The 98,356-nt window shown below is 73.6% G+C and carries 95 protein-coding genes, 1 rRNA gene and 1 riboswitch; of the genes, 30 read left to right on the top strand and 66 right to left on the bottom strand.

Features of this window, described 5'->3' with window-relative positions:
- Nucleotides 1-158: 158 nt before the first annotated feature.
- From dusB to AC5L34_RS27630, 4 genes are all read right to left on the bottom strand, one after another.
- Complete coding sequence (dusB, locus tag AC5L34_RS27645) at nt 159-1,331, bottom strand: tRNA dihydrouridine synthase DusB (RefSeq protein ID WP_441177849.1); 1,173 nt, start codon at nt 1,329-1,331, stop codon at nt 159-161.
- 64 nt (nt 1,332-1,395) lie between these two features.
- A complete protein-coding gene (locus AC5L34_RS27640; protein ID WP_088998919.1) occupies nt 1,396-2,775 on the bottom strand; it encodes a glycine--tRNA ligase in 1,380 nt (459 codons plus the stop codon).
- 114 nt (nt 2,776-2,889) lie between these two features.
- Nucleotides 2,890-3,465 carry an Rv0361 family membrane protein gene (locus tag AC5L34_RS27635; protein ID WP_250102365.1) on the bottom strand — a complete coding sequence of 192 codons (576 nt, stop codon included), beginning with the start codon at nt 3,463-3,465 and terminating at the stop codon, nt 2,890-2,892.
- Between the two features lie 24 nt (nt 3,466-3,489).
- Nucleotides 3,490-3,831, bottom strand: coding sequence for an antibiotic biosynthesis monooxygenase family protein (locus AC5L34_RS27630; RefSeq protein WP_494827635.1), 342 nt, complete (start codon nt 3,829-3,831; stop codon nt 3,490-3,492).
- Nucleotides 3,832-3,858: 27 nt separating this feature from the next.
- Here AC5L34_RS27630 and AC5L34_RS27625 point away from each other — a divergent pair, with 27 nt between their 5' ends.
- The 7 genes from AC5L34_RS27625 (at nt 3,859) to AC5L34_RS27595 (ending at nt 8,194) form a co-directional block, all read left to right on the top strand.
- Complete coding sequence (locus tag AC5L34_RS27625) at nt 3,859-4,116, top strand: hypothetical protein (protein WP_088998917.1); 258 nt, start codon at nt 3,859-3,861, stop codon at nt 4,114-4,116.
- A gap of 54 nt (nt 4,117-4,170) precedes the next feature.
- Complete coding sequence (locus AC5L34_RS27620) at nt 4,171-5,157, top strand: metal ABC transporter substrate-binding protein (protein ID WP_441177848.1); 987 nt, start codon at nt 4,171-4,173, stop codon at nt 5,155-5,157.
- The gene (locus AC5L34_RS27615) at nt 5,154-5,915 is read left to right on the top strand and encodes a metal ABC transporter ATP-binding protein (protein WP_088998915.1); all 762 of its coding nucleotides are present in this window, start codon (nt 5,154-5,156) and stop codon (nt 5,913-5,915) included. Before AC5L34_RS27620 ends, AC5L34_RS27615 begins: the two co-directional genes overlap by 4 nt.
- Nucleotide 5,916: 1 nt before the next feature.
- Nucleotides 5,917-6,780, top strand: coding sequence for a metal ABC transporter permease (locus tag AC5L34_RS27610; protein ID WP_494827632.1), 864 nt, complete (start codon nt 5,917-5,919; stop codon nt 6,778-6,780).
- A 43-nt stretch (nt 6,781-6,823) separates the two neighbouring features.
- Nucleotides 6,824-7,123, top strand: coding sequence for an ArsR/SmtB family transcription factor (locus AC5L34_RS27605; protein ID WP_088998913.1), 300 nt, complete (start codon nt 6,824-6,826; stop codon nt 7,121-7,123).
- A 2-nt stretch (nt 7,124-7,125) separates the two neighbouring features.
- Nucleotides 7,126-7,518, top strand: a complete 393-nt coding sequence (locus tag AC5L34_RS27600) for a Fur family transcriptional regulator (protein WP_172896644.1) — start codon at nt 7,126-7,128, stop codon at nt 7,516-7,518.
- Between the two features lie 70 nt (nt 7,519-7,588).
- A complete protein-coding gene (locus tag AC5L34_RS27595; protein WP_441177847.1) occupies nt 7,589-8,194 on the top strand; it encodes a hypothetical protein in 606 nt (201 codons plus the stop codon).
- An 83-nt stretch (nt 8,195-8,277) separates the two neighbouring features.
- On the opposite strand, the gene AC5L34_RS27590 is transcribed toward AC5L34_RS27595, so the two are convergent.
- From AC5L34_RS27590 to AC5L34_RS27565, 6 genes are all read right to left on the bottom strand, one after another.
- Complete coding sequence (locus tag AC5L34_RS27590) at nt 8,278-10,299, bottom strand: acyl-CoA dehydrogenase family protein (RefSeq protein WP_494827630.1); 2,022 nt, start codon at nt 10,297-10,299, stop codon at nt 8,278-8,280.
- A gap of 115 nt (nt 10,300-10,414) precedes the next feature.
- Nucleotides 10,415-10,915 carry a DUF6328 family protein gene (locus AC5L34_RS27585; protein WP_101412343.1) on the bottom strand — a complete coding sequence of 167 codons (501 nt, stop codon included), beginning with the start codon at nt 10,913-10,915 and terminating at the stop codon, nt 10,415-10,417.
- Nucleotides 10,916-11,033: 118 nt separating this feature from the next.
- Nucleotides 11,034-11,783, bottom strand: a complete 750-nt coding sequence (locus tag AC5L34_RS27580) for a sugar isomerase domain-containing protein (protein WP_441177852.1) — start codon at nt 11,781-11,783, stop codon at nt 11,034-11,036.
- Between the two features lie 69 nt (nt 11,784-11,852).
- On the bottom strand, nt 11,853-12,683 hold the full coding sequence (locus AC5L34_RS27575) for an alpha/beta fold hydrolase (protein WP_441177845.1): 831 nt from the start codon (nt 12,681-12,683) through the stop codon (nt 11,853-11,855).
- Between the two features lie 55 nt (nt 12,684-12,738).
- Nucleotides 12,739-13,512, bottom strand: coding sequence for a TIGR03943 family putative permease subunit (locus AC5L34_RS27570; protein WP_441177844.1), 774 nt, complete (start codon nt 13,510-13,512; stop codon nt 12,739-12,741).
- Nucleotides 13,509-14,507, bottom strand: coding sequence for a permease (locus AC5L34_RS27565; protein ID WP_199184765.1), 999 nt, complete (start codon nt 14,505-14,507; stop codon nt 13,509-13,511). The genes AC5L34_RS27570 and AC5L34_RS27565 overlap by 4 nt, the downstream gene beginning before the upstream one ends.
- 202 nt (nt 14,508-14,709) lie before the next feature.
- Nucleotides 14,710-14,815, top strand: a riboswitch (TPP riboswitch).
- Between the two features lie 72 nt (nt 14,816-14,887).
- On the opposite strand from AC5L34_RS27565, the gene AC5L34_RS27560 reads away from it, so the two are divergent.
- The 3 genes from AC5L34_RS27560 (at nt 14,888) to AC5L34_RS27550 (ending at nt 17,802) form a co-directional block, all read left to right on the top strand.
- Nucleotides 14,888-15,481 (top strand): ECF transporter S component, encoded by a 594-nt coding sequence (locus tag AC5L34_RS27560; RefSeq protein WP_088998905.1) that lies wholly within the window; start codon nt 14,888-14,890, stop codon nt 15,479-15,481.
- Between the two features lie 108 nt (nt 15,482-15,589).
- Nucleotides 15,590-17,005 (top strand): ABC transporter ATP-binding protein, encoded by a 1,416-nt coding sequence (locus tag AC5L34_RS27555; RefSeq protein ID WP_441177843.1) that lies wholly within the window; start codon nt 15,590-15,592, stop codon nt 17,003-17,005.
- Nucleotides 17,002-17,802 carry an energy-coupling factor transporter transmembrane component T family protein gene (locus tag AC5L34_RS27550; RefSeq protein WP_441177842.1) on the top strand — a complete coding sequence of 267 codons (801 nt, stop codon included), beginning with the start codon at nt 17,002-17,004 and terminating at the stop codon, nt 17,800-17,802. The genes AC5L34_RS27555 and AC5L34_RS27550 overlap by 4 nt, the downstream gene beginning before the upstream one ends.
- Before the next feature lie 102 nt (nt 17,803-17,904).
- On the opposite strand, the gene AC5L34_RS27545 is transcribed toward AC5L34_RS27550, so the two are convergent.
- On the bottom strand, nt 17,905-18,141 hold the full coding sequence (locus tag AC5L34_RS27545) for a hypothetical protein (protein ID WP_088998902.1): 237 nt from the start codon (nt 18,139-18,141) through the stop codon (nt 17,905-17,907).
- Between the two features lie 507 nt (nt 18,142-18,648).
- Between AC5L34_RS27545 and gnd the strand changes: the two genes are divergently transcribed.
- The gene (gene gnd / locus AC5L34_RS27540) at nt 18,649-20,091 is read left to right on the top strand and encodes an NADP-dependent phosphogluconate dehydrogenase (RefSeq protein WP_494827638.1); all 1,443 of its coding nucleotides are present in this window, start codon (nt 18,649-18,651) and stop codon (nt 20,089-20,091) included.
- A gap of 138 nt (nt 20,092-20,229) precedes the next feature.
- Here gnd and AC5L34_RS27535 read toward each other — a convergent pair whose 3' ends face one another.
- The 3 genes from AC5L34_RS27535 to recO form a co-directional block, all read right to left on the bottom strand.
- The gene (locus AC5L34_RS27535) at nt 20,230-20,415 is read right to left on the bottom strand and encodes a hypothetical protein (protein WP_210837573.1); all 186 of its coding nucleotides are present in this window, start codon (nt 20,413-20,415) and stop codon (nt 20,230-20,232) included.
- A 64-nt stretch (nt 20,416-20,479) separates the two neighbouring features.
- Entirely contained in the window at nt 20,480-21,256 is a 777-nt protein-coding gene (locus AC5L34_RS27530) for an isoprenyl transferase (protein WP_172896643.1), read from the bottom strand.
- A 32-nt stretch (nt 21,257-21,288) separates the two neighbouring features.
- Nucleotides 21,289-22,131 (bottom strand): DNA repair protein RecO, encoded by an 843-nt coding sequence (recO, locus tag AC5L34_RS27525; RefSeq protein ID WP_494827626.1) that lies wholly within the window; start codon nt 22,129-22,131, stop codon nt 21,289-21,291.
- Nucleotides 22,132-22,231: 100 nt separating this feature from the next.
- On the opposite strand from recO, the gene AC5L34_RS27520 reads away from it, so the two are divergent.
- On the top strand, nt 22,232-23,062 hold the full coding sequence (locus AC5L34_RS27520; RefSeq protein ID WP_101412353.1) for a DUF4097 family beta strand repeat-containing protein: 831 nt from the start codon (nt 22,232-22,234) through the stop codon (nt 23,060-23,062).
- Here the strand turns inward: AC5L34_RS27520 and AC5L34_RS27515 are convergent.
- The 8 genes from AC5L34_RS27515 to AC5L34_RS27480 all read right to left on the bottom strand — a co-directional run bounded on the left by AC5L34_RS27515 (nt 23,049) and on the right by AC5L34_RS27480 (nt 30,628).
- Nucleotides 23,049-24,248: an acyltransferase family protein gene (locus tag AC5L34_RS27515; RefSeq protein WP_441177839.1), complete on the bottom strand. Its 1,200-nt coding sequence runs from the start codon at nt 24,246-24,248 to the stop codon at nt 23,049-23,051. The two genes, AC5L34_RS27520 and AC5L34_RS27515, sit on opposite strands and share 14 nt — an antisense overlap.
- A 176-nt stretch (nt 24,249-24,424) precedes the next feature.
- Complete coding sequence (gene era / locus AC5L34_RS27510; RefSeq protein WP_441177838.1) at nt 24,425-25,321, bottom strand: GTPase Era; 897 nt, start codon at nt 25,319-25,321, stop codon at nt 24,425-24,427.
- Between the two features lie 49 nt (nt 25,322-25,370).
- A complete protein-coding gene (locus tag AC5L34_RS27505) occupies nt 25,371-25,757 on the bottom strand; it encodes a cytidine deaminase-like protein (protein ID WP_101412356.1) in 387 nt (128 codons plus the stop codon).
- The gene (locus tag AC5L34_RS27500) at nt 25,750-27,162 is read right to left on the bottom strand and encodes a hemolysin family protein (RefSeq protein WP_441177850.1); all 1,413 of its coding nucleotides are present in this window, start codon (nt 27,160-27,162) and stop codon (nt 25,750-25,752) included. Before AC5L34_RS27500 ends, AC5L34_RS27505 begins: the two co-directional genes overlap by 8 nt.
- On the bottom strand, nt 27,138-27,611 hold the full coding sequence (ybeY, locus tag AC5L34_RS27495; RefSeq protein ID WP_101412357.1) for an rRNA maturation RNase YbeY: 474 nt from the start codon (nt 27,609-27,611) through the stop codon (nt 27,138-27,140). Before ybeY ends, AC5L34_RS27500 begins: the two co-directional genes overlap by 25 nt.
- 15 nt (nt 27,612-27,626) lie before the next feature.
- Nucleotides 27,627-28,685, bottom strand: a complete 1,059-nt coding sequence (locus tag AC5L34_RS27490; RefSeq protein ID WP_357662803.1) for a PhoH family protein — start codon at nt 28,683-28,685, stop codon at nt 27,627-27,629.
- Nucleotides 28,686-28,895: 210 nt separating this feature from the next.
- Complete coding sequence (locus AC5L34_RS27485; protein WP_441177837.1) at nt 28,896-30,272, bottom strand: serine hydrolase domain-containing protein; 1,377 nt, start codon at nt 30,270-30,272, stop codon at nt 28,896-28,898.
- Nucleotides 30,269-30,628, bottom strand: coding sequence for a histidine triad nucleotide-binding protein (locus tag AC5L34_RS27480; RefSeq protein WP_088998892.1), 360 nt, complete (start codon nt 30,626-30,628; stop codon nt 30,269-30,271). The genes AC5L34_RS27485 and AC5L34_RS27480 overlap by 4 nt, the downstream gene beginning before the upstream one ends.
- A gap of 141 nt (nt 30,629-30,769) precedes the next feature.
- On the opposite strand from AC5L34_RS27480, the gene AC5L34_RS27475 reads away from it, so the two are divergent.
- Both AC5L34_RS27475 and ppk2 read left to right on the top strand, forming a co-directional pair.
- Nucleotides 30,770-31,531, top strand: coding sequence for an SDR family NAD(P)-dependent oxidoreductase (locus AC5L34_RS27475; protein ID WP_441177836.1), 762 nt, complete (start codon nt 30,770-30,772; stop codon nt 31,529-31,531).
- A gap of 76 nt (nt 31,532-31,607) precedes the next feature.
- Nucleotides 31,608-32,516: a polyphosphate kinase 2 gene (gene ppk2, locus AC5L34_RS27470; protein ID WP_441177835.1), complete on the top strand. Its 909-nt coding sequence runs from the start codon at nt 31,608-31,610 to the stop codon at nt 32,514-32,516.
- Nucleotides 32,517-32,631: 115 nt separating this feature from the next.
- Here the strand turns inward: ppk2 and AC5L34_RS27465 are convergent, their stop codons facing one another.
- The 3 genes from AC5L34_RS27465 to hrcA all read right to left on the bottom strand — a co-directional run bounded on the left by AC5L34_RS27465 (nt 32,632) and on the right by hrcA (nt 35,655).
- Complete coding sequence (locus AC5L34_RS27465; RefSeq protein ID WP_441177834.1) at nt 32,632-33,366, bottom strand: 16S rRNA (uracil(1498)-N(3))-methyltransferase; 735 nt, start codon at nt 33,364-33,366, stop codon at nt 32,632-32,634.
- Between the two features lie 47 nt (nt 33,367-33,413).
- Entirely contained in the window at nt 33,414-34,559 is a 1,146-nt protein-coding gene (dnaJ, locus tag AC5L34_RS27460; protein ID WP_172896642.1) for a molecular chaperone DnaJ, read from the bottom strand.
- Nucleotides 34,560-34,632: 73 nt separating this feature from the next.
- Nucleotides 34,633-35,655, bottom strand: coding sequence for a heat-inducible transcriptional repressor HrcA (gene hrcA, locus AC5L34_RS27455; protein ID WP_101412363.1), 1,023 nt, complete (start codon nt 35,653-35,655; stop codon nt 34,633-34,635).
- 245 nt (nt 35,656-35,900) lie between these two features.
- On the opposite strand from hrcA, the gene AC5L34_RS27450 reads away from it, so the two are divergent.
- Nucleotides 35,901-36,602 carry a DUF4870 domain-containing protein gene (locus tag AC5L34_RS27450; protein ID WP_494827622.1) on the top strand — a complete coding sequence of 234 codons (702 nt, stop codon included), beginning with the start codon at nt 35,901-35,903 and terminating at the stop codon, nt 36,600-36,602.
- A gap of 40 nt (nt 36,603-36,642) precedes the next feature.
- On the opposite strand, the gene hemW is transcribed toward AC5L34_RS27450, so the two are convergent.
- Complete coding sequence (hemW, locus tag AC5L34_RS27445) at nt 36,643-37,866, bottom strand: radical SAM family heme chaperone HemW (protein ID WP_441177832.1); 1,224 nt, start codon at nt 37,864-37,866, stop codon at nt 36,643-36,645.
- 20 nt (nt 37,867-37,886) lie between these two features.
- Here hemW and AC5L34_RS27440 point away from each other — a divergent pair, with 20 nt between their 5' ends.
- The 3 genes from AC5L34_RS27440 to AC5L34_RS27430 all read left to right on the top strand — a co-directional run bounded on the left by AC5L34_RS27440 (nt 37,887) and on the right by AC5L34_RS27430 (nt 40,883).
- The gene (locus AC5L34_RS27440; RefSeq protein ID WP_494827621.1) at nt 37,887-38,696 is read left to right on the top strand and encodes an enoyl-CoA hydratase-related protein; all 810 of its coding nucleotides are present in this window, start codon (nt 37,887-37,889) and stop codon (nt 38,694-38,696) included.
- Nucleotides 38,697-38,897: 201 nt separating this feature from the next.
- Entirely contained in the window at nt 38,898-39,758 is an 861-nt protein-coding gene (locus tag AC5L34_RS27435; protein ID WP_441177830.1) for a hypothetical protein, read from the top strand.
- A gap of 189 nt (nt 39,759-39,947) precedes the next feature.
- Nucleotides 39,948-40,883, top strand: coding sequence for a phytanoyl-CoA dioxygenase family protein (locus tag AC5L34_RS27430; protein ID WP_088998884.1), 936 nt, complete (start codon nt 39,948-39,950; stop codon nt 40,881-40,883).
- 76 nt (nt 40,884-40,959) lie between these two features.
- On the opposite strand, the gene AC5L34_RS27425 is transcribed toward AC5L34_RS27430, so the two are convergent.
- The 8 genes from AC5L34_RS27425 to AC5L34_RS27390 form a co-directional block, all read right to left on the bottom strand.
- Nucleotides 40,960-41,601, bottom strand: coding sequence for an MOSC domain-containing protein (locus AC5L34_RS27425; protein WP_441177829.1), 642 nt, complete (start codon nt 41,599-41,601; stop codon nt 40,960-40,962).
- Between the two features lie 86 nt (nt 41,602-41,687).
- Entirely contained in the window at nt 41,688-42,545 is an 858-nt protein-coding gene (locus AC5L34_RS27420; protein WP_101412369.1) for a carbohydrate ABC transporter permease, read from the bottom strand.
- Entirely contained in the window at nt 42,542-43,528 is a 987-nt protein-coding gene (locus tag AC5L34_RS27415) for a carbohydrate ABC transporter permease (protein WP_441177828.1), read from the bottom strand. Before AC5L34_RS27415 ends, AC5L34_RS27420 begins: the two co-directional genes overlap by 4 nt.
- On the bottom strand, nt 43,525-44,814 hold the full coding sequence (locus AC5L34_RS27410; RefSeq protein WP_357724322.1) for a sugar ABC transporter substrate-binding protein: 1,290 nt from the start codon (nt 44,812-44,814) through the stop codon (nt 43,525-43,527). The genes AC5L34_RS27415 and AC5L34_RS27410 overlap by 4 nt, the downstream gene beginning before the upstream one ends.
- Before the next feature lie 228 nt (nt 44,815-45,042).
- On the bottom strand, nt 45,043-45,330 hold the full coding sequence (locus AC5L34_RS27405) for a GlsB/YeaQ/YmgE family stress response membrane protein (RefSeq protein ID WP_088998878.1): 288 nt from the start codon (nt 45,328-45,330) through the stop codon (nt 45,043-45,045).
- 271 nt (nt 45,331-45,601) lie between these two features.
- A complete protein-coding gene (locus AC5L34_RS27400; protein WP_088998878.1) occupies nt 45,602-45,889 on the bottom strand; it encodes a GlsB/YeaQ/YmgE family stress response membrane protein in 288 nt (95 codons plus the stop codon).
- Between the two features lie 335 nt (nt 45,890-46,224).
- Entirely contained in the window at nt 46,225-48,102 is a 1,878-nt protein-coding gene (gene lepA / locus AC5L34_RS27395; RefSeq protein WP_441177827.1) for a translation elongation factor 4, read from the bottom strand.
- A 169-nt stretch (nt 48,103-48,271) separates the two neighbouring features.
- Nucleotides 48,272-48,808, bottom strand: coding sequence for a DUF4240 domain-containing protein (locus AC5L34_RS27390; RefSeq protein ID WP_494827618.1), 537 nt, complete (start codon nt 48,806-48,808; stop codon nt 48,272-48,274).
- 195 nt (nt 48,809-49,003) lie between these two features.
- On the opposite strand from AC5L34_RS27390, the gene AC5L34_RS27385 reads away from it, so the two are divergent.
- Together AC5L34_RS27385 and rpsT are read left to right on the top strand one after the other, a co-directional pair.
- Nucleotides 49,004-49,990: a phosphotransferase gene (locus tag AC5L34_RS27385; RefSeq protein WP_494827617.1), complete on the top strand. Its 987-nt coding sequence runs from the start codon at nt 49,004-49,006 to the stop codon at nt 49,988-49,990.
- 144 nt (nt 49,991-50,134) lie between these two features.
- Nucleotides 50,135-50,401 carry a 30S ribosomal protein S20 gene (rpsT, locus tag AC5L34_RS27380; RefSeq protein WP_101412375.1) on the top strand — a complete coding sequence of 89 codons (267 nt, stop codon included), beginning with the start codon at nt 50,135-50,137 and terminating at the stop codon, nt 50,399-50,401.
- Nucleotides 50,402-50,770: 369 nt separating this feature from the next.
- On the opposite strand, the gene AC5L34_RS27375 is transcribed toward rpsT, so the two are convergent.
- The 10 genes from AC5L34_RS27375 to pepN all read right to left on the bottom strand — a co-directional run bounded on the left by AC5L34_RS27375 (nt 50,771) and on the right by pepN (nt 61,966).
- The gene (locus tag AC5L34_RS27375; protein WP_441177824.1) at nt 50,771-51,286 is read right to left on the bottom strand and encodes a hypothetical protein; all 516 of its coding nucleotides are present in this window, start codon (nt 51,284-51,286) and stop codon (nt 50,771-50,773) included.
- Nucleotides 51,283-52,263: a DNA polymerase III subunit delta gene (gene holA, locus AC5L34_RS27370; RefSeq protein WP_441177823.1), complete on the bottom strand. Its 981-nt coding sequence runs from the start codon at nt 52,261-52,263 to the stop codon at nt 51,283-51,285. Before holA ends, AC5L34_RS27375 begins: the two co-directional genes overlap by 4 nt.
- Nucleotides 52,264-52,386: 123 nt before the next feature.
- Nucleotides 52,387-54,819 (bottom strand): ComEC/Rec2 family competence protein, encoded by a 2,433-nt coding sequence (locus AC5L34_RS27365; protein ID WP_494827615.1) that lies wholly within the window; start codon nt 54,817-54,819, stop codon nt 52,387-52,389.
- Nucleotides 54,816-55,784 carry a ComEA family DNA-binding protein gene (locus AC5L34_RS27360; RefSeq protein WP_494827613.1) on the bottom strand — a complete coding sequence of 323 codons (969 nt, stop codon included), beginning with the start codon at nt 55,782-55,784 and terminating at the stop codon, nt 54,816-54,818. Before AC5L34_RS27360 ends, AC5L34_RS27365 begins: the two co-directional genes overlap by 4 nt.
- 301 nt (nt 55,785-56,085) lie before the next feature.
- Nucleotides 56,086-56,661, bottom strand: a complete 576-nt coding sequence (locus AC5L34_RS27355) for a DinB family protein (RefSeq protein WP_441177820.1) — start codon at nt 56,659-56,661, stop codon at nt 56,086-56,088.
- A 76-nt stretch (nt 56,662-56,737) separates the two neighbouring features.
- The gene (locus tag AC5L34_RS27350; RefSeq protein ID WP_441177819.1) at nt 56,738-57,598 is read right to left on the bottom strand and encodes a DegV family protein; all 861 of its coding nucleotides are present in this window, start codon (nt 57,596-57,598) and stop codon (nt 56,738-56,740) included.
- 39 nt (nt 57,599-57,637) lie between these two features.
- Nucleotides 57,638-58,264: a histidine phosphatase family protein gene (locus AC5L34_RS27345; protein WP_494827611.1), complete on the bottom strand. Its 627-nt coding sequence runs from the start codon at nt 58,262-58,264 to the stop codon at nt 57,638-57,640.
- The gene (gene rsfS / locus AC5L34_RS27340; protein ID WP_441177817.1) at nt 58,261-58,671 is read right to left on the bottom strand and encodes a ribosome silencing factor; all 411 of its coding nucleotides are present in this window, start codon (nt 58,669-58,671) and stop codon (nt 58,261-58,263) included. Before rsfS ends, AC5L34_RS27345 begins: the two co-directional genes overlap by 4 nt.
- Nucleotides 58,672-58,784: 113 nt before the next feature.
- Nucleotides 58,785-59,378 (bottom strand): nicotinate-nucleotide adenylyltransferase, encoded by a 594-nt coding sequence (gene nadD, locus AC5L34_RS27335; protein ID WP_494827609.1) that lies wholly within the window; start codon nt 59,376-59,378, stop codon nt 58,785-58,787.
- A gap of 71 nt (nt 59,379-59,449) precedes the next feature.
- Nucleotides 59,450-61,966: an aminopeptidase N gene (gene pepN / locus AC5L34_RS27330; RefSeq protein WP_494827608.1), complete on the bottom strand. Its 2,517-nt coding sequence runs from the start codon at nt 61,964-61,966 to the stop codon at nt 59,450-59,452.
- A gap of 69 nt (nt 61,967-62,035) precedes the next feature.
- Between pepN and AC5L34_RS27325 the strand changes: the two genes are divergently transcribed.
- Nucleotides 62,036-62,254, top strand: coding sequence for a DUF397 domain-containing protein (locus tag AC5L34_RS27325; protein WP_088992395.1), 219 nt, complete (start codon nt 62,036-62,038; stop codon nt 62,252-62,254).
- A gap of 70 nt (nt 62,255-62,324) precedes the next feature.
- Here AC5L34_RS27325 and AC5L34_RS27320 read toward each other — a convergent pair whose 3' ends face one another.
- A complete protein-coding gene (locus AC5L34_RS27320) occupies nt 62,325-64,076 on the bottom strand; it encodes a hypothetical protein (RefSeq protein ID WP_441177815.1) in 1,752 nt (583 codons plus the stop codon).
- Nucleotides 64,077-64,565: 489 nt separating this feature from the next.
- The gene (locus tag AC5L34_RS27315; protein ID WP_441177814.1) at nt 64,566-64,958 is read right to left on the bottom strand and encodes a hypothetical protein; all 393 of its coding nucleotides are present in this window, start codon (nt 64,956-64,958) and stop codon (nt 64,566-64,568) included.
- A gap of 408 nt (nt 64,959-65,366) precedes the next feature.
- Between AC5L34_RS27315 and AC5L34_RS27310 the strand changes: the two genes are divergently transcribed.
- Nucleotides 65,367-66,614 (top strand): cytochrome P450, encoded by a 1,248-nt coding sequence (locus AC5L34_RS27310; protein ID WP_441177813.1) that lies wholly within the window; start codon nt 65,367-65,369, stop codon nt 66,612-66,614.
- 114 nt (nt 66,615-66,728) lie between these two features.
- Here the strand turns inward: AC5L34_RS27310 and AC5L34_RS27305 are convergent, their stop codons facing one another.
- Nucleotides 66,729-67,901: a zinc-dependent alcohol dehydrogenase gene (locus AC5L34_RS27305; RefSeq protein ID WP_441177812.1), complete on the bottom strand. Its 1,173-nt coding sequence runs from the start codon at nt 67,899-67,901 to the stop codon at nt 66,729-66,731.
- On the bottom strand, nt 67,898-68,533 hold the full coding sequence (locus AC5L34_RS27300) for an SRPBCC family protein (protein WP_441177811.1): 636 nt from the start codon (nt 68,531-68,533) through the stop codon (nt 67,898-67,900). Before AC5L34_RS27300 ends, AC5L34_RS27305 begins: the two co-directional genes overlap by 4 nt.
- Before the next feature lie 144 nt (nt 68,534-68,677).
- Here AC5L34_RS27300 and AC5L34_RS27295 point away from each other — a divergent pair, with 144 nt between their 5' ends.
- Together AC5L34_RS27295 and AC5L34_RS27290 are read left to right on the top strand one after the other, a co-directional pair.
- The gene (locus AC5L34_RS27295) at nt 68,678-69,415 is read left to right on the top strand and encodes a class I SAM-dependent DNA methyltransferase (RefSeq protein WP_494827604.1); all 738 of its coding nucleotides are present in this window, start codon (nt 68,678-68,680) and stop codon (nt 69,413-69,415) included.
- On the top strand, nt 69,412-70,509 hold the full coding sequence (locus AC5L34_RS27290; RefSeq protein ID WP_441177809.1) for a glycosyltransferase family 2 protein: 1,098 nt from the start codon (nt 69,412-69,414) through the stop codon (nt 70,507-70,509). The genes AC5L34_RS27295 and AC5L34_RS27290 overlap by 4 nt, the downstream gene beginning before the upstream one ends.
- Nucleotides 70,510-70,621: 112 nt before the next feature.
- Here AC5L34_RS27290 and AC5L34_RS27285 read toward each other — a convergent pair whose 3' ends face one another.
- The 3 genes from AC5L34_RS27285 to AC5L34_RS27275 are packed head-to-tail and all read right to left on the bottom strand — an operon-like array spanning nt 70,622 to nt 72,565.
- Nucleotides 70,622-71,305, bottom strand: coding sequence for a DUF3618 domain-containing protein (locus AC5L34_RS27285; RefSeq protein WP_441177808.1), 684 nt, complete (start codon nt 71,303-71,305; stop codon nt 70,622-70,624).
- Nucleotides 71,302-71,754 carry a phage holin family protein gene (locus tag AC5L34_RS27280; protein ID WP_088998863.1) on the bottom strand — a complete coding sequence of 151 codons (453 nt, stop codon included), beginning with the start codon at nt 71,752-71,754 and terminating at the stop codon, nt 71,302-71,304. The genes AC5L34_RS27285 and AC5L34_RS27280 overlap by 4 nt, the downstream gene beginning before the upstream one ends.
- A gap of 31 nt (nt 71,755-71,785) precedes the next feature.
- The gene (locus tag AC5L34_RS27275) at nt 71,786-72,565 is read right to left on the bottom strand and encodes a hypothetical protein (RefSeq protein WP_441177807.1); all 780 of its coding nucleotides are present in this window, start codon (nt 72,563-72,565) and stop codon (nt 71,786-71,788) included.
- Between the two features lie 260 nt (nt 72,566-72,825).
- Between AC5L34_RS27275 and AC5L34_RS27270 the strand changes: the two genes are divergently transcribed.
- Both AC5L34_RS27270 and AC5L34_RS27265 read left to right on the top strand, forming a co-directional pair.
- Nucleotides 72,826-73,305 carry a DUF4383 domain-containing protein gene (locus AC5L34_RS27270; protein ID WP_441177806.1) on the top strand — a complete coding sequence of 160 codons (480 nt, stop codon included), beginning with the start codon at nt 72,826-72,828 and terminating at the stop codon, nt 73,303-73,305.
- A 77-nt stretch (nt 73,306-73,382) separates the two neighbouring features.
- The gene (locus AC5L34_RS27265) at nt 73,383-74,042 is read left to right on the top strand and encodes a DUF6766 family protein (protein ID WP_494827601.1); all 660 of its coding nucleotides are present in this window, start codon (nt 73,383-73,385) and stop codon (nt 74,040-74,042) included.
- Nucleotides 74,043-74,054: 12 nt separating this feature from the next.
- On the opposite strand, the gene AC5L34_RS27260 is transcribed toward AC5L34_RS27265, so the two are convergent.
- The 8 genes from AC5L34_RS27260 to AC5L34_RS27225 all read right to left on the bottom strand — a co-directional run bounded on the left by AC5L34_RS27260 (nt 74,055) and on the right by AC5L34_RS27225 (nt 83,906).
- Nucleotides 74,055-74,504 (bottom strand): GNAT family N-acetyltransferase, encoded by a 450-nt coding sequence (locus AC5L34_RS27260; RefSeq protein ID WP_088998859.1) that lies wholly within the window; start codon nt 74,502-74,504, stop codon nt 74,055-74,057.
- Between the two features lie 175 nt (nt 74,505-74,679).
- Nucleotides 74,680-76,248, bottom strand: coding sequence for a GTPase ObgE (gene obgE, locus AC5L34_RS27255; protein WP_441177804.1), 1,569 nt, complete (start codon nt 76,246-76,248; stop codon nt 74,680-74,682).
- Nucleotides 76,249-76,339: 91 nt separating this feature from the next.
- Complete coding sequence (gene rpmA / locus AC5L34_RS27250; protein ID WP_013288010.1) at nt 76,340-76,594, bottom strand: 50S ribosomal protein L27; 255 nt, start codon at nt 76,592-76,594, stop codon at nt 76,340-76,342.
- An 11-nt stretch (nt 76,595-76,605) separates the two neighbouring features.
- Nucleotides 76,606-76,920, bottom strand: coding sequence for a 50S ribosomal protein L21 (gene rplU, locus AC5L34_RS27245; protein ID WP_088975625.1), 315 nt, complete (start codon nt 76,918-76,920; stop codon nt 76,606-76,608).
- A gap of 165 nt (nt 76,921-77,085) precedes the next feature.
- Nucleotides 77,086-77,598, bottom strand: a complete 513-nt coding sequence (locus tag AC5L34_RS27240; RefSeq protein ID WP_441177803.1) for a hypothetical protein — start codon at nt 77,596-77,598, stop codon at nt 77,086-77,088.
- Between the two features lie 118 nt (nt 77,599-77,716).
- Nucleotides 77,717-80,890 carry an Rne/Rng family ribonuclease gene (locus AC5L34_RS27235; protein WP_441177802.1) on the bottom strand — a complete coding sequence of 1,058 codons (3,174 nt, stop codon included), beginning with the start codon at nt 80,888-80,890 and terminating at the stop codon, nt 77,717-77,719.
- Between the two features lie 131 nt (nt 80,891-81,021).
- The gene (locus AC5L34_RS27230; RefSeq protein WP_441177801.1) at nt 81,022-81,756 is read right to left on the bottom strand and encodes a TIGR03936 family radical SAM-associated protein; all 735 of its coding nucleotides are present in this window, start codon (nt 81,754-81,756) and stop codon (nt 81,022-81,024) included.
- A gap of 164 nt (nt 81,757-81,920) precedes the next feature.
- Entirely contained in the window at nt 81,921-83,906 is a 1,986-nt protein-coding gene (locus tag AC5L34_RS27225; RefSeq protein ID WP_441177800.1) for a TIGR03960 family B12-binding radical SAM protein, read from the bottom strand.
- 187 nt (nt 83,907-84,093) lie between these two features.
- Here AC5L34_RS27225 and AC5L34_RS27220 point away from each other — a divergent pair, with 187 nt between their 5' ends.
- Complete coding sequence (locus AC5L34_RS27220) at nt 84,094-85,593, top strand: hypothetical protein (protein WP_441177799.1); 1,500 nt, start codon at nt 84,094-84,096, stop codon at nt 85,591-85,593.
- An 82-nt stretch (nt 85,594-85,675) separates the two neighbouring features.
- Here AC5L34_RS27220 and AC5L34_RS27215 read toward each other — a convergent pair whose 3' ends face one another.
- Nucleotides 85,676-86,371, bottom strand: a complete 696-nt coding sequence (locus tag AC5L34_RS27215) for a lysophospholipid acyltransferase family protein (protein WP_441177798.1) — start codon at nt 86,369-86,371, stop codon at nt 85,676-85,678.
- Nucleotides 86,372-86,532: 161 nt separating this feature from the next.
- On the bottom strand, nt 86,533-89,724 hold the full coding sequence (gene ileS / locus AC5L34_RS27210; RefSeq protein WP_441177797.1) for an isoleucine--tRNA ligase: 3,192 nt from the start codon (nt 89,722-89,724) through the stop codon (nt 86,533-86,535).
- A gap of 539 nt (nt 89,725-90,263) precedes the next feature.
- On the opposite strand from ileS, the gene AC5L34_RS27205 reads away from it, so the two are divergent.
- Entirely contained in the window at nt 90,264-90,704 is a 441-nt protein-coding gene (locus AC5L34_RS27205; RefSeq protein ID WP_363903642.1) for a carboxymuconolactone decarboxylase family protein, read from the top strand.
- Nucleotides 90,705-90,775: 71 nt separating this feature from the next.
- Here AC5L34_RS27205 and ndk read toward each other — a convergent pair whose 3' ends face one another.
- On the bottom strand, nt 90,776-91,201 hold the full coding sequence (gene ndk / locus AC5L34_RS27200) for a nucleoside-diphosphate kinase (RefSeq protein ID WP_088998851.1): 426 nt from the start codon (nt 91,199-91,201) through the stop codon (nt 90,776-90,778).
- A 143-nt stretch (nt 91,202-91,344) separates the two neighbouring features.
- On the opposite strand from ndk, the gene AC5L34_RS27195 reads away from it, so the two are divergent.
- Nucleotides 91,345-92,739, top strand: a complete 1,395-nt coding sequence (locus AC5L34_RS27195; RefSeq protein WP_441177796.1) for a VOC family protein — start codon at nt 91,345-91,347, stop codon at nt 92,737-92,739.
- 4 nt (nt 92,740-92,743) lie between these two features.
- On the opposite strand, the gene AC5L34_RS27190 is transcribed toward AC5L34_RS27195, so the two are convergent.
- Genes AC5L34_RS27190 through AC5L34_RS27180 form a run of 3 tightly spaced genes read right to left on the bottom strand, consistent with a single transcriptional unit; the run spans nt 92,744 to nt 97,181 of the window.
- On the bottom strand, nt 92,744-93,235 hold the full coding sequence (locus AC5L34_RS27190; protein ID WP_441177795.1) for a DUF4233 domain-containing protein: 492 nt from the start codon (nt 93,233-93,235) through the stop codon (nt 92,744-92,746).
- Nucleotides 93,232-94,566 (bottom strand): bifunctional folylpolyglutamate synthase/dihydrofolate synthase, encoded by a 1,335-nt coding sequence (locus tag AC5L34_RS27185; RefSeq protein ID WP_441177794.1) that lies wholly within the window; start codon nt 94,564-94,566, stop codon nt 93,232-93,234. The genes AC5L34_RS27190 and AC5L34_RS27185 overlap by 4 nt, the downstream gene beginning before the upstream one ends.
- A complete protein-coding gene (locus tag AC5L34_RS27180; RefSeq protein WP_441177793.1) occupies nt 94,563-97,181 on the bottom strand; it encodes a valine--tRNA ligase in 2,619 nt (872 codons plus the stop codon). The genes AC5L34_RS27185 and AC5L34_RS27180 overlap by 4 nt, the downstream gene beginning before the upstream one ends.
- A gap of 69 nt (nt 97,182-97,250) precedes the next feature.
- Between AC5L34_RS27180 and AC5L34_RS27175 the strand changes: the two genes are divergently transcribed.
- Nucleotides 97,251-97,934 (top strand): hypothetical protein, encoded by a 684-nt coding sequence (locus tag AC5L34_RS27175; RefSeq protein WP_441177792.1) that lies wholly within the window; start codon nt 97,251-97,253, stop codon nt 97,932-97,934.
- A gap of 347 nt (nt 97,935-98,281) precedes the next feature.
- On the opposite strand, the gene rrf is transcribed toward AC5L34_RS27175, so the two are convergent.
- A 5S ribosomal RNA gene (gene rrf / locus AC5L34_RS27170) occupies nt 98,282-98,356 on the bottom strand; the annotation flags it as partial.

The raw sequence follows: 98,356 nt of genomic DNA, 5'->3' as shown, positions 1-98,356 counted from the left end.
ACCGCATGAGCGTCGACAACCTCGCCGACTGGATCGCCACCCGCGGCTACACCGCCTGACCAGCAGCCCCGCACCACGCAACGACGACAAGGGCCGACCCCCACCCGGGGGCCGGCCCTTTCGTCATACCGTTGTCGGGCGTGAGGCGCGGGGGCGACTCAGCCGCCCGAGTCGGCCAGTTCCGCGCCCTCGGGGACGGTGTCGTCGTCGCGGCTGGCCAGCCAGCCCTCGGGAAGGAAGACCTTGCCGGGCGAGTTGGTGCGACCGCGCGGCTGGCCCAGCGTGGCCACCGGAAAGGGCTCGGCCGGGTCCAGCTTGCCGAGCAGGTCGTCGAGCTGGGCCAGGCTCTCGATCATGGCCAGCTCGCGGCGCAGCTCGCTGCCGACGGGGAAGCCCTTGAGGTACCAGGCGACGTGCTTGCGGAAGTCCGTGCAGCCGTCCCGCTCGCCCCGGGCGGGCGTACGCGAGCCGGCGGTGAACTGGTCGACCAGCAGCTCCGCGTGGCGGCGCATGGTGCGCGCCACCTCGCCGAGGGTGGGTAGCCGGCGCTCCGGCCGGCCGTCGAACGCGGCCTCCAGGTCGGCGAAGAGCCACGGGCGGCCCAGGCAGCCCCGACCGATGACCACCCCGTCGACGCCGGTGTGCGCCACCATCCGCAGCGCGTCGTCGGCCTCCCAGATGTCGCCGTTGCCGAGCACCGGCACGTCGAGGGCCTGCTTGAGGGTGGCGATGGCGTCCCAGTCCGCCGTGCCGGAGTAGCGCTGCGCGGCCGTACGCCCGTGCAGGGCGACCGCCGCCACGCCCGCGTCCTGGGCGGCGAGGCCGGCCTCGACGTACGTCAGGTGGTCGTCGTCGATGCCCTTGCGCATCTTGACCGTGACCGGCACCCCGGCGGGTGACGCGGCGTCCACCGCGGCCCTGACCAGCCGGGCGAAGAGCCGGCGCCGCCACGGCAGCGCCGAGCCGCCGCCCCGGCGGGTGACCTTGGGCACCGGGCAGCCGAAGTTGAGGTCGATGTGGTCGGCGAGGTCCTTCTCCACCACGATCCGCACGGCGGCGGCGGTGATCTCGGGGTCGGTGCCGTAGAGCTGGAGGCTGCGGGGCCGCTCGTCGTCGCCGAACGCGATCATGCGCAGCGTCTTCGGGTTCCGTTCGACCAGCGCGACGGTGGTGATCATCTCGCAGACGTAGATGCCGCCGCCCTGCTCCCGGCAGAGCTGCCGGAAGCCGACGTTGGTGATGCCGGCCATCGGCGCGAGCACCACCGGGGGCCACACCTCGTGCCGCCCGATGGTCAGCGGGCGCAGTGCGGGAACGGTCGGCGCGGTCACCGGACAAGTGTACGGGGGCCTGGCCGGCGCGTTCCCCCGCCGGCCGGGCCCCCGTAGTCGCCGCTCAGCAGCCGGGAAGGCGCTCGATCAGGTAGCGCTCGACCTGGTCGAGCGCGATGCGCTCCTGGGCCATGGTGTCCCGGTTCCGCACGGTCACCGCATTGTCGTCGAGAGTGTCGAAGTCGACCGTCACGCAGAACGGGGTGCCGATCTCGTCCTGGCGGCGGTAGCGGCGGCCGATCGCCTGCGAGTCGTCGAACTCCACCACCCAGCGCTTGCGCAGGTCCGCGGCGAGACCCTTCGCCTTGGGCGAGAGCGCCTCGTTGCGCGACAGCGGAAGCACCGCCACCTTGACCGGGGCCAGGCGCGGGTCGAAACGCATCACCGTGCGCTTGTCCACGCCGCCCTTGGTGTTCGGCGCCTCGTCCTCGTCGTACGCCTCCAGCAGGAAGGCGAGCACCGCGCGGGTCAGGCCGGCGGCCGGCTCGATGACGTACGGCATCCAGCGCTCGCCCTTGGCCTGGTCGAAGTAGGACAGGTCGACGCCGGAGTGCTTGCTGTGCGTGGTCAGGTCGAAGTCGGTGCGGTTGGCGATGCCCTCCAGCTCCGCGAACTCGGTGCCGCCGAACTGGAAGCGGTACTCGATGTCGACCGTGCGCTTCGAGTAGTGGGAGAGCTTCTCCTTCGGGTGCTCGTAGAAGCGCAGGTTGCCCTCCGACAGGCCCAGGTCGAGGTACCAGTTCCAGCGCTCGGAGAGCCAGTACTCGTGCCACTGCTCGTCCGAGCCCGGCTCGACGAAGAACTCCATCTCCATCTGCTCGAACTCGCGGGTGCGGAAGATGAAGTTGCCCGGTGTGATCTCGTTGCGGAACGACTTGCCGGTCTGGGCGATGCCGAACGGCGGCTTCTTGCGGGCGACCGTCTCGACGTTCTTGTAGTTGACGAAGATGCCCTGGGCGGTCTCGGGCCGCAGGTAGTGCATGCCCTCCTCGCTCTCGACCGGGCCGAGGAAGGTCTTCATCAGGCCGTTGAACATCTTCGGCTCGGTGAAGGTGCCCTTGTTGCCGCAGTTCGGGCAGTTCAGCTCGGTCAGCGAGGCCGGCGGCTTGCCGTGCTTGGCCTCGTACGCCTCCTCGAGGTGGTCGGCCCGGAACCGCTTGTGGCACGACTGGCACTCGGTCAGCGGGTCCACGAAGGCGTCCAGGTGACCGGAGGCGGCCCAGACGTCGCGGGCCAGGATCACGGCGGAGTCGAGGCCGACCACGTCGTCGCGCTGCTGGACCATGGTCTTCCACCACTGGCGACGGACGTTCTCCTTCAGCTCCACGCCGAGCGGACCGTAGTCCCACGCCGACCGGGTGCCTCCGTAGATCTCGCTGGAGGGGAAGACGAAGCCTCGGCGCTTGGCGAGGCTGACGACGGCGTCGATACGGTCGGCTGGCATGTTTCCTCCTACGCCGACTGGCGGTCGGCGGGGACGCGGTAAGGACGGAAGGAACAGTTCGGGACAACGGTACGACCCGTGCCGTCCCGGGCCCAGCAGAATACCGGTGGCGGGTCAGCTCACCCCGCACACCTCCATGCCACCGGTCTGCTGGTCCTGCCCGAGGGTGACCTCCTGGCGGTCCTGCTGGCCGCCGGTGTAGGTCACGTCGACGGGCACGGTGAGGGCGACCGCGTCCACGTCGCCCACCCGGAAGGTTGCGATCTGCGGCTCGGCGGCCACCCGGCGTTCGAACTCCCGGCGTGACTCGCGCCGCTGCGCGTCGTCGCAGAGCTGGTCGTACGCCGCGCCGTACTTGCGCTCGACGAGCGCCTGGTAGTAGTCGGTGGAGACGGTGCGCCCCTGCTCGCGTACGGCCTGCACCCCCGTCACGGCCAGCCCCACCACGGCCGCGCCGCCCCCGCCGCAGCAGAGCAGCACGGCGAGCGCCCCGGCGCCCAGCCCGAGCCAGAGGCGGGTGTTGCGCCCCTCGGTGGGCGGCGCCGCGAACGGCGGGGTGACCCCCGGCCCGGCGGGCGGGGCGGGCGCGCCCGGGTCCCCCGGCGGGCCGGGCACGGCGGGCGGCTGCGCCCCCTGCTGGCCGGGCGGCGGAGGGTACGGCGGCGGGGTCGCCGGTCCGGGAGCGGTCATGCAAGCAATGTAGTGCCCACGGGCTCAGCGGTAAGGAGCAGCGGCCCGATCGCTGGCGGTCCGGACGACCTCCCCGCCGGGGGCGGCGCTGGCGAGCGCCTCGTACGCCGACGGTTCGTCGAGCGACTCGGCGAGCAGCGGCACGGCGGTGATCTTGACATCGAAGCCGCCCAGGGCCCGCCGGTAGGTGCCGACCGACTCCCACTCGGTGACCAGGCACCAGTGTCGCGGGTCGTCCAGCGCCCGGACGACCTGGCCGCGCAGGTAACCGGGGCGGGCCGCGAGCGCGGCCAGGGCGGCGTGCGCCCGCTCGGTGAACTCGTCGGCGACATCGACGTCCACCACGAACCGGTTCGTCACCAGCACGGGGTTCCTCCTCGTAGAGTCTGTGGGATGCAGCGTACGCAGAGCCGGATGCCGGCCCGGTTGGCCCGGGCGAACCCGACGACGGTGTTCCTGGTCACCCTCGTGCTGGTGCTTGTCGCGTTCTTCACCCCCGGCGTGGTCGGCGGGCTGTTCACCCTGCTGCTGGCAGCGGCGGTGGCCGCGCTGCTGGTCACCACCTGGTCGGTGCAGACGGCGCCGACGCGGGTGATCCGGCTGGTGGCGCTCACCCTGCTGGTCACCGCGGGCCTGGTGAAGCTGTTCTGACATGCAAGCATGCGTTTTTGACAATCATTATCGTTGTCGCGGACAGTTCATGGCATGAACATCCGCTCCGCCCCACGTACCCTCGCCGTCGCCACCGCCGCCCTGCTCGCCCTGGGCGGTGTCACGGCCTGCTCCGACGACGGCACCGCCGGCGCCGACCCGCAGCGGGTCGACGTGGTGGCGGCCTTCTACCCGTTGCAGTTCCTCGCCGAGCGCATCGGCGGCGACGCGGTGAAGGTGACCAACCTGGTCAAGCCCGGGGCGGAGCCGCACGACCTGGAGCTGAACCCGGGCCAGGTGGGCCAGGTCGCCGAGGCAGAGCTGGTGGTCCTGCTCAAGGGCTTCCAGCCGGCGCTGGACGAGGCCGTCGAGCAGAACGCCAAGGACCGCGCGTTCGACGTGTCGACCGTGCAGCCGCTGATGGACGCCGCCGCGGGCGGCCACGACCACGACCACGAGGGCGAGGAGCACGCCCACCCCGAGGAGTCGGCCAAGGCCGAGGAGCCCGGCCACGAGGAGAACGGCGCCAAGGACCCGCACCTCTGGCTGGACCCGACCCGCCTGGCCACGGTCGGCGACAAGCTCGCCGAGCGGCTCGGCAAGGCCGACCCGGACCGCGCCGCCGACTACACCGCCCGCGCCGGGGCGCTGCGTACCGAGCTGGAGAAGCTGGACGCCGAGTTCACGACCGGGCTGAAGACCTGCCAGCGGCGGGAGATCGTGGTCAGCCACACCGCCTTCGGCTACCTGACCGAGCGCTACAAGCTGGAGCAGATCGGCATCACCGGGCTCAGCCCGGACAACGAGCCCGCCCCGCAGCGCCTCGCCGAGGTGATCGAGGAGGCCCGGGAGCACAAGGCCACCACGATCTTCTTCGAGACGCTGGTCAGCCCGAAGGTGGCCGAGACCATCGCCAAGGAGGTCGGCGCGAAGACCGCCGTGCTGGACCCCCTGGAGGGGCTGACGCCCGGCGGCGGCGACTACCTTTCGGTGATGCGTACCAACCTTGCGACCCTGAGGACGGCGTTGAGCTGCCAGTGACATCCCCAGTCATCACCGTCGCGCACGGGGTGGTCGGCTACGACGGCCGCCCCGTGCTGCGCGACGTCTCGTTGACCGTGACCGCCGGCGAGGTGGTCGCGGTGCTCGGCGCCAACGGCTCCGGCAAGTCCACCCTGATCCGCGCGGCGCTCGGCCTGGTGCCGCTCAGCTCCGGGTCGGTCACCCTCTTCGACCGTCCGTTGCGCCGCTTCCGGCAGTGGCACCGCATCGGGTACGTCCCGCAGCGCCTCGGCGCCGGCAGCGGCGTACCGGCCACCGTCCGCGAGGTGGTGGCCTCCGGCCGGCTCGCCCGGCGCGGGGTGCTGCGCCCGCCCGGCGCGGCGGACCGGGCGGCGGTGGCCGCCGCGCTGGAGGCGGTCGGGCTCGCCGACCGGGCCCGCGATCCCGTGGCCACTCTCTCCGGCGGGCAGCAGCAGCGCACCCTGATCGCCCGGGCGCTGGCCGGCCAGCCGGAACTGCTCGTCCTCGACGAGCCCACGGCCGGGGTCGACGCCGCCAGCCAGGAGGCGTTCGCGGGGGCGCTGCACGGCTTCGTCGCCGGGGGCGGCACGGTGCTGCTGGTGGCCCACGAGCTGGGGCCCCTGCGACCGCTGATCACCCGGGCGGTCGTCGTACACCAGGGTGGGATCTGCCACGACGGCGCGGTGCCCGAGCCCGCCGGCCACCACGCGGAGCCGGACCACGACCACGTGCACCCGCACGGTCCCGACGAGCCCGCCGGGCTGTGGAGCAGCTGAGATGGAACTCTTCCAGTACCCATACATGCAGCGGGCCCTGATCGGGGCGCTGATCATCGGTCTGGCCGCCCCGGCGCTCGGCATCTACCTGGTGCAGCGGCGACTCGCCCTGATCGGCGACGGGGTGGGGCACGTGGCGCTCACGGGCGTCGGCGCGGGCCTGCTGCTCAACCGCTCACCGGTGCTCGTCGCGGTGCTCGTGGCGACCCTCGGCGCGGTCACCATCGAGCTGGTCCGCGCGCGGGGGCGCACCTCCGGCGACCTGGCGCTGGCCCTGCTCTTCTACGGCGGCATCGCCGGCGGCGTGACGCTGGTCGGGCTCTCCGACAGCACCAGCGCCAGCCTGAACTCCTACCTGTTCGGGTCGCTGAGCACCATCACGCCGGCGGACCTGACCACCATCGCGGTGCTCGGCGCGGCGATCGCGGTGACCATGCTGGCGTTGCGCCCGGCCCTGTTCGCGGTCTGCCACGACGAGGAGTACGCCCGCGTCTCCGGGCTGCCGGTACGCACGCTCAACCTGCTGCTCGCCGTGGCCACCGCGGTCACCGTGACGATCGCCATGCGGGCCGTCGGGGTGCTGCTCATCAGCGCCCTGATGGTGGTGCCGGTGGCGACCGCGCAGCAGGTTACCCGGGGTTTCCGCAGCACGATGACGGCGGCGATGGCGCTCGGGCTCTTCGCGGCCGGTTCCGGGGTCTGGGTGGCGGCGAACGCCGACACCGCCCCCGGCGCCTCGGTGGTGCTGATGGCGATCGCCTCGTTCGCGGTGGTCGCGGTCCTCGGGGCCGGGTGGCGGGTGCTGCGGCGGCGCACCCCGGACGCCGCGCCCGTACCCGAACCGCACGAGGTCGTGCTCCACTGATCCTGGTCAGCGCTGTGTCGGTGGGATTGGTTACCGTTACGGGGTGACCGACGGATCAGGCTACGACGCCTTCGAGGGCGCCAGCGAGCTGTTGCGTGCCCTCTCGGCGCCGATCCGGCTGGCCATCGTCAGCGAGCTCGCCGAGGGCGAGCGGTGCGTGCACGAGCTGGTCGACAAGCTCGGCGCCGCGCAGCCCCTGGTCTCCCAGCACCTGCGGGTGCTGCGGGGCGCCGGCGTGGTGCGCGGCTCCCGGCGGGGTCGCGAGATCGCGTACGCGCTGGTCGACGAGCACGTCGCACACATCGTGGCCGACGCGGTGAGCCACGCCGGGGAGGGATCATGATCATGACGGGTGCCACGGTCCGCAACACCCGGCAGCGCTCGGCGGTGAGCGCGCTGCTCGGCGAGCTGGAGGGCTTCCACAGCGCGCAGGAGCTGCACGCGATGCTGCGCGAGCGCGGCGAACGGGTCGGGCTGACCACCGTCTACCGCACCCTCCAGGGGCTCGCCGACACGGGCGAGATCGACGTCATGCGCCCGCCGGGCGGCGAGCACCTCTACCGCCGGTGCAGCGAGGGCCACCACCACCACCTGGTCTGCCGCTCCTGCGGCCGCACCGTGGAGGTGGCGGGCCCGACCGTGGAGAACTGGGCCGAGCGGGTGGCGGCGAAGCACGGCTACGCCGACGTCAGCCACACCCTGGAGATCTTCGGCACCTGCCCGGCCTGCGCGGGCTGAGCCGCCCCGAGGGCACGGCGGCGTTCGCGGCGCGTGGCCGGGCGGCGCCGGGCGTGGCACGCTGTCCGGCGTGAAGATCTACGCCGATCGTTTCCCGACCGCCGTCCGACAGTTGATCACCGACCTGCTCGTCGTCGTCTGGGTGTACGGCGCGATCCGTGGCGCGCTGTGGCTGCACGACCTGGTGCAGAAGCTCGCCGTACCCGGGCAGAAGCTGGAGGGGGCCGGCGGCGGCCTCGCCGACAACCTGGCCGACGCCGGCGGCAAGGTCGGCCGGGTGCCACTGGTCGGCGACGAGCTGACCGCGCCGTTCGAGCGGGCCGCCACCGCCGCCCGGGGGCTGGCCGAGGCGGGCCGGGACCAGCAGGAGCTGGTCGACCAGCTCGCCCTCGCGCTGGCCGTCGCCGTGCTGGTCTTCCCGCTCGGCCTGGTGCTCTTCGGCTGGTTGCCGCTGCGGGTGCGCTGGATGCGCCGGGCCGGCTCCGCCGCGAAGCTGGCCGCCGCTCCGGCCGGCCGGGACCTGCTCGCCCTGCGCGCGCTGGCCACCCAGCCGCTGGGCCGGCTGACCCGCATCGCGCCCGACGTGGCGGAGGCGTGGCGGGCCGGCGACGACGCCACCATCGACGCCCTCGCCACCCTGGAACTACGCCACCTGGGCGTGACCCGCCCCCGCTGACCCCACCCTCCGCCCCGCCCGCCCCGCCCGCTCCGCCCCGGCCAGGCCCGCTCCGGGCCGGGCCCGACCCGGCCCGACGATGGTCAGGAGGGGGGCGGGACGCGGCGGCGGGCGTCCTCGGCCGTGGACGGGCCCGGCGACCAGGGGGCCACCCACGGCAGGTCGTCGGCGGGGGTGAGCACGCCGTCCTCCACCGCGGCGTAGCGTCCGGCGAGGATCCGCTTCGCGGCCGCCGTGTCGACGGAGTCGGTGTTGTCCCACAGGGCGGCGAAGAGCGCGTCGACGCGTACCCGGGCCTGCCGGCAGAACAGGTCGGCCAGCTCGACGTTCTCGGGGCGGGCGTCCCGCTCGGCGTAGGCGCGTACGCAGACCGCGGACATCGCGAACAGCTCCGCGCCGATGTCCACCACCCGACCGAGGAACGCCTGCTTGCGCTCCATCTTTCCCTGCCAGCGGGACATCGCGTAGAACGTCGACCGGGCCAGCTTGCGCGAGGCGCGCTCCACCTGCCGCAGGTGACCGGCGAGGGGACCGAACTCGGCGTACGCCGAGGGGCGCTGCCCCCGGCCGACGGCGAGGGTGGGCAGCCACCTCGCGTAGAACGCGCCCGCCCGCGCCCCGGCCTTCGCCTTGCGGCCCAGCCCGGCGTCCGGGTCGATGATGTCGCCGGCGACCGACAGGTGCGCGTCGACCGCCTCCCGGGCGATGAGCAGGTGCATGATCTCGGTGGAGCCCTCGAAGATACGGTTGATCCGCAGGTCGCGCAGCATCTGCTCGACGGCGGCCGGTCGTTCGCCCCGCGCGGCCAGCGAGTCGGCCGTCTCGTAGCCGCGACCGCCCCGGATCTGCACCAGCTCGTCGGCGATCTTCCAGGCCATCTCGCTGGCGTAGAGCTTGACCAGCGCCGCCTCGATCCGGATGTCGTTGCGGTCGTCGTCGGCGAGCAGGCAGCAGAGGTCGAGCATGGTCTCCATGCCGTACGTCGTCGCGGCGATGAAGGAGAGCTTCTGGGCCACCGCCTCGTGCTCGCCCACGGGCCGCCCCCACTGCACCCGGTCGGCGGCCCACTCCCGGGCCACGTTCAGCGCCCACTTGCCGGCGCCGACGCACATGGCCGGCAGCGACAGCCGCCCGGTGTTCAGGGTGGTGAGCGCGATCTTCAGGCCCTTGCCCGCGCCGCCGATGACGTTCTCCTTCGGTACGAAGACGTCGTGGAAGCGGGTCAGGCTGTTCTCCAGCCCACGCAGGCCGATGAAGGCGTTGCGCCGTTCGACCGTGATGCCCTCGGTGTCGCCCTCGACGACGAAGGCGGTGATCCCGCCGCGCCGCCCCTCGGCGGCGGGCACGCGGGCCATCACCACGAGCAGGGTGGCGACGGTGCCGTTGGTGGCCCACAGCTTCACGCCGTTGAGCCGGTAGCCGGTGCCGTCGGGCGTGGGCTCGGCGGTGGTGGCCAGCCGGGCCGGGTCGGAGCCGACGTCCGGTTCGGTGAGCAGGAACGCGGAGATCTCGCCGGCGGCGAGTCGGGGCAGGAAGCGCTGCTTCTGCTCGGCGGTGCCGAACATCTTCAGCGGCTGCGGCACCCCGATGGACTGGTGCGCCGAGAGCAGCGCGCCGATCGCCGGGCTGACCGAGCCGGCCAGCATGAGCGCCCGGCAGTAGTGCAGGTTGCTCAGCCCGAGCCCACCGTACGAGCGGTCGATCTTCATGCCGAAGGCGCCGAGCCGGGCCAGCCCCTGGAACACCTCGTCCGGGATGGACGCGTCACGTTCGATGGCGGCACCGTCGACCTCGGAGGTGAGGAACTCGCGGAGCCGGCCGAGGAACTCGTCGGCGCGGGCGACGTCCGCCGGGTCGGAGCGCGGCCAGGGGTTGATCAGGTCGAGCCGGAACCGGCCGAGGAAGAGTTCCTTGCCGAAGCTGGGACGGTCCCAGGAGGACTCCCGGGCCGCTTCGGCGACCTGGCGGGCCTCCTTCTCGGAGACCTGGCCGGCCTCCGTCGGCAGCGGTCCGGCGGCACCGGCCGACGGCGGTCGGTCGGTGCCCGCCGACCGGTCGTCGCCTGCTCCGTCGGGTGCGGGTCGGCTGTTGTGTGTCGTGGTCACGGCGGCCCCCTCGAACCTCGGTCCGGATGCGTCAACGTGCGCGACAGAAAGCACGCTACCCCCGGGTGTTACCCAGGGGTAGCGTTCGGTAAATATCGAGTCGTGTCGACTTCGGTCAGTCGCTCAGCGACCGGGGGTCGTCGTCGTCATCGTCGTCATCGTCATCGCCCCAGTTGCGCCGGGAGAACGGCAGGAACACCCAGAAGGTGAGGAACCAGAGGCCGGTGAGGCCGCTGAGCACCATGGCGACGCTCCGGTCCAGCACGAAGTCGGTGATCAGCAGCACCGCGCTGACCATCGAGATCAGCATGAAGGCGAGGCCGCCGCTTGCCATCCGGTGGGCGAACCGGACCAGTTCCGGCTTGCGGCCCTGCCGGAACAGCGCGCGGTGGAAGGCCACCGGAGAAATGATCATCGCGGTGGCGGCGGCCGCCGCCAGCAACGCGACGATGTAGACGTCCTTCTGGAACGGGCTGGTACGGGTGAAGCCGTTGCTGAACGGCAGCGTGAGCAGGAAGGCGAAGAGGATCTGCACGCCGGTCTGGGCGACCCGAAGCTCCTGGAGCAGGTCGGCGAAGTTGCGCTGCCAGCGCTGCTTCTCGGTTTCCTTGGACACGCGCTACCTCCGGTCAGACGGTACTGCCGGCGGGGGCGGCCGGCGGCAGCATCGCTGATGCCCCACCGGCTCACGCGCGAAACCGACTCACGTCACTGTCCGGGACCGTTCCGGATCGTCAGGAGCCGCGCCGGATCCGGCCCGCGTACCGGGCCTCCAGGGCGTTGTTGTGCTCGTCGCCCCCGGCGATGTTCGCCGACAGGTAGACCGGGGGCCGCTCCCCCGCCGCCAGCAGGCGGGCCACCACCTCGACCGTGATCTGCTGCGCCAGCAGCGCGGCGGTGATCGACGAGACCGCGCCGACCGCGCCGCCGCCGGGCAGCGGCAAGGTCGCGTCGCCGTACGGGGCACCGTTGTCGAGCACCACGTCGGCGAAGTCGGCGAGCTTGCGTCCCGACGGGTGGCGCGAGGTCATCTGCCCGGAGTGCTGCGCCGAGGTGATCGCGACCAGCCCGTGGCCCTTCTCCCTGACCAGCGAGGCGAACTCCACCATCGCGCCGTTCACGCCGGAGTTGGAGGCGAGCACGAAGACGTCGCGGGGGCCGACCGGCGCCAGCTCGTAGAGGCGGTGCGCCACCGCCGGGTCGCGCTCCAGCAGCGGCCCGAGCATGTCCGCCGGGGCGCCGCCGACGAGCACCAGGTCCCGCAGGGCGATCCGGTTCGTCGGGACCAGCCCGCCGGCCCGCCCGGCGATCTCCATGGCCAGCGCCTCGGAGTGGCCCGTGCCGAACGCGTGGACCACGCCGTCGGCGCGTACCGCCTCGGCGATCAGATCGGCGGCCCGCCCCACCGCCTCGCGCTGGCTCTCGGCCACCCGGTTCATCGTGGCGGTCACCACGGTCAGGAACTCGTCGGCGCTCAGCGGCATGTCTCTTCCGTCCATGTCGTACCTCCGTGGGGTGGGGTCCGGCGTCCGCCGGGCGACGTCGCGGGAGGGTCAGACCGGGTCGTGCACCCGGGCCAGGATCGCCTCGGCCAGCGGGGCGGGCGCCTCGTCGGGGATCCAGTGGCTCACCCGGGGCAGCTCGACGAAGCGGTAGTCGGCGCGCACGTGCTGGGCGCACGCCTCGGCGGCCGTCCGGCCGATCGCGATGTCGCGACCGCTCCACACGTACGTGGTCGGCACCGTCACCGGGCCGGTGGCGGCCAGGTCCCGGCGGGACATGGCGCGGTACCAGTTCAGCGCGGCGGTCAGGGCGCCCGGCTCGCGCATCGGGTCCGCGTACGCGGCCACCCGCGCGTCGTCGCCGACCCCGTGCAGCATCCGGCGCAGCCCGGTCGCGCCCAGCACCAGCAGCGCCTTCTCCGCCTTGCCCGGCTTACGGAACAGCGTCATGTACGCCGAGCGCGCCTTCTGCCCCGCGTCCTCGGTGAGCGCCCAGGTCATCGCGGCGGGGTGCGGCACCGAGACCGCGGTCAGCGTACGGACCCGGTCGGGGTGGTGCGCCGCGACGGCCCAGGCGACGATGGCGCCCCAGTCGTGCCCCACCAGGTGCGCCGCGTCGACGCCCAGCGCGTCGAGCAGGGCCACCGCGTCGGCGACCAGCTCCGGTAGCCGGTAGGCCTCGACGGCCTCGGGGCGCGCACCGGGCGAGTAGCCGCGCTGGTCCGGCGCGTACGTGCGCAGGCCGGCGGCGTGCAGCGCGGGCACCACGTCGTCGAACTCCCCGCCGTGCTGCGGGAAGCCGTGCAGCAGCAGGACGGGTACGCCGCCCTGCGGTCCGCCGACGCGGACGTCGAACGTGAGACCCCGGGCTTCGATCCGCATGATCGTGAGCCTACCCAGGGCCGCCGCCGCCCGCCGGGGACCTGCGGGCCGCGGCTCACTCGTACTGTTGCCGGGGCACGGGCACCTGCCGCCAGGACTCCACGTCCAGATAGGGGATCTCGGCGTCGTTGACCGGGTCGCGGGCGATGCGGTCGCTGTAGCGGCCGGTCACCTCGATCCAGGTGTCGTCGGCCAACCCGTCGGGGGCGGCGCCGGTCAGGCCCAGCTTGACCGGTCGGCCGTCGGCGGCGCAGCAGGAGAGCACCATCCGGGCCAGCAGCGGCCGGCCGTCGGCACCGGTCGTGACGAAGCCGGTCAGTTGGACCCGGCGGTCGCCGATCGAGGTGCCCCGGTCGAACAGGGCCCGGGAGGCGTAGTCGAGCACGGCGACGCGCACCGGGTCGCCGTCGGGCAGCGGCGGATAGTCGGACGGCTGCTGACGGGTGGCGACGGCGGTGCCGGCCTGCCCGGCCGCGTACGAGCCCAGGGCGGGCGGGGCGACCAGCAGCAGGCCCAGCACGGGCAGGATCAACAGCCAGCCGACCCGTGGCTCGTGGTGTCCGTGCCCGTCGTCGTGCCCGTGGCCGCCGTGCGAGCCGTCGCCCTCGTGTCCGTCGTGGTCGTCGTGGCCGGCGGGCGTACGCCGCAGCAGCGGGCGCAGCTCGTAGAAGAGGGTCATGACCGCGGCGGCCACCAGCAGCAGGCCGGCGGCGACCAGGAAGGGACGCAGCCCCTCCTTGACGTAGCGCAGGTGCAGGTCGGTGAGGCTGGCCCGGATCACCGCGCCCCCGAGCAGCAGCAGGACGACCGCCTGCGCCTGCCGGTTCACAGCAGCACCGCCCCGGTCGCGGCGGCCACCGCGACGGCCACCGCGAAGGTGGTCGGGGCGAACCGCAGCGCGAACCGCCGGCCGAAGACCCCGGCCTGCATCGAGATGAGCTTGAGGTCGACCATCGGCCCCACCACCAGGAAGACCAGTCGGGAGGTCAGCGAGAACTGCGACAGCGAGGCGGCGACGAAGGCGTCGGCCTCGGAGCAGAGGGAGAGCAGCACGGCGAGCGCGGCCAGCGCGAGCACCGACAGCACCGGCTCGTCGGCGAGGGTCTGCAACCAGCGCTCCGGCACCACGACGTTGATCGTGGCGGCGGCCGCCGCACCGATGACCAGGAAGCCACCGGCATGCGTCACGTCGTGCCGGACCGCCCCCCAGAACGCCCGCCCGCGCGAGCCGTCCGCCAACTCCGGCCGGCGCGGCAGCCGGATCCAGTCGGCCCGGCCGAGGCGCAGCCACAGCCAGCCCATGGCCATCGCGACGAGCAGGCTCGCGACCGCCCGGCCGAGGACCATCGCCGGGTCGTCGGGGAAGGCCACGGCGGTGGCGGTCAGCACGATCGGGTTGATCGCCGGGGCCGCGAGCAGGAACGCCAGGGCGGCGGCCGGGGTGACCCCGCGCCGGATCAGCGACCCGGCGATCGGCACCGCCCCGCACTCGCAGCCGGGCAGCACCACTCCGGCCGCGCTCGCCACCGGCACCGCGAGCGCGGGATGACGCGGCAGTGCCCGGGCCCAGAACGACCGGGGCACGAAGACCGCGATCACCGCGGAGAGCAGCACCCCGAAGACGAGGAACGGCACGGCCTGCACCATGACCGAGACGAAGACGGTGGTCCAGGTCTGCAACCGGGGCGCCGACAGGGCCCGGGCGAACGGGTCGCGGAAGACGACCAGCAGGATCAGCAGGCCGGCGAGCACCTCCACCGACCCGATCCGCCGCTCCGGGCCGCGCGGCGCCGGCTTCTGCTCGCGTACGCCCGGGGCGGCCACGCCCACCGCGCCCGGGTGCGGCCCGTCCGGCGCGCGGCGCTCAGCCTCGGATGTCACGTACGTGTCCCTCTGCCGGGTTTCCCAGTGGCCGCCCGAGAGTACCGGGCCGGGATGGACGGCGTCGATCGAACGCGCTGGTGAGCTGGGGAAAGATCACTTTGCTGGTTGATCTTCAAAGGTGTTAGCGTCGGCGCGACAACTTCACATCCGACAGGGGAGCGCACAGCGCTGAGAGTGCGGGCACCGCCCGCAGACCCTCGAACCTGATCTGGGTAATGCCAGCGCAGGGAGTTCGGTCGACCTCCAGCCGCGTCGACGTCCGACACGTTCGGGCGCGGCGTGCGTCTTCTCCTGGTTCTCGTTCGGGACTGGGAGCAATCATGCGAGACAACAACACCGCCACCCGGTGGCGTACGGTCGACGTCGTCGTCGCCGCGGTGATCGCGGTGGCCTTCGGCGTCATCTTCTGGGCCTGGGGCCTGCTGTGGCGGGCCGTCGACCCGGCCTTCGCGTTCTTCCCCGCCGGCCAGGCGATCATGTACGGCGTCTGGCTGATCCCGGCCGTCCTCGGCGGCCTGGTGATCCGCAAGCCCGGCGCGGCGCTCTTCTGCGAGGCGGTGGCGGCGACGGTCTCGGCGCTGCTCGGCTCCGAGTGGGGCGGCATCACCATCGTCCAGGGCCTGATCCAGGGGCTCGGCGCCGAACTGGCCTTCGCCGCGTTCCGGTACCGCTCGTTCCGGCTGCCCACCGCGCTGATCGCCGGTGCGCTGACCGGCCTCGGCGCGGCGCTGTTCGACTTCTTCGTCTGGAACAGCGAGTACGCGCTGGGCAGCTACCGCATCCCGTACGCCCTGCTCACCATCGCCAGCGCCACGATCGTCGCGGGTGCCGGCGGCTGGGCCCTGACCCGCGCCCTGGCCACCACGGGCGCCCTGGACCGCTTCCCCGCCGCCCGCGACCGCACCCTGATCTGACAGGCCCGACGGAAGCGCGTTGATCATGAGGTTGACGGCGATGTGGATCTCCGTGAGCGCCGCCAACCTCATGATCGACGCCACGGGGCGGGACGGGAGGGGGACGGCGTGGGGGCGGTGACGCTGCGCGGGTTCGGGTGGCGGCACGCCGGGCGGCGGGCGTGGGCCGTACGCGGGGTCGATCTGCGCGTCGAGGCCGGCGAGCGGGTGCTGCTGCTCGGACCCTCCGGGGCCGGCAAGAGCACCCTGCTCGCCGCGCTGGCCGGGCTGCTGCCCGAGGACTCGGGCGAGCAGGAGGGCACCGTCGAGATCGACGGGCTCGACCCCCGCAAGGGCCGCGAACGGGTGGGCATCGTCTTCCAGGACCCGGAAAGCCAGCTCGTGATGGCCCGCAGCGGCGACGACGTGGCGTTCGGGCTGGAGAACCGGGGCACCCCCGCCGGAGAGATCTGGCCCCGCGTCGACGAGGCGCTGATGCGGGTCGGCTTCCCGTACCCCCGGGACCGCCCCACCGCCGCCCTGTCCGGCGGCGAGCAGCAGCGGCTCGCCCTGGCCGGCGTACTGGCCCTGCGCCCCGGGTTGCTGCTGCTCGACGAGCCGACCGCCAACCTCGACCCGACCGGCGCCGCGCTGATCCGGGCGGCCGTGGCCGGCGCGCTGGACGCCGACACCACGCTGATCCTTGTCGAGCACCGCGTCGCCGAGGCGCTGTCCCTGGTCGACCGGGTCGTCGTGCTCGAACCGGGCGGCGGCGTCCGCGCCGACGGCACGCCCGAGGCCGTCTTCGGTACGCACGGCGACGCGCTCGCCGACGAGGGCGTCTGGGTGCCCGGCCGACCGGTGCCACCCCGACACGCGACCGCGCCGCCCGGCGACGTGCTGGTCACCGCCGACCGGCTCGGCCTGCCGCCCCGGCTGGCGGCCGTCGACCTGGCGGTACGCGCCGGCGAGGCACTCGCCGTCGTCGGTCCCAACGGGGCCGGCAAGTCGACCCTCGCCCTGCTGCTCGGCGGCCTGCTCAGGCCCGGGACCGGCCGGGTCGCGGCGACGCCCGCACTGGCCGGCGACGACGCCCGCACTCCCCCGCACCGCTGGCGCGCCCCGGCGCTCGCCCGCCGGATCGGCTCGGTCTTCCAGGACCCGGAGCACCAGTTCGTCACCAACACCGTCTTCGACGAGCTGGCGCTCGGCCCGCGCCGCACCGGCCAGCCCGAGGCGGCGGTACGGTCCACGGTCGACACGCTGCTGGACCGGCTGCGGTTGACGAAGCTCGCGGCTGCCAACCCGTACACCCTCTCGGGCGGGGAGGCACGGCGGCTGAGCGTGGCAACCGCCCTGGCCACCGCGCCCCGCCTGCTCGTCTGCGACGAGCCGACCTTCGGTCAGGACCGGCGCACCTGGCTGGAGCTGGTGGACCTCTTCGCCGAACTGCGCGACGCCGGGCACGGCCTGGTCGCGGTCACCCACGACCCGGAGTTCGTGGCCGCCCTGGCGGATCGCCGAGTCGTCCTGGCGCGCCCGTGATCAGCTTCGAGCCGGTCGCCGCGCCGGATGCGCCGCTGGCCCGGCGCAACCCGGTGGCGAAGCTCGCCGCGGCGCTGGTCTTCTCGTTCATCCTGATCGCCACCCTCGACCCGGTGGCGCCGGCCATCGCGATCGCCGTCGAACTGGCCCTGCTGCCCCTGTTCGGGGTCCGCCTGCGGGTGTTGGCACGGCGGGCCTGGCCGCTGCTCGTCGGCGCCGTCGGCGTGGTGGTGACGCTGGTGCTGTTCGCGGCCGAGCGTTCCGGCCGGGTGCTGGTCGAGGCCGGCCCGGTGGTGGTCACGTCCGGGGTGCTGCTCACCGCGCTCGGCCTGGTGCTGCGCATGTTCGCGGTGGCGCTGCCCGGTGTGATCGTCTTCGCCACCACGGACCCCACCGACCTGGCGGACGCGCTGATCCAGAACGCGAAGGCGCCCGCCCGCTTCGCCATCGGGGCGCTGGCCGCGTTCCGGCTCGTGCCGCTGCTCGGGCAGGAGTGGCAGATGATCTCCATGGCCCGTCGCGCGCGGGGCGTGGAGGCCGGCCGCAACCCGTTGGCGAAGCTGCGGCTGTTCGCCTCGACGGCGTTCGCGCTGCTGGTCGGGGCGATCCGCCGGGGCACCCGGCTGGCCGTGGCGATGGACGCCCGGGGCTTCGACGCCGGAATCCCGCGCACCGTCGCCCGGCGACAGCGCTTCGTCGCCGCCGACGGCCTGCTGATCGTCGGTGCGGCGGTGCTCGCCGGGGCCGCGCTCGCCGTCAGCGTGCTGGTCGGCACCTTCCGCCCGTTGATCGGTTGAGCCGCCCGCCCCGGTGACGACGCCACCACTTCTGCAACACGTCCTACGGCGGACGGGCCGGGTGGAGCCGCCGGTCACGGCGGCTCCCCCCGGCCGGCACCGTCAGCTGCGCCGGAAGGCGTACCGGCGGGCCTGCCCGGCCTTCTGGCCGCGCAGCGTGCCGGCACGACCGGCGCCGGAGACCGGCGGACCGGCCTTCGGCGCGGCCGGCCGGGCGCCCGGCAGCGCCGGCACGACCGGCGCGACCGCCACCTCGTCGAGGTTGACGGGCGTCAGGTCCGCGGCGGACGGCGTGGGAACGGTGGTACGGGACTTCTTCGGGTTGCGCCTGGCGGGCATCCGGTGCCTCCTCTGGCTGCGGGCTCTTGCGCGCCGGAACGACGTCCGGTCAGCGGGGCCCGCCTCGTTCGGTGACCGTCACGCGACGGTCGGGCGGGATCGGGACTGCTGCCCGGGATCGACCACGAGGAACACCACCGCCTCGACGGCAGGTGTGGAATGCGGACGCCCGGGAGCACGCGGACCCACGGCAAGCAGCGGCGGGTCGGCTCGGAGGTGGGGCGTCAGTTACGCATGCCCACACGCTAGCCGCCCGGCCGGTCCCGCGCAGCCTAATTACCGGGACGATCGGCGGCGGGCCGGGTACGACGCCCCCGGCCCGCCCCGACGCCCCTGCGTGGCCACGGTGCCGGGGGCGCCCCCGCCGCCTCGTCGCTGGGCGTAGCCCCGGCCAGCGAGATGGGGCAGCGGAGCACACGGTGGTGACGGAACGGCCGACCCGCCTCCGGGCCGTCGCGCCCAGCGATACGGTCACAGCGGCGGGTGTCGACGGCGGAGGGCGGGCGGATGGCCGGGCGGGCGACGGCGCGGATCGGCGTGACCGGGCTGGCGGTGATGGGCCGGAACCTGGCCCGCAACCTGGCCCGCAACGGCTTCGCCGTGGCGGTGCACAACCGCTCACCGGAGCGCACCCGCAGCCTCGTGGCGGAACACGGGGACGAGGGGACGTTCGTGCCCGCCGAGTCGATGGCCGACTTCGTCGCCTCGCTGGAGCGGCCCAGGGCGGTGCTCGTGATGGTGAAGGCAGGCGGCCCCACCGACGCGGTGGTCGACGAGCTGGCCCCGCTGCTCGACGCCGGAGACATCGTCGTGGACTGCGGCAACGCGCACTTCGCCGACACCCGCCGGCGGGAGGAGGCGCTGCGCGCGTACGGCCTGCACTTCGTCGGCACCGGTGTCTCCGGCGGCGAGGAGGGCGCACTGCGCGGCCCGAGCATCATGCCGGGCGGATCGGCGGAGTCGTACCGCACGCTCGGGCCGATCTTCGAGCGGATCGCCGCCCAGGTGGACGGGGTGCCGTGCTGCCGGCACATCGGGCCGGACGGCGCCGGGCACTTCGTCAAGATGGTGCACAACGGCATCGAGTACGCCGACATGCAGCTCATCGCCGAGGCGTACGACCTGCTGCGGGCCGGTCTGGGCGCGGAGCCGGCGGACATCGCGGAGATCTTCCGCGGCTGGAACTCCGGCGAGCTGGAGTCCTTCCTGATCGAGATCACCGCGGACGTGCTGGCGCACACCGACGCGGGCACCGGACGGCCGTTCGTGGACGTCGTGCTCGACCGCGCCGAGCAGAAGGGCACCGGTCGCTGGACGGTGCAGAGCGCGCTGGACCTCGGCATCCCCATCACCGGCATCGCCGAGGCGACCTTCGCCCGGTCGCTGTCCGGGCACGCCGACCAGCGCGAGGCGGCCCGCCGGGCGTTCCCGGACGCGGGCGCCACCTGGCGGGTCGAGGACCGCGACGCCTTCGTCGAGGACGTCCGGCGCGCCCTGCTCGCCTCGAAGATCGTCGCGTACGCGCAGGGCTTCGACCACATCCGGGCCGGCTCCCGGGAGTACGACTGGGGCATCGACCTGGGCGGCACGGCGACGATCTGGCGGGGCGGCTGCATCATCCGGGCCCGCTTCCTCGACCGCATCCGCCAGGCGTACGACGAGCGGCCCGACCTGCCGACGCTGCTGGTGGCGCCGTGGTTCGCGGACACCGTCGACGACGGGGTGCCGAGCTGGCGGCGGGTGGTGTCCGACGCGGCGCGGGCGGGCGTGCCGGCCCCCGCGTTCGCCTCGTCGCTGGCGTACTTCGACGCGCTGCGCGCGCAGCGGCTCCCCGCCGCCCTGATCCAGGGGCTGCGCGACAACTTCGGGGCGCACACCTACCAGCGCGTCGACCGCGAGGGCACCTTCCACACCAACTGGCCCACCGACAGGACCGAGATCGAGGCCTGACGCGCGCGAACCCCCGACCCGCGAGGCGATCATGCACTTTCGGTGGGCGAAACGCGCCGGTACGGGCCTTTCGCGGGGCACCACGACTGCATGATCGGCGAGCGGGTCGGGGGTCGGGGTCAGGTCATGGGTGAGTGGTCAGAAGAAGCGACGGCGCTTGGCCTTCTGCGGGCGGAGCATGTCGGCGCCCTTGGTGAGCAGGCGGCTGATCCCGGTCGGGCCGCGGCGGGCCTCCAGGGTGCGGCTGAGCCGGCGCGCGCCGCCCGCCGCCAGCGGTACAGCGACCGCCATCATCGCCCACTGGGCAATACGCTTCTGGATCATGTGGGTTCACCTCCGTCGGTGGCTGCTGACCACCGTGGTACCCCGTACGACCGGGCGGTAAGCCTCAGCTCGGCGGGGCGACCGGGTTGGGCAGCGCGCCACCGAAGCGCCGGTCCCGCTGGGCGTACAGCTCGCAGGCGTACCAGAGGTGGCGCCGGTCGAAGTCGGGCCAGAGCGTGTCGAGGAAGATCAGCTCGGCGTACGCGGTCTGCCAGAGCAGGAAGTTGGAGATCCGTTCCTCGCCGGAGGGCCGCAGGAACAGGTCCACCTCGGGGATCTCCGGGTGGTAGAGGTACTTCGCGACGGTCTTCTCGTTGACCTTCTCCGGGTCCAGCCGGCCCGCCGCGACGTCGCGGGCGATGGCGGCGGCGGCGTCGGCGATCTCGGCCTGCCCACCGTAGTTGACGCAGAACTGGAGGGTCAGCGTCGAGTTGCCCCGCGACATCTCCTCGGCCGTCTGCAACTCGGAGATGACGCTCTTCCACAGCCGGCCGGCCCGACCGGACCAGACAACCCGCACCCCCAGGTCGACCAGCTGGTCGCGGCGGCGGCGGATGACGTCGCGGTTGAAGCCCATCAGGAACCGGACCTCGTCCGGCGAGCGCCGCCAGTTCTCCGTGGAGAAGGCGTACGCCGACAGGTAGGGGATGCCCAGCTCGATGGCGCCCTCGACCGTGTCGAAGAGGGAGAACTCACCCGCCTCGTGGCCCTTGGTGCGGGGCAGCCCACGCTCCTTGGCCCACCGGCCGTTGCCGTCCATCACGACGGCGACGTGCTTCGGCACCGCGTCGGCGGGCAGGGCCGGCGGTCGGGCGCCCGACGGGTGCGGTGTCGGCGGCACCGGCTCACGACGCCCGGCCCTCAACGATCGGATCACTCCGTCCTCCCCCTGTTCACGCTGTCCGCACCGGAGCCGACGCCGGGCGGCGGCGGGACCGGGCCGGCCGGCGGGGCGCCCCGGTCGACCAGCGGCAGCGAGCGTAGCGCGCGCTCCAGGTGCCACTGCAGGTGCGCCGCGACCAGGCCGCTGCACTCCCGGCGTACGCCTGCCTCGGTGGCGTCGGCGACCCGCCAGTCGCCGGTGGTCAGCGCGGACATCAGGTCGACGGTGGCCGGGGCGGGGTGGGCCGCGCCCGGCGGCCGGCAGTCCGGGCAGACCGCGCCCCCGGCCGGTACGGAGAACGCCCGGTGCCGCCCCGGCGTGCCGCAGACGGCGCAGGCGGTCAGCGCCGGCGCCCAGCCGGCCAGCGCCATGCCGCGCAGCAGGTACGCGTCGAGCACCAGGGTGGTGGCGTGGCTGCCCTCGGCGAGCGCCCGCAGCGCGCCCAGGGTGAGCTGGAACAGCCGCAGCGACGGCTCCCGCTCGACGGGGGTGAGCCGCTCGGCGGTCTCGGCGATCGCGCTGGCGGCCGTGTAGCGGGAATAGTCGCCGAGGAAACGCTTGCCGTAGAGGTCGATGCCCTCGACCTGGCTGACCGTGTGCAGCGAACTGCCGTGGTTGCCCTTCGGGTCGCCGGCGAGCTGGAGGTCCACGTGGCCGAAGGGCTCCAGCCGGGCGCCGAACTTGCTGCTGGTGCGGCGGATCCCCCGGGCCACCGCGCGCAGCCGGCCGTGCCGGCGGGTGAGCAGGGTGATGATCCGGTCGGATTCGCCGAGCTTCTGCACGCGCAGGACCACCGCGTCGTCGCGGTAGAGCTGTCGGCGGTACCCGGCCATCGGACCATTCTCTCTCGGGGTGCGGAATCAGGGTCAGCTCGGGGTGTCCGCGCGCCGAACCCCGATGCGCGAGGGCCGTCACGCCTCGTAGCGTGCTCGCATGGCTCTGCACCGCACCGCCGCCGCGCTCGCTGCGGCCACCACCCTGATCGTCACCGCCGGGTGCGACAACCTGTCCTTCCGCCGGCTCGACTACGACAACACCGAGGCGGTCCGGATCAGCAGCATCCGGGTGCTCCCGGGGGCCGGCGACGTGACCGTACGCGCCATCGGTGCGCAGGACGAGGTGCGGATCAAGCGGGTGGTGCGTTACCAGGGCGGCCAGCCCGACGCGACGTACGAGGTCAAGGGCGGCGAACTGGTGCTGGACACCGACTGTGGCTCCCGGTGCAGCGTCTCCTACGAGGTCACCGCCCCGGACGGGGTGAGCGTGAAGGGCGAGACCGGCTCCGGTGACGTCGACCTGAGCAGGGTGGGCCCGGTGGAGATGCGGCTCGGCTCCGGGAACATCCGGGTGACCGCCGCCAGCGGCCCCGTACGCGCGGAGACCGGTTCCGGCAACATCCAGGTGGCCGGCGCCACCGGGCCCGTACGCGCGCAGACCGGCTCCGGCAACGTCGAGGTCGACGAGGCCGCGGGCGCGGTCACGCTGCGTACCTCGTCGGGCGACATCACCGGGCACCGCCTCGACGGCGGGGTGGACGCGGAGACCGGCTCCGGTGACGTCACCGTCGACCTCACGACGCCCGCCTCGGCGCGGGTGCACGCCTCCAGCGGCAACGTCGAGCTGGTCGTGCCGGCGGGCCGTTACCGGGTCCGCTCCAGCACCGACAGCGGCGACGCGGAACTGGGCGTCACGGACGACCCGTCCGCCACGCTGGTGCTCGACCTCTCCACCGGCAGCGGCAACGTGACGGTCACCCAGCGCTGATCTCGACGGTCTCCGGCTCCCGGGGCGCCGGCACCGCCGCCCGCCCCGTGGCGGGGGCACCGACCGTCTCGTCGCCGGCCGGGCGGGCGGTGTCGGGACGATCGACCGGCCAGCCGGCAGCCGCGCGGGTGGCGCCCGGACCGCCGGTGCGGCCGGCAGCCGTGCGGACGGTGGCCGGGGCGGGGCGGATGCGGCCGGGGACGAGCTCCGGCGGCCTGCGGGCCGCCACGTCCTCCACCCAGCCGACCAGGGCGGTCACCGCGGCGACCAGCGCGAAGACGAGCACCACCCGGATCGCCAGGCCGACCGGGTCCTGGTGCGACCAGCCCACCACGTCGACCAGCGGGGTGAGCGCCACCACGAACGGCATGTGCCACAGGTAGACGGTCAGCGCCCGCCGGTTGAACACGGTCACCACCCGGCCGAACGCGGCGCTGCGGTCCACCCACGGCGCGCTCGCGGGCCCCCGGCCGAGCAGCACGAGGACGAACGCCGCCGACCAGAGCGCGTTGCCCAGGGGGTTGTCGTTCAGGTCGTACCCGCGGGGACCGGGGTGGGTGACGATCCAGGCGGCACCGGCGGCGGCGAGGGCCAGCGCGACCGGCACCAGCACCCGGTTGGCGAGGCGGCGCAGCATGCCGGCCTGGTGGGCGAAGCCGAGCAGCCAGGCCCCGAAGTAGAGCCCGAACTGGTGCAGCGCCACCGGCAGCGCCGGGAGCAGGCCCAGCTCGGCCGCCGCGAGCAGGGCGTACGGGGCGACGAGGGTGGGCACCGGTGCGCGCCGGAACAGCCACAGAGCCACCGGCGAGGCGAGCACGAACCAGAGGTAGTCGCGCAGGTACCAGATCACGCTGAGCGCGATCGCACCCCAGCCGTTGGCCGGCGGGTCGGCGATGGGGAAGATCCAGAGCAGCACCTTCGGGGTCAGGGGCAGCCCGGTGAGCAGCATGGCCGGTACGAAGACGGCGGCGAGCACCCAGAGCGACGGCAACAGTCGCCGCAACCGGCGGACGACCGCCCCCGGTCCCCACCGGTGCAGCGAGGCCGCCATCAGCGAGCCGGCGAGCGCGAACATCACCGACATCGCCGGGAAGACGAGGGTCAGCGTGGCCCAACCGGTGACGTGGTAGACGACGACTCGAACGATGGCCAGGAAGCGGAGCAGGTCCAGGTATCGGTTTCGCATCAGCCTGCATCTATGTCCGGGGGTACGGGGGCTGTCCTATCCCCTACCCTCCGGGCCGAGCGCGGCAAACAGAAGGGAACCCACCAGAAGGTGACATCTTCCATACGTACGACCGATACCGATCATGCGCCGGACAGGCTCGAGGGCCGGGACGCGCCGCGCCCCGGCCCTCGGCGTCAGAAGCCCAGCTTGCGCAGCTGCTTCGGATCCCGCTGCCAGTCCTTCGCCACCCGGACGTGCAGGTCCAGGTAGACCCGGGTGCCGAGCAGCTCCTCGATCTGCCGGCGGGCCGTGGTGCCGACGTGCTTGAGCCGGCTCGCTCGGTGACCGATCACGATCGCCTTCTGGCTGGGCCGCTCGACATAGACGTCCGCGTAGATCTTCGTGAGCTGGCCCTCGGGGATCATCTCCTCGACGACCACCGCGATGGAGTGCGGCAACTCGTCACGGACGCCCTCCAGGGCGGCCTCCCGGATCAGCTCGGCGACCAGCACCTGCTCCGGGTCGTCGGTCAGCATGTCGTCCGGATAGAGCTGCGGCGACTCGGGCAGGTAACCGGTCATCACGTCGACCAGGGTGTCCACCTGGTGCCCGGAGACCGCGCTGACCGGCACCACCGCGGCGAACTCGCCCAGCTCGCTGACCGCGAGCAGTTGCTCGGCCAGCCGCTTGCGGTCCACCAGGTCGGTCTTCGTGACCACCGCGAGCACGGTGGCCTTCAGCTCGGCCAGCTCGCCGGTGATGAACCGGTCGCCCCGCCCGATCGGCTCGTCCGCCGGGATGCAGAGGCCGATCACGTCGACCTCGCTCCAGGTCTGCCGGACCAGGTCGTTGAGGCGCTCGCCCAGCAGCGTGCGGGGTCGGTGCAGGCCCGGGGTGTCGACCAGCACGAGCTGGGACTCCGGGCGGTGCAGGACGGCCCGGATGATGTGCCGGGTCGTCTGCGGCTTGTTCGAGGTGATGGCGATCTTCTGCCCGACGATCGCGTTGGTCAACGTCGACTTGCCGGCGTTCGGCCGGCCGACGAAACAGGCGAATCCGGCCCGGTAGGGGCGCGGCTGGAGGTCGCTCACTGCGCCGCCCCGCTCCGGGTGCCCCGAGGCGGCACGCCGCCGTGCCCGCTCACTCGACCACCGTGCCGAGGACGGACCCGTCCGGGGCGGCCACGTGGATCGGCGCGTCCGCGGCGAGGTCGCGTACCGCCGCGTGCCCGGCACCGTCCAGCGTCGACGCCTCGGTGACCACCACCGCGGCCTCCAGCCGGGTCGCGCCGGCCGCCACCGCCGAGGCCACCGCGAGCTGGAGCGCGGTGATCGTCAGCGAGGGCAGCGAGACGCTGGCCGCGGCGTACGTCCGGCCGTCCTGGTCGCGGACCGCCGCGCCCTCCACGGCGCCCACCCGGCCACGCGCGCCCCGCGCCAGGACGACCAGCTTGCCGTCCTCGGCGCTCAGCTCGACCGGGTCGGACGGGGTGGGCCGGGCGGCCGGTACGGCGGGTGACTCAGGCATCGGCGGGTTGCCTCTCCTCGGATCGGTTCGGGTCGTCCCGGTGTTCCGCGTGCTCGCCGCGGCCCGGGCCGTTCTGGGTGTCGGTCGACTCCGCCCGGCTGACCAGCACGGTGTCGATCCGGTTGCGTCGGCCGGTGGTGCCCTCGGCGATCAGCCGGAGCCCGGCCACCTCGGCCTGTGCCCCGGGGATCGGGACCCGGCCCAGGGACTGGGCGAGCAGGCCGCCGACGGTCTCCACCTCGTCGGTGGGGAGGTCGGTGTCGAACAGCTCGCCCAGGTCCTCCACCGGGAGCCGTGCGGTGACCCGCACCGCCCCGTCGTCGAGGTGCTCGACCGGCGGGCGCTCGACATCGTACTCGTCGGTGATCTCTCCGACGATCTCCTCCAGGATGTCCTCGATGGTGACCAGCCCGCCGGTGCCGCCGTACTCGTCGACGACGATGACCAGGTGGTTGCGGGCGGCCTGCATCTCCGAGAGCAGGTCGTCGACCGGCTTGGACTCGGGCACGAAGGTGGCGGGGCGCATCAGCTCGGCGACGGGGAGCTGCCGGTCCTCGGCGGCGCCGCCCTGGGTACGCCGGATCAGGTCCTTGAGGTAGAGCACGCCGAGCACGTCGTCGACGCTCTCGCCGATGACCGGGATCCGGGAGAAGCCGGAGCGCAGGAAGAGCGCCAGCGCCTGGGAGAGCGTCTTGCGCTCCTCGATCCACACCATCTCCGTACGCGGCACCATCACCTCGCGGGCGATGGTGTCGCCGAGCGCGAATACCGAGTGGATCATCTGCCGCTCGCCGTGCTCCACGACACCGCGCTGCTCGGCCAGGTCGACCAGCTCGCGCAGCTCCACCTGGGTGGCGAACGGTCCCTCCCGGAAGCCCCGGCCCGGCGTGACCGCGTTGCCGATGAGGATCAGCAGCGAGGCGAGCGGGTTCAGCGCCCGGCCCAGCCAGCGCACCAGCGGGGCGACGGAGCGCCCGACCACGTACGCGTGCTGCCGGCCGATGGTCCGGGGGCCGACGCCGACCACCACGAAGCTGATCACGGTCATCGCGCCGGCGGTGACCAGCGCCGCACGCCAGCCCGCGCCGAAGGTGTCCACCGCGACCAGCGCCACCAGGGTGGTGGCGGTCAGCTCGGCGAGCAGTCGCAGCAGCAGGAGCAGGTTGAGGTGGCGGACCACGTCCCCGGCGACGACCTGGAGCGTCCGCGCGCCCCGCGCGCCGTCGCGGGCCAGCTCGGCGGCGCGGGCGGGCGAGACCGCGGCCAGCGCCGCCTCGGTCATGGCGATCAGGCCGGCCAGCACCACCAGGCCGGCCGCGAAGAGCAGCAGTTGCAGATCGGGCAGGCCGGTGGCGCCGGCCGCCAGTGTCGGGGAGGTCATCACCGGGACCGGGTCGACCGCCAGCTCGCCAGCAGTCGGGCCTGGAGAGCGAACATCTCCCGCTCCTCCTCCGGCTCGGCGTGGTCGTAGCCGAGCAGGTGCAGCACGCCGTGGACGGTCAGCAGGTGCAGCTCGTCGGCGGCGGTGTGGCCGGCGGCGGCCGCCTGCTTCGCCGCCACCTCCGGACACAGCACGATGTCGCCGAGCAACGCGGGCTCGCCACCGGCGGCGGACGTCTCACCCGGCCCGTGGTCGACGCTGCCCTCGTCCATGGGGAAGGCGAGCACGTCGGTCGGGCCGTCGCCGCCCATCCACCGGTGGTTGAGCTCGGTCATGTAGTCGATGTCGACCAGCAGCACGGAGAGCTCGGCGAGGGGGTTGACCCCCATCTCGTCGAGGGCGTGCCGGGCCACGGCGAGCACGGCGTCGGTGTCGACGTCGACACCCGACTCGTTGGCGATCTCGATGGACAACAGTCTTCCCTCGGTCTATCGGCGCCGGCCGGGCCGGCCGCCCTGGGCGGAACGCCCCGGCACGGCGTGCACGCTCTGCGCCTGCTGGTTCTCCCGCTCGGCGTCCCAGCGGGCGTACGCGTCGACGATCTCCCCGACCAGCCGGTGACGGACCACGTCGGAGCTGGACAACTCGGCGAAGTGCACGTCCTCGACGTTCTCCAGGATCTCGCGGACCACCCGCAGGCCGCTGGTCGTGCCGCCGGGGAGGTCCACCTGGGTGACGTCACCGGTGACGACGATCTTGGAATTGAAGCCGAGCCGGGTGAGGAACATCTTCATCTGCTCGGGCGTCGTGTTCTGCGCCTCGTCGAGGATGATGAAGGCGTCGTTCAACGTACGCCCCCGCATGTATGCCAGCGGCGCGACCTCGATCGTGCCCGCCGCCATCAGCTTGGGGATGGAATCCGGGTCGAGCATGTCGTGCAGCGCGTCGTAGAGCGGGCGCAGGTAGGGGTCGATCTTCTCGTTGAGCGTGCCGGGCAGGAAGCCCAGCCGCTCCCCCGCCTCAACCGCCGGCCGGGTCAGGATGATCCGGTTGACCTGCTTGGCCTGCAACGCCTGGACGGCCTTCGCCATCGCCAGGTAGGTCTTGCCGGTGCCGGCCGGGCCGATGCCGAAGACGATCGTGTGCGCGTCGATCGCGTCGACGTAGCGCTTCTGCCCCAGCGTCTTGGGACGGATGGTGCGGCCGCGCCGGGAGAGGATGTTGAGCGTCAGGACCTCGGCGGGCCGCTCGGCGCCGCCCTGCTCGAGCATGCCGACGGTACGCCGGACGGCGTCAGTGGTCAGGGTCTCGCCTTTCTCGATGAGTTCGAGCAACTCGCTGAAGATCCGCTCGGCGAGGGCGTTGTCGGCGGGGGCGCCGGTGATGGTGATCTCGTTGCCCCGGACGTGCACGTCGCTGTTGACGGAGCGCTCGACCAGTCGCAGGATCTCGTCACCCGCGCCGAGGAGGTTGACCATGATCTTGGAATCCGGGACGGTGATCCTGGTCTGCACCCGGGGCGGGCCGGGAGGTGGGGTGCCGGTCATAGGTCGGGCCGAGGGGCCCTGCGCCACCTGCTCTCGATCTCGGCACCGGGCCTGCCTGGCGCGGCGCGCTGACGTTCCTGCCATCTTATCTTTCCAACGGCGGTGACACCCCGCCCATTTCCCCGGGTACGACCGGAGCGGACCGGCAGTGCCCAGGGGCGACCGGACGGGGTGGCCGCCCGGCCCCGGCCCGGCCCGTCCGCTCGCGCGTCAGGAGCCGGCCCGGAAGTCGTACCGCTCGAAGGTCTCCTGGTGGCGGGTGAACCGGTAGGTCGCCCAGTGCATCCGGACCACCGTGCCGTGCTCGTCCCTGGTCAGCCGGAGCAGTTCGCCCGCCTCCCGGCCCGAGAGCGTACGGAACACGTCCGGCCGGTCCGGCAGCGGGACGAAGACCGAGGGGGGCTTGCCCGCCGGGTCGTCGGCGCCCCGGGCCCGCAGTTCGCCGCCGTGCCAGGAGAAGACGTACTCGAAACCCTCCCCCCACCAGCGACCGAGCAGCCCGCGTACGCCTTCGGGGGCGGGCGGGCCCGGCCGCCACGGCGTGATGTCGGCGGGATCGTGCTCGACCGCGGCGGCCAGCAGCCGGTGCGGCAGGTCGAGGACCTCGCCGGCGGTGCCGGAGGAGCCGAGCACCGCGACCCCCATCGCGCCGGGGGTGCCCTCCCCGCCCCGCCGGCCGTAGACGCCGGCCAGGAATCCGGGCATCGCGCCGTCGTGGCCGACGTGCATGATCCGCTTGCCCTGCGGCACCAGGATCAGCCCCAGCCCGAAGCCGCCGGCCCAGAGCGTCTCGTCGGTGACCGTCGCCGGCCAGCGCATCTCGTCGAGCGTCGCCGGGGCGAGCACGGCGCCCGCCGGGTCCAGCGCCGCCGGGTCGGCGAGGAAGGCGGCCCAACGGGCCATGTCCGAGGCGGTGCTCCAGAGCTGCGCCGCCGGGCCGACCGCCCCGAAGTCGGTCGGCGGCTCGGGGTGCGCCTCGTCGGAGTAGGCGTCGACCAGGAACCCCGTCGCGGCGTACGGCCCGGGCGTCACCGAGGTCCCGGCCAGCCCCAGCGGGGTCAGCACCCGCTCGGCGAGCACCTCCGCCCAGGTGCCACCCCTCAGGTGGCCGACGAGCCGACCGAGCAGCGCCATGCCGAGGTTCGAGTAGTGGTAGCGGCGGCCCGGGGGCAGCACCCGCTCGGCCCGGGCCAGGTCGGCGACCAGCCCGTCGACGTCGGGCGCGCGCAGGGTGTCCCAGACGTCGCCGTACGGCTCCCGTTGCAGGCCGGCGGTGTGCGACAGCAGCCGGCGTACGGTCAGCCCACCGTGGGCCGGCAGGTCCAGGTGCCGGTCCAGCGGGTCGTCGAGGTCGAGCAGGCCGTCGTCGCGGCACTGGAGGGTCAGCACGGCGGTGAACGTCTTCGTGACCGACCCGATCCGGAACCGGGTGCCGGGCCCCAGCTCCGTGTCGTTGCCGGTCCCGCCGACGGCGCACGTCCAGAGCGGGCGGTCCGCCCGGTGCAGTGCCGCCGACACCGCCGGCACCCGGGCCTGCGCCTGGACCGTACGGACCATCCGCGACAGGCGGTCGTCGACCCCCGTCACGCGAGGTTCCGGGCCAGCATGGGGCCCAGCGGCGCCCCGCCGAGCACGTGCGCGTGCACGTGGAAGACCTCCTGGCCGCCGTACGCGCCGGTGTTGAACATCAGCCGGAAGCCGTCGCCGAGCAGCCCCTCGTCCTCGGCCACCGCGGCGGCCGTGGCGAGCACCTCCCCGGCGAGCGCCGGGTCGCCCTGGGCGAGCGTCGCCACGTCGGCGTAGTGCTCCTTCGGGATGACCAGCACGTGCACCGGCGCCTTCGGGTCGATGTCGCGGAAGGCGAGCGTGGTGGCGGTTTCCCGGACGATCGTGGCCGGGATCTCCCCGGCGACGATGCGGCAGAACAGGCAGTCGGTTCCCATCGGGGCAGTGTAAGGAAGGGCACGCCGCCGACGCCCCGGTGGCGGGTTCCCCCGCCGCCCTCCGGCGGCGGGTGACCTCACCGCCTGCGGGGTGGTTCCCTCGGCGCGGGCGGGGCGGGGCGGTCGGGCATGATGGCCGGCGTGACTTCACGGGCGGTACTGGTGACGGGGGCCTCGCGCGGCATCGGGCGGGCGGTGGCGACCGCGTTCGCGGCAGGCGGCGACCGGGTGGCGATCCACCACCGGGACTCCGCGGAGCTGGCCGACGGGCTGCGCGCCGAACTGCCCGGCGGGGGGCACGTCGTCGTCCGCGCCGACCTGACCGACCCGGACGCCGTACGGGCCATGGTCGACGAGGCGGCCGGCCTGCTGGGCGGGCTGGACGTGCTGGTCAACAACGCCGGCGTGTACGGCGAGCGGGACGCCCCGCACCCGGTCTTCGGCGCCTCCTACGAGCAGTGGCGCGCGCAGTGGCGGCAGGTGCTGGAGACCAACCTCACCGGGGCGGGCAACGTCATCTGGTGCGCCGCGCAGCACATGCGCGACCGGGGCGGCCGGATCGTCAACGTCTCCTCCCGGGGAGCCTTCCGGGGCGAGCCGGAGCAGCCCGCGTACGGGGCGAGCAAGGCGGGGCTGAACGCACTGGGCCAGTCGCTGGCGGTGGCCCTCGCCCCGTACGGCATCACGATCGCCACGGTCGCCCCGGGCTTCGTGGAGACCGACATGACCACCGGCCACCTGAGCGGGGATCGGGGCGCCGCGATCCGGGCGCAGAGCCCGTTCAACCGGGTGGCCCGCCCCGAGGAGATCGCCGCCGCCGTGCACTGGCTCGCGTCCCCGCAGGCGGAGTGGGCCTCCGGCACCATCGTCGACCTCAACGGCGCGTCCTACCTGCGGAGCTGACCCGGGCCCCGTCCCTCAACGAACTCCCAGCGTGGCGGGGGTGACGGTGGGCACTGCCGGGGTAAGGGTTGCCGGCATGACGGACAGCGTGCTGGACCTCACCGACGACTACCAGGTGGTCGACGGTCACGACGACGATCCCGTACTGCTGCGCCCGGACGGCAGCCCGGTGGACACCTGGCGGGAGGACTACCCGTACGACGAGCGGATGGCGCGCACGGAGTACGACCACCACAAGCGGCTGCTCCAGATCGAGCTGCTAAAGCTCCAGGACTGGATCCGGGAGTCCGGCGAGCGTCTCGTGATCCTCTTCGAGGGGCGCGACGCGGCCGGCAAGGGCGGGACGATCAAGCGCTTCATGGAGCACCTCAATCCGCGCGGCGCGTCGGTGGTGGCCCTGGCCAAGCCGAACGAGCGGGAGTCCACCCAGTGGTACTTCCAGCGGTGGCTCGGGCACCTGCCGGCGGCCGGCGAGATCGTGCTGTTCGACCGGTCCTGGTACAACCGCGCCGGGGTGGAGCGGGTGATGGGCTTCTGCACCCGCAAGGAGTACCTCGAGTTCCTACGCCAGGCCCCCGAACTGGAGAGGATGCTGGTGCGCTCGGGCATCCGCCTGGTCAAGTTCTGGTTCTCGGTGTCCCAGAACGAACAGCGCACCCGGTTCGCCGTCCGCCAGGTCGACCCGGTGCGGCAGTGGAAGCTCTCCGACATGGACATCGCCTCACTCGACAAGTGGGACGAGTACACCGAGGCCAAGGAGGCGATGTTCTTCTACACCGACACCGCCGACGCCCCGTGGACGGTCGTGAAGAGCAACGACAAGAAGCGGGCCCGGATCGAGGCGATGCGCCACGTGCTGAGCCGCTTCGACTACACCGACAAGGACCACGAGGTGGTCGGCGTACCGGACCCGCGGATCATCGGCCCGGCCGGGCTGGACCTGGACCCGCAGGAGCAGCCGGTCCACGTCTTTCCCAGGCTCTGACCCCGCCGGGCGCCCGCCCCGACCAGCCTGGACGCGATGCCCTGGCCGGCGACGGTCACCGACGAGGCCCGCACCGCCGGTGACCGACCCCCGTCGGGCCGGGTGCCGCCGTCGGTCACCAGTGGCCGAGGCGGGTGGCCAGGACGCTGAGGGCAGCCACCCCGGCGGTCGACGTACGCAGCACCGAGGGTCCCAGCCGCACCGGCCGGGCGCCCGCCTCGGTGAAGGCGGTCAGCTCGGCCGGGGCGATGCCGCCCTCCGGGCCGACGACCAGCACGATCTCGCCGGCGGCGGGCAGCTCGACGGTGGTCAGCCGCTCCCGCGCCTCCTCGTGCAGGACGAACGCCGCGGCGGCGCCGGCGATCCGGCGGGCCACCGTCGCGGTGGACTCGTCCGGAGCGCCGGCCACCACCGGAAGCCACGATCGGCGGGCCTGCTTCGCCGCCTCCCGGGCCGTCGCCACCCACTTCTCCCGGGCCCGGGCGCCCCGGTCGCCGCGCCACTGCGCCACCGAGCGGGACGCCGCCCAGGGCACGATCTCGTCCACCCCGACCTCGGTCATCGCCTGCACGGCCAGTTCACCCCGGTCGCCCTTGGCGATGCCCTGCACCACCACGAGCCGGGGGACGGACGCGTCGACGTACCCCCGGGAGACGACGTCGAGTTCGAGGGTGCCCCGGCCGACGGCCGTGACCACCGCGGACGCGGTGCCGCCCCGGCCGTCGGCGAGCAGCAGTTCCTCGCCGACGCGCAGCCGTTGCACGGTGGCGGCGTGGTGCCCCTCGGGGCCGCCCAGGGTGAGCTGGTCGGCGGTGGGCAGCGACTCGACCAGGAACAGCGGCGCGGACACGACGATCAGGCTAGCCGCCCTGGCGGACCCCGGGGCGGTTAGGCCGGTCAGGCGTGGCCGTTGAAGGCGTCGCGCATCCGGGAGAAGAAGCCGCCCTGCTTGGTGAGCTCGGCGACCTCCTCGCCCCGGGTCTTGGCGAAGTCGCGCAGCATCTTCTCCTGGTCGGCGTCGAGCTTGGTGGGGGTGCGCACGTCGAGGTGCACGTAGAGGTCGCCCCGGCCGGTGCCGCGCAGGTGCGGCACGCCCCGCGCGCGCAGCCGCATGGTGCTGCCCGGCTGGGTGCCGGCCTTGACGTCGACCGTCTCCTCGCTGTCCAGCGTCTTGATGGTCAGCCGCGTGCCGAGCGCCGCCGCCGTCATCGGCACCGTGACCCGGCAGTGCAGGTCGTCGCCCTTGCGGGAGTAGACGTCGTGCGGCCGCTCGTGGATCTCCACGTAGAGGTCGCCGGCCGTGCCGCCGCCGGGGCCGACCTCGCCCTGCTGGGCGAGCCGGATGCGCATGCCGTCCTCGACACCCGCCGGGATCTTGACGGTCAGCGAACGCCGGGTGCGGACCCGGCCGTCGCCGGCGCAGGTCGGGCACGGGTGCGGAATGGTGGTGCCGTAGCCCTGGCAGACCGTGCACGGCCGGGCGGAGACCACCTGACCGAGGAAGGTGCGCTGCACGGACTGCACCTCGCCCCGGCCGGCGCACGCCTCGCAGGTGGCCAGGTGGGTGCCGGCCGCCGTGCCGGCGCCGGAGCAGGTGGTGCAGAGCACGGCGGTGTCGACGGTGATCGGCGCCTCGACGCCGAACGCGGTCTCGTGCAGGTCCAACTCCAGGCGCAGGATCGCGTCGGCGCCGGGCCGGGTCCGGGGTCGGGGACCCCGCGAGCCGCCGGCCGCGCCGCCGAAGAACGCGTCCATGATGTCCTGGAAGCCGACGAACGGCCCGGCGCCGCCGGGGCCACCCGGGCCACCCGCGCCCCCGCCGCCGGGGGCGAGCGGGTCGCCGCCCAGGTCGACGATCTGCCGTTTCCGGTCGTCCGAGAGGACCTCGTACGCGGCGTTGATGTCCTTGAACTTCTCCTGGGCCTCCGGATCCGGATTCACGTCCGGGTGGAACTGCCGCGCCAGCTTGCGGTAGGCGCGCTTGATCTCGTCGTCGGAGGCTTCCCGGCTCACCCCGAGAATGCCGTAGTAGTCCCTGGCCACTGCGTTCCGTGTCCTCATGTTCGTCTCGCGTTGCGCCGGTCGGCGGCGGGAGCCGGCCGTCGGCCCTGACTGGTCAGTTCTGGGCCAGCAGCTCGCCCACGTAGCGTGCCACGGCCCGCACCGTGGCGATGGTGCCGGGGTAGTCCATCCGCGTCGGCCCGAGCACACCGAGGCCGCCGACGCTGGTCGTGCCCGGCCCGTAGCCGGTGCTGACCACCGAGGCGGCGCGCAGGTTGTCGATCTCGTTCTCGTCGCCGATCAGCACCCGCGTCGTGCTCGGCTCGGCCTCGCCGATGAGCTTGAGCATGACGACCTCCTCCTCCAGCGCCTCCAGGATGGGGCGCAGGGAGCCCTGGAAGTCGAGCAGGCCACCCCGGGTGAGGTTGGCCGTGCCGGCCAGCGCGATCCGCTCCTCGTGCCGCTCGATCAGCGTCTCCAGCAGCACGGTGGAGAGGGTGGTCATGGCCGGGCGCAGGTGCGGCACCGACTCCTCGACCAGGGCCTGCACCAGCGGCGGGGTCTCCGACAGCCGGGTGCCGACCAGCTTCTCGTTGACCAGCCGGCGCAGGTCGGTGACGTCGTCGGCGGGGATCGGGGCGGGCAGCTCGACCAGCCGCTGCTCGACCCGGCCGGTGTCGGCGATCATGACGAGCATCAGCCGGGTGGTGGAGATCGGCACCAGCTCCAGGTGACGCACCGAGGAACGGGCCAGGCTCGGGTACTGCACGACGGCGACCTGCCGGGTCAGTTGCGCCAGCAGCCGGACGGTGCGGTGCACCACGTCGTCGAGGTCGACGGCGCCGACCAGGAAGCGCTCGATGGCCCGGCGCTCGGCCGGGCTGAGCGGCTTGACCCGGGACAGCCGGTCCACGAAGAGCCGGTAGCCCCGGTCGGTGGGCACCCGGCCGGCGCTGGTGTGCGGCTGGCGGATGTAGCCCTCCTCCTCCAGCACGGCCATGTCGTTGCGGACGGTCGCCGGCGAGACCCCCAGCTGGTGCCGTTCGACCAGCGCCTTGCTGCCCACGGGCTCCTGCGTGGCGACGTAGTCCTCGACGATCGCGCGCAGCACGGCGAGCTTGCGGTCGTCGAGACCCATCCTCCCCACCTCCTGTCGCACGTCGGCACCGGCACGCGGGGGCCGGGCGGGCTGGTTGCTGGCACTCGACTGTAGCGAGTGCCAGTCTACGTCGGCGGGGCCCCCGACGCGATGATCGACCTGGGGCGATCGGTCCGATCGCCGACCGTGCCGGCCCGTCCGCGGGCGCCCGGGACCGGCCATTCGGACATCCCGACCGGTGTCACGCTGGTGCCGCCTTGCCGGCTGCCCCTACCGTGACCTCCATGACCGAACCACCTCGCCCTCCCGGAGCGGGGGACCCCGGCTTCCCGCCGGACCCGACCGCCCCGTCGGGGGTCCCCGGCCCCGCCGGCTCCGACGAATCCACCGCTCCACTGTCCGGGGCACCGGGCCCGGGCAGCCATCCTCCGCCCGGTGGCTATCCGCCGCCCACCGGTGACCAGCCGCCGTCGGGCGGCTATCCCCCGCCCGGCGCGTACCCGCCGCCCGGCGACCTTCCCCCACCCGGTGGCTTCCCGCCGCCCGGGGCCGGCTATCCGCCGCCCGATGGCTTCCCGCCGCCCGGGGCCGGGTATCCCGGCGGGGGCGGCTACGGTGCGCCGACGGGCGGCTACGCCAGCAACGACGACAAGAACTGGGCCCTCATCGCCCACTTCGGCGGCGCGGTCGGCGTGATCGTCGGCGGTGGCCTGCTCGGCTGGCTGGCGCCGCTGATCGCGCTGATGGCCCGGGGGCAGCAGTCCCCGACCGCCCGGGCGCACGCCGTCGCGGCGCTGAACTTCCAGCTCACCTGGACGATCGTCGGGGTGCTGAGCTGGGTGGTCACGCTGATCACCTGCGGGGTGCTGTTCTTCGTCCCGATGCTCGTCTGGCTGGTGCCGCTGATCTTCGGCATCATCGGCGGCGTCAAGGCCAACGAGGGCGTGCTCTACCGCTACCCGATGACCTACAGCTTCACCAGGTGACCCGGGTCGGCCGCTCCCCCGGCCGGCCCCGGCACGCGGTTCAGGGCAGCAGGTCACGCACGACCGCGTCGGCGAGCAGCCGGCCGCGCAGGGTCAGCACGGCCCGCCCGGCCGCGTGCTCGTCGGCGGCCAGCAGCCCGGCGCCGAGGGCCCGCGCGGCACCGGCCCGGCCGGCCTCGTCGAGGGCGTCCAGCGGCAGCCCGGAGGCGAGGCGCAGCCGGAGCATGACGTCCTCCATGTGCGCCTCGTCGGCGGTGAGCACCTCGCGGGCCAGGCCGGGCGACCCGCCGCCGGCCAGCCGCTTCGCGTACGTCGTGGGGTGCTTGACGTTCCACCAGCGCACGCCGCCGACGTGGCTGTGCGCGCCCGGGCCGAGACCCCACCAGTCGGCGCCGGTCCAGTAGAGCAGGTTGTGCCGGCACCGAGCCGCCTCGTCGCGGGCCCAGTTCGACACCTCGTACCAGGAGAGACCGGCCGCGCCGAGGGCGGCCTCCGCGGCGAGGTAGCGGTCCGCGGCGACGTCGTCGGAGGGGTACGGCAGCTCGCCGCGCCGCATCCGCGCGGCCAGCCGGGTGCCGTCCTCCACGATCAGGGCGTACGCGCTGACGTGGTCCACCCCGGCGGCGACGACCTGGTCGAGGGAGGCGGCGAAGTCGGCCTCGGTCTCCCCCGGCGTGCCGTAGATCAGGTCCAGGTTGACGTGGTCGAACCCGGCGTCGCGCGCCTCGCGGGCGGCGGCGACGGCCCGGCCGGCGCTGTGCGTGCGGTCGAGGATCGCCAGCACCCCGGGGGCGGCGGACTGCATGCCTAGCGAGATCCGGGTGTAGCCGGCGGCCCGCAGCGCCTTGAGCGACTCCGGCGTGACCGACTCGGGGTTGGCCTCGGTGGTCACCTCGACGTCGGGCGCGAGCCCCCACGTGCGGTCGATGCCGTCGAGGATCCGGGCCAGGTCGTCGGCGGGGAGCAGCGTCGGGGTGCCGCCGCCGACGAACACGGTGTCGACCCGGGGCGGCGGGGCGTCGCCCAGCACCCGGCGGGCGAGCGCCAGCTCGGCCAGCACGGTGTCGGCGTACCCCTCCCGGCTCGCCCCGCCGCCCAGCTCGGCGGAGGTGTAGGTGTTGAAGTCGCAGTAGCCGCAGCGACTGGCGCAGAACGGCACGTGCACGTACACGCCGAAGCCGCGCGCGCCGACGGCACGGGTGGCGGTGGCGGGCAGCGACCCGTCGACGGGGACGGTTTCGCCTTCTGGAAGGACGCCGGGCATGGCCACTAGTGTGCCCTTCCATGACCTCTCCCGACGTGCTCGTACGGGCCGCCACGGCCCGTGGGGTGACCACGCTCACCCTGGACAGCCCGCACAACCGCAACGCGCTCTCCACGCCGCTGATGACCCAGCTGCTGGCCGGCCTCGCCGAGGCGGTCGCCGACGACGCCGTACGCGTGATCGTGCTGGACCACACGGGCCCGGTCTTCTGCTCCGGCGCGGACCTGAAGGAGACCGCCGCCGCGTACGCCAGCGGGACCGTGCCGGCCGGGATGCTCGGCGACGTGCTCGCGGCGGTCTGGGAGTGCCCGAAGCCGGTGGTGGCGAAGGTGGCCGGTCCGGCCCGGGCCGGCGGCCTGGGCCTGATCGCGGCGGCCGACCTGGCGGTCTGCGCGCGGGAGGCGACGTTCGCCTTCACCGAGGTGCGGATCGGGGTGATCCCGGCGGTGATCTCCGCGACCGTGCTGCCCCGGCTGCACCCCCGCGCGGCGGCCGAGCTCTACCTGACCGGCGACACCTTCGACGGCCGGCGGGCCGCCGAGATCGGCCTGGTCACCGCCGCCGTGCCGGCGGACGGGCTGGACGCGGCGGTTGCGGGGTACTGCGACTCTCTGGTGCGGGGGGCACCGGGCGCGCTGGCCGGGGCGAAGCAGCTGCTGCGCCGGCCGCCCGCCACGGACCTGCGGACGGAGATCGCCGGGCTGTCCACCCTGTCGACCGGGTACTTCCTGTCGGAGGAGGGGCGCGAGGGCGTCCTGGCGTTCCGGGAGAAGCGGCCGGCGCGCTGGGTGCCGACCGACGGCGACGCCACGGCGGGCGAGGGGCGGTAGGGCGAGGACCGCGCGGGGGTGCAGCCGGGGCAGCACGGTCGCGGCCGGTGACGCCCGGGGTGAGGCCGCGCGGGAAACGGGAACGTCCGGACCCCCGGGCCGCCCGGTGGCCGGTGCCACACCGGGCGGTCGGGCGGAACCGGTCGGACGACCCGCACGGCGCCACGGGGGACGTACGCTTGTCGGACTGTCGATCAGGGGGTGTGGGTGCGTACTCGCGCAGTCGTGGCGGGCGGCGTCGTCCTCGTCGTCCTCGCCGTGGTCGGGATCTGGGTCGTCGTCCGGCAGATGGGCGGGCAGTTGCGCCTTCCCCTCGCCAGCCGGACGTGCACGGTGCAGGCGGACGGCCGGGTGGCGCTGGACGCCGACCAGATGGCCAACGCGGCGACGATCGCGGCCATCGGCATCCAGCGCAAGATGCCCGAGCGGGCCGTCGTCGTCGCGCTGGCCACCGCCTACCAGGAGTCCGGCCTGCGCAACCTCGCCGGCGGCGACCGCGACTCGGTCGGGCTGTTCCAGCAGCGCCCGAGCCAGGGCTGGGGCACCCCGGAGCAGATCCGCGACCCCCGCTACGCGGCCGGCAAGTTCTACGCCGGGCTCAAGAAGGTGCGCGGCTGGGAGCGGATGCGGGTCACCGACGCGGCGCAGAAGGTGCAGCGCTCGGCCTTCCCCGAGGCGTACCAGAAGTGGGCGGACGAGTCCGAGGTGCTGACCCGGGCCCTCGTCGGGCACGCCACCGGCGCCGTCGCCTGCACTGTGGGCCGCGACCCGGCGATGCGCGGCGAGGCCGCCGCGATCGCGCTGACCCGCGGCCTGGCGCTGGACTGGGGCCTGGCCGGCGCCAGCACCGCGGCGAGCCTGACGGGCCTGACGGTCCCCGCCGCCGACGAGCGTCGGGGCTGGCGGTACGCGCACTGGCTGGTCTCCCACGCCCAGGACCACGGCGTGAAGCGGGTGCGCTTCGGCGACCTGGAGTGGACGGCCCGCGCGGGCACCTGGAACCGGACCGACGACGCCCCGGCCGACGGTCGGGTGGTCGCGGAGGTCTTCGCCGAGGCGTAGTGGCCCTCGATCTCCTTACCGGCAGTCACCGCGTAAACCGGCATTACGGTCGATAGGCCCCGTCGAATCCCCGACACGCTGCGCGGCGTGACCGCACTACTCCCCTGGGTCCGCGCTACGGTCGCATATCGGGCCGGGCAGTACCTCGCCCCGGAACCAGCGCGTTACGATCGGCGGCCTGTGCCAGCAATGGTTTCGCCTCATGGGGAGGGGTACGTCGAGGTGTTCGACTACGGCGACCGGACCGGTTACGAACCGATCAGTGACACCGACCGCAAGGAGTTCCACGAGCAGGGCTTCCTCCTGCTGCGCAACGTGCTGACGGAGGACCACCGGGCGGCGCTGGAGGCGGCGGTGGACCGCGTCTACGCCGAGGAGCAGGCGAAGGGCACCACCACCAAGGACGGCACCCTGCACCTGCTGGGCTTCCTGGAGCGCGACGAGCTCTTCGGTGACCTGCTGACCCACCCGATCGCCTTCCCGTACATGTGGGGCCTGGCCGGCTGGAACATCTACACCCACCACAACCACCTGGACGTCACCCCGCCGGCGGCGGAGCCGGAGAAGCCCTACTGGGGGTGGCACCAGGACGGGTACCGGCAGAACTCCGACCCGGAGACGATGGACCCGAACCTGCCCCGGCCGATGTTCTCGCTGAAGGTGGCCTACGTCCTGTCCGACCTGTCGGAGAAGGGCCGGGGCGCCACGAAGGTGATCCCGGGCAGCCACCTGTGGAACTCGCTGCCCCGCCCGGAGGACACCTCCGTGCACAACCCCGACCCGGAGGGCACGGTGGAGATCACCGCCAACCCCGGTGACGCCTTCATCTTCGACCGCCGCCAGTGGCACTCGCGGTCGACCAACCTGTCGACCATCACCCGCAAGATGCTCTTCGTCGGCTACACGTACCGGTGGATCCGGCCGCTGGACGAGCTGCACATCGACAAGGACGGCGAGTGGTGGGCCAACCGCACGCCGGTGCAGCGCCAGCTCTGCGGTGAGGGCACCCACACCGCCAACTACTGGGGCATCAACTGGGACGGCTACATCGACGACGAGATCCCGCTGCGCAAGGAACTCAAGCAGCGCGGTCTGCTCGACCGCAGCGTGCCCTGGCTGCGCTGAGCCGCACCCGCGCCGACGCCGGACGGGCCCCCTCCCCCACGGGACGGGGCCCGTCCGTTCGTGTGGGTCGCGCCGGTCAGCCCGTGCCGGCGAGCCGACGGCGTGCCTTCTCCCGGAGCCCTTCCGGCAGGTCGGCAGCGTCGAGCAGCCGGGGCAGCAACTCCGGCTCCAGGCTCAGGGCCCGGAACACCTCGCCGATCGTCACCCCGTGCGCGGGCCGGTCCACCACCGCGACCGGGTCGCCCGGGCCGACCTCTCCCTCGCGCAGCACCCGCAGGTACGCCCCGGGCGCTGCCCGCGCCGTGAACCGTTTGATCAGGTCGGGCACACCCCAGAAGCCGGCGAACGTCCGGCAGGGCGTACGCGGCTTGGTCACCTGGAGCAGCGCCGAGCCGACCGCCCACTGCTCCCCGACCACGGCGCCCGTCACGTCCAGCGCGTGCGTGGTGAGGTTCTCCCCGAAGGCGCCGGGGCCGATGTCGCGGCCCAGCTCCCCCGCCCACCAGGCGGCGTCCTCCCCGGCGTACGCGTAGACCGCCTGGTCCGGGCCGCCGTGGTGGGCGCGTTCGCCGATGAAGTCGCCGGCCACCCCGTCGGTGCGCAGCAGCGCCGGGCCGTCGACCGGCCGCTTGTCGATGCCACTGCGGCCGCTCGCGTCGCCCGCCCATTTCGCCTCGGTCACGATGCCGATGTTCACCGAAGCCAGCCTGCCCGTCATGGCGGTCAGCCTAGCCCGCGCGGCCGTCGACGACGGGGGCCAGGAAGGGCCCCCGGCGTCGGCGGGGGGCCCTTCCCGGCACGGGCTCAGCCCTTGACGGCTCCGGCCACCAGCCCGGAGACCATCCGCCGCTGCACCAGCAGGAAGAAGACGATCACCGGCAGGGTGAACAGCGTGGAGGCGGCCATCACCGGGCCCCAGGCGGTGTCGTCGCGGCCGAAGAAGAACGTCATCGCGACCGGCAGCGTGTAGCTCTCCTGGTCGTTGATGAAGGTCAGCGCGAAGATCAGCTCGTTCCAGGCGGTGATGAACGAGAAGATGCTCGTGGCCACCAGCCCGGGCGCCACCAGCGGGAAGAGCACCTTGCGGAAGGTCTGCGCCCGACTGGCCCCGTCGATGGCGGCGGCCTCCTCCAGTTCCTTGGGCACGGCGGCGACGAAGCCGCGCAGCATCCAGACCGCGAACGGCAGCGAGAAGCCGAGGTAGGTGAGGATCAGGCTGGGCAGGGTGTTGTAGAGCCCGAGCCGCTGGATCATCAGGAACAGCGGGATGACCAGCGCCTCCAGCGGGATCATCTGCACCACCAGCAGCATGATCAGGAACGTGGTCCGCAGCTTGAACCGGAACCGGGCCACCGCGGTGGCGGCCAGCAGCGCAACGAGGCCGCTGAGCACCACCGTGGAGACCGCCACCAGCGCGCTGTTGAGGAAGAAGTCGGCGAACGTGACGCCCGGGATCAGGTTGCCGGTGAGGATCTGCCGGTAGTGCTCCAGGGTCGGCTCGCTGGGCACCGGCCGGGGGGTGGACGAGAAGATCTCCGAACTCGGCTTCAGCGAGGTCGCGATCATCCAGTAGACCGGGAACGCCGCGAAGAGCGCCACCAGCAGCCCCGCGCCGTTGAGGGCGAGCCGCTTCGCACCCCCGCCGCCTCCGCGTCGCGTCACGCGTCCTCCTCCTGCTTGAGCACCATGCGGACGTAGAGGCCGGTCACCACCAGCAGGATCAGGGTGAGGATCACCGCGATCGCGGCACCGAGGCCGTACTTCGGCGGGGGCGAGAACGCCTCCGCGTACGAGTAGATGGAGAGCATGAACGTCGGCCGGTCCTGCGTACCGCCGGCCAGCACGAACTGCTGGGTGAAGACCTTGAAGTCCCAGATCGTGGAGAGCACGACCAGGATCCCGAAGACCGGCCGCAGCAGCGGGAAGGTGATCTTCCAGAACACCTTCCACGGCCCGGCCCCGTCGACCCGGGCCGCCTCGTGCAGCTCGCTCGGCACGCTCTTGAGCCCGGCCAGCACGCTGACCGCGATGAACGGGAACGAGTGCCAGACCACCACCAGGGTCAGGATCGAGAAGAACAGCAGGGGCGAGTTGAACCAGCCGTAGCCGGTCCAGTCGCTGCGCCCGAAGAGGCTCTGCGACAGCCCGTCGGGCAGCGCGTTGAACAACCAGGTGACCAGGCCGCTCGTGTCGTCGAAGATCCACTTCCAGACGATCGTGCCGGTCAGCGCCGGGGTGGCCCAGGCGAGCATCACGCAACTGGCCACGAAGGCGGCCATCCGCCTGCCGAGCCGGTTGAGCAGCAGCCCGACCAGGGTGCCCAGCACCATCGTGAGCGCGACGTTGGCCACGGCGAAGAGCACCGTGTTGCGCAGCACCGTCAGGAAGAACGGGTCGCTGAGGATCTCGGCATAGTTGCCGAGGCCCACCCACGGCCACTCGCGGTCGCCGCGCAACTGTCGGACGTTGTTGAGCTGGTGGAAGGACATCACCACCACCTGGCCGAGCGGCCAGAGCAGTAGCACGCCGATGATCACCAGACAGGGCAGGAGCAGCAGGTAGGGCAGGCGGTCCACCCGGCGACGCCGCCGCGCGGGGGTCTCCCGCGCGGCGGCCGTCTCCGGCGCCTCGGTCAGCGTGGTCACTTGGCGTTGAGGATGCTTTCCATCTCCGCGGCCGCGTCGGCGGTAGCCTTCTCGACCGTCTTCTGACCCTTCATGACCGAGCTGTTCATCGCCTGGGTCACCGTCTTGGTCCGGCTGACCTCGACCCACTTGGGGGTGAGCGGCGTGAGCTTGGTGTTCTGCATCGTGGTGGCGAACGCCGCCATGATCTTGTCGCTGGCGTACTTGTCGCCACCGACAAGGTCCTTGTAGACCGGGAAGAAGCCGAGGCTGTCGGCGAACGCCTGGTCGTTCTTCTTGTTCAGCAGCACGGTCAGGTAGTCCCAGGCGAGATCCTGCCGCTCGCTGTCCTTCCAGATCGCGACGTCGGAGCCGCCGGCGAAGCCGGGCGCCGCCTTGCCGTCGGGGCCGGGGATCGGGAACGTGCCCCAGACCTTCTCGATCTCCGGGTTGTCCTTCTTGATGGCGCCCTGCTGCCAGCTACCGCCGAAGGCCATCGCCGCCTTGCCGGTGGCGAACTGCGTCCGGGCGTCGATCTCGTTCCAGCCCGCGGCGGCCGGCGGGGCCACCTTGTGCACGGTCACCAGGTCGGTCCAGAACTTGACGGCCTTCTGCGCCTCCGGCGTGTTGTAGCCGGACTTCCAGGAGTCGCCCTGCTGCGTCGCGATCTCCGCGCCGGCGCCCCAGAGGAACGAGTAGAAGGGCAGCTCGGAGTTGCCGGGCAGCGCGATGCCGTACGTGCCGGGCTTCTTGGCCTGCACGGTCTTGGCGGCGGAGACCAGTTCCTCCCAGTTCGTCGGCGGCTTCACGCCCGCCTCGGCGAACCAGTCGGTGCGGTAGTACATCCCCCGCACGCCGGCGTACCACGGCACGCCGTACTGCTTGCCGTCGAGCTGGGCGTTCTTGACCAGGTCGGGGAGGATGTCCTTGCCCTCGGTCCAACCGTTCATCCGGTCGGTCACGTCGGCCAGCGCCTCCTGCGCCGCCCAGCCCTGGGTCTCGGTGTTGCCCAGCTCCGTGATGTCCGGCCCTTCGCCGCCGGCGAGGGCGGCCTGGAACTTCTTCGGCGCCTCGAGCCAGGGGATGTACTGGACCACCACGTCCGTGTCCGGGTGCTTCTGCCGGAACTCGGTCTCGACGCCGTCGAGGAACTTGGTCTGCGCCTCGCTGCCCTCGCCCATCATCCAGACCGTGAGCTTGCTGTTGTCGGCAGCCTTGTCGTCATCGGAGCCACCGCAACCGGCCAGGACCATCGCGGCCGAGGCCACGACGGCGGTGACCGGGGCCAGCCGCTTCCACCTGTTCACGCCACATCTCCCTCGCGCCGCTTGGCACTAACCTTCTCCGCCGCACCTTAGTAGGAAAAATTCCTTTACGACAGTGGGCGGTCGGCGGAAGAGAGGCGACGGTACCGCAGCGGACCGATCACGCGCGGCCCGGCGCGGGGGCGAAACCGGACGCACCGAGACCATCCGGGCGCACGCGAAACGGGCGCCCGACCTGTGCGGTCGGACGCCCGTCGAGCGGTACGGGGATTACCGGTGGGTGACGCTCCGGCGACGACCCACGCCGGCCACCAGGGCCACCGCGATCGCGGCCAGCACGACCTGGACCAGCAGCTCGCCCCAGTCGATGCCGGCGGTCGACGTGGCGATACCCATCGCCCGAGCCAGCACGGTGCCCAGCAGCGCGGCGCCCACACCGATCAGCATGTGCAGCCACATCGGCATGTTCTGGCGGCCCGGCACGAGCAGGCGACCCAGAGCGCCGACAATGAGACCAACGATGAGCGCGGTGACGATGCCCCAAACGGTGAGCTCCATGTCGCCCTCCTCCTTGAAAGAATCAGTTCCACTGTCCGTGGTGTTCCTGTCGTGACCGCTAAGTTCCCGACCGCCCGAAAATCCAAACCGACTTTCCGGGGCACCGTTCCGACGGGCACCCGGACCGGACTTCCGGCACGGCCGCGACGCCGCCCCGGTCGACCGGAGGCCGGGTGCACGCGCGCGCGGGAATCCATGCGACGGGACCCCGGGCGTACGCGAAACGGGCGCCCGACCTGTGCGGTCGGACGCCCGTCGAGCGGTACGGGGATTACCGGTGGGTGACGCTGCGGCGACGACCCACGCCGGCCACCAGGGCCACCGCGATCGCGGCCAGCACGACCTGGACCAGCAGCTCGCCCCAGTCGATGCCGGCGGTCGACGTGGCGATACCCATCGCCCGAGCCAGCACGGTGCCCAGCAGCGCGGCGCCCACACCGATCAGCATGTGCAGCCACATCGGCATGTTCTGGCGGCCCGGCACGAGCAGGCGACCCAGAGCGCCGACGATAAGACCAACGATGAGCGCGGTGACGATGCCCCAAACGGTGAGCTCCACGTCGCCCTCCTCCTTCTAAAAGAATCAGTTCCACTGTCCGTGGTGTCCCTGTCGTGACCGCTAAGTTCCCGACCCGCCAAAAACCCAAACCGGTTCGATCGAGGAGGACGACGTCGTACGTCAATGGCGCACCGCGCGGCGAATGGCCCCGGGCGATCGTCCGCGCAGGTCGCGCCCTTGCCCGCGGTGAGTTGCGGCGGGGCCGCCGGGGCCGGAAAAAACCTTCGACGCGAACGGCCGGTGCCCCGGCCGGGCGGGACCACCGAGGGGTCCGCAGCCCGGCCGGGGCACCGGCCGTCGTACGTCGTCTCGCGCCGGCCGACACCGGCGGGGGGTCACTTCTTGCCGGACCCCTTGGCGTCGCCGGAGTCGGAGGAGAGCGCGGCGATGAAGGCCTCCTGCGGGACCTCCACCCGGCCCACCATCTTCATCCGCTTCTTGCCCTCCTTCTGCTTCTCCAGCAGCTTGCGCTTACGGCTGATGTCACCGCCGTAGCACTTGGCGAGCACGTCCTTGCGGATCGCCCGGATGGTCTCCCGGGCGATCACCCGGCTGCCGATGGCCGCCTGGATCGGCACCTCGAACTGCTGGCGCGGGATCAGGTTGCGCAGCTTCGCCGCGATGGTGACGCCGTAGTTGTAGGCCTTGTCCTTGTGCACGATCGCGCTGAACGCGTCCACCGGCTCGCCGTGCAGCAGGATGTCGACCTTCACCAGGTCGGACGCCTGCTCCCCGGAGGGCTCGTAGTCCAGCGAGGCGTAGCCCTTGGTACGGCTCTTCAACTGGTCGAAGAAGTCGAAGATGATCTCCGCGAGGGGCAGCGTGTAGCGCAGCTCCACCCGGTCGGCGGAGAGGTAGTCCATGCCGAGCAGGCTGCCCCGGCGGCCCTGGCAGAGCTCCATCACGGCGCCGACGTAGTCGTTCGGGGTGAGCACCGTGGCGCGCACGACCGGCTCGTACACCTCGGCGATCTTGCCCGTGGGGTACTCGCTCGGGTTGGTCACGACGATCTCCTCGCCGTCCTCGGTGATGGCCCGGTAGACCACGTTCGGGGCGGTGGAGATGAGGTCGAGGTTGTACTCCCGCTCCAGCCGCTCCCGGATGATCTCCAGGTGCAGCAGGCCGAGGAAGCCGCAGCGGAAGCCGAAGCCGAGCGCGCCCGACGTCTCGGGCTCGTAGTCGAGCGCGGCGTCGTTGAGCTTGAGCTTGTCCAGCGCCTCGCGCAGGTTGGGGTAGTCGGAGCCGTCGATCGGGTAGAGGCCCGAGTAGACCATCGGCTTCGGGTCCTTGTAGCCGCCGAGTGCCTCCTTCGCCGGCCGGGTGTTGATGGTGATCGTGTCACCCACCCGGGACTGGCGGACGTCCTTCACGCCGGTGATCAGGTAGCCCACCTCGCCGACGCCGAGCGCGTCGGCCTTCACCATCTCCGGCGAGATGACGCCGATCTCCAACAGCTCGTGCACGGCGGCGGTGGACATCATCTTGATCCGGTCGCGGGCGCTGATCCGCCCGTCGATGACCCGGACGTAGGTGACCACGCCCCGGTAGACGTCGTAGACCGAGTCGAAGATCATGGCGCGGGCGGGCGCCTCCGCGTCGCCGATCGGGGGCTTGAACTGCCGGACGATCTCGTCGAGCAGGTACGGCACACCCTCGCCGGTCTTACCGGAGACCCGGATGCAGTCGGCCGGGTCGCCACCGATGAGGTGGGCCAGTTCCTCGGCGTACTTCTCCGGCTGGGCGGCCGGCAGGTCGATCTTGTTGAGCACCGGGATGATGTGCAGGTCGTTCTCGAGCGCCAGGTAGAGGTTCGCCAGGGTCTGCGCCTCGATGCCCTGGGCGGCGTCGACCAGCAGGATCGCGCCCTCGCAGGCGGCCAGCGACCGGGACACCTCGTAGGTGAAGTCGACGTGGCCCGGAGTGTCGATCATGTTGAGCACGGCGGCCTCGCCGGCCCGGTCGCCCTCCCGGATGGTCCAGGGCATCCGGACGGCCTGGCTCTTGATCGTGATGCCGCGCTCGCGCTCGATGTCCATCCGGTCGAGGTACTGCGCACGCATCTGCCGGGGGTCGACCACGCCGGTGAGCTGCAACATCCGGTCGGCCAGGGTCGACTTCCCATGGTCGATGTGGGCGATGATGCAGAAGTTCCGGATGCGCGCCGGGTCGGTGGCACCAGGAGCGTTCGCGCCGGAATCGAGCGTCGGTGGCACAGCGGTCCGTTCTGGTCGGCTGACGTGAGCGGGCCGGCACGACGCCGGCCCCCTCTATGCTCCCACGTCGCCGCCGCGCGTCCGCTGTGCGGGCGATCCCCGCCGCCGGGAGCACCCCGGGAACGCCGCCCCGCGCGGGATCACGCCGACCGGTGCGGGCCCGGCCGGGTCACTCGGCGGGCGGCTCGACGAAGAGGGCGGCGAGCTTCGGCAGCCGCCGCTTCGCCTCCTCCTCGTCGTCGAAGTCCCAGAAGTCGTTCAGGTCCGGCACCGGCACCGGCGCCGGGTCCGCCGGCAGTTCGGCGGCGGTGGCCCGCCGGTACGCGTCCCACGGCACCGCGAGCATCTGCGCGGCCGAGAACTCCTCACCGCTGAGCGAGGCAGCCCTGACCTGCGGCAACGTGGCCAGCGAGTCCGGGTCGGCGACGGCGCGCGCGAAGACCTCCCGGCCCTGGGTCATCAGCCAGCCCCGGAAGTGGTGGAAGCCCTCGTCGGACACGCCACCGTTGATCAGGTAGGCGGCGCCCCAGAGGTCGACCCGGTGCGAGGCCGACAGCACCCGCGCCTGGTGGCGGGCGTACCCGACGATGTCCTCCGGGTCGCGCTCGGCGAGCAGGGCGACGGCCCGCGCGGCGACCGCGTGCGGCTCTCCCCCGCCGTCGGCCCGGGCCCGGTCGATCAACTGCCAGAAGTCGTCGGTCCTCATGGCCTGGCAGTCTGGCAGACCGCGCCGCCGCCCCCGCCCCGCCACGGCACCACCCGGCGGGTCGCGGGCTCCGGGCGCCGTGGCGGTGCGACGGCCGGCGGGCGGCCCGGCGGCGTGACCTGACGCGCGCGGGCATCCGGACGCCGTGGCGGTGCGGTGGGTGCGGCGCGGCGGGCGGCCCGGCAGCATGGTGGCGTGACGTCGACGTCCCCGCCTCCCGTGCCGTACCACGCGACCGCCCACCGGCCGCCGTGGGCGACGCTGCCGGCGGCGCTGCGTACCGCCATCGGCGACCGCCTCGGCGCGCCCGTGGTCGCCGCGCGGGTCGCCGGGGCCGGCTTCACCCGCGGCTTCGCCGCCGTGCTCCGCACCGCCGCCGGCGACCGGGCCTTCGTGAAGGCCGCGGCCACCGCCGAGCATCCGCGACTGGTCGACTGGTACGCCCGGGAGGCCGCGATCCTCGACCGGCTCCCGGCCGGGCTGCCATCGCCCCGCCCCCGGTGGACGCTGTACGAGGCCGGCTGGTTCGCGCTCTGCCTCGACGCCGTCGACGGGCACACGCCCCGGCTGCCCTGGGACGCGGCCGAACTGGCCGCGACCCTGACCGGGTACGCCGACGTCGCCGCCGCGCTGGCCACCGCCCCGGCCGAACTGCTCGGGCTCGGGCCGCCCCACCTCGCCGACCTGGCCCGCGACGACATCCTCTGGTGGGGCGAGGTTGCCGCCGGCCGGGAGCCGGCCCCGCCGCTCCCCGCGCCCATGCGGCGCCGCCTGCCCGACCTGGTCACGCTGGAGTCCCGCCTCCCGGCGTACGCCGCCGGCGCGACCGGCCTGATCCACGGGGACCTGCGGCTGGACAACGTGCTCATCGACAGGGCGGGGCGGGCCTGGTTCTGCGACTGGACGTGGCTCTGCCGGGGGCCGGCCTGGTTCGACCTGGTCACCCTGCTGCTCACCGCGTACGCCGACGGCCTCGACGCCGACGCGCTCTTCGCCCGGCACCCGGCGGCTGCGGGCGCGCCCCCCGACGCGCTGGACGCCACCCTCGCCGCCCTGTCCGGCTACTTCCTCACCACCGCCGCGGCGACGCCGCGGACCGCGTCGCCGCACCTGCCGGCGCACCAGCGGTGGAGCGGCGAACAGTCGCTCGGCTGGCTCGCCCGGCGGCAGGGCTGGACCTGAGCGGAAGCCCGCCGGCCAGGGCGGAGACCGAGCCGTTTTGGCTCGTCCCGGGCGACCTGGTAACCTGGCTCTTCGCGCAGCGATGACGCATGCTCGTCGCGCGCGGAAGCAGACCAACCCGAGCTATCAAGACGAGGCTGTCGCGTGGCGAACATCAAGTCCCAGATCAAGCGCAACCGGCAGAACGAGAAGCGCCGGCTGCGTAACAAGTCGGTCAAGTCGTCGCTGAAGACCGCCGTCCGGAAGTTCAACGAGGCCGCTGAGGCCGGTGACGTCGAGAAGGCCACCATCCTCATGCGGGACGCGTCGCGCAAGCTGGACAAGGCGGTCAGCAAGGGCGTGATCCACTCGAACCAGGCCGCGAACCGCAAGTCCGCGATCGCCAAGCGCGTGGTGGCGCTCTCCGCCTGACGAGGCGACCTGAAGACCTGACCGGAAGCCCCGGGCACGACCCGGGGCTTCCGGCTGTCTGCGTTTCACGCCGCTCCCGCCGGCCCTAACGGTGCGCCGCGCTGCGGATGTGCCGTCGGTCGCTGCGGCTCGCCGTCGTTCGCACGCCAGATCTTGGCGGAAACGGGCTCCCATCAGGGCCATTTCCTTCCAGGATCCAAGCGGGGTGACCCCAGGTGCTCCTTCCAGAGCCTCAAGCGGGGCAACCCCGGGTGCTCCTTGCAAGGTCTCAAGCGGGTCCCCGGGTGGGCCATCGGACTGCCGGGCACCCAGGGGTCGTCGGGTCGGTCGTCGCGTCGCCGTGCCCGGCCTTCGACCGGCGGCCGGGCGTCAGCCCAGCGGATCGGGGTGGGCGCGCTGCGGGCCGAACTCGGCGTCCGCGCGGCCACCGTCCCGCTCCCCCGTGCCGTGCCGCGGGTGCACCTGCCGGTCGCCCACGACCCGGGCGGCGCGCGGCGCCGACGACACGGTGACGACGACGCCCGGCACGCTGTGCCTGACCCAGTCGACCCTGGCCCGCCCGACCACGGGCTCCATCTGCTGACGGAAGCGGTCCCGTTCCTGCTCGGGTACGAGGGCGGCGGACCGGACCACCGCCGCGGCCACCATGTCGTTGAGCTTCACCATCGCGGCCACCGTGGCGGGCAGGATGAGCACCGCCCACCAGGTGACCAGCTCGGCGAGGGCGAGCAGCGCGGCGAGCGCGACGGCGCCCTCGAAGAAGAGGAAGCAGAGCACCCCGCCCGGGTTGACGAAACGCAGCCCGAGTACGCGCGCGTAGAGGGGACGGTAACGCTCCTCGTCGGCGGGGATCGTGGCCCACGAGCCGCGGGGCGATCCGCTCACCGGGCGCCACCCTGCCGGGCGGCGGCGACCGAGAAGACGGCCCGCTCCAGCGCGTACGCGCGGTCGTCGGAGCCGCCCTTGACGGCCGCGTTGCACTCGGCGGCGGCCCGCATCGCCTGGACCAGGCCCTCGGGCGTCCAGCCACGGGCCCGCTGCTGGGCGGACCTGATCTTCCACGCCGGCATGCCGAGGGTGCTCGCCAGCTGGAAGGGGTCGCCCCGCCCGGCGGACGCGACCCGGGCAACGGTGCGGACGCCGTCGGCGATCGCGTCGGCGATCGGCACCGGGTCGACCCCCACGTGCAGCGCCCAGCGCAGCGCCTCCAGCGCCGCCGGCACGTCGCCCACCATGGCGGCGTCGGCGACGGTGAAGCCGGTCACCTCGACCCGGCCCCGGTAGTAGCGGGAGACCGTGTCGGCGCCGATCCGGCCGTCGGTGTCGGCCATCAGCTGGGAACAGGCGGCGGCCAGCTCGCGCAGGTCGTTGCCGACCGCCGCGATCAGCGCCTCGGCGGCGTCGTCGGTGCACTTACCGCCGGCCCGGCGGATCTCGTCCCGGACGAAGGCCACCCGCTCACGGTGCCCCTTCAGCTTGGCCGCCGGCACCACCGTCGCGCCGGCCGCCTTCAGCCCGTCGGCGAACGCCTTGCCCTTGGCCGCGCCGAGGTGCAGCACGACCAGCTGCACGTCCGGGTCGGGGTTCTTCGCGTACGCCAGCAGGGCCGTCACCAGATCCTTGCGGGCGTCCTGGCCGGCGCGCAGCACCAGCACCCGACGCCCGCCGAAGAGGGAGGGGCTGAGCGCCTCGGCGATCTCGCCGACGAGGAGCGCGCCGGCCTGGTATTCGCGGACGTCCACGTCGGGGTCGACGGCGCGCGCCTTGGCGACGGCTTCGGTGACCGCGCGCGTGGCGAGCAGCTCCTCGTCGCCGAGGACGAGCAGAATAGGAGCGAGGCTGGCGGCGGTCACGCCGCCCATATTCGCACGGCCGGCGGCCTGATCCAGTCTGCTCGTCGGCACTCCGGCGGCAGAGCCCGCACTCAGTGCAAATCCAGACATTCACCTCAGTCCACCGCTAAAGCCGATAATCGGCATTGATTCCTACGGCTGCCTGCCGGGTGGCGTGCCGCGCGTCACCACTCCGAGGCCGACCCCGCCGAGCACCGCCGCCACGTCCCCCTCCGTGTCGGTGCGCAGCACCCGCGCCCCGCTCCGGGCCAGCCGCCCGAGCACCGCCGGATTGGGGTGCCCGTAGGTGTTGCCCGTCCCCACCGGCACGAGGGCGATCCGGGGCCGGACCGCGTCCAGGAAGGCCGGGTCCTGGTAGGCCGATCCGTGGTGCGCGACCTTCAGCACCTCGGCCCGCAGCCCGCCCGGCGCCGTGTCGTCCAGCAGCGCCCGCTGTTCCTCGGTCTCGGCGTCCCCCGCGAGCAGGATCCGTACGCCGGAGACGGTGGCGAGCAGCATCAGCGAGTTGTTGTTGGGATCCGACCGGGTGCCGCGCAACGGACGGGGCGGGCCGATGACGGTGAACTCGACGCCACCCTCCCGGTACCGCCAGCCGGCCGCGCCCGCCACCACGTCGACGGAGTGCGCCGCGGCCTCGGCCAGGACCAGTCCCCGCCCGGCGGCGGGCTCCGGCCACTGCGGTGTGAGTACCGCGCCCACGGGCCGGTTCCGGAACACGCCCGCGACGCCGCCGGTGTGGTCGACGTGGAAGTGGCTGATGACCAGCAGCGCGACCTCCCGTACGCCCAGCCGCCGCAGGCAGCCGTCGGCCGCCCCCGGGTCCGGCCCGGCGTCGATGACCACCGCCCGGCCGGCCGCCACCGGCAGCACCACGGTGTCGCCCTGGCCGACCGCGCAGGCGGCGACCACCCACCCGGCCGGGGGCCAGCCGGGGGCGGCCAGTCGTACGGGCAGCGTGCCGGCCACCACGGCGACGACGACCACCGCCACCAACCGGCGGACCACCGGGTGCCGGGTGGCGACGAGCAGCGCGACGGTCAGCCCGGCGAGCAGCAGGGCGCCCGTCGCTCCGCCCGGCCACGGCAGCGTGCCCGCCGGCAGCCGCGCCCCGTGCCGTGCCACCGTGACCAGCCACCAGGCCGGCCAGCTGGCCAGCCAGGCGAGGAACTCCGCCCCGGCCGGCCAGAGGGGCGACACCGCCGCCGCCAGCACGCCGAGCACCGTGGCGGGCGCGATGGCCGGCACCGCGAGCAGGTTCGCCGGCACCGCGACCAGGCTCACCGTGCCCGAGATCCCGGCCACCACCGGGGCGCAGGCGAGCTGCGCGGCGGCCGGCACGGCCAGCGCCTCGGCGAGCCCGGCCGGCACCCCCCGACGCCGCAGCCCGTCGCGCCACCTCGGGGCGAGCAGCAGCAGGCCGCCGGTGGCGAGCACGGAGAGCGCGAAACCGGCGTCGCCGGCCAGCTCCGGGTCGACCAGCACCAGCACGGCCACCCCGGCGGAGAGGGCGGGCAGCGCCGCCCGGGGACGCCCGGCCGCCAAGGCGGCCAGCCCGATGGCGCCCATCGTGGCGGCCCGCACCACGCTCGGCGAGGGCCGGACCAGGATGACGAAGCCCACCAGGGCCAGCCCGCAGAGCCCGGCGGCCAGCCAGGGCCCGGCCCGTGCCCAGCGGGCCAGCAGCAGCACCGCCCCGACGACGATGGCCACGTTGGAGCCGGAGACCGCGTTCAGGTGGGTCATGCCGGTGGCGAGGAAGTCCTCCTCGACGGTGGGCGGCAGCCGGCTCGTGTCGCCGACCACCAGGCCCGGCAGCAGCCCGCCCTGCTCGTCGGGGAGCGGGACGCAGGCGCGTTGCAGACCGGCGCGCAACGACCCGGCGGCCCGCTGCGGCGACGGGGCGGCCCCGTGCGGCGACGGCGGGCCGGCCGCGCTCAGCACGGCCGCCGTCAGGTCGCCGCCTCGTGGGGCGGCGAGACGTCCTTCGGCGGTCAGCCGCTGACCGGGCAACAGCCCTCGCCAGCCGGGGTCGGTGGCGAGGACCAGCACGCGGGCGGGGGTGGCGACCCGCCGCCCGTCCGGGCCGGTGAACCCGGTCAGCTCGGCCGGCACGAGCAGGGTGGCCGGGCGCCCGGCGACGCCGCGTACGGGGCGGGGGTCGTCGCGGACGACCAGGTCGGCGGTGACGACGGCGCGCTCCTCGACCAGGGCGCGGACCGGTCCGGCGTCGCGGACGGACAGCCGGGCGGCGGTCGCCGTCGCACCGCAGACCACGCCGAGCAGGACGGCGACGGCGATCCAGCCGTACCGCCGGACGGGGCCGGCCGGCCGCCCGAGGACGCCCAACAGATGCAGCCCGCCCAGCCCTGCCGCCCCGGCAGCCACCGCGGCCAGCAGCAGGGTCCCGCCGACGGTCAGGTGCAGCCCGGCCAACGCCGCGAGCCAGGTGGCCACCGCCAGGCCGGCCAGCCGCAGGTCGATGGCCGCCGCGGCCCGCTCGCCGCCGGCGTCGCCGCCGCCGACGGCTCCGGGGCAGGACGGGCCGTGCACGCCGCGCGCCGTCACACCGTCACCAGGTCCTTGAGCTGCTCGTAGCGGGCGTCGCCGATGCCGTCGACCTGGCGCAGGTCGCCGACCGAGCGGAAGCCGCCCTGCTGGTCGCGGTGGGTGAGGATGCGCTGGGCGAGCACCGGCCCGACCCCCGGCAGCGCGTCGAGCTGCGCCAGCGTCGCGGTGTTGAGGTTGAGCCGTCCCCCGACGCCGGGGGCCCCGGGTGCGCCGCCGGGTGCCGCCCCGGGCGGGGAGGCCGCGCCCGGCGGTGCGGCCACGCCGACCAGGATGAGCTCCCCGTCGGCGACCTTGCGGGCCGGATTGAGCAGAGCGACGTCCACCCCAGGCAGCGCCCCGCCGGCCGCCTCCACGGCGTCGGCGACCCGGGCGCCGGCCGGTACGCGGACCAGCCCGGGGCGGCGTACCTTGCCGGCGACCGCGACGACCAGCTCGCCGGCGGCGGTGGCGGCCGGCTCCGCGAGGCCGGTCACCGCCGCCCCGGACGCCTCCGCCGTGACCACCGGACGGACCGGCTCGGTCTGCGGCCGGGACCGCCAGGCCCAGAAGCCGGCCCCGAGCACCACCAGCACCGCGACGGCGGCCAGCGCCCGCACCCCCCGCCGGCCCGGGTCGAACGCCCCCGGTCCCGGCAACCGGGACGCCGTCCCCGGGGCGCGGGCCGGCGGGTCAGGCTCCGGCAGCGCCGCCGCGTCGGCCGGCGACGCCGGTGTGCGGGACGGCAGCGCCACGACCGGCTCCGCGACCGAGCCCGGCCGGTCGACGGACGGCCCGACGGGCCTCCGATGATCGCCGGACAGCCCGGCCGGCCCCCGACGTTCGTCGGACGGCCCGGCGGGTTCGCCGGGCCATTCCAGGGGATCGGCGGGCCCGCCGGGGTGCGCCCGTGCGGCGCTCGACGGCCGGCCCGCCACCAGCCGGCGCAGTCGTTCCCGGACCACCGTCTCCTCGTCTTCTGACACGACGCGAAGCTAGGTCCGCGAGCCCGGGTTGCGCGGCCGGCGGGGGTACGGCTGTGGATGACGGCGCCGCTTGTGGACAACCGCCTGATCATGCGGGCGATGTGCTAGGACGGCGAAGGACCGCAGCTCAGCGAGGGTACAGAGCCCGAAGCCCACCGCCGGCGCGGCGAAGAGGATGCGCATCGGACCGGGACCTCTCACCTGCCCGGTCCGCGGCATCCGCCGCGTCGACGCGCTTTCTGCTGCGCGCCGGCCCGGTCCGCATCGCCGCCATCGTGCGGCGTCCAGGAGCGACAGGAACCTAGGTGCCGCAGTTGCCGGCATCGAGGGCAGCCTGCTCCACCCGCTCGCGGTGCTCCCGCCACCACGGCTCGTCAGCGGGTGGCAGGTTGTCGTTCCTGGGCAGCAGCCCGGCCGCGCCGTCGATCAGCTCGCGCACGATGTCCGCGTGGCCGGCGTGCCGTTGTGTCTCCGCGACGACGTGGACCAGGACCTGGTGCAGTGTGACCGCCGCATCGCCCCACCACGGCACCCGGCCGACGTCGTCGAGCGCGAGGGCTTCGATGGTGGTGTCGGCGTGGGAGCTGGCGCGACGGTACAAGGCAACGATCTCTTCGCGGGTCTCATCCGCGGTCGCCCACATGTCGGCATTGGTCTCGGCGGCGTCGCCGACGTACGGCAGCTCCTGCTCGAACGGCCGGCCGAACACGACGCCGAAGTAGAGGATCTCCATGGCCGCCGCGTGCTTCACCAGACCGAGCAGGTTGGTTGCGGTCCGGGTCAGCGGGCGCCGGGCATCGTATTCGCTGAGCCCGTCGAGCTTCCACAGCAGCGCGTCACGGCCGCCCCTCAGGTAACTGTGCAGGTCGTCCTTCATCGGGTCACGATGGCATCCGGTCGGGTGCCGGCGCTGCCCCGCGTCATCAACGGAGATCGTGAACGACCGGACACCCCTAGCCGCTGACCGGGGGGCGGCGGTGCACGACGACGCAGGCCAGGCCGGGCCCGGCGTGCGCGGCGACCACCGCGCCGGCCTCCGAGACGTACGAGTCGTGCAGCCGGTCGCCCAGCCGGGTCCGCAGCGCCTCCAGCAGCGCCTCGGCCCGCTGCGGCGCGGCGAGGTGGTGCACGGCCAGGTCGACCTCGGCGTCGCCGGCGGCCTCCACGGCCAGGTCGACCAGCCGCGCCACGCCCCGGCTGGCCGTACGCACCTTGTCCCTGAGGACGATCGCGCCGTCCGGCATGTGCATGATCGGCTTGACCGACAGGGCGGTGCCGAGCAGCGCCTCGGCGGCACCGATGCGGCCGCCCCGGCGGAGGAACTCCAGCGTGTCGACGTAGAACCAGATGCTGGTGCGGGCGATGGCGTCGACGGCGGCGGCGCGTACGCCCGCCAGGTCCTCACCCCGCTCGGCGGCCGTGGCGGCGGCGACGGCGGGGAAGCCGAGGCCCATGCCGGTCGAGCGGCTGTCGACCACGGCGACCCGGTCGTCGAAGCCGGCGGCGGCCAGCCGGGCGGCCTCGACGGTGCCGGAGAGCTCGGCCGACAGGTGCACCGAGACGATCCCGTCGGCGCCGGCGTCGAACAGCTCCCGGTACGTGCGGGCGAACTGCTCGGGCGCCGGGCGGGAGGTGCTCACCGAGACGCGCCGGCCGCCGAGCGCCCGGGTGGCGTCCTCCGGGGTGGTCTCCACCCCCTCCAGCCCCTCGGCGCCGTTGAGCACGACGGTCAGCGGCACCACCGTCAGCCGGTGGGCGCGCAGCAACTCGGGCGGAAGGTAGGCGGTGGAGTCGGTGACGACCGCGACGGGCATGCCCGGCACGCTAGCCGATGTGGCCGGGGAACGCCGGGGTCAGACGGCCTCGGTGGCCGGCACGGTGATCAGGCCGACGTTGTGGGCGCGCAGGTGCCACCCCCGGACGTCGTCGCGGCGCAGCTCCGTCCAGTGGCAGTTCTGCAACGAGCCGACGGTGCGCAGCACGGCGTGCTCCCAGCCGAGCAGGTGGCCGCAGCCCTGGCGGGCCGCGCCGCCGTGGGTCGCCACCACCACGGTGCCGCCGGGCACGGCGTCGGCGGCGTCGGACAGGGCCGCGCCGACCCGCTTGCCGAGGTCGTCGAGGGTCTCGAGGCCGGCGCCCGGGTCCGGATCGCCGGCCCGCCAGCGGGCGAACTCGTCGGGGTGGCGTTCGGCGGCCTCGGTGAGGGCGAGCCCCTGCCAGGAGCCGAAGTGCCGCTCCCGCAGCCGCGGGTCGGTGCGCACCGGCAGCCCGGTCAGCGCGGCCAGCGCGCCGGCGGTGTCCGCCGCGCGGCTCAGGTCGCTGGACACGATGGCGTCCGGCCGCAGGCCGGCGAGCAGGGGCGCGGCGCTGCGGGCCTGCTCGCGGCCGAGATCGTTCAGCGGCACGTCGGTCTGCCCCTGGACCCGGCTGGCGGCGTTCCAGTCGGTGTTGCCGTGCCGCCAGATGATCAGGCGGGTCATTCCGCGGTGGTGGCGCCGGTGCCGGACTCGGCGTCGACGAGGTCGCGGTCGACGAACGGGATCGTCGGGCAGTCCTTCCAGAGCCGGTCGAGGGCGTAGAACTCGCGCTCCTCGGTGTGCTGGACGTGCACCACGATGTCGACGTAGTCGAGCAGCACCCACCGGCCGCCCCGCTCGCCCTCGCGCCGGACCGGCTTGGCCTTCTCCGGCAGCTCGAGCAGCCGCTCCTCGATGGCATCGACGATGGCGAGCACCTGACGCTCGTTGGGAGCCGCGGCGAGCAGGAACGCGTCGGTGATGGCGAGCTGGTCGCCCACGTCGATGATGACGATGTCCTGCGCCTTCTTGTCGGCCGCGGCCTGGGCGGCGGCGAGAGCCAACTCGTGGGCGCGTTCGGAAATTGTCACCGTTCTCCTTCGATCAACCGTGCGATCCTCCAAGCGTCTCATACCCGGTGGAATCCCGACTCGTCAGTTCTGGCGCGTTACCCGCCCGAACCGCCCCACACCGGGGCGAATCACTACTGGTAGAGGCGCCGCTTGGCGATGTACTGCACCACACCGTCCGGCACCAGATACCAGACCGGCTCCCCCCTGGCGACCCGGGCCCGGCAGTCCGTGGACGAGATGGCCATGGCCGGGACCTGCACCAGGCTCACCGTGTCGGCCGGCAGGTGCGCGTCGGTCAGCTCGAAGCCCGGTCGGGTCACCCCGATGAAGTGGGCCAGCTCGAAGATCTCGTCCAGGTCCTTCCAGGAGAGGATCCGCTCCAGCGCGTCCGCCCCGGTGATGAAGTACAGCTGCACCTTCGGGCCGTACTCGGCGTGCAGGTCGCGCAGGGTGTCGACGGTGTAGGTGGGCCCGCCCCGGTCGATGTCGACCCGGCTGACCTGGAAGCGTGGGTTGGAGGCGGTCGCGATGACCGTCATCAGGTAGCGGTCCTCCGCCGGGCTGACCGGCTCGTCCGCCTTCTGCCACGGCTGGCCGGTGGGGACGAAGACCACCTCGTCCAGCCCGAACCGGTCCGCCACCTCGCTGGCCGCGACGAGGTGCCCGTGGTGGATCGGGTCGAAGGTGCCGCCCATGATCCCGACCCGCCGGATGTCTTCCTCCACCCCGCGATCCTAGGCCGGACGGAACCGGCGACCGCCCGGGGTCGCCGGACCGTCCCGTCCGGCGGACGACGTCAGGCCGCCGCCGCGGCGACCGCCGTCCGGGCGACGAGGGCGCGCCGCAGGTCGTCGTCGGCGTCGGTCACGACCCGGCGCAGGCCGGGGGTGACGTCGTCGCGGGCCAGCAGCGCCGCGGCCGCCTCCCGGGTGGGCTGCGCCACGGCGTAGTGGGGGAAGGCCAGCTTCGCGACCTGATCGGCCACCCAGGGCGTACGCGACCGCGCGGCGGCCGGCATCTCGGCGAAGTAGCGCGCCACGTAGCCGGCGGTCAGCTCGGCCTGCTCGGGCTGCCAGAACCCCTCCGCGGTCGCCTCGACGAGCCGGTTGGACAGCTCGGTGTTCGACACGACGATCTCCCACGCGGCCCGCTTGGCGGCCGGGTCGGGCAGTGCCGCGCGGCAGCGGGCCGCCCGCTCGGCGCCGGCGGCGCTCGGGTCGGCCGTAGCCTCGGCGGCGATCTCCGCCGCGCCGGCCGCGCCGAGCACCACCAGCCGGAGCAGCAGCGCCCAGCGCAGTTCGGCGTCGACCGCCAGCCCCGGTGGGACGTCCCGGCCGGCGAGCCAGCCGGCCAGGCCCTCCGCGTCGGTGCTGGCGGCGATCCAGCCCCTGGCCGCCGCGAGTTGGAGCGAGCCGCCGGCCGGGGCCCCGTCCAGCAGTCTCCGGCAGGCGGCGGCGATCTGTGCCAGCGCGGCCTCGCGGGCGGGCGCGTCGAGGTAGCGGTCGACCAGCGAGCGGCTGAGCGCGAGCACGTCCTCGGCGATGATCACCTCGGTCTCGGCGGGGAGGGCGGCGGCGACCAGGGCGGCCAGGCCGGCGACCGGGCGTTCCCCGTCGATGGCGGCGTCCAGTGCCTCGCCCCAGAGCAGCGCCCGGGCCAGCGGATCGGCCAGGCCGGGCAGCACCAGCGGCACGGCGTCCGCCGAGGCGGGGTCCAGCCGGATCTTGGCGAACGTCAGGTCGCCGTCGTTGGGCAGCAGCAGCCGGGCCGCCGGCTCGCCGGTCAGCCCGGTCAGCACCGTCCGGCCGCCGTCGGCCTCCGGGTCGAGGTCGACCTCGACCCGGGCGACGGACCCGTCGGCGGCGTACCGGCCGACCCCGATGCGGTGCGGGCGCAGCACCGGGTGCGAGTCGGGGGCGCTCTGCCCGATCGCCACCTCGGTGTAGCGGCCCTCCGCGTCGACGGTGACCTCGGCGCGCAGCGTGTTGACCTGCGCCGAGCACAGCCAGCGCTCCGCCCAGCCGGACAGGTCGCGCCCGGCCGCGGTGGCGAGGCTGCCGAGCAGGTCGGCCAGGGTGGCGTTGCCGAAGCGGTGCTTCGCGAAGTGGGCGTTGAGGCCGGCGAGGAAGGCGTCGTCGCCGAGCCAGGCGACGAGCTGGCGCAGGACGCTGGCGCCCTTGGCGTACGAGATGCCGTCGAAGTTGAGCAGGCCCTCGGCGGCGTCGGCGACCTCCTCGGGTGCCACCGGGTGGGTCGAGGGGCGCTGGTCGGCCGCGTAGCCCCAGGCCTTGCGCCGCAGGGCGAAGGTCGTCCAGGCCTGCCCGAAGCGGGTCGCCTCGGCGGTCACCCGGGTGCCGAGGTACTCCGCGAAGGACTCGTTCAGCCACAGGTCGTCCCACCAGCGCATGGTGACCAGGTCGCCGAACCACATGTGCGCCATCTCGTGGGCGATGGTCGTGGCGCGCTGCTCCCGCTCGGTGTCCGTGACGGCCGAGCGGAAGACGTAGTCGTCGCGGAAGGTGACCAGCCCCGGGTTCTCCATGGCGCCGGCGTTGAACTCCGGCACGAACGCCTGGTCGTACTTGTCGAACGGGTAGCGCTCGGCGAAGAGCTGGTGGAACCGGTCGAGGCACTGCCCGGTGACGGTCAGGATCTCCTCGGCGTCGGCGTCCAGGTGCTCCGCCAGCGAGCGCCGGCAGTAGACGCCGAGCGGGATGCCGTCGTGCTCGCCGCGCCGGACGTGCCAGGGGCCGGCGATCAGCGAGACGAAGTACGTGGCCAGCGGCGCCGTCGGGGCGAACTCCCAGCGCCCGGGCCTCGGGGTGGCGGCGAGCTGGCCGTTGGCCGCGACGACCCAGTGCGGTGGGGCGGTGACCGACAGGGTGACCGGGGCCTTGAGGTCGGGCTGGTCGAAGGCGGCGAAGATGCGCTGCGCATTGTCCAGGAAGGACATCGCATAGAGGTAGGTCTCGCCGTCGGCCGGGTCGACGAAGCGGTGCATCCCCTCACCGGTGTTCGAGTACGCCATCTCGGCGGAGACGGTGAGCGTGTTGGTCGCGGCGAGCCCGGTCAGCGGCAGCCGGTTGTCGTCCAGCGTGGCCGGGTCGACGTCGCGGTCGTCGAGGCGTACGGCCAGCAGTTTCGCGGGCTGGACCTCGACGAAGGTCTGCGCGCCGGGGACCGCCCGGAAGCGGATGGTGACGTCGGAACGGAAGCGCTCGCCGCCGCCGGTCAGGTCGAGGTCCACCTGATAGGACTCGACGGTGATCGCCGCGCCACGCGCGGTCGCCTCTACACGGGTCAGGCTCGGCATCCGCTTATCCTGCCCGATGGGGAACCATACGTGTCTCCCCCATCACCCGTGGCACTGGAGGACTGAACGATGGCTTCGCACCCCAAGGGCGACTTCGACCTTTCGCGGGCGGTCTGGCAGCGGGCCGAGGGCGACACCTCCGAGAGCGCGGTGGAGGTCGCCTTCGTCGACGACCTGATCGGCATGCGCAACTCCGCCGAGCCGGACGGGCCGGTCCTGGTCTTCACCCAGGCCGAGTGGGACGCCTTCGTCGCCGGCGCCCAGGACGGCGAGTTCGACCTGGACTGACTGCCGACCGCCCCGCCCGGTCGGCCCGGCCGGGCGGGGCGCGGGGCGGGGTCGGGCGGGGTGCGTCCGCTCACTCGGCCGGTGGCCGGGGCCGCACCCGCCGGGCCACGGCCGACCAGAGGCGGCCACCGAGCCGGGTGCGTTTGATCCAGCGCAGCCGGGCGACCGCGCCGCCGGCCGGCTGGCGCTGCTGCGGAGGCGCGGTGATCCGGGCGTACGCGGCACCGGTGGCGGGCCGGGTGGTGCCCGGTTCGAGCCGCTCGGAGGCGAGCGCCAGCCAGGTGAACTGTTGCAGCGTCCGCTGGTCGGGCCGGCCGCCCCGGGCGGCGGTGCGGAGCGCCTTCTCCACGGCGGGCCGGCGGACGAGGTGGGTCAGCGGGCCGTGTGCGGTGTCCAGCAGTTCGGCCATGGCCTGGAGGCCGTCGCCCTCCCACACCCGGGTGGCGGTGGACGGGCCGGTGGAGACGCTGACGAACGGAACCTGCGCCCACTCGGGCACCAGCCGCGCGATCAGCCCGGTGTGCATGAGCCGCTCGCGCTTCTGCCCGGGCGTCAACGCGAACGTGGCGGCGACGAAGCCGGGCGAGAGGAACGGGGTGACCATGCCGATCGCGTACGCCGAGGTGTACCAGCGGCGGACCCGTTCCACCAGGTAGATGTAGTCGACCAGGCGCAGGTCGTGCAGGCCGAGCCCGCTGCCGTGGTCGAGCAGGACGCCGATGCGCTCCCGCTCGGCGGTGACCACGGCCGGGTCGGCGACGCCCGCCGGCACGGCGTTCAGCAGCCGGGCCAGGGCGGTCTCCCCCGGGGACGGCTCGCCGTCGTCGGTCGGGGGATACCAGTATTCGGTGGCGAGCTCGCCGGCGGCGCCGGTGAACGTGGCGGGGCCGGCCTGGTCGACCAGGCGTCCGGGGCCGGCGGGGCGCACCAGGTAGCTGGAGGGGAACTGGTGGTCGGTCAGCCGTTGCAGGCGCCGGGCCCGCTCGTGCAGGCCGGTGCCGAGCACGTTGGCGCGCGCCCCGGCGAGCCGCAGCGTGTGCTCGGGGTGCAGCCCCCGCTTGTCGCGCAGGATCCGCACCAGCTCGCGGGCGACCTCGCCCTCGGCCCGGGTGTCCTCGTTGGTGAGGAACCGGGGGGTCCGGCCGGCCGCGATCAGCGCAGCGGCGATGAGCCGGGAGTCCTTCCCGCCGGACAGCCCAAGGGTGATGTCGTCGTCGTAGAGGCCGTGGATGCCGGCGGCGGTGGTCGTGATGGCCTCGGCGGCCCGGTCCAGCAGCTCGCCCACCGGCCGGTCCTGCGCCGCCAGCCCGTCGCGCACGACGTCGTCGGTGGCGTATCGCGTGGTGGTGACGAGTTCCCACCCGCCGCCGTCGCGCCGACGACCGGTCACCCGCTCGCCGGGGCGCAGCAGCCGGGCCCCCGCCACCGGGGAGCTGTCGCCGCCGAAGTGTCCGCAGAGGGTGTACGACGCCCAGCCGTCCAGGTCGGGCCGCGGGTCGCCGTGCAGGAACGCGGCCAGCAGGCCGGGGCGGGTGCAGAAGGCCGTCAGGCCGCCCGCTCCGCCCGTGAAGACCCGGCACATGCCGATCCAGTCCTGTTGCAGCGCGAAGCGCCCGGCCGCGTCGAGGGCCAGCAGGCCGAACGGCGGCACCACCTCGCGGTGCACCTCCTCGCCCGCCAGCAGGCGCCCGGCCAGCGCCGCCGGGCCGCCCGTGACGTCCACCCCCACGGGCAGCCCGAGGGAGACGGCGGTGACCTGCCCGACGGTGTCGACGGTCGGCCACCGGTAGGCGCCCTGGTCGCTGCGGTGCAGGACGGTCACGCCCCAATCGTCGGCGCCGAATTCGTGTCGTACGAAACTGTCGGGCACCAGGTCGGCGACGGCCGTTTCAAAGCGTTGCCTGGCGGCGCTCCGGGCGCTGTCCGACAGATTGTCGTCAGCGAACCAGGCCAGCATCACGTGCATGTGCGATTCCCCCGAACTCGCCGGATCGGATGTGTCCGTCCAGAGGGGAGTTAACCTCCCCGTTACCTGGCGCGGATGCCTCGCTGAACAAACGAGGTACTTCCGGCATTGGTGATTGGGGACGACCTTTCGGCACCGACAGCGGTGCGGATTGGACCGATAAACAGCCACAAAACGGGCGCAGCCGAAGAGGTTGCTCCGAAACGAGATTTGAGATCAGTTCCTCAGGAAGCGGTTCCCGTCCGGAAGAACCATCCGCGCGATTCCCACAGAAGCTATTTCCGTGCGTCGCGCGAATCGCACCGCAGTGGCGCGACCGGGCCGAGCCGGGGGTCGATCGACGCGTTAATCGCCGTCGCCCCAGCCGAGCCCGCCCGGCCCCGGGGCGTGGTGGAAACCGGGGTGGTTGGCGACGTCGGCGCAGCGCTCGCCGTCCGGGCCGGAAGCGCCGCAGAACAACCGCTCGGCCTGCTGCCACGCCTCGGCCGGGGACAGCGCCGACGCGCCCAGGGCCACCTCCGGTCGGAGCACGCTCAACGCCTCCGCGTAGCCGACGGCCAGCTCCCGGGCCGACGCCAGATCGGGGGCGGTGAAGCCGAGGTGCACCGTGAAGAACCGCCCGGGCCGGGCCGGCCGGCGCGCGGCCGTGATCAACGACGTGCCGGCGACATCCCGGGCAGTGCCCAGCGCCTCCCGCACCTGCCGCTGTCCCCAGTACGCGGGCCTGTTGTCGCGCATGCGTCCTCCCCGTGACGATCGTGGGCGGCCCCGCCCTCGGTGGACCGCCGGTGGTCCGTCCCGACGGGTCGCCGCCGACCTGCCGCCAGCGGCCCGGCCGGACCGCTCCCCCGAGGAAACCAGCTCTCCGCGTCCCTGGGAGGGGCCAGCAGACGTGGCATCCGCTGGCCCCTCCCACCCGGCTCCGCCGTCCGACACGGACGGCCAGCCGGGCGACGCGGGTCCCGCCGAGGGCGGCGACCGGGCGGCAGGTTCAGCGGGCGGCGACCCGGCGGCCCAGGCCCGGCGGGCGGCGACCCGGGCGGCCCCGAGCCACGTCGTGGTGGTCGACCGGGCGGCGGGGTTCAGGCACGCCGGCCTGGGTAGACGCAGAGGTAAGGACACCCGGCACCCCGGTCAGGAGGCCCGATGGCCACCATCCCGACAGAGCGCAGCCCGGACAGCTCGTTGGCGTTCCTGCGCGACGGCTACCGCTTCGTCGGCCGGCGCTGCGACCGCCACGGCACCGACATCTTCCAGGCCCGGCTGCTGCTGGAACCCACCATCTGCCTGCGCGGCCGGCCGGCGGCGGAGCTGTTCTACGACCCCGAACGCTTCGTCCGGGCGGGCGCGATGCCGAAGCGGGCACAGCGCACCCTGACCGGCCGAGGCGGCGTGCAGGGCCTCGACGGTGCGGAACACGCCGACCGCAAGGCCATGTTCATGTCGATCATGACGCCGGCCGCGATCCGGCACCTCGGGCAACTCTTCGACGACGAGTGGCGGGCCCGCGTCCCGGCGTGGGAGGCGGGCGGGCCGGTGGTGCTCTACGACGAGATCGGCCGGATGCTGACCCGTACGGTCTGCGCCTGGGCGGGCGTGCCGCTGGCCGGCTCCGAGGTGCACCGGCGTACCGCCGAGCTGCACGCGATGATCGAGGGGCCGGCGGCGCTCGGCCCCTCGCACTGGCGCGGCCTGTGGGGCCGCCGCCAGGGCGAACGTTGGATCGGCCAGGTCGTCGAACGCGAGCGCGCCGGCACGCTGCCGGCCCCCGAGGGCAGCGCGCTGCGGGTGATCGCCGAGCACCGGGACACCCGGGGACGGCTGCTCCCCCGCCGGATCGCGGCCGTCGAACTGCTCAACGTGCTGCGGCCCACGGTCGCCGTCGACCGTTTCGTCGTCTTCGCCGCGCTGGCCCTGCACGACCACCCGGCCTGGCGGCAGCGGGCCCGCGAGAGCGACGAGGCCACCGGGAGCTTCGTGCAGGAGGTACGGCGCTACTACCCCTTCTTCCCGGTGGCCGCCGCCCGGGTGCGCCGCTCGTTCGACTGGCAGGGCTACCACTTCCCGCGGGGCCGGCGGGTGCTGCTCGACCTGTACGGCACCAACCACCACCCGGCGATCTGGCCGGAACCGGAGCGCTTCCTGCCGGAGCGCTTCACGGGCTGGCGGGGCGACCCGTTCGCCCTCGTCCCGCAGGGCGGCGGCGAGCACCTGACCGGGCACCGCTGCGCCGGCGAGTGGATCGCGATCGAGCTGATGAAGCGGGCGGTGACCAACCTGACCACGACGATGCGGTACGACGTACCACCGCAGAACCTGGCGCTGAGCCTGCGCTCGATGCCGGCGCTCCCGCCGAGCGGGTTCCTGATCACCAACGTCCGCCGCACGGCCTGAACGACACCGCCGACGTCCGCCGGGACGAGATCGGCGACGTCCGCCGCAGGGTCCGGACGCGGCACCGCCCCGGGTGGCCTGGCCGGCCTCCCGGGGCGGTGCGGTCGCGGCCGCTCAGGCCGGGTGCAGGACGGTACGCAGGCAGCCGTCCTCCTTCTTCTCGAACATCTCGTAGCCCCGCGCGCCCTGCTCCAGCGGCATCGGGTGGGTGGCCAGGTAGCCGGGATCGATCTCGCCGGCCGCGATCCGGTCCAGCAGCATCGGGATGTAACGCTGGGCGTGCATCTGCCCCATCCGCAGCACCAGCGCCTTGTTCATCGCCGCGCCGAGCGGGAACTTGTCCACCAGGCCGGCGTAGACGCCGACGATGCTCACCGTCCCGCCCTTGCGGCAGGCCATGATCGCCTGTCGTACGGAGGTGGGGCGGTCGGTCTGCAACCGGGCGGTCTGCTTCGCCTTGTCGTACGCGTACGCCGGGCCGACGTCGTGCGACTCCATGCCGACGGCCTCGATGCACGCGTCCGGCCCCCGGCCGGCGGTCATCTCCCGCAGCGCCTCCAGCACGTCGGTCTCGGCGTAGTTGACCGTCTCGACGCCGAGCCGGTCGGCGGCCGTGGCGAGCCGCTCCGGCAGCCGGTCGATCATGATCACCCGCTCGGCGCCGAGGAGTTGCGCCGAGCGGGCGGCCATCTGTCCGACCCCGCCCGCTCCCCAGACCGCGACCACCTCGCCGCCCTTCAGCGCGCAGAAGTCGGCGGCCATCCAGCCGGTGGGCATCGCGTCGGAGGCGAACACGACCGAGTCGTCGGGCACCCCGTCGGGCACCTGGAACGCCCCGACGTCGCCGAAGGGCACGCGGACGTACTCGGCGTGGCTGCCGGAGTAGCCACCGGCGGCGTGCGAGTAGCCGAGGATGCCGGCCGGCGAGTGGCCCCAGAGCTTCTCGGTGAAGACCGGCTGCGGGTTGGAGTTGTCGCACAGCGAGTACTGCTCGGTGCGGCAGTACCAGCAGCCCCCGCAGGCCACCACCGAGCCGACCACCACGCGGTCGCCGACGCGCAGCCGTCGTACGCCCGGGCCGGTCTCCACGACCTCGCCCATGAACTCGTGGCCCAGGACGTCGCCCTCCCGCATCGCCGGCAGGAAACCGTTGATCAGGTGCAGGTCGGAGCCGCAGACGCTGCTCGCCCCGACCTTGACGATGACGTCGCCCTCGGCACGGATGCGCGGCTCCGGCACGTCGCGTACGGCCAGCTTGCCGACGCCTTCCCAGCAGAGCGCCCTCACGCCCGTCCTCCCGTCGTCAGCCTGTCGCGGAGCTTGTCGGTCGCCTTCTCCTGGGCCGGTCCACGCCCCGACGGGTCGCGCCGGGTGTCGATCACCTGGCCGCACTCCACCAGCGCCTTCACCCGGCGCAGCGTGTCGCGCAGCCCCTGGTCCGGGTCGTCGCCGCCGAACAGCCCGAACGCCCGGCGCAGCGGCCCCGAGCGCCACCGCAGCTCGGCGCGGACCTCCGTGCCCCGGTCCCGGGGCGCGGGCGTCAGCCACACCGTGCCCTCCTGCTCGGGTCCGTCGGTGACCCGCCAGCGCAGCCGCCCGGGTCCCTCGACGGTGAGCTCCGCCCGCCACTCGGTCCCCCCGCCCGCGGGGTCCCGCGCCACGCAGCGCCACCGGTCGTCGTCGAGCTGCTCCAGGGTCGCCCACCCGGCCAGAGCCCGGTCCATCCGCTCCCGGTCGGTCCAGAAGCCGATCACCGCCGCCGCCGGCCGGTCGATCGTCACGCCGCGCCGCACCACGTACCAGCCGTCGCGGCGCTCGGGCTGGTGCCGGTGCCGTCGACGGGCCACCGCCCGGCCGACGCCGGCCACGGCCACGGTGGTGGCGCCGAGCAGCACCCACCTCGTTCCGTTGCTGGTCATCACGTCTCCTCCACCCGGGCGCCCGGGAATGGAACACCCGCACCGGTTGCGCTACCCGGGAGCAACCGGCCGAAACGACACATCGGTTTGGCCGCCCGATAACCGGGCACCTGCTGCGGGCACCCACCGTCACCGGGAGGCACCGTGTCCTTCGACGCCAGCGAGTACGGCCGGCACGCCGCGGACGTCTACGACGAGACGTACGCGCACCTGACGCCGGACGCGGCGGTGGAGCGGCTCGCCGAGCTGGCCGACGGCGGCCCGGTGTGCGAGTTCGGCATCGGCACCGGCCGGCTGGCCCTGCCGCTGGCCGCCCGGGGGCTGACCGTCGCCGGTGTCGAGGGTTCCCCGGAGATGGCCGCCGGGCTGCGCGCCAAACCAGGCGGGGACGCGGTCGAGGTGGCCGTCGGCGACTTCGCCGGGACCCGCGTGCCCGGCGAGTACGCCCTGGTGGTGCTCGCGTTCAACACGATCTTCGCGCTGCCGGACCAGGCCGCCCAGGTGGCCTGCTTCCGCAACGCCGCCGCCCACCTTCGTCCCGGCGGCCGGTTCGTCGTCGAGGCGTGGGTGCCCGACCCGGGCGCCTTCCGCGCCGGCGGGGCGCTGCGCCCGGTGCGGGTGACGGAGGACGTGGTGCTGCTGGAGGCGGCCCTGCTGCACCCCGCCGAGCAGCGGATGACCACCACGAAGGTCCGGCTCACCAACGGCGGGGTGCACCTGCTGCCGGCGAACCACCGCTACGCCTGGCCGGCGGAGCTGGACCTGATGGCCGAGCTGGCCGGGCTGCGCCGCGAGCACCGCTGGGAGGACTGGTCCGGCCGCCCGTTCACCGACCACAGCCGCGAGCACGTCTCCGTGTACCGCCGACCGGAACCGGCGTGAGCGCGCCGGCCCGCCCGCCCGGCGCCGCGCCGGGGGACGGCGGCGACACGGCCGAGGACCGCGGCGTCGCACCTGACCACGGCGGCACGACCGCCTTCGGCGGCGGCACGGCCCCGCCGGGCGCCGAGCGGTGCCGGCTCCCCATGGCGTACGTGCTGCCGCTGCGCTGGACCGACGACGCCGGGCTGGCCGAACTGACCGGCTACCTGCGGCGGCTGAACGACCTGGTCGACGTGACCGTGGTCGACGGGTCGCCGCCGGAGGTGTTCGACCGGCACGCACGGGCCTGGCGGGGGCTGGTCCGGCACCTGCGGCCGGATCCCGCCCTGCGCGGCGTCAACGGCAAGGTCACCGGGGTGCTCACCGGCGTCGGCGCGGCCCGCCACGAGCACGTGGTGATCGCCGACGACGACGTCCGGTACGACGAGGCGGGGCTGCGCGTCGTGCACCGGCTGCTCGACCGGGTGGACCTGGTCCGGCCGCAGAACTACTTCGACCCGCTGCCCTGGCACGCGTGGTGGGACACCGGGCGCACGCTGCTCAACCGGGCGCTCGGCGCCGACTACCCCGGCACCCTGGCGGTACGCCGGAGCACCTTCCTCGCCATGGGCGGGTACGACCCGGACGTGCTCTTCGAGAACCTGGAGCTGATCCGCACGGTGCGCGCGTACGGGGGCACCGAGGCCGCGCCCGCCTGGCTGCACGTACGCCGGCTGCCGCCCGACACCACCCACTTCCTGGGCCAGCGGGTCCGCCAGGCGTACGACGACCTGGCCCAGCCGGCCCGCCTGGTCACCTCGCTCGCGGTCCTGCCGGCGCTGGCGGCGGCGGTCGCGAACCGGCGGCCGGGGCTGCTGCTCGGTGCGGCCGCGACCACGGTGGCGCTCGCCGAGGCGGGCCGGCGCCGGGGCGGGGGCACCGCCGTCTTCCCGCCGGCGACCGCCCTGGCGGCGCCGCTCTGGGTGCTGGAGCGCGGCGTGTGCGGCTGGCTCGCCGTCGGCCGGCGCCTGCTCCTCGGCGGGGTCCGCTACGCCGGTGGCCGGGTGCGCCGCGCCGCCCACTTCGAACGCACCCTCCGCCGCCACCTGCGCTGAGTCCCCGTGCTCGCGCCGGTACGCGCCCGGGACGCACACGACAGCTCGCGGCCACTCTCCGGACGGTGCTCCGGGAGTGGCCGCGAGCTGCGGCGTACGGTGACCGGGCTGGTCAGTACCGCACCTGTTCGCGGGACTGCTGCGCATGGTCCTTCACGTCGTGCGCGGCGGAACGGGTGTCGTCCTTGACGGCGTGCACCGCGTCCTGGGCGGTGGACCGGACCGACTCGGTGGCGTGCTGCGCCGGCTCGCGCAGCTCCTCCTTCAGTTCGGTGGCGACCTCGCCCAGCTTCTCCTTCACGACCCCGGCGTGCTCGCCGGCCTTCTCCTTGACCTGCGACGCCATCTGCTGCTCGCGGCTGGTGGCCGGGATCAGCGAGGAGGCGAGCCAGCCGACGCCGAAGGCGATCAGGCCGGCGGCCAGCGGGTTGCCCTCGGACTTCTGCCGGATGACGTGCGGGGCGCGCTGCGCGGCGTCGCTCACCGTCGAGGCCGCCGAGTGGGCCTTGTCGCTCACCGTCGAGGCCGCCGAGTGGGCCTTGTCGCTGACCGTGGAGGCGGTCGAGGAGGCGTGGTCGCCCACCGCGTGGGCGCCGTGCTTGGTGCTGTGACCCAGGTCGGAAGCGGTTCCCATCACCTTGTCCCTCACATTCTGCAGTGCGTTGCGGGCCCGCTGCTTGCGGTCGTCGACGATGCGGGCGGGGCTGACCTTGTACGCCAGCGCGTCCACGTCGGAGCTCAGGTTGTTCCGGGTGGCTTCGATCTCCCGGCGGATCTGGTCCGGGTCGGTGCTCATCGGGTGACCTCCTGCGGGTGGGGCTTGAGCGCGTCGGGGATGCGCTGCACGCTGTCGTTGGTCTGCTTGAGGCCGCGGATGTGCTCGGCGCTCTTCTTGGCCTTGGAGTAGAGGACCGCGGCGATCGCACCCCAGATGACGGCCACGATCAGCGCCGCCCAGCCGGCGTCCATCACGTTGGACAGCCCGGCCCAGAGGGCCAGCGAGAGGAAGAGGGCCACCATGTAGCCGCCGAAGCCGGCGCCGCCGAAGAAGCCGGCGGTCTTGCCCGCCTTCTTGCCCTCCTGGCGGATCTCGGCCTTGGCCAGCTCGACCTCCTGCCGCATCAGGGTGGACAGGTCGCTGGTGACCTGGCGCATCAGCTCACCGATCGAGCTGCCCCTGACCTCGTCCGCGTCGTGGGGGTGGTAGCCGGAGTCCAGCCCCGCCCCCTGCGTCGGCATGCTCATGCCGCCGCCTCCCTTCGGGTGATTCGTAGGCTCACGGACGCGGGGTCCCGGTCGAGGGCACGCCCGGCAGCGGGTCGGTCTGGGTCACCGGCGGCAGCGGCTGACCCACGCCACCGGCGGGGTCGGCGTAGCTGGTGGTGGTCTGCGGGTCGGCGTACGCGCCCGGGGTCGGGTCGAGGTAGCCGCCCGGCGGCACGGCGTCCGGCACCGCGCGCGGGGCCGGCGGGGTCGGGATGACCGCGGTCCGCTCCGGGTCGTAGCCGGCACCCGAGTTGTACGCGGAGTAGCCGTTGCCGCCCTGGTCGTCACCGGCAGCGGAGATGTTCTTGGTCAGTCGGCCGGCGAGCACACCCAGCACGGCGGCGCCGACCAGGAAGGTGCCCGGGTTGCGGCGCGCGTAGGAACGCACCTCGGCGATGATGTCGCCGGGCTCACGCTGCTCCAGCCAGCCGGCCACGCCGTGCACCCGGTCGGCGGCCTGCCGGGCGATCTCGCTCACCGGGCCGGCCTGGCCACCCTGGTCGGCCATCGAGCGCATCTCGTCGGCCAGCGAGCGGAGCCCGCCGGCGGCCCGTCGCTGCTGCTCACCGGTCTGGCTGGCGAGCTGGCTGCGAGCCTCGCCGTAGAGGTTGCGCGCCTGGCGCTTCGCCTCGCCGACGACCTCCTTGCCCTGCTCCTTGGCGGTCTCGGCGACGGCGCCACCGGCCTGCTTGGCCTCCGAGCCGACCTGACGGGCCTGCTCGCGGACGCCGCTGCCGTTGGTCGACTCCTGCCCGTACGTGGAAGTCGTGGGTGACAGATCGTAGGTCATGATTTCCCTTCCGCTCGGAAAGTCTTCGCGGGTCTGTGCTGGGGGGATTGCGCCGGCCGTTTCTGCCGTCGCATCTCTTGACCTACCCTGCGTCGCCGGTTCCATACCTCGTTCGTGACTTTCCCTGCGCGCCCGCACCGGGCCGCTACAAAATGGAGGATCGCCGGATCGGGTGGCGACTCCGTCGCACACAGTGACGATCACCCCTCCCCAGCCGGCGCCGCGGGCAGGGCGTTCCGCGGGTCCACGGAGGTGAATCGATGGCACGGTACGCACGCGGCGCAGCGCGGGCCCCGAAGCAGCGGGTGCAGCTCGCCGCCGTGGCCGCGGCCGGGATCTTCGCCCTGATCGGAGTGCTCGGATTCATCCCCGGCATCACCACCGGCTACGGCGACATGACGTTCGCCGGCCACCACTCCGAGGCCCGGCTGCTCGACCTGTTCCAGGTGTCGATCCTGCACAACGCCCTGCACCTCGGCTTCGGGCTGGCCGGCCTGCTGATGGCGCGCAGCGTCGCCGGGGCCCGGGTCTTCCTCGCCGGCGGCGGCGCCCTCTACCTCGGCCTGTGGCTGTACGGCTTCGCAATCGACCGGGAGAGCGCGGCGAACTTCATCCCGGTCAACGACGCCGACAACTGGCTGCACCTGGTCCTCGGTTTCGGCATGCTCGCCCTCGGGCTGCTGCTCTCCAACCAGGTCGGCACGGGCACCCGGCCGGACGCCCCCTTCGACCGCCCCTGACGACCCGCCGGGCGCGGCGTTTGCCTGCCGTGACCTGCGGGCACGGATGTCGGAGGTCCGTCGATGAGGAGGCCCTCATGCCGAAGTGGCTGCGTGACAACGCCCTGACGGTGGCGATGTTCGGCGCGTTCCTCGTCTTCCTGGTGCTGCAGAGCGTGTTCGGGTGGCAGACGCACAACGAGGAGCTGGCCGAGTTCGGGGCCGCCCCGACCAGTTGGGCGGCGTACCTGGGCAGCGGGCACTTCATGGAGTCGGTCTTCGAGAACTGGGAGTCGGAGTTCCTCCAGATGGGCGGCTACGTCCTGCTCACCGCCTACCTGGTGCAGCGCGGCTCGGCGGAGTCGAAGCCGGTGGGGCAGACCGACCGCCCCGAGGACGACGAGCGGCGGGCCACCGCGGACTCCCCCTGGCCCGTACGCTCCGGCGGGCTGCCGCTGGTCGTCTACCGCAACAGCCTCTCCCTCGCGCTGCTGCTGATCTTCGCCGGCTCGTTCGTCGGCCACCTGTTCGGCGGCACCGCCGAGTACAACGAGCAGCAGGCGTTGCAGAGCGGGGCGCCGCCCATCGGCGCGTGGGACTTCCTCGGCACGAGCGAGTTCTGGTTCCAGTCGATGCAGAACTGGCAGAGCGAGTTCCTCGCGGTCGGCACGCTGATCGTGCTGAGCATCTTCCTGCGTCAGCACGCGTCGCCGGAGTCGAAGCCGGTCACCGCCGCACACGCACACACCGGCGACTGACGGCCGGCACCGTCAGGCCGGCACGCGCAGCCGCTTGGCGAAGCAGACGCTGTACGGGTTGCCGACGTACTCGCCGTAGACCGGGATCGGCTCGTACCCGCTGGAGGTGTAGAGCGCGATGGCGGCCGGCAGGTACGTGCCCGTCTCCAGGCGCACCACCCCGTACCCCTGTTGGAAGGCCAGTTCCTCCAACGCGGTCAGCAACTGCCGGGCGATGCCCCGCCCCCGGTACGCCGGGCGGACGTACATCCGTTTCACCTCGCCGGTGCCGGCGTCGATCCCCTGGATCCCGCCGCAGGCGACCGCCCGCCCGTCGGCGACCACCGCCAGGTAGCGGATGTCGTCGTGGGTGACGGTCGCCTGGCCGTCCAGCCCGCCGTCGGCCACCCGCAGCTCGCGCTGCTGGGCGGTGACCAGGGCGTCGATCTCCGGGTCGGTGGCGGGACGTGACTCGATCAGCATCAGGCCACGTTAGGTGGCGGGGATTTCCGGCAGGTTTCCGGCAGTCGACCCGCTCACGGAGCGCGACGAGCCATTCGGCATCACCCGCCGGGGCGGGCTATTCGGCATCACCCGCCGGGCGGGCTATTCGGCATCACCCGCCGGGCGGGCTATTCGGCATCACCCGCCGGGCGGGCTATTCGGCGTCGCCCGCCGCCGCGCTGCGGGACGGGTCGAGCGTGGGGGAAGGACCGGGCCCGTCGGACGGACCGGCCTCCCGGGCCGGCCCGGCCTCGTCGAAGCCGTCCGACGGATCGACGTCGTCCGAGAGGTCGGCGTCGGTGCCCTCGACCTCGTCCTCCGGGCGCTGCCGGCGGGCCTTGCGGGCCGCCAGCCGCTCGGCGGCCGAGGCCCGGGTGGACTTCTCCTCCAGCCGGACGTCGGTGCCCCGGTTGCCGGGGATGAAGTCGGCGCCCGCGTAGAGGGTGGGCTGCCAGTCGAACTCGCGCTCGCCGATGCGGACCAGGTCGCCCGGCTCCGCGCCGGCCTTGCCGAGCTTCTCCTCGACGCCCAGCCGGGCCAGCCGGTCGGCCAGGTAGCCGACGGCCTCGTCGTTGTCGAAGTTCGTCTGCCGCACCCACCGCTCGGGACGGACACCGCGCACGACCCAGGCGCCGTCCGGCGCGGCCTCGATGGTGAAGCCGGCGTCGTCGACGGCCCGGGGCCGGATCACGATCCGGGTCGCCTCGGCCGGCGGCGCGGCACGGCGGCCCTGCTCCACCAGCTCCGCCATGGCGTACATGAGTTCCTTGAGCCCCTCGCGCGTCGCCGCGGAGACCTCGAACACCTGGAAGCCGCGCGCCTCCAGGTCGGGGCGGACGATCTCGGCCAGGTCCCGGCCGTCCGGCACGTCGATCTTGTTGAGCGCCACGAGGCGGGGGCGGTCGGCCAGGCCCCCGTACTCGGTCAGCTCGGCCTCGATGGTGTCGATGTCGGCGACGGGGTCCCGGCCGGGCTCCATCGTGGCGGTGTCGATGACGTGCACCAGCACCGCGCAGCGCTCGATGTGCCGCAGGAACTCCAGGCCGAGGCCCTTTCCGGTGGCCGCGCCGGGGATCAGGCCGGGCACGTCGGCGACGGTGAAGGTGTGGTTGTCCAGCCGGACCACGCCCAGGTTGGGCACCAGGGTGGTGAAGGGGTAGTCGGCGATCTTCGGCTTGGCGGCGGAGATCACCGAGATCAGCGACGACTTGCCGGCCGACGGGAAGCCCACCAGCCCGACGTCGGCGACGCTCTTGAGCTCCAGCACCACGTCGAGCTGCTCGCCGGGCTCGCCCAGCTCGGCGAAGCCGGGGGCCTTGCGCCGGGCGTTGGCCAGCGACGCGTTGCCCCGGCCGCCGCGCCCGCCCCGGGCCACCTCGAACGTCGTGCCCGCGCCGACCATGTCGGCCAGGACCGTGCCGTCGGGGGCCTGCACCACGGTGCCGTTCGGCACCTTGAGCACGAGGTTGCGGCCGTTCGCGCCGTCCCGGTTCGACCCGGCGCCACCCTTGCCGTTCTCGGCCTTCACGTGCGGGCGGAAGTGGAAGTCCAGCAGCGTCGTCACCTGCGGGTCGACCACCAGGGACACGCTGCCGCCGTGCCCGCCGTTGCCGCCGTCGGGGCCGCCGAACGGCTTGAACTTCTCCCGGTGGATCGAGGCACAACCGTGCCCCCCATCGCCGGCCTGCAGGTGCAGGACGACCCGGTCAACGAACGTCGCCACGGACGTCAATCCTTCCAGCGGGGGTCACGCCCCGCACGAAAAAAGCAAAGCGGGCCGGGACACGAGGTCCGCGGCCCGCAACGCCTTCGAACTACTGCTGCGGCACGATGCTGACGGTCTTGCGACCGCGCTTGGTGCCGAACTGGACCGAACCGGCGGCCAGCGCGAAGAGCGTGTCGTCTCCGCCGCGGCCGACCAGGTCACCGGGGTGGAACTTGGTGCCACGCTGCCGGATGAGGATCTCACCCGCGCTGACGACCTGACCACCGAAGCGCTTCACGCCGAGCCGCTGGGCCGCGGAGTCACGGCCGTTGCGCGAGCTGGACGCACCCTTTTTGTGAGCCATGTGAGGACGACCTACTTCCCGCTGGAGATGCCGGTCACCTTGACCTGGGTCAACGGCTGGCGGTGACCCTGGCGCTTGTGGTAGCCGGTCTTGTTCTTGAACTTGTGGATCCGGATCTTCGGGCCCTTGGTGTGCGCGGCGATCTCGCCGGACACCGCGACCTTGGCAAGCTTCGCCGCGTCGGTCACCAGGTCGTCACCGTCGACGAGGAGCACCGCGGTGAGCTTCACCGCGTCGCCGGGGGCACCGACGAGCTTCTCGACCTCGATCACGTCGCCCTCGGCGACCTTGTACTGCTTGCCGCCGGTCTTGACGATCGCGTACATCGGAGGCGGACTCCCTGTCGTTGAGGCTGCTGGCGGGTGTTCCCGCGGCGGCTCGCCGGGTAGCAGAGGCACGGCGGCGCGGGCACGCGAGAACTCGGCACACCAAAGTGCGCCGCAGGTCAGCGTACGCCATCGGAGGGCCGACGCCCAAACCGGGCCCGCCGGTCAGCGGGCGCAGAGCTGGTCGAGGCGCTGCCGGAGCCGGTCGAGCTCGGTCTCGTCGATCGAGTCGACGTCGGTGCCCAGCGTGCCGACCTCTGCCGCCATGTCCGCGAGCAGCGTCTTGAGCTGCGGATCCTCGGCCCGGGTCGACTCGCGCCGCAGCGTGCCCCGCCAGTCGGTCAGCGCGGTGGAGATGCGGTCCCGGGCGGTCCGGGCCGCCGCCGCGTCGTCCGCCCCGACCGCCGCGACCATCTTGCCGAGTTCCTCGACGTACGTCCGCACGGCCGTCTCGCCGGCCCGCTGTGCCGCGGCACACACCTCGGGCGCGTTGCCGCCCGCCGCCCCGCTGCCGGCGCCGGGGCGGGCGCCCGTCGTCGCGCCGCCGGCGGGCCCGCCCGTCGCCGGGCCCGTCGGGGTGCCGCCGGGCGGGGCGGCCCGCTCCGGCCGCTCGGCCGCGCACCCGGGGCCGGCGAGCAGGACAGCGGTGAGCGCGGTGACGGCGAGCAGACGGCGCATCGTTCTTCTCCTGACCGCAGGCGGCCGTTCGTGGCCGGGGATCGACCATACGACAGGGCCCCGCCCGCCGGACATCGCCGGGGACGGGGCCCTGTCACACGTCGGACCGCTCAGCCGGTCACGGCCGGGTACGCCGCCGCGCGCCGCTGCGGCGGGACCGGCGCCGGCCGGCACCGCCCTCCGACTCGTCGCCGTCGGCGTCGGAGAGCGCGTCCGGGTCGTCCGGGGCGGCGAGCCGGGCCGACTCGCCCGTCTGGCTGTCGACGGCCTCGCCGGCGGCGGTGGTGTCCGCCTCGTAGCGGGACAGGTCGTAGCCCATGGTGTCGTGGTACTCGGTGTCCGGGGCGGCGTCGGCGACGGTCTCGGTGACCTCCGCCACGGTGCGCTCGGCCGGCGCGCCCTTGCGCGCCCGGCGCCGGGAGGTTCCGGCGGCCGGCTCCGCCGCCGGGGCGGTCACGGCGGAGGCGACCGCCTTGACCTTCTCCCCCGCGCCGCCACCGCCGGAGCGCGGCTTCTCCGGCACCGGCTCGGTGTGGATGATCAGGCCCCGGCCCTTGCAGCACTCGCAGGTCTCGCTGAACGCCTCCAGCAGGCCCGCGCCGATCCGCTTGCGGGTCATCTGCACCAGCCCGAGCGAGGTGATCTCGGTGACCTGGTGCTTGGTGCGGTCCCGGCCCAGGCACTCGGTCAGCCGGCGCAGCACCAGCTCACGGTTGGACTCCAGCACCATGTCGATGAAGTCGATCACCACGATGCCGCCGAGGTCGCGCAGCCGGAGCTGGCGGACGATCTCCTCGGCCGCCTCCAGGTTGTTGCGGGTGACCGTCTCCTCCAGGTTGCCCCCGGAGCCGGTGTACTTGCCGGTGTTGACGTCGATGACCGTCATCGCCTCGGTCCGGTCGATCACCAGCGAACCGCCCGAGGGGAGGAAGACCTTGCGGTCCAGCCCCTTGATGATCTGCTCGTCGATGCGGTACTCGGCGAAGACGTCGGCGGTGCCGACGTGCCGGCGCAGCCGGGCGACCAGGTCGGGCGAGACGTGCGACAGGTACGACTCGACGATGTCGTACGACTGCTCGCCCTCGATCACCAGCTCGCGGAAGTCCTCGTTGAACAGGTCCCGGACGACCCGGATGACCAGGTCCGGCTCCTCGTAGAGCAGCACCGGGGCGCCGCCCTCGGTCGCCTTGGCCTGGATGTCCTCCCACTGCGCCTGGAGCCGCTTGACGTCGCGCGCCAGCTCGTCCTCGCTGGCGCCCTCGGCGGCCGTCCGGACGATCACGCCCGCGCCGTCCGGCACCAGCTTCTTCAGCACGTCGCGCAGCCGCTTGCGCTCGGTGTCGGGCAGCTTGCGGCTGATGCCGGAGGCGTTGCCGTGGGGCACGTAGACCAGGTGCCGGCCGGAGAGCGCGATGTGGCTGGTCAGCCGCGCGCCCTTGTGACCGATCGGGTCCTTGGTGACCTGCACCAGCACCGAGTCGCCGGAGCGCAGCGCCTGCTCGATCGAGCGGGCCCGCCCCTCCAGGCCGGTGGTGTCCCAGTTGACCTCGCCGGCGTACAGGACGGCGTTGCGGCCGCGCCCGATGTCGACGAAGGCCGCCTCCATGCTGGGCAGGACGTTCTGCACCTTGCCGAGGTAGACGTTGCCGGCCATGGTGCCGGAGGAGTTGCGGGTGACGTAGTGCTCGACGAGCACCCCGTCCTCCAGGACGGCGATCTGGGTACGGTCGCCGCGCTGGCGTACCGCCATCACCCGGTCGACGGCCTCCCGCCGGGCCAGGAACTCCGACTCGCTGAGGATCGGCGGCCGGGTACGGCGCTGCTCGCGGCCGTCGCGGCGGCGCTGGCGCTTGGCCTCCAGGCGGGTGGAGCCGGAGACGCCCTGCACCTCGTCGACGGTTTTGCGCGGCTCGCGGATCTTGACGACGGTCGGCACGCCGTCGTCGGCGCCCGCCTCGACGTCGCCGGCACCCCGGCGGCGGCGACGGCGCCGGCGGCGGGTCAGCGCGTCGCCGCCCTCGGCGTCCTCGTCCTCGTCGCCCTCGGTCTCCTCCGCCTCGGCCTGCGCGGCCTCCTCGGACTCCTCGTCCTCGGCGTCGTCCGCGCCGCCCTTGCCCCGGCCACGGCCACGGCGGCCACGCCGGCGCCGGCGGCGGGCCGCGGCGCTCTCGTCGTCCTCGTCCTCGTCCTCGGCGGCCTCCTCGGCCTCCTCCACCGGCTCCTCGAGCTCGACGGCCTCGACCACCTCGGCGTCGCGGCGGCCACGTCGGCGGCGGCGCGCCGGCTCGACCGGCTCCTCGGCGACGGGCTGCTCCTCCGGCTCCGGCTCCGGCGCCGGCGCGACGACCCGGGCGACCGGGACGTCCTCCGGCTGCGGGGCCATGAAGAGCACGGTGGGCGCGGAGAGCGCGGCCCGCCGGCGGCGGGTGCGCGGCTCGGGCTCCGGCTCCGGCTCGATGACCGGCTCGACCTCCTCGGTCGGCTCCTCCTCCTCGGCGGGCGCGGTGACCGCGACGCCCGGCGGAACCTCGCCGGAACGGCTCTCGGCGCCGCTGACCGCGACGGGCGGGGCGGCGGCGCCGAATCCGGTGCCGGCCTCCGGCTCGACCCCGACGGGCGGCTGCTCCACGGCCCCGGCGGGGGCGGCGCCGGCGACCTCGGTCGGGGTCTCGGCGGCCGGCTCGGCCGCGGCGGGGGCGGCCTTCTTCCGACGGGTACGCGTCGCCTTGACCGGCGGCGTGACCGGCTCGGCGGGCGCCTGGTCGGCTGCGACCGGCGCCTCCCCGGTGGCCTCGGCGGGCTGGGTGGCGGCCTCGGGTGCCTGCGCGGCGGCCTCCGGGGCCTGCGCGGCGGGGTCCTCGGCGGCCTTCGCGGTGGTGGCCTTGCGGCGGCGGCGCGTCGCCTTCGGGGCGGCGTCGAGGTCGCCGGAGACGGGGGCGAACACCTCGGCCTGCGGCGCCTCGCCGCTGCCCGACACGGACGCCGTGGACGCCTCGACGGGCGCCTCGGTCTGCTCCGGCTGGTTCAGCGGCGCGGCCCGCCGCCGGGTGGTACGCCGTCGTACCGGCGCGGCCGGGGCCTGCTCGCCCTCGCCGGTGCCGCCCTGGACGGTGCCGGCGTTCTCCGCCGCGGGGGCGTTCCCGCCGTCAGCGGCGCTCGCCGCTCCGGCAGCGTGCTCCGCCGCGGGGGCGTTCCCCGCCCCGGTGGCGGTCTCGACGGTGCTGGCGTCAGCGGTCTCGCCGGCCGGCTGTGAACCGGTCCGTTCGCCGCCCTCGGGCTCGTTCTCGAGCATGGACGTTCTCCAGTTCTGGCTGCCCCGGGCGCGGGTGAGCGCTGCCACGCAGGGTCGCCGCAAAAGTGTTTCCGCCGGGCGCGCACGGTGCGCGACCGCCGAAGTCTGCCTACCTGAACGCTGACCGACGGTCAGCGTTCACCGATGGTTGCCCCGTCGCGGTCCGCGTCCAACGGATCCGCGATCGCATCCTGCGCGGTCAGCGTGCCCTGTGCCAGCCGGATCACCCTCGGCGAGACCGGCGGCTCCAGGTCGGCCACCACGCGGAGGCCGGAAAGGACGTCATCGGGCCGCACGGAGGGGGTGACCTGCCGCACGACCAGTTCGAGTATCGCACACGGTACGGCCGGGGCCCCGGAAGGCGTCTCCGGCGACGTCACGACATCGATGCGGATCACCGCCGCGCGGGCGTCGAAGGTGCGTCGGCCCTGCTTGGTCATCCGCTCGACCAGCACCTCTTCGGCGGCCGTGAAGGCGGCAACCGCCCGTTGCAGGACGGCCGGGTCGACCTCGGGCAACTCGATGCGCCAGTGCGACGCCTCGATCCGGTCGGCAAGACTTCCCCCCGTGGCCACGACCGCGTCGAGCACGTCGAGCCCCGGCGAGAGGGCGGCGTCCAGCGCGGCGCGCAGCTCCGCCGGGTCGACCTGCTCACGCAGGCCGATCTCCAGGTACTCGGCCTCGCTCGCCACGCCCGTCGGGGCCGCGCTGGCGTACGAGATCTTGGGGTGCGGGGTGAAGCCCTGGGAGAAGGCGATCGGCACGCCCGCCCGGCGCAGCGCCCGCTCGAACGCGCGGGCGAAGTCCCGGTGCGAGGTGAAGCGCAGCGGGCCGCGCTTGGCGTACCGGATGCGGACCCGCTGCACGACGGGTGCCTGACCGCCCTCTGGCTGTGGTTTCCTGCTGATCGTCGTGCTCCTCGTCCGGTCAGTGCTCGTTGATCATGAAGTTGTCGCCGGCGACACGCCGTCGCGTGGCGACAACCTCATGATCGACGCAATGGGGGCCCGGGGGTGGGTGGGGGTCCGGGTCAGGGCTGGGCGGGGGTGGGCAGCTTCAGGCCGTTGACCGGGGTCAGCGGGAGCAGCTTCTTCCCCGTCGGGCCGATCTGGATCTCGGTGTCCATCGACGGGCAGACGCCGCAGTCGAAGCACGGCGTCCACCGGCAGTCGTCCTGCTCGTACTCGCTGAGCGAGTCCTGCCAGTCCTGCCAGAGCCAGTCCTTGTCCAGGCCCGAGTCCAGGTGGTCCCAGGGCAGGACCTCCAGCTCGTCGCGCTGCCGGGTGGTGTACCAGTCGAGGTCGACCCCGAAGGCGGGCAGCACCTCGGTCGCCGCGGTCACCCAGCGCTGGTAGGAGAAGTGCTCGCTCCAGCCGTCGAACCGGCCGCCGTCCTCCCAGACCCGGCGGATCACCGCGCCGACGCGGCGGTCACCCCGGCTGAGCAGGCCCTCGATCAGCGACGGCTCGCCGTCGTGGTAACGGAAGCCGATCGCCCGGCCGAGCGAACGGTCCGCGTTGATCGCCTGCTTGAGCATCCTGAGCCGGCCGTCGATGACCTCCGGCCGCTCCATCGGCGCCCACTGGAACGGGGTGTGCGGCTTCGGCACGAACCCGCCGATGGAGACCGTGCAGCGGATGTCCTTCGAGCCGGTGGCGGCCCGGCCGGCCCGGATCACCTCGTGGGCCATGTCCGCGATCTCGAGGACGTCTTCGTCGGTCTCGGTGGGCAGGCCGCACATGAAGTACAGCTTCACCTGCCGCCAGCCGTTCGTGTACGCGGTGACGACGGTGCGGATCAGGTCTTCCTTCGACACCATCTTGTTGATGACCTTGCGGATCCGCTCCGACCCGCCCTCGGGGGCGAAGGTCAGGCCGGTACGCCGGCCGTTGCGGGACAGCTCCTGCGCGAGGTCGATGTTGAACGCGTCCACCCGGGTCGACGGCAGCGAGAGCGAGACGTTGGTGCCCTCGTACTGCTGGGCCAGGCCCGAGCACATGTCGCCGATCTCGGAGTGGTCGGCCGACGACAGCGACAGCAGGCCCACCTCGTGGAAGCCGGAGAACTCCAGCCCCTCGCGCACCATCTGCCCGACGGTGGTGATCGAGCGCTCCCGCACCGGCCGGGTGATCATGCCGGCCTGGCAGAACCGGCAGCCCCGCGTGCAGCCCCGGAAGATCTCCACCGCGTACCGCTCGTGCACGGTCTCCGCGAGCGGCACCAGGGGCTTCTTCGGGTACGGCCAGGCGTCCAGGTCCATCGTCGTGCGCTTGTGCACCCGGAACGGCACGTCCGCCCGGTTCGGCACGACCCGCTGGATGCGGCCGTCGGGGAGGTAGTCCACGTCGTAGAAGCGCGGCACGTAGACGCTCTCGGTGCGGGCCAGGCGCAGCAGCAGCTCGTCGCGCCCGCCGGGGGAGCCCTCGGCCTTCCACTCCCGCACGATCCCGGTGATCTCCAGGACCGCCTCCTCGCCGTCGCCGAGCACGGCGGCGTCGACGAAGTCGGCGATCGGCTCCGGGTTGAACGCGGCGTGGCCGCCGGCCACGATCACCGGGTCGGCGTCGGTGCGGTCGGCGGCGAGCAGCGGGATGCCGGCCAGGTCGATCGCGGTGAGCAGGTTCGTGTAGCCCAGCTCGGTGGAGAAGGAGACACCGAAGACGTCGAAGTCGCGTACCGAGCGGTGCGCGTCGACGGTGAACTGCGGCACGCCGTGCGCGCGCATCAGCTTCTCCAGGTCCGGCCAGACCGCGTACGTCCGCTCGGCGAGCACGTCGGGCAGCTCGTTGAGCACCTCGTAGAGGATCTGCACGCCCTGGTTGGGCAGGCCGACCTCGTAGGCGTCGGGGTACATCAACGCCCAGCGCACGGCCGCCGCGTCCCAGTCCTTGACCACCGCACCCAACTCGCCACCGACGTACTGGATGGGCTTGGTCACCTGGGGCAGCAGCGGCTCCAGCCGGGGCCAGATCGAATTGGCCGCGGCGGGGCGCGGCGTGGTGGACGGGACGCTCATGATGCCCAAGGGTACGCGGCCCGGTGGCGGCGACCGCGCGCACGCCGGGCGTCGCGCGCCGCGACGGCGCGGCGGCCCCGCGACACGTCCGCCCGGCCCCGTGCGGTGCCGGCGACGGCGGTGGCCGGGATCGCCCCGCTGGCGCGTCGGTACTAACCTCGGACCGGCGCGAGAGGAGATTGCCGCGATGCCGCAGCCGCAGCCGGGCACGGACCGGCCGGCCGACGGGAGCCCCCCGGGTCAGGACCAGGTTCAGGATCCGGCGGTCACCGAGGAGCCCCCGACCTCCCCCGCAGCACCCGCCCCCACCGGCGGCACGGGCCCGGAGGGCACCCGTGAGCTGCCCACCGACGACCCCACGTCGACCGCGACCGCCGACGTCCCGCACGACGCGGGCGCCGGGTCGCCGGGCTCCGCCGTCGCCGGGCGGGACACGGACGGCAGCGGGCCGAGGGACGGCGCCGGGTCGGACGACACCCGCGCCGCCGCACCCGAGCGCCCGGCCGGTGTCGGGCCGGAGGGCACCCGGCTCCTGCCCGACGACGGTCCGCCGGCCGTCGGCCCGCAGGGCACCCGGATGTTCCCCGCCGACGAGCAGCCAGCCGAGCCGCCCGCGCCCCGGTGGAGCGGTTCGGCTGCGGTCCCCCCGCCGAAGCCACGCAAGCGGGCCTGGGGCGAGTCGGCCGAGATCCCCCCGGTGCCGGCGCCGGCACCGGCGCCCCCGCCGGAGCAGCCCGAGCACCTCACCCCGGTCGACCCGTGGGCGGGCGCGGACACCGGCGGGTGGGACCTGCCGCCACCCCCGCCGCCGACACCGACGCTGCCCTACCCCGTGCCGCCGTCGCCCCGGCCCCACTCCGGGCCGCCGGCTGCACCCGTGCACTCCCCCGCCCCGCCGGAGCCACCGCGGCCCGCGCCGCCCCGGGTCGCCTACCCGGCCGCCCCGCCGGCGTACCCCGTCTCGCCGCCGCCCGTGGCCTACCCCGTCTCGCCGCCGCCGGCCTCCCGGCCGCCGGCCCCCGCCCGTCCGGCGCCGCCCCCACCGGCGCCGCCCGCGCCGCCCCGGCAGCGTCGGGCGTCCGCGCCGCCGGCCGGACCGCAGGCCCCCCAGGGGTACGCCCCGAGGCCCACCCGCAGGCGGCGCCGGTGGCCGTGGATCCTGCTGCTCATGCTGGCCTGCTGCTGCGGTTGCCCGGCCTACTACGGCGTGCCGATGTCGTCGCAGTACCCGGCCGACGCCGCCCTGCCCGCCGAGGTGGCCGACCTGCGGCTGCGCGACGACAACACCAGCAAGGCGACCGCCAAGCAGTTGGAGGCGGAGGTGCGCAAGGCACACTGGCTGGCCGAGGACACCTTCGCCGGCGTCTACACCACGACCGCCGGCAAGCGGGTGACGGTCTTCGGCGGCACCGGCTTCCGGTTCACCCCTGAGTCCGACGCGGAGGACGAGATGACCCGCCTCACCGGGCAGTACTCCCTCGGCGAGGCGCAGGTCGTCGACACCGGCGTACGCGGACGCCACCAGCGCTGCGCGGTGGGCCGGGCCGACGGCCAGGACGTGGTGGTGTGCACCTCGGTCGACCACGGCAGCATCGCCACCGCGGTCTTCACCCGGCTCTCGCTCGACGACAGCGCCTCCCTGCTCGGCACCCTGCGCGAACAGGTGGTCACGACCAAGCAGAAGTAGGTCTTCGCGGCTCGACCGGCTCGACCGGCTCCACGCCGTCGACACCGGAGCAGCGGCGCGGCTCGGCCGCCCCGTGACCGGCTCAGGCCGGGGTGTCGCCGGCGGTGTCGGAGTGCGCGCGCGGCGGGGCGTAGCGGGGCACGTACTCCTGGCCGGTGAGCTTCTGGATCTCGGCCATGACCTCGTCGGTCATCTCGCGCAGCGACGTGCGGTCGTCCGGCCGGCCGGTGAAGTCGAGCGGCTTGCCGAACCGGATGGTGATCTTGGCGCGGCCGGGGCGGGGCACCCGGGTCCCGATGGGCTGGGCCTTGTCGGTGCCGGTCATGCCGACCGGGATGATCGGCACGCCGGCCGCCACCGCCAGCCGGGCCGCCCCGGTGCGCCCCCGGTAGAGCCGGCCGTCCGGCGACCGGGTCCCCTCCGGATAGACCGCGACCAGGTCGCCGGCCTTGAGCACCGGGATGGCGGCGTCGAACGCGGACAGCGCCGCGCGCCCGCCGGCCCGCTCGACCGGGATGGCGCCCAGGCCGGTGAGCACGTGCTTGGAGAGGGCGCCCTTCGGGCCGGTGCCCTTGAAGTACTCCGACTTCGCCCAGAACGCCAGGTGCCGGGGGACCACGGTGCCGAGGAACAGCTCGTCGGCGACCGAGAGGTGGTTGCCCGCGAAGATCGCACCCCCCGTGTCTGGAATGTGCTCCAACCCCTCCACGGTCGGACGGAAGGCCAGCCGGAGCGCGGGCGCCACGGTGAGCTTGCCGATGGTGTAGAGCAGCGGCACTGGTCCTCCGGCGGAGTGTGTGCGAACAGGCGGTGTCACGGTAACCGACGGGTCCACGGGGCGTCGTCGGGGTGGCGGGTCGACCGCCAGGTGAGCGGGCGTGTCGGGGCTGGTGGGGGCGGTCCGCCAGCGCGCCGCCGGACCGCCCCCACCGCACGGACTCATACCCTGCGGACGGCCACCGTCACCCGTTCGCCCTCGCCGACCTCGCCGGTGAAGCCGTCCACCCCGTCGGCGAAGTCGACGGAGTCGGCCAGCACCTCCCGGGCCACGAAGTCGGTGTACGCGGCCACCGCCGCGCGCACCTCCTCGCCGGCCGACAGCGCCACCACGACCCGGTCCGAGACGTCCAGGTCGGCGTCCCGGCGGGCCTGCTGCACCACCCGGACGACGTCGCGGGCCAGCCCCTCGGCGGCCAGCTCGGGGGTGACCTCGGTGTCCAGCACGACCACGCCCTCGCCGCCGGGCAGCGGCGCGGAGTGCTCGGCGTCGGCGGCGACCAGGCGCAGCTCGTACTCGCCCTCGGCGAGGGTGACGCCGGCGGCGAGCGGGGCGCCGTCGACCAGCTCCCACTGCCCCGCCTTGACCGCCTTGATGACCTGCTGCACCTGCTTGCCGACCCGGGGGCCGAGCGCGCGCGGCACCACGGTCAGCACCTGCTGGCAGTACGCGGACACCTCGTCGGTGAACTCCACCGCCTTCACGTTGACCTCGTCGGCGACCAGGTCGGCGAAGGGCCGCAGCTGCGCCGCCGCCGGCGAGGCGACGGTGAGCTTCGACAGCGGCAGCCGGACCCGCAGCCCCTTGGCCTTGCGCAGCGACAGCGCCGCCGAGCAGACCTCGCGGGTGGCGTCCATCGCGGCGACCAGGTCGTGATCGGCCGGGAAGTCCTCCGCCGACGGCCAGTCGGTCAGGTGCACCGACCGCTCGCCGGTCAGGCCGCGCCAGATCTCCTCCGCCGTCAGCGGCGCCAGCGGCGCCACCACCCGGCACAGCGTCTCCAGCACCGTCCACAGGGTGTCGAACGCCTCCGCGTCACCGGACCAGAACCGGTCCCGGGACCGCCGGACGTACCAGTTGGTCAGCGCGTCCAGGTAGGACCGGACGGTGGCGCAGGCGCCCGAGATGTCGTACGCGTCCATCTGCTCCTGGACCGTCGACACCAGCTCGTTGGTCTTCGCCAGCACGTACCGGTCGAGCAGGTGCGTGCTGTCCGTGCTCCGCTTCGCCGTGTGCCCGTCGGCGTTGGCGTAGAGCGAGAAGAAGTACCAGACGTTCCACAGCGGCAGCAGCACCTGGCGCACCGAGTCGCGGATGTTCCCCTCGGTCACCGCCATGTCGCCGCCGCGCAGCACCGGCGAGGACATCAGCATCCAGCGCATCGCGTCCGAGCCGTACGAGTCGAACACGTGGTAGACGTCCGGGTAGTTGCGCAGGCTCTTGGACATCTTGCGCCCGTCGGAGCCGAGCAGGATGCCGTGGCTCAGGCAGTTGCGGAACGCCGGCCGGTCGAACAGCGCCGTGGCCAGCACGTGCATGGTGTAGAACCAGCCGCGGGTCTGGCCGATGTACTCCACGATGAAGTCGCCCGGGTAGTGGTGCTCGAACCACTCGCGGTTCTCGAACGGGTAGTGCACCTGGGCGAACGGCATCGAGCCGGACTCGAACCAGCAGTCCAGCACCTCCGGCACCCGGCGCATCATCGACTTCCCCGTCGGGTCGTCCGGGTTGGGGCGGACCAGCGCGTCCACCGCCGGCCGGTGCAGGTCGCTCAGGCGTACGCCGAAGTCCCGCTCGATCTCCGCCAGCGAGCCGTAGACGTCGACCCTCGGGTGGTTCGGGTCGTCGGACTTCCACACCGGGATCGGCGAGCCCCAGAACCGGTTCCGGCTGATCGACCAGTCGCGGGCGTTGGCCAGCCACTTGCCGAACGAGCCGTCCTTGATGTGCCCAGGGGTCCAGTTGATCTGCTGGTTGAGCTCGACCATCCGGTCCTTGAACTGCGTCACCGCGACGAACCACGACGACACCGCCTTGTAGACCAGCGGGGTGTCGCAGCGCCAGCAGTGCGGGTAGGAGTGGGTGTAGGTGTCCTGCTTGAGCACCACCCCCCGCTCCTTCAGCTCCCGGATCACCGGCTTGTTGACGTCGAAGACCTGCTCACCCTCGTAGGGCGGCACCAGCGCGGTGAACCGGGTGTGGTCGTCCACCGTGACGATGGTGGGGATGCCGGCCGCGTTGCAGACGTTCTGGTCGTCCTCGCCGAAGGCCGGTGCGAGGTGGACGATCCCGGTGCCGTCCTCGGTGGTGACGAACTCCGCGCCGAGCACCTGGTAGGCGTTCTCCCCCGCCTGCTCGACGAGGAAGTCGAACAGCGGGGTGTAGCGGCGCCCGACCAGGTCCCGGCCGGAGACGGTGCCGACCTGCTCGTAGCCCTCCAGCTCCTTGGCGTACGCGGCCAGCCGCGCCGCCCCGACGACGTGGCGCTGCCCGTCGCGCTCCAGCACCGCGTACTCGATGTCGGGGCCGACGGCGAGCGCGAGGTTGGACGGCAGGGTCCACGGCGTGGTGGTCCAGACGCCGAGGCGCACCGGCCCGCGTACCAGCTCCGGCGCGTCCTCGTCGGGGGTGAGCGCGAACCACACCGACAGCGTCGGGTCGTGCCGGTCCCGGTAGACGTCGTCCATCCGGGTCTCGGTGTTCGACAGCGGCGTCTCGCAACGCCAGCAGTACGCCAGCACCCGGAAACCCTCGTAGACCAGGCCCTTGTCGTGCAGGGTCTTGAAGGCCCACATGACGCTTTCCATGTAGTCCAGGTCGAGGGTCTTGTAGTCGTTGGCGAAGTCGACCCAGCGGGCCTGCCGGGTGACGTAGCGCTCCCAGTCGTGGGTGAACTCCAGCACGGAGCTGCGGCACGCCTCGTTGAACCGGGCCACGCCGAGGTCGAGGATCTCCGCCTTGCTGGTGATGCCGAGCTGCTTCTCGGCGACCACCTCGGCCGGCAGGCCGTGGCAGTCCCAGCCGAAGCGCCGCTCGACCCGGCGACCGCGCATCGTCTGGTAGCGCGGCACCACGTCCTTGACGTAGCCGGTGAAGAGGTGCCCGTAGTGCGGCAGGCCGTTGGCGAACGGCGGGCCGTCGTAGAAGACGTACTCGTTGTCGGCGTCGCCTGCGACGCCGCCTCCGGCTGCGCCCGTGGTCTCCGGTCGCCGGCCGGAGGCCGGCCTGGCCTCGACCGAGGCCTCGAAGGTCTTGTCGGCCGTCCAGTGCTCCAGGACCCGGCGCTCGACCGCGGGCAGGTCCGGGCTCGCCGGGACGCCGGCGGCGGTCGGGTCGTGCAACGGATAGGCCATCGCGGGTCGTTCTCCTCGCAGCTCACTGGTCATGTGGTCTGCGAGGACGAGCCTTCTCGGGTGCGCCTCGACGGCGCCCCCGGGCAGGCCCGCGGTACCACCCCGCTTGACGGTCAGGATCGACCGCCCGCTCGTTGGCCGGCTGTGACGGGCCGGACCCGTCCGGTTCTACTGGGCCGGGGTGAGCCGGCTGTTCTTCCGGAGGCTCACCGGTGATGGCCGGGTCATCGCCTTACGACCGCCAAGGTTACCCGACCACCCGGGGAGATCGCCGCCGAGTAAACCCGTTCCGGTGTCCGGCGCCTGGGGTGACGCGGTGATCAGGATCAGGTTGGACGAGCCGACGCTCGCGCGCGCCCGGATCGCCCACGAGGTCCGCCGTGCAGCCGGGGCAGGTCCGCCGCTGTGCTCTCCTGGCCGTGCGGCGAGGCCGACCCGACGTCGAACAGCGTGACCGGGCTCACGGCCGCCGGTGTCACGCCGCGCCTGCGCGCGCCGTCGTGTGGGTGTCGAGACAGACCGGATTGAGGAGGGCCGTCATGCAACGGATCAACGTGGCCGAGGTGGCACCGCAGGCGTACCAGGCCGTGCTGGGGCTGGAGAAGTACGTCCGGGCGAACGTCGGGCACACCGTGCTGGAGTTGGTGAAGCTGCGGGCGTCGATGCTGAACGGCTGCGCGTTCTGCGTCGACATGCACAGCCGGGACGCGCTGGCGGCGGGCGAGTCGGACCGGCGGCTCTTCGCCGTCGCCGCCTGGCGGGAGGCGCCCTTCTTCGACGAGCGGGAGCGGACCGCACTGGCGCTCACCGACGCGGTGACCCGGCTCGGCGAGCACGGCGTGCCCGACGACGTCTGGGACGCGGCGGCGAAGGTGTGGTCGGAGAAGGAACTCGCGGACCTGCTGATGGCGATCGCCACCATCAACGTGTGGAACCGCATCGCCGTGACCTGCCGCACCGACCTGCCCGCGGAGGCGTGACGGTCACCGACGCGACGCCGGCGGCCGGTGCGCGGCGCGCGCACCGGCCGGGTGTCGCACTCCCGGGTGGGTCAGCCCAGCTCGGGGAACCAGAGCGCGATCTCGCGCTTGGCGCTGTCGGGCGAGTCGGAGGCGTGCACCAGGTTCTCCCGGTTGGACAGGGAGAGGTCGCCGCGGATGGTGCCGGCGGCGGCCTTGCGGCCGTCGGTCGCGCCGATCATGCCGCGCACGACCTCGATCACCTGGTCGCCGGAGAGCACCAGCGCCACCAGCGGACCGCCGGTCATGAAGTCCTTCAGCGGCGGGTAGAACGGCTTGTCCACGTGCTCGGCGTAGTGCTGGTCGGCGAAGTCGCCGTCCAGCGTGCGCGCCTGCATGGCGTCGATCCGCAGCCCCTTGCGCTCGAAGCGGGAGATCACCTCGCCGACCAGCCCACGACGGACCGCGTCGGGCTTGATCAGTACGAGGGTGCGCTCATCGGGGCTGCTGCTGGACACGCTGGGTTCCTCCTGTGCGCACAAGACGGTCGGGCTGGGTACGGTCAGCCTAGCGACCCGGTCCCGGCGCCGGCGCGGCGGCCGGTCCTTCCTCCGGCGGCCGATCCGGCCTAGCCTGGCCCTTGACCCTCGGGAGGTCCACTGTGGCGAATGGCGGGAACCGACCCATCGCGCCGGTACGCAAGCTGATCGCCGCGGTGCTGGGCACCGTGGCCACCTTCGTCGTCCTCTTCGGCCTCGGCATGACCAGCTGGGCGATCGTGGCGCTGGGGGTCGCCCTGCTGGTGCTGGCCATCGCGCTGGCCACGGTGCGCGGGGGCGGGCGCACCTGGGTGGTCGGCGAGGGACACGTGCACAGCGCCTCCGAGCCGCCCACCCAGTACGCCTTCGGCCGCTGCGAGCTCCAGCTGGTGATCGACGCCCCGGGGCTGCCGCCCCGGTCCAAGAAGATCATCGAGCCGCGGGTGCCGGTGGCGAAGTGGCCGTCGCTGGGCCAGACGCTGCCGATCCGGGTGGCCCTGGACGACCAGCGGCACGTCCGGGTGCTCTGGGACGACGTGCCCACCCACGCGGAGACCGCCGCCGCCGCCGTCGCGGCCGACCTGCCGCCCGAGTACGCGGGCGCCGAGCCGCTGGACGACGTGCTGATCCAGCAGGAGGCCCCGCCGTGGGCGGACCGGGCGCCGGACGACGACCTGCGGGACGACTTCCGCGGCGACTTCCGGGAGGAGTTCCGCGACGACTTCCGGGCCCCGGCCGGCGATCCGCTGGGCGACCCCGTCGGGGACCCGCTGGGCGACCCGCTCGGCGACGACCGGGGCAGGCAGCCCGAAGAGCGCGAGCCCGTCGTGGTGCACCAGCGCCCGGGTGGGCCGGTCGTGCTGGAAGGCACGCTCGTCGAGCAGCCCGCCGCCGGCACCCTGCCGCGCCGGGCCACCCCGACGCCCCGCCCGCCCGCCGAGGAGCGGTTCGACGCACCCGGCGAGCGCCCCGATCCGCCCCCGCCGGCGGACCCGATCGACCTGCCCCTGGACGATCCCGCCCCGCCACGCGACCGGGTCCGCGACCAGCGGATCAGCCCGGAGGAGCTGGACGAGGCGATCTTCGGCCCCGGGCCGGCGACGGACGACGACGGGGAGACCGCCGCCGGCGACGAATTCGGCGCGCCGATCGCCGGGGTGGGCCTGACCCTGCTGGTCACCGACCTGCCCCGCTCGCTCGACTTCTACCGCGACCTGGGCTTCGCCGAGGTCGACCGGGGTTCGGGCAACGCGGTCCTCTCCTCGGGCACGACCCGCCTGGTGCTGCGGGAGGTGACCGAGGCGGCGCCGATCAGCCGCCGCCTGGTGCACGTCAACCTCGAGGTCGACGACATCGGCTCCGCCTACGAGCGGCTGCGCGGGACGGGCGTCCGGTTCACGTACGCCCCCCGGGTGGTCAACCGGGGCACGAAGCTGGAGGTGTGGGCGGCGGCGTTCCGCGACCCGGACGGCCACGGCATCGCCCTGACCCAGTGGCGGGAACGCGCCGAGGCCTGACCCGTCAGCCCAGGATGACCCGGCGCACGTGCAGGGCGTACGCCCACACCAGGGCGAAGACGACGCCCAGCACGAACAGCGACCAGTGCAGCAGGCCGGCCAGCATCAGCAGCCCCTGAAGGGCGGTGCCGGCGTGCCAGGCCCACGGCCGGCGCATCATGCCGGCCAGCAGCACCGCCACCACGGCCAGCGCCACGACCACCCCGATCGCCGCGCCACCCAGGTCGCCGCCGACGACCCGGATGGGCTGGATGGCCAGCACCAGCACCAGCGCCTCCAGGCTCAGCGTGCCGGCGCCGAGGCCACGGACCGCCCGCTCCGGGTTCCGCAGCCCGGAGCGTCGCGGCGGCCGCCCGCCGGGGGTGTCGTCCGCCGTGTCGGCCGGTCGGCGCCCGGGGGTACCGCCGGCCGCACCGGCCCTCGGGTGCCCGGAGCTGCCGTCGGCCGTACCGGCCGGGCGGTCGTCGCCCGCGGGGGCGCGCTGCGGCCCGCTCATCGCTTCAGCAGCCGGCGGGCGTCGGCCACGGTCACCACTGATCCGGTGACCAGCACCCCGACCCCGCTCAGCTCCCCCGGTACGTCCTCCTCGGCCAGTGCCACCGCCGCCTCGATGGCGTCCGGCATCTCCTCGGCCACCTCCACCCGGTCGGGTCCGAAGACCTCGGCCGCCAGCGCGGCCAGCTCACCGGCCGGGAGCGCCCGGGGCGAGCTGTTGCGGGTCACCACGACCTGGTCGACCACCGGCTCCAGCAGTTCCAGCAGGCTGGCCGCGTCCTTGTCCGCGAGGACGCCGACCACGGCGACGAGCTTGCTGAACGCGAACTCCTCCTGGAGGGCCGTCACCGTGGCGGCCATCCCGTGCGGGTTGTGCGCCCCGTCGAGCAGGATGGTGGGCGCGCTGCGTACGCGCTCCAGCCGCCCCGGCGAGCTGGCGGTGGCGAAGCCCTCCCGGACCGCCTCGACGTCGAGCTGCCGCTTCGCCCCGGCGCCGAGGAACGCCTCGACCGCCGCCAACGCCACCGCCGCGTTCTGCGCCTGGTGGGCACCGTGCAGCGGGATGAAGACCTCCTCGTAGACGCCGCCGAGGCCCTGGAGGGTGAGCACCTGCCCGCCGACGGCGACCGCCCGCCGCAGCACCCCGAACTCGGCGCCCTCCCGGGCGATGGTCGCGCCCACCTCGGCGCAGCGCTCCAGGATCGGCCCGGCGGCCTCCTCCTCCTGCGCCGCCGAGATCACCGTCGCGCCCTTGTGGATGATCCCCGCCTTGGCCAGCGCGATGTCCTGGATGGTGTCGCCGAGCCACTCGGTGTGGTCCAGCCCGACCGGGGTGAGCACGCACACCCCGGCCTGGAGCACGTTGGTCGCGTCCTCGGCCCCGCCCAGGCCCACCTCGACCACCGCCACGTCCACCGGGGCGTCGGCGAAGGTGGCGAAGGCCAGCGCGGTGGTCATGTCGAAGTACGTCAGCGGCTCCGCCGAGCGCTCGTCGACCAGCCGGGCCAGCGGCTCGATCTCCCGGTACGTGGCGACGAACCGCCCCTCGTCCACCGGCTCGCCGTCCAGGCTGATCCGCTCCCGGACGCTCTCCAGGTGCGGGCTGGTGTAGCGGCCGGTGTGCAGCCCGAACGCCCGCAGCAGCGAATCGATCATCCGGGCCGTCGAGGTCTTGCCGTTGGTCCCGGTCAGGTGGATCGACGGGTACGCCCGCTGTGGGCTGCCGAGCAGGTCCAGCAGCGACTCGATCTTGTCCAGCTCGAAGGCCATGCGGGTGAAGCCGCGGCCGGCCAGCTCGGCCTCGACGGCGGCGAAATCGGTGCGGTCGGTCACGAGGGCAGCGCCTCCAGAGCGGCGTCGATGCGGACGAGGTCGGCCTCGGCGACGGCGAGCCGGTCGCGGATCTTGGCGACCACCGGCTCCGGCGCCTTGTCGACGAACGCCGGGTTGCCGAGCTTCGCCCGCGCCTGCGCGGCCTCCTTCTCGGCGGCCGCCCGGTCCTTGGTCAGCCGGGCCCGCTCGGCGGCCACGTCGATCGTCCCCCGGGTGTCCAGGGCCACGCTCACCTCGCCGGGCATGGCGAGCGTCGCGCTGGCCTGGAAGTCGTCGCCGGCCGCGTCGAGGCGCACCAGCGACCGGATCAGCGGCTCGTGCGCGGCGATGCCGGCGGCGGCCAGGCCGTCGAGCCGCGCGGCGACCCGCTGCGTCGGGCGCAGCCCCTGGTCCGAGCGGAACCGCCGGATCTCGGTCACGACCCGCTGGAGGGTGCCGACCTCGACCTCCGCGGCGTCGTCGACTCCGGTACGGTCGGCCACCGGCCAGGCGGCGGTCATGACCGTCTCGCCGCCGGTGAGCGCGATCCACAGCTCCTCGGTGACGAACGGGATGACCGGGTGCAGCAGCCGCAGCAGCTGGTCCAGCACGTGCCCGAGCACCCGGCGGGTCGCCTCGGCGGCCGGGCCGCCCTCGGCGAGCACCGGCTTGGTCAGCTCCACGTACCAGTCGCAGACGTCGTCCCAGGCGAAGTGGTAGAGCAGGTCGCAGACCTTCGCGAACTCGTACGCCTCGAACTGCTCGTCGACCTCGGCGGTGACGTGCGCCAGCCGGGACAGGATCCACCGGTCGACCGTCGAGAGCGTGTCGGCCGCCGGCAGCGGCCCCTCGGTGTGCGCGCCGTTGAGCAGCGCGAACCGGGTGGCGTTCCACAGCTTGTTGCAGAAGTTGCGCGAGCCCTGGCACCACTCCTCGCTGACCGGCACGTCCCCGCCGGGGTTGGCGCCCCGGGCGAGGGTGAACCGGGTGGCGTCGGCGCCGTAGCGGTCGATCCAGTCCAGCGGGTCGACCACGTTGCCGAACGACTTCGACATCTTCTTGCCGAACTGGTCGCGGACCATGCCGTGCAGGGCCACCGTGTCGAACGGCTGCCGGCCGTCCATCGCGTACAGGCCGAACATCATCATCCGGGCGACCCAGAAGAAGAGGATGTCGTAGCCGGTCACCAGGACGCTGGTGGGGTAGAACTTCGCCAGGTCGGGGGTCTGCTCCGGCCAACCGAGCGTGGAGAACGGCCACAGGCCGCTGGAGAACCACGTGTCCAGCACGTCCTCGTCCTGGTGCCAGCCCGCGCCGGTCGGCGGCTGCTCGTCCGGGCCGACGCAGACGATCTCGCCGTCCGGGCCGTACCAGACGGGGATGCGGTGGCCCCACCAGAGCTGCCGCGAGATGCACCAGTCGTGCATGTTGTCGACCCAGGCGAAGTACCGCTTGGCCAGCTCCGCCGGCTCGATCTTCACCCGGCCGTCGCGCACCGCGTCGCCCGCCGCCTTGGCCAGCGGGGCGGTGTTGACGAACCACTGGAGCGACAGCCGGGGCTCGACGGTCGTCTTGCACCGGGAGCAGTGCCCCACCGCGTGCACGTACGGCCGCTTCTCGGCGACGATCCGGCCCTGCTCGCGCAGCGCGGCGACGATCGCGGGACGGGCCTCGTACCGGTCCAGGCCCTGGAACGGGCCGTGCGCGGTGATGACGCCCCGCTCGTCCATGATCGTCAGCGACGGCAGGTCGTGCCGCTGGCCGATCTCGAAGTCGTTCGGGTCGTGCGCGGGGGTCACCTTGACCATGCCGGTGCCGAAGCTCGGGTCGACGTGTTCGTCGGCCACGATCGGGATCCGCCGGTCGGTCAGCGGCACGGCCACCTCGGTGCCGATCAGGTGCCGGTAGCGCTCGTCGTCGGGGTGGACGGCGACCGCGGTGTCACCGAGCATCGTCTCGGCCCGCGTGGTGGCGACCACGACGTCGTCGCTGTAGCGGATCGAGATCAGCTCGCCGTCGTCGTCGGTGTGCTCCACCTCGATGTCGGAGAGCGCGGTCAGGCAGCGCGGGCACCAGTTGATGATCCGGTTGGCCCGGTAGATCAGCCCGTCGTCGAAGAGCTTCTTGAACATGGTCTGGACGGCCCGGGACAGGCCCTCGTCCATGGTGAAGCGCTCACGGTCCCAGTCGACGGAATCGCCGAGGCGGCGCATCTGGCCGAGGATCGCGCCGCCGGACTCGGCCTTCCACTGCCACACCCGCTCGACGAACTTCTCGCGGCCCAGGTCGTGGCGGGACAGGCCCTCGCCGGCGAGCTGCCGCTCGACCAGGTTCTGGGTGGCGATGCCGGCGTGGTCCATGCCGGGCAGCCAGAGCGCCTCGTGGCCCTGCATCCGCTTGCGGCGGGTCAGCGCGTCCATCAGCGTGTGCTCGAACGCGTGGCCCATGTGCAGGGAGCCGGTGACGTTGGGCGGCGGGATGACGATGGTGAAGGGGGGCTTGTCGCTGTCCGCCGACGCCCGGAAGTGGCCGGCGGCTACCCACTGCTCGTACCGTCGCTGCTCTACCTCGCCAGGCTGGTACTGGCCGGCAAGGGCGGGGGCGTCGGGGCGTCGGGCATCCAGTCTCTCGGTCACCCTGAAAGTCTACGGAGCGCTTCCCGGGACCCGACGTGCGCCACCTGCTGTTCGCGTACGGTGTCGGCTATGTCCGACGCACATCTCACCGAGCGCCCGGCCGCCGACGGGCCCGAGCCGATCGACCTGACCGACGAGCCCATCCAGCTCAGCAACCGGGACCCGGAGAGCGCCCCGGAGCGGCGGGGGACGTGGTCGAGGCGTCGACGGGTGGCGTGGGCCGTGGCGGCGGTGGTCGGACTCGCGGGAGCCGCCGTGCTCGGTACGGCCGGCATGCGGATCGCCCAGCAGAAGGACGCCGATCTGGCCACCCCCGACCGGGTGGCGGGCCTCGTACGGGACGACAGCGACCGGGCCCGCAGCACGTCCGACTACCTGCGCAGCGGATTCGCCGCCGACATCGACCTGGACAGCAGCTTCGGCACCGTCTACCGCGATCCGGCCGACGAGAAGCGCTCGGTGCTCGTCTTCGGCGGTACGACCCTGCTCTGGCAGCCGGAACGGGACCTGGACAGCCTCTTCAAGCTGCTCACCGACGAGACCGGCAAGGTGACGGGGTTGCGCAAGGTGCCGGCCGGCCGCTTCGGCGGCGTGATGAAGTGCGGCACCACCAGCGGCGACGGCGGCGACTTCGCGGTCTGCGGGTGGGCCGACCACGGCAGCGTGGTGATGGCGATCCTGCCGGGACGCGCCGTCGAGGACGCCGGCCGGCTGTTCCGCTCGATCCGCGAGGAGATCCAGACCCGCGGCTGACGCCTACCGGCGCCTGCTGCACGCCGCTCGGAGTCGAGCGGTCGCCGCCATCGCCGAAAGCACCGGTGCACCGCTGTCACTCCACGAGTGCCGGTCGACGTCCGAGACCGGGGCGCGTTTCCTGCGCGGTGCCCGCGCCCTGCTCCTCGCCGTGCCGGTAGCCCGACGCAGTGGCCCGACGGGAGACCGGATACCCGGGAACCTGGGCGGGTGGCGGCGCCGGGCGTGCACTGCCAGCAGCCAGCAGGCAAACGCCTGCGCGCATGAGCCGTGCACCTCGCCACCCGGAAAAGGGTGCCCAACGCAGTTCAGGGCCACCCCGAAGGGTGACCCTGAACCGAAAGATTGTCCGGCGGTGTCCTACTCTCCCACACCCTCCCGAGTGCAGTACCATCGGCGCTGGAGGGCTTAGCTTCCGGGTT

The sequence above is a fragment of the Micromonospora sp. ZG13 genome, assembly GCF_059359355.1.
The sequence above is the reverse complement of the archived record's forward strand: the minus strand, read 5'-3'. Positions and strand labels throughout refer to the sequence as shown.

What these genes read in the sequence shown, in the direction of transcription:
- AC5L34_RS27640 (WP_088998919.1), bottom strand. Translation starts at nt 2,775, where the DNA reads ATGCCAGCCGACCGTATCGACGCCGTCGTCAGCCTCGCCAAGCGCCGA.
- AC5L34_RS27635 (WP_250102365.1), bottom strand. Translation starts at nt 3,465, where the DNA reads ATGACCGCTCCCGGACCGGCGACCCCGCCGCCGTACCCTCCGCCGCCC.
- AC5L34_RS27625 (WP_088998917.1), top strand. Translation starts at nt 3,859, where the DNA reads ATGCAGCGTACGCAGAGCCGGATGCCGGCCCGGTTGGCCCGGGCGAAC.
- AC5L34_RS27620 (WP_441177848.1), top strand. Translation starts at nt 4,171, where the DNA reads ATGAACATCCGCTCCGCCCCACGTACCCTCGCCGTCGCCACCGCCGCC.
- AC5L34_RS27610 (WP_494827632.1), top strand. Translation starts at nt 5,917, where the DNA reads ATGGAACTCTTCCAGTACCCATACATGCAGCGGGCCCTGATCGGGGCG.
- AC5L34_RS27600 (WP_172896644.1), top strand. Translation starts at nt 7,126, where the DNA reads ATGACGGGTGCCACGGTCCGCAACACCCGGCAGCGCTCGGCGGTGAGC.
- AC5L34_RS27580 (WP_441177852.1), bottom strand. Translation starts at nt 11,783, where the DNA reads ATGCCGCTGAGCGCCGACGAGTTCCTGACCGTGGTGACCGCCACGATG.
- AC5L34_RS27575 (WP_441177845.1), bottom strand. Translation starts at nt 12,683, where the DNA reads ATGCGGATCGAAGCCCGGGGTCTCACGTTCGACGTCCGCGTCGGCGGA.
- AC5L34_RS27560 (WP_088998905.1), top strand. Translation starts at nt 14,888, where the DNA reads ATGCGAGACAACAACACCGCCACCCGGTGGCGTACGGTCGACGTCGTC.
- AC5L34_RS27545 (WP_088998902.1), bottom strand. Translation starts at nt 18,141, where the DNA reads ATGCCCGCCAGGCGCAACCCGAAGAAGTCCCGTACCACCGTTCCCACG.
- gnd (WP_494827638.1), top strand. Translation starts at nt 18,649, where the DNA reads ATGGCCGGGCGGGCGACGGCGCGGATCGGCGTGACCGGGCTGGCGGTG.
- AC5L34_RS27535 (WP_210837573.1), bottom strand. Translation starts at nt 20,415, where the DNA reads ATGATCCAGAAGCGTATTGCCCAGTGGGCGATGATGGCGGTCGCTGTA.
- recO (WP_494827626.1), bottom strand. Translation starts at nt 22,131, where the DNA reads ATGGCCGGGTACCGCCGACAGCTCTACCGCGACGACGCGGTGGTCCTG.
- AC5L34_RS27520 (WP_101412353.1), top strand. Translation starts at nt 22,232, where the DNA reads ATGGCTCTGCACCGCACCGCCGCCGCGCTCGCTGCGGCCACCACCCTG.
- AC5L34_RS27515 (WP_441177839.1), bottom strand. Translation starts at nt 24,248, where the DNA reads ATGCGAAACCGATACCTGGACCTGCTCCGCTTCCTGGCCATCGTTCGA.
- AC5L34_RS27505 (WP_101412356.1), bottom strand. Translation starts at nt 25,757, where the DNA reads ATGCCTGAGTCACCCGCCGTACCGGCCGCCCGGCCCACCCCGTCCGAC.
- AC5L34_RS27490 (WP_357662803.1), bottom strand. Translation starts at nt 28,685, where the DNA reads ATGACCGGCACCCCACCTCCCGGCCCGCCCCGGGTGCAGACCAGGATC.
- AC5L34_RS27480 (WP_088998892.1), bottom strand. Translation starts at nt 30,628, where the DNA reads ATGGGAACCGACTGCCTGTTCTGCCGCATCGTCGCCGGGGAGATCCCG.
- ppk2 (WP_441177835.1), top strand. Translation starts at nt 31,608, where the DNA reads ATGACGGACAGCGTGCTGGACCTCACCGACGACTACCAGGTGGTCGAC.
- hrcA (WP_101412363.1), bottom strand. Translation starts at nt 35,655, where the DNA reads ATGGGTCTCGACGACCGCAAGCTCGCCGTGCTGCGCGCGATCGTCGAG.
- AC5L34_RS27450 (WP_494827622.1), top strand. Translation starts at nt 35,901, where the DNA reads ATGACCGAACCACCTCGCCCTCCCGGAGCGGGGGACCCCGGCTTCCCG.
- hemW (WP_441177832.1), bottom strand. Translation starts at nt 37,866, where the DNA reads ATGCCCGGCGTCCTTCCAGAAGGCGAAACCGTCCCCGTCGACGGGTCG.
- AC5L34_RS27440 (WP_494827621.1), top strand. Translation starts at nt 37,887, where the DNA reads ATGACCTCTCCCGACGTGCTCGTACGGGCCGCCACGGCCCGTGGGGTG.
- AC5L34_RS27430 (WP_088998884.1), top strand. Translation starts at nt 39,948, where the DNA reads ATGGTTTCGCCTCATGGGGAGGGGTACGTCGAGGTGTTCGACTACGGC.
- AC5L34_RS27425 (WP_441177829.1), bottom strand. Translation starts at nt 41,601, where the DNA reads ATGACGGGCAGGCTGGCTTCGGTGAACATCGGCATCGTGACCGAGGCG.
- AC5L34_RS27405 (WP_088998878.1), bottom strand. Translation starts at nt 45,330, where the DNA reads ATGGAGCTCACCGTTTGGGGCATCGTCACCGCGCTCATCGTTGGTCTC.
- AC5L34_RS27390 (WP_494827618.1), bottom strand. Translation starts at nt 48,808, where the DNA reads ATGAGGACCGACGACTTCTGGCAGTTGATCGACCGGGCCCGGGCCGAC.
- holA (WP_441177823.1), bottom strand. Translation starts at nt 52,263, where the DNA reads ATGGGCGGCGTGACCGCCGCCAGCCTCGCTCCTATTCTGCTCGTCCTC.
- AC5L34_RS27355 (WP_441177820.1), bottom strand. Translation starts at nt 56,661, where the DNA reads ATGAAGGACGACCTGCACAGTTACCTGAGGGGCGGCCGTGACGCGCTG.
- AC5L34_RS27350 (WP_441177819.1), bottom strand. Translation starts at nt 57,598, where the DNA reads ATGCCCGTCGCGGTCGTCACCGACTCCACCGCCTACCTTCCGCCCGAG.
- AC5L34_RS27345 (WP_494827611.1), bottom strand. Translation starts at nt 58,264, where the DNA reads ATGACCCGCCTGATCATCTGGCGGCACGGCAACACCGACTGGAACGCC.
- pepN (WP_494827608.1), bottom strand. Translation starts at nt 61,966, where the DNA reads ATGCCGAGCCTGACCCGTGTAGAGGCGACCGCGCGTGGCGCGGCGATC.
- AC5L34_RS27325 (WP_088992395.1), top strand. Translation starts at nt 62,036, where the DNA reads ATGGCTTCGCACCCCAAGGGCGACTTCGACCTTTCGCGGGCGGTCTGG.
- AC5L34_RS27315 (WP_441177814.1), bottom strand. Translation starts at nt 64,958, where the DNA reads ATGCGCGACAACAGGCCCGCGTACTGGGGACAGCGGCAGGTGCGGGAG.
- AC5L34_RS27310 (WP_441177813.1), top strand. Translation starts at nt 65,367, where the DNA reads ATGGCCACCATCCCGACAGAGCGCAGCCCGGACAGCTCGTTGGCGTTC.
- AC5L34_RS27300 (WP_441177811.1), bottom strand. Translation starts at nt 68,533, where the DNA reads ATGACCAGCAACGGAACGAGGTGGGTGCTGCTCGGCGCCACCACCGTG.
- AC5L34_RS27285 (WP_441177808.1), bottom strand. Translation starts at nt 71,305, where the DNA reads ATGAGCACCGACCCGGACCAGATCCGCCGGGAGATCGAAGCCACCCGG.
- AC5L34_RS27280 (WP_088998863.1), bottom strand. Translation starts at nt 71,754, where the DNA reads ATGAGCATGCCGACGCAGGGGGCGGGGCTGGACTCCGGCTACCACCCC.
- AC5L34_RS27275 (WP_441177807.1), bottom strand. Translation starts at nt 72,565, where the DNA reads ATGACCTACGATCTGTCACCCACGACTTCCACGTACGGGCAGGAGTCG.
- AC5L34_RS27270 (WP_441177806.1), top strand. Translation starts at nt 72,826, where the DNA reads ATGGCACGGTACGCACGCGGCGCAGCGCGGGCCCCGAAGCAGCGGGTG.
- AC5L34_RS27265 (WP_494827601.1), top strand. Translation starts at nt 73,383, where the DNA reads ATGCCGAAGTGGCTGCGTGACAACGCCCTGACGGTGGCGATGTTCGGC.
- AC5L34_RS27260 (WP_088998859.1), bottom strand. Translation starts at nt 74,504, where the DNA reads ATGCTGATCGAGTCACGTCCCGCCACCGACCCGGAGATCGACGCCCTG.
- rpmA (WP_013288010.1), bottom strand. Translation starts at nt 76,594, where the DNA reads ATGGCTCACAAAAAGGGTGCGTCCAGCTCGCGCAACGGCCGTGACTCC.
- rplU (WP_088975625.1), bottom strand. Translation starts at nt 76,920, where the DNA reads ATGTACGCGATCGTCAAGACCGGCGGCAAGCAGTACAAGGTCGCCGAG.
- AC5L34_RS27240 (WP_441177803.1), bottom strand. Translation starts at nt 77,598, where the DNA reads ATGCGCCGTCTGCTCGCCGTCACCGCGCTCACCGCTGTCCTGCTCGCC.
- AC5L34_RS27235 (WP_441177802.1), bottom strand. Translation starts at nt 80,890, where the DNA reads ATGCTCGAGAACGAGCCCGAGGGCGGCGAACGGACCGGTTCACAGCCG.
- AC5L34_RS27225 (WP_441177800.1), bottom strand. Translation starts at nt 83,906, where the DNA reads ATGAGCGTCCCGTCCACCACGCCGCGCCCCGCCGCGGCCAATTCGATC.
- AC5L34_RS27220 (WP_441177799.1), top strand. Translation starts at nt 84,094, where the DNA reads ATGCCGCAGCCGCAGCCGGGCACGGACCGGCCGGCCGACGGGAGCCCC.
- ileS (WP_441177797.1), bottom strand. Translation starts at nt 89,724, where the DNA reads ATGGCCTATCCGTTGCACGACCCGACCGCCGCCGGCGTCCCGGCGAGC.
- AC5L34_RS27205 (WP_363903642.1), top strand. Translation starts at nt 90,264, where the DNA reads ATGCAACGGATCAACGTGGCCGAGGTGGCACCGCAGGCGTACCAGGCC.
- AC5L34_RS27190 (WP_441177795.1), bottom strand. Translation starts at nt 93,235, where the DNA reads ATGAGCGGGCCGCAGCGCGCCCCCGCGGGCGACGACCGCCCGGCCGGT.
- AC5L34_RS27175 (WP_441177792.1), top strand. Translation starts at nt 97,251, where the DNA reads ATGTCCGACGCACATCTCACCGAGCGCCCGGCCGCCGACGGGCCCGAG.